We start from the raw sequence: 115,343 nt of genomic DNA, 5'->3' as shown, positions 1-115,343 counted from the left end.
CAAAGCGGAGGTGCGTAATCAGGCGCGAGTAGTCCAGCGAATCCCGCGGGACCCGGAACTCCATCTCCGTCTCCACGATGTGGACAAGATCGCTGATCAGCTCGGAATGCTTGCGCACTTCGGAAATATGCTGGTTGGTCAGCGCGCCGTGGATGTGCAGCGCGATGAATCCGGCTTCCTCTTCACCCAGATCCACGCCAAGCTTCTGATGAATCAGCCGGACGGCGAACTCCGCCATTCGAAACTCCTCGGGGTACATTTCTTTGGTCTCGTACAAAAAGGGATTATGGATATGAATGCCCTGCTGCATGCGCTTGATCGCAAATGCGATGTGATCCGTCAGGGCGATATGGACATGCTCGTTCAATGCCCCTGAGCTTGTCTGGTCGGCATGCAGCAATATTTCGTTGACCGCTTCAATCAGTTTCTCGTCGACCTGGGGCAGCAGCTGCTTGTACTGCTCCTGCTCCTCCGGCTTGGTCAAAATAAACATCTTCTCTACCTCAGCCAGCGGAATGGCCTGCCCGGACTTCCGATTAAAGCCGATCCCTTTGCCGATGACCACCACCTCGCCGTGCTGGGGATGCTCGGCAATGATGACATTGTTGTTTAACACCTTGCTCACTTGCAGACTGCTCACACTATGCACCTCGTTTGCTGACGCCTGATAAGTTTATCATCTCTGACAGACAGAAAAAATATCAGAAATCGGCCGATTCGTCAAACCGGGCGGACATGAAACCGTGCATTCCCTGTTTTAATCGCCTCGGCCACCATCTTGATGATGCGATGCAGCCAGCCTGGCAAAATAGTTTACGGCAAAATCGCGAAATAGCGCAGCGGTATGCGTCAAATACCGTTCCTGCGGCCAGGACAAGGCAATCGAGCGTCTGCACCAGCTTTCTTCGAGCCGCAGCAGAACGACGTCCGGCCCGGTTGAGCCGCCCCAAGTAATAGCCGGCAGAAACGCGACGCCTTGACCCGCGCGGATCAAACCGCGAACCATGGCCGGGTCGTCGCTCTCAAACCGGATACGCGGAGTAAAACCGGCTAGGCGGCAAAAAGCATCCGTCGTTTCGCGCAGCGGTTTGCCCGGGGGCAGCGAGATGAAGCTCTCCTCCCTCAGCTCCTTCAAGCCGATTTGCGTACGGTCAGCGAGCGGATGGTCCGCGGGAACCGCAACGAAAATTTCCTCTTCCAGCAAAGAAAATGACGTTGTTCCCGGCGGCAGTTCGGCCCCGTCGGAAAGGCAAAGATCGAAGCTCGCCGCCCCTTCGAACGTCGAATGCTGCAGCAAATGGAACTCGGCGGCCGGGCATTCTTTGCGGAAATCGGCCAGCAGATCCGGCAGTAGATGCGAGGAAACACGGACGTCGAGCGAGACGGCGGGAGAAGCAGTGCCGCCAAGGTCCTGCAGCTGCAGCTTGCCGTCCTCAAGGGCCTGCAGGGCGATATCCACCTGGCGCAAAAATAACTTGCCGTGCTCGTTCAGCCGTATGCTTTTGGGCTCCCGCTCAAACAGCTTCGTACCCAGCTCGGCTTCCAGCGAGGCGATCATTTTGCTGAGCGCCGGCTGCGAAATATGCAGGCTGCGGGCCGCCTGGGTCATATGCTGCATCCGGGCGGCAACCTGAAAATATTTTAGCTGCAGCAGTTCCATTCCATATCCCTCTTTCGATCTCGATAATAACCTTTAAGTTATGATAAATATAATTCAATATATATTATAGTTCATGGCATAAACAAGTTATAATAGTTCACAAATCAACAGGAATAGGAGTCGAGCACCTTGAACGTACAAACCGCATCAGGCAAAGTTTCAGGAGTACCTTTACAAGGGGCCTATGTATTTCGGGGCATTCCCTATGCAGCGCCGCCGACGGGCAAACGGAGATTCCAGCCCCCGGCGCCTCCGCAACCATGGCCCGGCGTAAGAAAATGCGATCACTTCGGTCCGCTCGCCCCCCAGCAAACCGATCCTTCAGTAGGGGCTGCGCGTATACAGTCCGAAGATTGTTTGTATTTGAACGTGTGGACCCGGGGATGCGAAAAAGAATCGATGCCCGTATTGGTGTATATTCATGGCGGCGGATTCGTATCGGGCACCGGCGCGGACTGCGACGGTTTGCGGCATGCGGCGGAGGATGGCATCGTCTACGTATCGGTCAATTACCGCCTTGGCGCGTTAGGCTTCCTCTACTTGGGCGAGGTGCTGGGCGAGGAATATGCAGCCTCGGGAAACAACGGTCTGCTCGATATTGCGGCCGCGCTGCAGTGGGTTCAGCGTAACATTTCCGCTTTTGGCGGTGATCCGGCCCGCGTGACTGTGATCGGGAATTCCGCCGGTGCCAAGTGCACCGCTTCGCTTTATGCCATGGAAGCGGCACGCGGGTTATTCCACCGGGCCGTGGCACAGAGCGGCGCCACCCAAGCAATCCGGGATCGGCGCACCGCCAACGTCACCACCCTCCGGATTCTCGAGGAGCTGGGCTTGTCCGGTGCAGATCCAAGCCAACTGCTGGAGCTTCCGTTCGAGCAGCTCATCGCAGCGCAGTCCGCCGTCGGATCGGATACGTCGCGCAGCCTGCACATGTTCGGCCCGGTGGCAGACGGCCGGGTCATTCCCTTGGACCCTTTGGCCGGCATTGCCGCAAGTTCCGGCCTGCCGCCGCTCCTGATCGGCACGAACGAAAACGAAGCGTCGATCTTCATCCGGGACGATTCCATGCTCCACTCCCCTGGCATGGAACCGCTCGACAGATTTTTTGGAAGCCATGCTCCCGCCGTATGGGATGCCTATCAGCATTATGCCGAGGGGATGTCCCCAGCCGACGCATGGTGTACAACGTTAACCGAGCATCTGTACACGATTGGAGCTGTGCAGTTTGCACAGGCCCTCGCTTCCTCAGGAACGCCGGTATGGATGTACCGGCTTCGCGCTGGCGGCGCTCTCGGAGCGACGCACGGCTATGAGGGCAGCCTAATTCATTGGGATCCGGAAGCGCAGCCTCCAGCTGCCCTTGCAGCCGGCGACCCGTACGCAGTACCTGCTGAGCAATACCCGCTCGCAAGAAGTATGCGGGAAGCCTGGGTCACGTTCATACGAAGCGGGGATCCCAATGTCGATGCGCTGCCTGCATGGCCGGTCTATGGGACAAAACCAGCCATCATGGTGCTGGACACAGCCAGCCGCGTTGCTGATGACCTGCCGGAACCGGCTGGAATCGGCGTTCCCCATCAGGTGTGGAGGGTGGACCGATGAAGCTGATCGATATCTCTGCCGTTATGATTCTGCTCGGTCTGCTCTTGGGCTTCGTGGGCGCGGGCGGCTCCGGTTTTATCATCTCGATCTTGACCGTTGTGTTCGGATATCCGATTCATATCGCGCTGGGGACCGCGCTGGCGGCGATGTTCTTCTCGTCCCTTTCCGGTTCGGTCAGCCATTACCGCGAAGGAAATATGCTGCTGAAGTCGGGCGCGGTCGTCGGGTTGGCCGGAGCGGCGGGGGCGTGGGTCAGCTCCAGCTGGTCAACGCTCATTCCGGAGGATAAACTGGGCTGGATGACTTCCGGCATGCTGTTCGCCTCGGGGCTCGCCCTGTGGCTGCGGATGGCCGTCGTTTCGCGTCGGCCGGGTGCGTCCGTGAACCAGGCTCCGCCTGCCGCCAAGGGACTGCGGTATTGGTCATTCGCGCTGCTGATCGGCGTCGTTACCGGCATGCTGTCCGGCCTGTTCGGCATTGGTTCCACGCCGTTCATCCAGCTGGGGCTCATGCTGCTGCTTGGCATGCCGATGCGCTATGCGGCAGGAACGACGATGATGGTCATCATTCCGATCGCGCTGGCTGGCGGAGCAGGCTATTTTACGATCGGGTACCTGGATTTCCGGCTGCTCATTGCGGTGGTGTGCGGAACGATGGTCGGCTCTTACGTCGGGGCGAAATTTACGAAGCGTGTTCCCGCCCGGTGGCTGAAAACATGCATGGTCATCACCCCGATGATGGGTGCGGCGATACTGCTGCTGTAATGTGAATCCATGCTAATGGTAAATCCCTCAAACAAAAACGGCGGCTTTTCTTTGGAAAAACACCCAAAGCGAGCCGCCGTTTAAGCTATAATTCTGTTACTGTTTGATCGAGGATCGTGATCCCCCGTCGTCTGCTTCGCATGCCGATCACTCGGCTTGCAAAGCGCCGGTTATCCCGCGTAGAGTTCTATGATTCCTTCGTTGCCCCCGCTTCCAGGGTAACCAAATCCTGCTGCGCGGCCGCAGGCGTCGCGGATGCAGCCGGAGGCGTTTTCCGTCCGGTCAAGCCTTGGATGAGGCTCTCCACGTCGATGCCGGACACGTTCTTGAGCATTTCCGGAGCCGTCGACATCAACTCCGTAACGTAATTGCTCACGCGTGCCGCGCCCTCTCCCTTGCCGGTGTCCACCACCGTCAGCTTGTCGATGGAAGCGATCGGCTCGGCGATTTTGCCCGCCAGGTCCGGCAGCATTTTCACGATAATATCGAGGATGGCCGCTTCGCCGAACTTCTGGAAGGCTTCAGCCAGCTTCTCTTTCGCATCGGCTTCCGCAAGACCACGCAGGCGGATGACTTCCGCCTCGGCGGTACCTTTGGCACGTTCTGCATCGGCAATGGCCTGGCCGTCCAGCCGCTTTTGCTCGGCCGATGCCTTCGCCTGGGTTTCGATGGAGTACTGCAGCGCCTCGGCCTCCAGCATTTTTCTCGCCTTGTCTGCTTCGGCCGCGACTTCGACTGCATACCGGTCGGCGTCCGCTTTTTTCTTCACTTCGGCATCATACTGCTTCTGCCGCACCAGAATTTCCTTCTCCTGCAGGTCGATCTCCCGCTCCTTGCGAACGAGCTCTACCTTCATCTGCTCTTCCACCATCGTCTGCTTGGCGCGGGCTTCCTGTATGTGGTACGCCTGGTCGGCTTCCGCCTTGGCAGTGTCCTGTTCCTTCTTAAAGGAAGCTACCTTCAATTCCTTCGCCTTCGTCGCTTCGGCGATATTCGTATCGCGCAGCAGCTCGGCCTTCTGCCCCTGTTCCTCGGCGTTCGCCTTCTGGATCCGCGCATCGCGCATCGCTTCCGCCTCGGCGATCTCCGCGTCCCGTTTCACCGCTGCGATCCGCGGCTTGCCGAGCGCATCGAGGTACCCCTGCTTGTCGCGTACGTCCTTGATCGTAAAGGAGACGATCTGCAGGCCCATTTTTTTCAAATCTCTCGCCGCTACACCCTGAACCTCCTGGGCAAACTTATCGCGGTTCCGGTACACCTCTTCCACGGTCATCGAACCGAGAATAGCCCGCAGATGCCCTTCCAGCACTTCCTGCGCCTCGCCCTTCAGTGCTTCGATCGGCTTGCCAATGAACTGCTCGGCTGCGGTCGCGACGTCCTCAATCGAGCCGCCTACTTTGATGATGGCCACGCCGTCAGCGATGACGGGCACGCCCTGCTCCGTGTATACCTCCGGCGTAGACACATCCAGCTTGTGGGAGAGCAGTGATATGAATTCCGATTGCTGGAAGACGGGCAGGATAAAAGCGCCTCCGCCCCGAACGATTTTGATTTTCCGTCCGGATTCATCCTCCGATATGTTTTTACTTCCCAGAAACGATCCCGTCACGATCATGGCTTCATCCGGTCCCACCGTTTTGTAACGGGCCCAGAAAGCCAAGCCTAGCACGACGATTACCCCTATGACGATCAGCGGTATTACCAGGTATTCAGGCACTGTCATCAAACCACATCTCCTTTTCTCTCTTCAAGTCCGGTCACGCGCAGGACGCCGTCCAGCACATCCACGACGACGACGCGGGTTCCGGCGGGCAGCGGAAGGCGCTCCAGACTGGAGGCGATGTGCAGCGTGTTGCCTGCCCCCAGCCTCACCATCACCTCACCGAACCCTTCCGGCGGAATGGGAATCGTCACTTCACCGATGCGGCCTTCGAGCTCGCGGATGGAATATCCCGTGGAATTTTCGCTGTTCTCCATCGGCCTGACATACGCCACATAGACGACACCCGCCATAGCAACGGCGCCGATTCCAGCAATGAGTGCGCTTAAGCCCTGGTGCAAATTGGTGTAACGCAGCAGCAGAATCCCTGCGCCACCGAATACAGTCACCGCCGTCGCAATCACCATCGGCTTCAGCACGTCAACGGACAAAAAATCGAGAAACCCATCCAGCGCATGGCTCAAAATATCGCCGAGCACCACGCTGACCACCGCAAAAATAACTCCGCCTGCCAGGCAGCTCCAATAAAGCGTTTCCATCCACCGTTCCCCCCTGCGCGTATTCCTGACTGTCTATATAAGGGTATACGTTAGAAGTGCCTAAATTGTTTCAAAATTTTCCTTTTTCGTTAAGATTCCGGGAATTTTCCGCCAAAATCCTCCTTTTCCTTCCGGCTGGCTCACGGTTTCAAGCTCAGGAAGCCGAATCGTTTCGGCTGGTCAGCCAAACCACACTCCGCTTCAGGCGCTGTTCCAATCACCTGAGAATCAATGAAATCCAGGATCTGCTGAAGAGAGTCCATCTGTTCCCTGATTTTTGCCCGGTGCTCCAAAATCAAACCGTGCAGCTCCGGATACTCGCTGATGTCATCGCCGACCGACAGTTTCAAAAACGGCTTCATCTCCTCCAGCGGCATACCCGTCTTCTTCAGGCAGGTGACCAGCTTCATCGTCTCCAAATCCTTTGGCCGGTACACCCGGTGGCGGTTAGGTTTGCGCTCTGCGCGCGGCAGAATCCCGATCCGTTCGTAATAGCGAATCGTTTCTTCGGGGATGCCGGTGTGCTCCGCGGCTTCTTTGATCGTATATGCATCAGTCATGGCTTTCTTCCCTTTCGTTTCTGGTCTGTTCATACCATCATACAACTTGGAGCTGACTCCAGGTCAAGTCCGGTAGGTTTTTCGAAAATAGGGATTGACTTGTAGCCGACTACAAGTTGTAGAGTGGCTTTACCGCCAATACAAAAACCTATTCATCTGCTAGGAGGCACAAATGAAAACCAACTCGCTTGCACTGATTACCGGGGCAAACAACGGCATCGGCCTGGAGCTGACCCGCAGACTGCTGGATGAAGGCTGGACCGTTCTTGCCTTGGTCCGTTCCGCTTTCCCCAGCGACGACGCCTTGATTCAGAAAGCTCTCGCCAACCGGCAGCTTCGACAATATAAGGCCGATCTCGCCAATTTCTCCGCCTTACAACGGGCGCTGGACGAGATCAAGAGCAAGGAAGACAAAATCGACGTGCTGTTTAACAACGCCGGAGGCAGCTTCCCTGAGCTTGCGTATTCCAAGCAGGGACGGGAGATGCACTTCGAACTGCAAACCGTAGTTCCCTATATCATCTTCATGGAGCTGAAAGATTTGCTAAAGCAAGGTTCCTTCAAAACGATCATTAACACCTCGTCCTCGACGATGAAAATGGTCCGCCGCTTCGAGCCTGCAGAGCTCGCATCTCCACGGACGTTCAAGAAGCTGTTCGGCCCTTACGCCTCTACGAAGCTGGCGTTGTCACTGTGGACCCGCGAAATCGCCCCCTTGGCAGCCGCCGAAGGCTTGACGATCCGCAGCGCCGACCCCGGGGGTAACAATACGATGCGGAAAGGAAAAAATTCCGGGCTGCCCTGGTATATAAAAATAGCGATGAAGCTGGTCATGAGTCCTCCTTCAAAGGGCGCTTCGCTTCTATATGAAGCGGCTTTCGGCAAGCACAAGATGCTGAATGGGGTATATCTGTCGAACAACGAGCCCACGGAGTTGAAGTATGCCGAAGCCGGCAGACCAGTGCTGGAACTTGTTCAGGGCATTTACAAAAACGAGTATGCCGCACGGGCACAATGATTATGAGACGGGAATATACTTGTACGGTGAAGCTGAATTATGATTTGTAACCATCCACCCCTACGGCAATAAGGCCATCAACAAAATGGGTGTGTTTGACAGTCCGGGAAACGGTATGTTTTAATGTGAATGAATTTAAAAATATTCATTCTAAAGGTTGAGAGCTCATGGATATCAAATCGGACATTTTTAAACACGGAAAGGCTCTGTTCAGCACAAAGGGATTCAAAAAAACGAATATTAAAGAAATTGCCCAATCCGCCGGCATCGCCGTTGGAACGTTCTATAACTACTATCCGTCTAAAGAGCAGCTGTTCCTGGAAATCTACATCCAGGAAAATGAGAGCCTCAAGAAACAGCTTTTGGAATCGATCGATGTAGATCAGGAGCCGCTGAACATCATTAACCAGCTGATTATGCGGAATATTGAGGCAGTTCATACCAACCCCATTTTGCAGGAATGGTACAGCAAGGACTTTTATAAAGAACTTGAACAATACTATAGAGCTGAAGGCAGTAAAAATATCGATTCCTTCCGTGCGTTTTACATGGATTTATTTAAAACCTGGAAGGCCCAGGGTAAGATCAGGGAAGATATCGACGAGGAGCTGTTACCCGGTTTCCTGGATTCGCTGGTTTACATCGATATGCATAAAGAAGAAATCGGAATTCAGTATTTCCCAAAAATCACACAGTATTTAGCGGAATTTATTATGCAAGGACTAACAAAAGATCACAAATGATTGATGTTAGTCTTTTTTTTTTACTTAATGTGAATGAATTAAAAAATATTCATTCACAAGAGAACCTGATGAAAAGAGGATGGAATATGATGAAAATAAGGTTGAAAACGAGATTGGCAGCCATAATTTTGTGCGGTCTGTCCATCTTCCTCCTGCTCGCTTCAGCGTGTGATGGCGAAAGCTCGAAAGTACAGCAACCAGGAAACGCCGTCTTTTCCAAAGTGGATGCGTACATTGCCCGTGAAATGAAGCGGCAGCGTCTTCCGGGGCTGGCTCTCGGCATTGTACAGGGGGATCGGATCCTTTACGTCAAAGGATATGGTCAGGCTGATCCATCCGGCCGTCCTGTAACTCCTTCCACACCTTTTGGAATAGGCTCGATCGGCAAATCGATGACGGCTATGGCCGTTCTGCAGCTTGCCGAATCCGGTAAAATCGACTTGGATGCGCCTATACAGCACTATATCCCTGCCAAGTATAATGGTGCAGATTTCATTACCGTACGTCAGCTGCTTAACCAAACAAGCGGGTTCTCTCAAATCTCCACTTTTAGCAACACGCTGTCCAGCATTAACGACTCCTATCAAGACGCTCTGAAGAAAAACGCCATGTCTTATGCAGAATAGTTTCTAAAGAAAGCCAAGCCAACCGAACAGCCCTACAGGTATTCGAACGCAAATTATGTGCTGCTCGGTTTTATTGTTCAGCAGGTGTCCGGCCAGTCGTATGGCGACTACGTAAAGGAGCATATTTTCAGCCCGCTATCGATGGATAACAGCTACGCAACCCTTGATGAAGCAGCTAAGCACGGACTAGCTGTGCCCTACCGGCGGATATTCGGATACAACGCTGCCTACGATGGCCCTTATGTTTATATTCCAGGGGATGCGCCGGCGGGTTACCTTTATGCGAGCGCGGAGGATATGAGCCATTATTTGATAGCCCAAATCAACGGCGGCCTATTTGAAAATAAGTCCGTGCTCTCTCCGGAGGGAATTCGGCTAATGCAGACCGAGCCTGCTCCTGGAACGTACGCCATGGGTTGGATGACGGCGCGAATTAACGGTTTGCCGGTGATCGGCCAGCCGGGCGGCTCGATCGGCTTCCAAGCCCAGGCTTACATTGTGCCGGAACAACAATTGGGCGTGATCGTGTTCGCTAACGTGCTTGACGCGATCGATTCCACATTATTCAAATCGCACATCATCACGACGACCCACATCGCAACCGGGGTCATCAGCATCCTGAATGGGCAGCCGATAGGTGGATCATTTCTAAGCATTATGCAGAAATATCTGCTTGTTAACGGAATTATAATCATACTCAGCGCGTGGTTATTATACACATTCGCTCGAACCGCCAGGCGCTGCCTTGGGCCATGGAGACCTGACCCTTCCGCCTCGTCCGCAAAATCTTTCAAAGTGATAGCCAACATCATCGTTCTGGAGTTCACAGGGTTATTTATTGTGCTCATATTGAGCATGACTCAGGTCGTGCCGGTATGGCATATTGCAGAAATTTATCAGCCGGACGTCATCCTTTGGCTGAAGATGATGGCCGTTCTTCTGGCACTGAAGGGAATGATGAAGACGATTTGGTTGGTTCGGCTTCATTATTGGGTGCGGCGAAGCCGCCCGGTGAACCATTGAGAGCTCTCGTTCATTCCTGTCTGATTGCATGATTCGAATGATCCCCTCGAAACGCAATCAAACGTCCGGTATAATCGTCGTCAGAGGTGATGATTGTGGAACCGTTGACTTCCATTTGTCAGCGATATTTCGGTGAAACCTTATTCGGCCAAAACAACGGAATCTCTTATAAGCTTCGACCCGAAGTCGGCACCGGCATAGCATACAAGGTCACGACTTACAGCGGGTTCGAAATCGTATACCATGAGGTTCACTATCACAAGCCGTATCCTTTTCGTTTTGCCTCAAAAGGGCGTATGGTTGAACTTCAGTTCACTCTGTCCGGTCAACGGCAGGTGGTGGTATCGGGCCGGGAACACGAAACTCCGGTCGGGCGGGGTACACTTGCCTTCGTTCAGGACTTTCAAGCCCAGTTTTATCCATCGGCTGAAGAGCCGTATACTTCATTATCACTGGCTATCCCGGTAGCTCTATTCGATTATGCGGCTAGTCCCTCGGCAGCGTCGCCAAACAACCATTTGGATTTTAACCGGCTCCTGCAAGGGCAAACATTCCGGTCTTTTGATGTTGAACCCGATGCGAGAAGCATGATATTGATAGAGCAATTAATCTCGGATTTAAAAAATGCCGACAGATCCCCGCTAATGATGGAAGCAGTTGCACTGGAGCTGCTGAACCGGCATATGCATCAACTATTTGTTGTGACGCCTATTCCGAGCGGTTTGTCTAAAGGGGATGTCCAAAAATTGCACCAGGCAAAGCAAATCCTTGAATCGTGTATGGCAGACCCTCCTTCGCTGTTGGCATTGGCAAAGATGGTCGAGTTAAACGACTTTAAACTGAAGATGGGATTCAAGGCATGCTTCGGCTTGACCGTGTTCGAATATGTAAGACAGATCCGCCTCGACCATGCGATGAGCCTTTTGCGAAACCGGGCCGCCAATGTGACCAAGGCTGCGATGACCGTAGGGTACAGCAACGTTAGCGCATTTTCCGAGCAGTTTTTTCGGAGATACGGCATGAAGCCTTCCGAGGTAAAAAAACAATTTTAATCCGTTTGACCGCAGTTCCATCCGTAACGAGGGAGAACACACAGCCCGCTTTGCTTATACTCCTACTCAAATGATCCATTTGAGAAAAGGAGTGCAGCGAATGAATAAAATAAAGGGAAGTGTCTTTTTCAGCGTTTTTGTAGCGATGTTAGGGCTTATGCTTCTTGCTCCAATCACACCCTCACTAATACGGGAATTAGGGCTCAAGGAAATTTACTCCGGAATCCTGATTTCCAGCGGATCGGTCATGATGGCCGTCATGGCTCCGGTATGGGGGAATATCAGTGACGCGAAAGGACGGAAACCGGTTATACTGATCGGGTTTATCGGCATGTGCATCAGTACTTTATTGTTGACGGCCGTGTTTTATGCCGGTCTCCAACACTGGCTTAGCGGCGGGCTGCTGCTGTCTCTTATGATTGGTGCCCGCAGCTTGGTCGGTTTCTTCATTCCGGCCATCCTGTCCTCCTCACAGGCTTATATCGGCGATGTGACTGAGGGGAAAAATAGAGGAAGCGGTATGGCGATCATCAGCGCTGCGAATGGGCTTGGGCTTGTTCTGGGGCCGGCCGTTGCCGGCATCTTCACCATCATTGGTTTATTGTGGCCTTTATATTTTGGCATTACGATGGCAGCTGTCGCCTGTGTCGTCACTCTGCTGCTAATGCCTGCAACGAAACCGGCGCTTCGGGGTGGGGCCGTCAAAGTCAGTCCGTTCCAACCCGGTTTACGGCTCTATTTACTTGCAGCGTTGGTGACAATGATCGGGCTCGTCACGGTTCAAGTCGTCGGTGGTTTTTATTTGCAGGATCAGCTCGGTCTCCCGTCTGACCGGTTGGCAGGGGTCGTTTCCTTCGGGCTCATGTTTACGGGCCTGGCTATGCTCATCTCACAAGTCGTTCAGTCCAAATGGCTGAAATGGGGACCACGGGCGATGATCCTGCTCGGATCTTTGATTCTCGTCGCAAGCATGCTCCTATTCCTTTTTGCCATTCAGCTTCCCTTTTTCTATTTGGCGTTTTTGGTGTTTGGTTTAGGAGCTGGGCTTATGATGACCGGATTTATGGCAGGCGCTTCTCTGTCGGTAAGTCATGAACAGCAAGGAGGCGTTGCCGGCATGGTTGCAGCCATGCAGGGGATTTCCGCCATTATCGCCCCTATTGCAAGCACTACTCTCTATCAGGTCAACCGATACAGCCCTATGGTCATGATTGCCGTTCTGACAGCCCTCCTGGGCTTAGTAATGCTGGCACGCTCCCGAAAGAGACTGGGCCATCATGAGGCCGACCCTATGGAAGGCCGAGAGATCCAAGCCGGCTCAGGAGGCATAAAGTAAGCCATGAATTCAGCGACCTAGGGGTGGGCAGCATCAACCCGAACCCTCGACACGGGAAAGATGTGGAACGGCAAAAAAGGGGCTATCCCGGGTCGGATCGACCTTATGGGAAGCCCCTTGGCTATATTGGCGGAGAAGGGAAGGATGTTCCAGCTCTCCGGTCGCTGACAGAACGCTTATCGGCTTACAGCGACATTTTGTAAATTTCGATGACGTCTTCCTTGTTCAACTTGCGGAAGTTGCCAAACGGACCGAAGCGGACCGACTTCTCAGCCATCACTTCGATCTGGCTGTCGTCGATGTCGTAATCGGCCAGGCGGGCCGGCGCACCGATAGAGCTCCAGAAATCGCGAAGCGCCTGGATGCCCTCTTCCCCGACCTGCTCGTCGCTCTTGCCGGCCGGATCCACGTTAAACACGTTGACGGCAAGGCGCTTGAAGCGGCCTGGATCCACGCTCAGGTTATATTTCATCCAGTTCGGGAACAGGATGGCCAAACCCCCGCCGTGCGGAATGTCATACACGGCCGATACGGCGTGTTCGATGTTGTGGGTCGCCCAGTCGCCGGACATGCCCATGTTCAGTACACCGTTCAGCGCCATCGTGCCGCAGTACATGATCGTAGAACGGTACTCGTAGTTTTCCAGATCGTTAATCAGCTTCGGCGCGGTTTCGATGACGGTACGAAGGACCGTTTCGCAGAATCCGTCCTGAACCGGCGTGTTGGTCTCCTGGTGGAAGTAATGCTCCAGCACGTGGGACATCATGTCTACCATGCCGTAAACGGTTTGGTCTTTCGGCAGGGAATACGTGTTCACCGGATCTAGGATGGAAAATGCCGGGAAGGCAAACGGGCTGCCCCAGCCCATCTTTTCTTTCGTTTGCTCGTTCGTAATGACCGAGCCTCCGTTCATTTCCGAGCCTGTCGCCGCCATCGTCAGCACCGTGCCGAGCGGAAGGGCAGCCTGCGGAGCGGCTTTGCGTTCCACAAAGTCCCACATATCGCCGTCGTATTTGGCGCCGACCGCAATCGCCTTGGAGCAGTCCAGGACGCTGCCGCCGCCTACCGCAAGAATCAGCTCAATGCCTTTTGTCCGGCACAGGTCCACCCCTTTATGTACAGTTGATAAGCGCGGATTCGGCTCTACGCCTGCCAGTTCGGTCACCTCGGCGCCGATTTCCTTGAGCAGCGCAAGCACGTTGTCGTACAGGCCGGAGCGCTTGATGCTTCCGCCGCCGTATACCAGCAGCACCTTTTTCCCGTATTTCGGAACTTCGGTTTTTAATTTATCCAGCTGACCTTGGCCGAAAATCAGCTTGGTCGGGTTATGAAATTCAAATGCTTTCATTGTCGGATTCGCCTCCATGATGTAATGAGTTGCCCTAAATATTATAACCCTCCGGCCGCAGAAGAAACAAACCGCCCTTCCCGTGCAGGGAATAAGCGGTTTTGTAAGGAAGGGGGCGCATCCCCCTCATATAAGAAATTACGCCTCGGTATAACCCATCGCAGTAAGGAAGAGGCGGAACGCCTGCTGCCCGGCCTCCGTCCGTTTGTAGACGCCGGCGTGGCCCAAAATCTCCACGAAAATGCGTCCAACCTCCTCGCGGACCCATTCTTCGGCGGCAGCTTTGTCCCGCTCCATGCCCTGTTCTTCCACCAGGCGGGTGATCCACGGTTTGTGGACTTGGAGCGGATGGTTGTCGTCCTGAAGCAGCGCTTCATACAGCCCGCGGTTTCCGGACAGAATATCCGCGACCTGATCCAGCTCTTCCTTCAGCCGTCCCGGCAGAATCGCCAGGCCCATCACCTCAATGAGGCCGATGTTTTCCTTCTTGATATGGTGCATTTCGGCATGCGGGTGGTAAATCCCCGCCGGATGCTCCTCGCTGGTCCGGTTGTTGCGCAGAACCAAGTCCATTTCGTAAGCCCCGTCCGGCGTCCGATGGACGATCGGGGTCACCGTGTTATGCGGCACCCGCTGCCCGCCTTCTTCTGTAAAAGCATAAATCTCGGCTTCCGGATCGCTGTACTGCTTCCAGGCTTCGTAGATGGAATCGGCGCATTCCAGCAGGACGGCACTGTCCGCCGACGCAAGCCGCAGCACAGACATCGGCCATTTGACGATGCTGGCCGTCACGCCCGGGAACTGCGGGTGAGCGAAGGATGCTTCCTTCGGCGCGTTCTGGATCGGGAACGTATGGCGCCCGCCCTGGAAGTGGTCGTGGGTTAGAATGGACCCGCCCACGATCGGCAGATCGGCATTCGAGCCGATAAAATAATGCGGGAAGACGTCTACAAAAGCGAGCAGGCGACGCAGGCTGTCCTTCGTCAGCTTCATCGGCACGTGATCATGGTGGAACACGATACAGTGCTCGTTGTAGTACACGTAAGGCGAATACTGGAAGAACCAGTTTTCGTTGTTCATCTCAAGCGGAATGATCCGCAGGTTTTGGCGTGCGGGATGGTTGACCCGGCCGGCATAACCGACGTTCTCACGGCACAGCTGGCATTTGGGGTAGACCGGCGGCGGCAGCAGCTTTGCCATAGCGATTTCCTTCGGACTTTTCTCCGGCTTGGACAAGTTGATGGTCATTTCGATATCGCCGTATTCCGAAGGATACGTCCAGTATACGTTTTTGCTGACCCGGTCCATCCGGATGTAGTTCGAGTCGATCGACAGCCGGTAAAACCGGTCGGTTGCCGCTTCGATTCCCTGTTCTCGTGCCGTGCGCTCAAACTCCGCAATCACTTCCGAAGGCCGCGCCATGAGCAGGCCCATAATTTTGGCGTCGAGCAGGTCGCGGTAGGTGTCGGTGTTTTCCGGCATCAGTCCGATCTCAAATGCGTAATCCAGCAGCGTATCGATCATCGGCTGCGGGCTGTCCGCGGCCTCCGGCACAGCTTCGCTCAGCGAAGGCTCGCTTGCGCCGAACATATCCAGCAGCAGGTTGCGGCTGTAGTCGGCGTCTTCAGCCTGAATGAGCCGGTGATCCAAGGCGAAACGCACGAGGCGGTCGATCGCCTGCAAGGCTTGCTCTTTCAAGGGATTCGTGGTGTCGGTTTGTGAATTCAATGCGCTTCCCCCTTATTCTTTGCCGTATCCGTCAGGATGGCTTTGATGCCAGCTCCAGGCGCTCTCGATAATGTCCTCCAGCTTGGTGCGCGAAGGGTTCCATCCGAGCACGGTTCGGGCTTTTTCAGAAGATGCAACAAGCACAGCGGGATCGCCGGCTCGGCGGGCCTGCACGACGACCGGAATGTCCAGCCCAGTGACTTTCTTGGCCGTCTCAATGACTTCCTTCACGGAGAAGCCTTCCCCGATCCCCAGGTTAAACACGTTGCTGGCCTCGCCCTTGCGCAAATAATCGACCGCCCGCAAGTGCGCGTCCGCCAGGTCGCTCACGTGGATGTAGTCTCTGACGCAGGATCCGTCCGCCGTCGGATAGTCGTCGCCGAATACGGCAATGCTCTCGCGCTGCTTCAGCGCGGTTTGCAGCACCAGCGGAATGAGATGGCTTTCGGGACGGTGGTCCTCGCCGATTTTGCCGCTGTCATGGGCCCCTGCCGCATTGAAATAACGCAAGGCTACGTATTTGATGCCGAGCACCTGGTCGAACCAGGACATCATACGCTCCATCATCAATTTGGTCTCCCCGTACACGTTCGTAGGCTGCGTACGGTCGCTCTCGACAATCGGCACCCGTTCAGGTTCACCGTAAGTCGCTGCTGTGGAGGAAAAGACGATCCGGCGCACGTTCGCCGCGTCCATCGCTTCCAGCAGGCAGAGCGTGCCGTAGACGTTGTTATCATAGTACTTCACCGGCTTCTGCATACTTTCGCCCACGAGGGAATTCGCCGCGAAATGGATCACCGCGTCGATCTCGTTCTCGGCGAACAGCTTCGCCAGCAGCTCCTTGTCCCGCAAATCTCCTTCGTACAGCTTGCCGCCGAGCAGCGCCCCGCGGTGCCCCGTTTGCAAATTGTCCAGCACGACTACTTCCTCGCCGCGCTCCAGAAGAGCCGCTACCGTATGCGACCCGATATATCCTGCTCCACCCGTTACGAGAATAGCCATGTTAGTGATCCCCCTTCAGTTCTTTGACTCCGTCGCCTGCGCTGCACACATAGAAATCGGCCTTGAGGCCCGTTCTCGCCTGATACGCTTCGCCGACCTGCTGAATGAACCGTTCCACCGCATCTTCATGCACGAGCGACACGGTGCAGCCGCCAAAGCCAGCTCCGGTCATCCGCGAGCCCAGCGTGCCTTCGATCCGCTGCGCTTCTTCGACCATAACGTCCAGCTCATCGCAGCTGACCTCGTACAGGTCACGCAGCGATGCGTGCGAAGCGTTCATCAGCTGTCCGAAGGTATGCAAATCGTTCTGCTTCAACGCTTCCACGGAATCCAGCACGCGCTGGTTTTCTTCGACCACGTGCCGGGCACGTCTTACGACCGTCTCATCGGCGATAGCATCCTTCAGCGATTCGAACTGATCGGGCGTCAGGCCGGCCAAATACTGAAGCGAAGGCATCTTTGCCTGAAGCTGGGCCAAGGCGGTTTCGCACTGCGAGCGGCGTTCGTTGTAAGCCGAATCCACCAGGCCTCTGCGCTTGTTCGTATTGCTGATAACCAACTTGTAGACCCCGGTCTGGAACGGAACATGCTTGTATTCCAGCGTGTCGCACATGAGCAGGATCGCGTGGTCCTTCTTTCCGTTCGCGACGGCAAACTGGTCCATGATACCGCAGTTGACGCCGACGTACTGGTTTTCGGCCTTTTGCGACAGGAGCGCAATCTGCACCGTATCCGTACTGCACCCTTCCATCGACTGCAGCGCATACGAAGTGACCACTTCGATCGAGGCGGAAGAAGACAATCCGGCGCCGTTCGGAATATCGCCGTGATAGAGGATGTCATAACCTTTCGTAACCGGACAGCCGATATTGGCGTTCTCGACCATGACGCCGACGGCATAGTCCACCCACTCGCCCGTTTTGTGGCTGCCGATTTCCTTGACGGCTAGTTTGTATTCATAAGGCAAATTTGTGGAGGCCAGCTGAATCACATCGTCCCCGCGCTCCCGAATGAGCAGCGTCGTGCCGAACTCCAGCGCTGCGGGAAGGACGTAACCTCCGTTATAATCGATATGCTCCCCGATCAGGTTAACCCGGCCCGGAGCATGAAACACACGTACTCCCTCGCTGCTGTCACCGTATTTCGTCATGAATTGCTGTAATAAAGTTTCCGATGTCATAGGGATATGCACCCATCCTTTCCTTATGGTTCTGCTCTTTCATTATAAAAGGACTTCCTGTCCGCGTTAATGCAATTATGTTGACTGGATATGGATTTATGTGACCTTGGAGCATATAATGGTGTAAGAAGGACCGCATTTATTTTGATGGTTGTGAAAGGATCGATGAATCCATGATTCCGCAGGAGACCTACTCCGTTGCTTCAAACCCCGTCTATCATGACGACGGCCCGCTGCACGTGCTGTTTGCGGGAGAGAGCCAGACCAGGCCTGTGCATGCCGTCGGGCCAAAAATTTATGATTACTATCTGCTTCATTATGTAGAAGAGGGAAAAGGGACGTTCCGAACCGAGCAGCGCACCTACGAGCTCGGACAAGGGAGCTGCTTTCTCATTCATCCCGGCCAGCTGGTCAGCTACGCCTCCGACGCCGGCGAGCCTTGGCGCTACCGCTGGACCGCCTTCTCCGGCAGAGAGGCGCAGGGTCTCCTGGCGAACGCCGGCTTCGACCCGCTGCATCCGGTGCTTTTTACCGACGGGGACACCATGATCCCCGGCTCTATTGAACGGATGCAGGAAGCGTTCTATACGAAGCAGGAAAGCGCCGATCTGGCGTCGCTCGGCTATCTGTACCTGATCTTCTCGGAAGCGCAGAATATCCTGTCCAGCCATTCCCGGCTGACGGGAACGGAATCGCAGGTGCAGCGGACCGTCAAGCAGATGATCCACTACATGTCGGCACAGTACGCCCATCCGGTCTCCATTGAGCAAATGTGCGACAGCCTCGGCTATAACCGGGCTTATCTTTCGCGGATTTTCAAGAAAGAAACCGGATGCTCGCCGGTGACCTATTTGCTTAAGCTCCGCATCGATAAGTCGCGCCAGCTGCTGCGCGAACGGCCGGAGCTGTCGATCGAGCAGGTGGCCGCCTCCGTCGGGCTGACGGACGCTCTGTATTTTTCCCGCCAGTTCAAGCGGCTGTGCGGGCAGTCCCCGACGGCGTACCGCGCCGTCGTAACGGCTCCGGACCTCGTCGCTTCCGCCCGGCCGGACTCGCAGCGCGGATCCTAAGCGCCAGGCACACAATAACCCGCATGCCCTGCCCTCTGGCAGACAAGCGGGTTATTGTGTGTTAGGCCCATGACAAGCGGGTTATTCCGCCTAAGGGCCAGACAAGAGAGTTATTGCACCTAAGATGTGCGTAAGTTTAGTCCAGGCCGGTCATACACCTGATATACGCCCAAGGTCAACCGCAATCGAGTTATCCGTGTTAACGGGTTAATCGAGGATGGTCGCTAATATGGACTTAAGTTTCCGTCACCGGAATTTGCCTCTCATCGAATCACAGGATATATACACAGGATCAGGATTCGCTTTCCGTTTTCAAAATCGCCTCGATCCGGTCAAGCTCTTCCTTGCTGAATTCCTGATTCTTCAGTGCAGCCACGTTGTCTTCGATCTGGCTGACGCGGCTGGCTCCGATCAGGGCTGAAGTCACGCGCCCTCCGCGCAGCACCCAGGCCAGCGCCAGCTGGGCCAGGCTTTGGCCGCGAGCGGCCGCAAGCTGGTTCAGCGCCCGAATTTTGCGAAGCACATCCGGCGTAATGTTGCTCTCGTTCAGGAAGACCGACGGGCTCGCGGCACGCGAATCTTCCGGAATGCCGTTCAGGTATTTGTTCGTCAGCAGCCCTTGAGCCAGCGGGGTAAAGGCAATCGTGCCGATCCCCTGATCATCCAGCACGTCCTGCAGGCCGTTCTCGATCCAGCGGTTCAGCATGGAATAGCTTGGCTGGTGGATCAAGAGCGGCGTTCCCAGCTGCTTCAGGATTGCGGCGGCTTCCGCCGTCTGCTCCGCCGAATAATTCGAAATGCCGACGTACAGCGCTTTACCGGAACGCACAATATGGTCAAGCGCCATCATTGTTTCTTCCAGTGGAGTATCCGGGTCAAAGCGGTGCGAATAAAAAATGTCGACATAATCGAGACCCATCCGCTTTAAGCTTTGATCCAGGCTGGAGACGAGATACTTGCGTGATCCCCACTCCCCGTAAGGACCGGGCCACATGTAATACCCGGCTTTGGACGAGATAATCAATTCATCCCGGTGGCTCTTCAGGTCTTGGGCCAGAATCCGGCCAAACGTTTCTTCCGCCGAGCCTGGTGGAGGACCGTAGTTGTTCGCCAGATCGAAGTGGGTAATTCCTAAATCAAACGAACGGGTGACCATGTTCCGCGCATTTTCGTACGTATTGATTCCGCCAAAATTATGCCAGAGTCCCAGCGATATGGCCGGGAGCTTCAGTCCCGAACGGCCACAGCGGTTATAAGTCATCTCTTCATAACGTGATTCGCTTGGTGTATATGCCATTGATATCCGCCCTTCTCTCTCACGGTTAATAGACTACTAGAACCATCATAAATCCTCGGCAAGGCATTTGACAAGAAACCGATTACACGGGCTGGAGGTCCCGGCTGATATCCTTCCTGTTAAAAAAGGGATGGACTAAGCTGTTACCACGCTTACCGCGCTATGAACATCTGCCACCCATTAAATACCCAGTTTCCGCTCCACTTGCTCCATCACTTCGCCGATTTTATCAGCGATCAGCAGATCCGCTTTGCGGTCATATGGAGTAGGGTCCATATTCAGGAGGACGGTGCGGCTTCCTTGAAAATAGGACACCAGGTCCGCTGCCGGCTGAACCGTCAGGGAGGTGCCGCCGATGATGAGCAGATCCGCCTGGGAGATCGCCTCCACCCCACCAAAGAGCACCTGCTGGTCCAGCGGCTCCTCGTACAGGACGACATCGGGCTTGATGATCCCGCTGCAGCTTGGGCAGCGCGGAACGAGCTTGTTCGTCGCCATGATGTGCTCCAGGTCGTAAAACCCCCCGCAGCCCATGCAGTAGTTGCGGTGAACCGAACCGTGCAGCTCCAGCACCTCTTTGCTTCCCGCCTTCTGATGCAATCCGTCGATGTTCTGGGTCACGACAGCCTTCAGCTTGCCGGCTTGCTCCAGTTTGGCCAGCATCCGATGGCAGCCGTTCGGAACCGCATCGGGATGCAGCATTTTGCTGCGGTAAAAATCAAAGAACACCTCGGGAAGCTTCATAAAAAAGGACCGGCTCAGCATTTGCTCCGGCGGGTATGGCAGATGCTGTTCGGTCTGATACAGCCCGGCGGCGGAACGGAAGTCGGGAATGCCGCTTTCCGTCGACGTTCCCGCTCCACCAAAAAAAACGATATTGCCGCTTTGTTCAATCCAAGAGGCAAGCGTATCTATGTTCTGCACGATATGGTGCACCTCCACAAGTGTTGGTCCTTTTGATCCGATCCGCGGCTTCTCGCTTCATATGGAATAAGGGACCAGCCCGCCTCCACATGCGGGACGGCAGGCTGTATGGTGTAGTACCCGTTACGATCGGGTTTGATTCACAATGCTTAGGTTTTACTTATGATACAATGATTCCGCTCATAACATTCCGGCCGGCTTACAGCTCCGACTTTGCCTTGCGGTAAGCCTCCATGTACTGCTCCGCTTTCGTGCGGACATGGCTTAAATCCCCAGTCTTCACAGCCTCGTTGGTCAGGTCCGAGCCGATGCCCACAGCCACCGCCCCGCCTTTGATCCAGTCGCCGAGATTGGACAGCGATACGCCGCCTGTCGGCATAAAGTCCGCTTGAGGCAGAGGCCCCTTCATCGTCTTGATGATGGACGGATCGTACAGGCTGCCAGGGAACAGCTTCACGATGTCGACCCCGAGCTCGAGTGCCTGCTGCACTTCGGCGATCGTCATGACGCCCGGCAGAATCGGCACCCGGTACAAATTGCACAGCTTAACCGTGTCGGGATTCAGCGAAGGACCGACGACAAACTGGGCTCCGGCCATGATGGAAGCGCGCGCCGTCTGAGGCTCCAACACCGTTCCCGCTCCGATGATGGCGAATTTGTCCGGGTCGCTCGTCTCCCAGCTGTACATCCGGCTGAGCTTCTCGATCGCATGCAGCGCTCCCGGCACGGTCAGCGTAACCTCGATGACCTTGATCCCGCCGGCAATCGCCGCCTCCGCCATGTCAAACACCTGATCGGCCGAATCTCCGCGCAGAACGGCAACGACGCCGTTATCGATAATTTTTTGCAAAAGCTGGATTTTTTTCACAATGACCGCTCCTTTGTGTTCATTATATGGAAAAGCCTGAAAGATGTCTATTTCCAGAGTACCCTGCAAACATTCGCCTTATCTCTCGATATGCGCCTTGTTGCCGAGCTTCGCCTCGACCTGCTCCCAAGTCGGAAGCGCTTCCCAATCACCCACGGCCTGAATAACCATGGATCCGGTTAGATTCCCCAGACGGGTCGCTTCCACGGCGCTTTCGCCCTTCAATAGCCCGGCGATAAAGCCGGCACAGAATCCATCACCCGCTCCGACGGTATCCAGTACATTGTCGGCTTTGAAGTACGGAACCTCCGTTACGTTCCCCTGCTCCAGCACATAAGTCAGGTCGGGACCGCCTTTGACGATCGATACGGCTTTCAGTTTGGAAAGGCTTGCAAAAATCGCTGCGTCATCGTCCGTATCGTACAGCAGCTTCAGCTCGTCGAGGCCCGGTAAAAAGTAATCCGCCTTTTCGGCCAGACGCAGCAGCACGCCCCGCGCCTCTTCCAGGCTCCACAGCTTCAGGCGGAGATTGGGGTCAAAGCTGATTTTGACGCCTGCTGCCGCGGCGATGTCTATAGCCGCTTCGACGCAGGCCAGTCCGGACGGGCTGATCGCCGCCGTAATGCCGGTCACGTGCAACATTTTGGCCCCGGCAATATAGGAAACATTCAGCTGATCCGGCTGCATCCGGCTTGCCGCGGAGCCTTTCCGGTAATAGTACACCGATGTGCGGCCCGCCGTATTTTCACGGATCATCATGCCTGTTGGCGCGTCAATGCCGCGGACCGTTTGCGACACGTCTACGCCTTCGCCGCGGATCGACTTGTAAATCATATCCCCGAGAGGATCCTTTCCCAGCGCCCCGAACCAGCCTGAGGTGTGACCCAGACGGGCGACGCCGATGGCCACATTGCTCTCCGCTCCGCCAAAGGATTTATGTAAGGTGGAAGCATACTCCAGGCCGCGGGAATCCTGCGCCGTGAACAGCCCCATGCTTTCTCCGAACGTGACAAGCTCGGGTGATCCAGGTAGGTTACTATCCTGCATGTTTTCTTCCCCTTTCCGTTACTTGGTCTGTCCCTATTGTCAGCGGAGGAAGAAGGGTTGTCAATATGTAACAATAGAAGCGGAGCCGTATTTGTCTCCTCCTCTCCACGGGCTTATCCGCTAGGGTTGATCTGATATGCCTCCTTCCGACGGGGCAGTATCCAAGCAAGTTATTTACCAATGATTTCATAATTTAATTGTTTCACTCCAATAGGGCTGTGGTAAGTAAAGGATGCGCGCAACTAATATAGAGTGAACTAAGGCTAACGTCATCCGCGCTTTCTTCGGAAGGCGGGTACGGACTTCGGGTCCGGAGGTACACTTTAGTTCAATCTATATCCATCAAAAATACTTTCCAAGGAGTGATTTGAAATGGCACGTAACAACGATAATAACGGTAAAATGAGCAGAGAAGAAGCAGGTCGTATGGGCGGGGAAGCAACGGCCAAAAATCATGACAAGGAATTTTATCAGGAAATCGGCCGCAAAGGCGGCGAAGCCACTTCCAAAAACCATGACCGTGAATTCTATCAAGAGATCGGCCAAAAAGGCGGCGAAGCCACTTCCGAGTCTCACGATAAGGACTTCTACAAAGAAATCGGCCGCAAGGGCGGCAAAAACTAATCCCTGCCTGACCATCAGCCAACAACGAGTGATTGATTGACATAAGCCAAAAGGCACCTTCATTCCCAGTGAATGGAAGGTGCCTTTTCCTGTTCGCCTGCCTGGGCCTAAAGTTCCCCGAATCTTTCGAACCATTGCTAGAAAAAGCTTTCATTTTGTGATAGACTCATTTAAAACCGTTTCGTTTTATACGGGCACTTTCATAGTTAACCGCGCTAAAGCGCGATACTTACAGTTAGGGGGAAAAAGACATCATGGCAGCTAATAAAATGCGCTCTGACATGATCAAGAAGGGCTTTGACCGCGCGCCTCACCGCAGCTTGCTCCGCGCGGCGGGCGTGAAAGAGGAGGATTTCGGCAAGCCGTTTATCGCCGTGTGCAACTCATACATCGATATCGTTCCCGGCCACGTCCACCTTCAGGAATTCGGCAAATTGGTCAAGGAGGCCATCCGCGAAGCCGGAGGCGTTCCGTTTGAATTCAACACGATCGGCGTCGATGACGGCATTGCCATGGGGCACATCGGCATGCGCTATTCCCTGCCGAGCCGCGAAATCATCGCCGACTCGCTCGAAACCGTCGTCTCTGCACACTGGTTCGACGGCATGGTCTGCATTCCGAACTGTGACAAAATTACACCGGGCATGCTGATGGGCGCGCTGCGCGTCAACATCCCTACGATCTTCGTCAGCGGCGGTCCGATGAAGGCCGGCGTAGACAGCAAAGGACGCCGCCTGTCCCTGACATCCGTATTCGAAGGCGTCGGTGCCCACCAAGTCGGCAAAATCAGCGACGACGATCTGCTGGAGCTCGAACAATACGGCTGTCCTACCTGCGGTTCCTGTTCGGGCATGTTCACCGCGAACTCCATGAACTGTCTGGCGGAAGCCCTTGGACTGGCAATGCCGGGCAACGGCACGATTCTGGCGGTAGCCGAAGAACGCAGAGAGTTCGTCAAGCAATCCGCACGCCAGCTGATGGAACTCGTGAAGATGGACCTGAAACCGCGTGACATCGTGACCAAGGAATCCATCGACAACGCCTTTGCGCTCGACATGGCCATGGGCGGCTCCACGAACACCGTGCTTCACACCCTGGCTCTCGCTCAGGAAGCCGGCATCGATTATCCGCTGGAGCGGATCAATGAAGTCGCCAACCGCGTGCCGCATATCTCCAAGCTCGCACCGGCTTCGGATTACTTCATCGAAGACGTTCATACCGCAGGCGGCGTTAGCGCCGTACTGAACGAGCTGCTCAAGAAGCCGGGCGCATTGTACGGCGACTGCATGACGGTTACCGGCAAGACGCTGGCCGAGAACGTGGCCGGCTGCGAAATCCAGGACAAGAACGTCATCCATCCGATCGACCAGCCATACTCCGAGCGTGGAGGCCTGGCGGTGCTCTACGGCAACCTGGCTCCGGAAGGATCCATCATCAAAGTTGGCGCCGTGGATCCATCCGTCGGCGGCTATCATAAAGGCCCTGCCATCTGCTTTGACTCCCAAGAAGAGGCGCTGGAAGGCATCGCGAACGGCAAGGTTAAAGAAGGCCACGTCGTCGTTATTCGCTACGAAGGACCTAAAGGCGGTCCGGGCATGCCGGAAATGCTGGCGCCTACGTCCCAAATCGTCGGCATGGGCCTTGGAGCCAAAGTCGGCCTGATCACGGACGGACGTTTCTCCGGCGCATCCCGCGGGATCAGTATCGGCCACATCTCTCCGGAAGCGGCTGAAGGCGGTCCGATCGCCTTCGTCGAAGACGGAGACATCATCGAGCTCGACCTGAACAACCGTAAAATCGAGCTTCTTGTCAGCGACGAAGTGCTGGCCGAGCGCCGCACCCATTGGAAAGGCTTCGAGCCGAAGGTGAAAACAGGCTATCTCGCCCGTTACTCCAAGCTCGTCACCAACGCCAGCCAAGGCGGCGTCATGAAAATCTAATCCACTCTGCATCGAAGTGAGATGCATCCGAGGTGCTTCATAAGTCACTCCGACTTATGAAGCACCTTTTTTACATCAAGCATAAAGCTTTAAATAGTAAGGCTGCTTCATTCGGTTTCCGGTTCAACATCAAAAGGGCTGTCTCCAGCTGCGGTCTTTACCACAGCCGGGACAGCCCCGATCCATATTTTCGTATAAGTGCTGTTTGATTTACATAGCAGGCGGCGTGCTGCCGATACCCTGTGACGAAGCAACCAGATTCAGGTCAAGCAGCTCGCCCTTCTTCTCCTCTTGCGGATCGGTCGGCTCCTTCACTTGCTGCCGGCGGTGAGATCCGCTCTCGGAAAACCGCTCGATTAGCTGAGCAACAGACATGACCAGCAGTTTCGGAACCATCTGTTCCGCATGGTCCTTCAGCCGTTCCTGTCCGGACGGATTAATGATTCGCAGCAGGAACTTCAAATACATCTTCGTCGATCTAGCGAATAAGCCGTCTTTCAAATCGACGATTTTGAAGCCGAAGTTCTTTGGCCCCCGGTTAATCATCGTGACTCCGTATATGGCCTTCGCCTGCTGCAGCTCAGGGTCGCTCAGGATGATCCGGGCCAGTTCCGGGAACTGATCTTCGGTGGCGCGGATCATCTGGATAGCCAGGTGCACCATCGATCTGGACCGGACACCGAGCCGGAACAGCTTCTCGTTATCGAAGTGCAGCTCGATCACTTTATCTCCCTTGGACAGCGTTGCGCCGTCATTCATCTCCACCGTTTGTCCCTTATAAGTGCGCAGCCGGTAATGGATGAAAGGATCATAAGGCCGGATTGATTTCAAGCGGAACATCGCATGAAACAGTGTTTCCCACAGCAGCCAAACTTTGACCGAAGCCCGCTTCAGCCGCGGCAGCTTTCGCTCGGGCGCTTTCTCCTTCGCTTCGATCATCTCGTCGATCCGGATGGCTTTCATTCCGCGGCGCTCCGCTTCCTCCAGCACCCGCTCCAAAGCGATCAGCATCTGCTGCGGCGCGTCCGGGTTGGCCCCGGCCGTGAGGCCGCAATCATGCAGAAGCATCACTTCTCCGGGCTGAAGCTTGTTCAGCATCCGCTCGGTCAGCCGGTCCGCGCCGATGCGTTCCCGCCAGTCGCCGAACATGGACGACCACAGGACGATCTTGAACTGGCTCCGCTTGGCAAAATCGAACAGGTTCACGATTCCCCAAGGCGGACGGTAATAAGAACTGCGCTCCCCGGTAATCGTATGAATAACCTTGTCGGTCTTCATAATCTGTTTCTTGACCGTTCCCGGCCGCATCAGCCAGTTCGATTTATGGACGTAATTATGAATGCCGATCAGATGGCCTTCGTCATAGATTCGCTTGACGATTTCGGGATGCTGCTCCGCGTGCGAGCCGACGACGAAGAAGGTGGCCTTGGCGTTGTATCTTTTCAGCAGGTCCAGCAATTTCGGAGTGTACACCGAATCGGGACCGTCATCGAAGGTCAGCGCGTATTCATGCTCCGTGATCCCTCTGCGAAATACGCGGAAACCGAATATCCGGGTGATCAAGCCGGGAATAAACGCGTAAAACGATGAGATGTAAAATAACCAAAGCAGCAAAGTCTGCATGTCATATCCCCACTTTTCTCTGTATTGACTTTGACTTGCCGAAAGGCATGTGTTATTTGATAACTTTGATTTTCATAGGCACCCTATAAAAATCGCTACCTCTTATTTTATCACAGTGACTGAAGAAATAGGCGTTTTTTTATAAATCGTGTACAATGAAAAATAATCTGTTGTGAAAAGGAGAGATCCGCCCGCGATGCTTCCACTGTACAAAAAATACTGGCGAACCTTTGTGGATATCGGGTTCATCGTACTTACCGTTTTCCTCGTCATGTACATATTCAGCAAGCTGTACCAAATCGCCGCGCCCGTATTTTTATCGTTCGTCGTCTTCTTTATGATCGAACCGCTGGCCAAGTTTTTGCACAAGAGGGGCATGCCCAAACCGTTCGCTTCCGCCATTTCCGTACTCGTGTTTATTTTGGTGATCCTGGGGATCCTGTTCGGGGTCGGCCTGATCGTCGTTTCCCAGTTCGCCCAGGTCCAAGATAATTTGCCCAAATACACGCATATGATTCAAACGGAATTTACCAAGCTGACGCAATTTCTTCAGGAAAAAATCGCAGCCCTGCCGCCAAATGTCACCGCAAAAATGAACGAGTATTTTACAACGTTGACCGATTATGCCAGCGGGTGGGCCACCGCTTTCTTTAAATATATGGTCGGACTGTTCAGTTCGTTCTCGTCCTTTATGGGCAACTTCGGCATCGCCATCATCCTGGCGTTTTTCCTCAGCACCGAAATCGGCAGCTGGAGAAAAGTGATGCGGGACAAGTCGCCGAAGACGCTGAAGAACGCCTACACATTTCTGAAGACATATGTCCTGAGAGCCATCGGCTCCTACATCAAGGCCCAGCTGATCATGGTTCTCATCACCCTCGTGCTCGTATATGCCGGGCTGTTGATTCTGCGCACAGGCAACGAGCTTGCACTAGCCTTGGTTTGCGCCGTATTTGATATTCTGCCACTCGTCGGGGTTCCGGTTATCCTGATCCCATGGATCATTTATTTGTTTATTGTCGGCAATCTCAGTCTGGCGATCGGCCTTTCCGTCCTGCTCGTCGTCGTGCTGCTGACCCGCCAGCTGCTCGAACCGCGGATTACAGGCAATTCGATCGGCGTGTCGTCGGCATTCCTGATGCTCTCGTTCATGATCATCTCCCTGTCGATCTTTGGCATCGCCGGACTGATCCTCTCTCCCGTACTGCTGATCCTGATCAAGGAACTGCTCCAGCAGGGATATTTGCAGAGCTGGATCCGCCTTCCGAAAGAAGAGTTCGACGTCTCGCCGTTTGATATGACCACCCGCACGCCGGATGCTACGCCGCCGGATGAGCCGCAAGCAGGTTCATAATGCGTCCGAACAGCACCGTCGCCTGGTTCCGGGAGGACGGCGACATATTTTGATACAGTACCGCAGCCGCGTATTTCGGTTGGTTCACGGGTCCGTACCCGATGAACCACTGATGATTACGCGGCTGCCCGTTTATGGTCACCTGGGCCGTTCCCGATTTGCCGGCCAGCGGCCATGCCGCGCCGCGGATCGACTGCCCAGTTCCTTCGGTGACCACCTTCTCCATCCAGCCGGTAATCAAATCCGCGGTTGCCGGCTGGACGGTACCAAGGGACGACGGGGCCAAATGGGGCTTTAGCTCTTTCATCAGCTGGCCGTTCGCATACGAAACGCTCTCCAGAATTCGTGGCGCGTGGACTTGTCCCTGCTGAAGAAGCGTCACGATCATGTTGGCGGCCTGCAGCGGGGTCACCTGTACATCGCGCTGACCGATGCCGGTCTGTGCGCGGATCCCCCCGTCCCGATCGGCCTTATCCGGATCGGCAAAGATTTTTCCGCTGTCCTCATGATCGAACGGGCGCAGAAGAGGCAGGCCAAGAATGTCCTTTTCCTCCCACCCCACCGTTCTCGCCAGGCCCAGCTTATGAGCGGCCGCTTCGATTTCGCCCGCTGACAGCCGCTCCGCCAGTTCGGCAAACACGGCGTTGCACGATTCGGCATAAGCCTCCGCGAGCGTAATGACGCCATGCTCTTTGGGGCAGGAAAGTCCATATTTACCGTATGCGCCGGTGCACGTAAAGGTTTCACCCGGAGTAGTGACGCCTGCCTCCAGCGCCGCTGCCGCGATGACCGTTTTGAATATGGAACCAGGCACGGATGCCTGCAAAGCGCGGTTATTCCATGCCCTTTGCTGCGGATTGACGTTCAAGGGATTGTAGAACGGCAGCGATACCATGGCCACCACATCGGCCGTCTGTGCATCAAGTAGGACAACGGCTCCCTCCTTCATCCCCGACTCCTTAGCCAGCTGCTCGATCTGCCGCTGCAGCTCCAGATCCACCGTGGTGCGGAATTTGAGCGGATAATAGGCGTTACCCGGTCCTTTAATCCGGATGCCCGTACCCGGAATGGGCTGATCGCTTCCATCGACGGTATAATAGGCGGTCGTAGGACCCATCCCGCGCAGGAGCGGCTCCAGCGTCTTTTCCAGCCCGGCCGCCCCTTCCTGGAAGGCATATCCCGTGTGGATCAGATGCTTCTGCCCAGGCTGCTCCGTTAAATAGCCGAGCCACTGCATCCCGCTGGAAGCATCCTCATACCGCTTAGTATACGGCAGCACTTCGATGCCGCTGATTCCGGCCGTCGTTACCTGTTTTGCCTCACTGTCCTTCAACGCCAGCGGATCGCTCTTGCGGGAGTCCGGCCACACTAGAGGGACGCTCAAGTGGTCCCACACCTTCAGGAAGGCGGCCTGATCCGTCTTCAGGACCCGGGTGACCGCATTCAGCTTGTCCTTCGCCTCTTGCCGGATGGAGCCGGAAACCGGAAACAGCACGGCGGCGGAAACCGTCTTCCCTGTTAAGGGCTCGCCGTTTCTGTCATAAAACTTGCCCCTCCCGGAGTCCAAAACCACGCCGCGCTCCCGCTGCAGCACCGACATTTCCTGCATCGTAATCCGGCTTCCAGGCAGCTCCGACACCCTCATAACGAGCTGTATGTAGGCTAACCTCAATATGAGTACCGTCATCATAAACGAAAGGATGACCAGCACATAGAAAATGCGCTGCTTATGTTTTATGCTCAAGAAGAACCCCTCTTTATGCCTTTTCCACTCAGTATATCCTTCAGCAGGCATGTCCAACCCGGCCAGCTCAGGCAGATCCGTTCTCAGAGAACCAAAAAGCCAACGCATCCCCGAGCGGAGGACACGTTAGCTCACTGTGAAAACTGTTTATTGGGTTGGCACTACACTGCCAACGTTGCTGCATCGAATAAAGCTAAGTTTTGAACATGCTTCCTTATGCTTCCTTATGCTTCCTTATGCTTCCTTATGCTTCCTCTAGTTCAGCGTAAACCGGGACAGCGATTCCTTCAGCTGAATCGATACATTTTCCAGCTTGGCGGAGAGCTCAACGAGATGATCGCCCACGCTTTGCTGCTCATTGCTGAGCGAGGCGACTTCCTCGGAGGTCGCCGAGGATTCTTCTGCGACCGCGCTGACGTTGCTCATGCCTTCCGAAAGAACGCTGTGCGAATCATGCAGCGCCGATATCGACTCGGTTACGGATTGCAGCCGCTGCGTGAAATCGCCCATCTGTTCCTGAACCGATACGAAAATTTCGTTCGTTTCCTTCACCGCAGTCATTTGGTGCTGGAACAGCGGATAAGCGTCCGACAACGCTTCGACCGTTTCATTCATCTCGGACATGATTTGACCGGTGATCTGCCCTACCATGTCAATCGATTGTCTGGACTGGTCCGCAAGCTGGCGAATTTCGTCTGCCACGACCATGAAGCCCCGTCCGGCCGCCCCGGCCCGCGCCGCTTCGATCGTTGCATTCAGGGACAGAATATTCGTCTGCTTCGTAATATTTTGCAGCACGACCAGCACTTTGTTGACAGAGCTTGCCGTCTGCTTCAAGGCATCCACCTTGTGCATCAGCTCACGCGTCATTTCTTCCGTTTGATGCGTTTTGTCCAGCAGCTCGTTCAGCTGTTTGGTTCCGTACTGGCTGGATTGTTCAACATGCCGCGCGGCGCTGCCCATTTCCTCATTGGCCGTGATCACCAATCCCATCTGCTTGGCCATATGCTCGGTCATCTCGTTTCCGCGCTCCGCCTCGGTAGCCAGACTGCTTGCCCCGTTGGCGATTTCCTCGGTCGCAATGGCAATTTCTTTGGCCGAGATCGCCGTCTTCTTGGAAGCATCAGTCAGCTCGCCCGCCGTTTCAAGCACGAGCTGGGCCGTCGTATTCGTCTGCTGAACGAGCTTCGTAATTTGATCCACCATCAGATTGAAAGCCTGTCCCAGCTGACCGATTTCATCCTTGGACTTATGCTGCGTCCGCACGTTCAGGTTGCCCTTGGCTCCCTCCAGCATCAGATCCTTCAGCTTGCTGAGCGGGGTTGCGATCATGCGGGCCATCCAGAACCCGATCAGGATGGCGACCACGATCGCTCCAACGGCCATTCCCATGGTCAAAACCAGAATTCCCTTTGCGTCCTTGACCAGCATTTCGACCGGAACGGTTCCTACCAGCTTCCAACCTGTCGTCTCGAGGGTGTTGTATACGGCAAGGATTTCATTCCCTTCGTTATCCTGCGTTTCCAGAGTCTTGGCCGGTTCTGTCTGGCCCTGCATGAACGAAAGTGTGGATTTGGTTCCTGTTTCACTGTTCACGGTAGAGGCAACGACTTGACCGTTCGCGTCGCCCACCTGCAGCTTGCTGCCGTCACCCAGGCTGATTCCGTTGAGCTGGTTTTCAATGACGTCGGTTTTAAGCTCCACGATAATGACGTAGGCTCCGCCGCGGGACAAGCTCTGCAGCGAGCGGACCAGCTCGAAGGAAACGCTTCCATCCTTACCCTTTGAAGAAGGAACCCATGATGTCTGATTTGTTTTCTTCGCATTTTTAAACCAGTCGGCTTCGCGGATCGTATTGATGTCCAGGCCGCCTGAACCGGAAGAGATGATCCGCTGCGACTCTTCGGGCGGAACCAGATAAATCGCTTTGATCGAAGAGTTGCTGTTCAGCTGGTTTGATAATTTTTTATTGATCTGATCCGTAAGCACGAAGTTCTGGTATTCATCCTGCCGATTCCGTGCCAGCTCGTCGATGACGCTCTGCATTTCCGGATCAAAAAACATCTGCATCGCCATATCTTCATACTGCTTCAGAATGATATCCAATTTTTCCTGAGTTTGCTGGATCGTCTGGCTGTTCGCCAGCGCCGTATTGTTCTTGATGGTGCTTTTGGCTTTGCTATAGGATGTTAGACCCAGGGTCAGCACGATCGCCGCTATCGCCACGAAAAAAATCAGGAACAGCTTCACGCCCACCGACTTGAACGGGTTTAAATTTTGCAGCTGTGCCCCGCTGATGCCCGGCAGGCTGGCGAACCGTGACGGCTTTTTCGGATCTCCTGGCCCTCCTGATGCTGCTGAAGCCTTCCGCTTGCTGCCGCTTCGCTCCTTTGAGCTGGAGCTATTCTGTTTCTGTTTTTCTTCCCCCATATCTTTCTTTCGAATCCATCCCACTCTCACTCACCGCCGTTTCAATTTCTTGCATTACGTCGTATGTAAGTTTAAAAAACGAATGCCTACTTTATTCTTCGACATTTTCCATCTCGAACCTTTGCTTTTTGGGCAATTTTTTTATAACTTTTTTCCTAAACCTCATAATTCTATTGAACTATGCATTGGAATGCCCATTAAAGATGGTGAGACAAAGGCTGCCAGAGGCGGAAGACCTTATTATTCGACGAAAACAGTCAAGCCACTTCTTTCTCTTTCGTATGAGAAAGGAACCATGCGGATGCTGCGTTCTCCTTCTAATTACATATTTTTTACATTAAAAATATTATTTTACAAAATAACATATTTATTTTATGGCTAATATGGTATAAATTGTATTACATCAGCTGATAGATTTGGAGATCTCCCAAAATATCGACAAAGGAGCGTGAATTCTTGCGGAGGTTATTTGCCTTAAGCTGCGGATTTTACCTGCTGATCGGAATCACCAGCGTGGTGCTTGGCGCTATGCTTCCCGTCCTCCTGGCCCATTACCATAAGGATTACGGTGACGGCGGAACGCTGCTCTTCCTGCAGTTTCTCGGTTTTCTCGCCGGAGTTACTGCCTCGCCTTTCATGTCGGCCCAGCTCGGCCGAAAGCGGATGCTTGCTGTTTCCTTGGCTTGCGTCACCGCAGCCTGCATTGTCATGGGAAGCCTTCCGTCCTGGACCTGGATCATTCTGATGACCTTGCTCGTCGGTTTCGGTTCCGGCATCATTGAGTCTTCGATCGGCGCGTTTACGATTGAATTTGCCGAAGAACAAAAAGCGGTCGCCATGACCAAGCTCGACGTTTACTTCGGTCTGGGCGCGCTCCTTATTCCCGCGGCAGTCAGCCTGTTTCTTACGATGGACGCCTGGTTCCTCACCTTTTTTACGGTTGCCCTTGTATCGCTGATGCTGTTGATCTTGTGGCTGGCCATGCCGGCAGAGAGCTCCGCACGGCTGGACAAGGCGGTATCCGCTGGTTCTCCGGAGAAAATCCGCTACCGGGGTAGATACGCCGGGCTGCTGGGTATATTCATCGTCTTTTTCTTTGTATATATGGGTCTTGAACTGGGGCTGATGAATTTTCTGCCCTCCATTCTGATCGAGAAGGTGCACGTTAAAGATTCACTCGCTTCCCTTGGCGTCACCATCCTGTGGATTGCTATGGTCATCGGGCGGCTGTTCGTGGGTAGAATCGCGGAAACGGTAAGGTATATCCCGTTTTTGGTCTGGAGCACGGCGGCTACCCTCGCCTTCACCATCGGGTTCGCTCTATGGGCGAACGAATGGACGGCCTACCTGCTCATCTTTGGAGTCGGCGTCTCGATGTCCGGGCTGTTTTCCATCGCCCTCGTGTATGCTAACGTGCTCATTCCGGGAATGACGGAGACAACCACCAGCATCCTGATCGCATCCGGCGGGATCGGCGGCGCGGTGCTGCAGTATCTGATCGGCTGGTCGATGGATCAATGGTCGGCCGGAATGGCTGTCTGGATCCTTGCCGGATTCAGCTTGATCCTGCTGGCATCCCTGATCCTGACCAAGCAGCAGCAGTCCAAGAAACATAAGCTGGGAGGCAGCCTTCTGGGGCACGGCAATGAAGGATGATGGTCCCCTTTTTGGGAAATCCGATGTCCATAAAGAAAAGTAATATTCTTATAACAACGTATTACCGAAATGAAAATTAACCTTTGGAGGGAAGACGGATGCAAACCTTAACCACAAACCGTTTCAAGTTTGGAAAAGGGATTACGTTGGTCGATGATGCAGGCACGGAGTATTTGGACGGCGTGTCCGGAACGTTCAATCTTTCGCTCGGCTACAACCATCCGCATGTCGTCGAAAAGGTTCAGGAGCAGGTGGGACGCCTGACTCACATGTCCTCCACTTTTACCGAGCCGTATGTGAACGAAGTGCTGGACCAATTGACCGAGCACGCCCCGAATGGGATCGATACCGGCTGGATGCGGGATATTACCGGCTCTACGGCCAACGAATGCGCGACCAAGATTGCGCAAAAATATACGCAGGCCACCGACATCGTCAGCTTGTTTCTGTCCCATCACGGCCAAACCCAGTTTGCCACCGCCATCTCCGGCAACGCCTTCCGGCGCAAGCACTTCCCCAACTCGACCGCCGCGAACAGCGTACACGTTCCCGCTCCTTACTGCTACCGCTGTCCCTTTAACGCCTCCCGCCCGAACTGCGGTTTTCAATGCATCGAGTCGATCCATGACCACCTCGAATATGCAAGCTCCGGGTCGGTCGCCTGCATCATCATCGAGCCGATCCTCGGCAACGGAGGGAATATCGTTCCACCCGAAGGATATTTCAAGCTGCTGCGCAAGCTTTGCGACGAACACGGGCTGCTTCTGATCGCCGACGAGGTTCAGACCGGAATCGGGCGGACCGGTTACATGTTCGCCAGCGAACGGTTCGACATTCAGCCGGACATGATCACCCTTGCCAAGGGCCTGGGCGGTATCGGCGTTCCGGTGGCGGCCGTGCTGATGCAATCCCGCCTGGACGTGCTGGAGAAGCACGAGCACTCCTTCACCTCGGGCAGCAATCTGATATCCGTTACGGCGGCCAAGTCTACCCTGGAGGTCGTATCCGAGCCTGGATTTTTGGATGAAGTCAAACTGAAAGGCGAAATACTCGGCGACCTGCTGCATGAGCTTGAGACCAAATACGACTGCATCGGCGAAGCACGCGGAGTCGGGCTGATGTGGGGTTTGGAAATCGTGGACGAGGACGGGGCACCGGATGTCGCCAAGACCAACGCGGTCATCGATCGCGCCTTTGCCGATCAGCATCTGATCCTCCGCGGGTCCAGATACGGATTCGGAAACGTGGTCAAGGTTAGACCGTCCCTGACCGTAACGACGGATGAGATCGTAACGATCGTGGAAAGACTGGATGCGGTTCTGGCCAGCGTCGGTTAACAGGTCTGCTAATGTTCGCAAAAGTCAAATATCCATATCCAAGGAGGTAATACGTGATGCAGGCATTGGTATACAAATCGGCATGGGACGTAACGCTTGAGGAACGGCCGGAGCCGTCCATTACAGAGGAACATCAGGTTCTCGTCCGCATTCGCGCCACCGGCGTGTGCGGGACCGATCTGGGCATTGTGAGCGGCAAATATCATGCGGTATCTTCCGTCATCCTGGGCCACGAATCGGCAGGAGATGTCGTTAGCGTCGGCAGAGGAGTCACCACGCTGAAGCCAGGCGACCGGGTCGTGATCGACCCGACTTATTACTGCGGGCACTGTGAGATGTGCCGAACCGGCCGACAAAATCACTGCATCCATAAGTCTGTGACGGAAACCGGAGTCAGTGCCAACGGAACCTTTACCGATTATTACGTCACCGAAGACCGCTTTTTATATCCATTAAAAGATCATGTCAGCTACGAGGAGGCCACCTTAACGGAGCCGCTAAGCTGCATCCTGACAGGAATCAACCAAATCCGGCTCCTGCCGAATTTTCGTACGGTCGTCCTCGGCGCCGGGCCCATCGGCATTCTGTACAGCTATGCCCTGGCCTCCAAAGGCGTAACGGGAAGCATTGTGGACATCTCTAAAGAAAGGCTCGCCATCGCCGGGAGTATCGCCCCAGAACGCTGGAGAACTTACGATTCGTTCGAAACGGCCGTAGCAGAGGCTTCATCCGGCGGCGGCCAAGTGGATCTTATCGTCGATACGACCGGCGTGGTCGGAACGCAGGTGCTTCCAAGCCTGGCAAACGGCGGTTACCTCATGCTTGTCGGCTTAAGAGACGGCGTTAGCACCTTTAATCCCAAAGAGGTCGTCGACCGGAGCCTCAAAATCATCGGCTCGATCGATTCCCTGGGCACCTTTTCCACCGCCCATTACATGATCGAGCGCCAAATTATTCCCGCGCAAAAAATCATTACCCACACCTATCCCTTGGCCCGATACCGGGAAGCCTTCCAAGCCCTGGGCTGTGATCTGGACGGGCGTTCGCTGAGCCCTTCGTCCCAGGCGATCAAGGTCATTCTGCAATCGGTCTGAAGCCGTTTAGGCGCGAAAAATAACGACAAAGGAGCGTTAAGCTTATGACATTGCAGAAGCAGGAATGGCAGGGCCCGCCGGTAAAGGCCGTTATTTTTGATATGGACGGCGTGCTCGTAAACAGCGAACCGATCTATTTTGAGATTGAGCGCAGCTCTTTCGCCCACTTCGGCGCTCCCGTAACGGAAGAGGAGCATCACGGCTACGTGGGAGTAACGCTGGAGTCCATGTGGAGGCAGGTGCTGGAGAAGCATAAGCTCTCCTTCCCGCTGGAAGAAGTGCTCGCCTATCATCAGAACAACGTGCTGGACATCATGGCAGCACACCCCGAACTGCAGCCGATTCCCCACGTAACGACTTGGCTGGATTGGCTGCGCAGCCGTCAGGTGCCGCTTGCGGTAGCTTCTTCCTCGCCTCCGTCCCTGATCCGGCTCATCATGGAACGTACCGGACTTGGAGCCTTTTTCAGCGTGCGGCTTTCCGGGGAAGAAGTGAAGTCCGGCAAACCGGCACCCGATATTTTTCTGCAGGCCGCCAAGCTGCTGGGAGCCGAGCCCTCATCATGCCTGGTCATCGAGGACTCTCGCAATGGGGTCAAGGCTGCAAAGAGCGCAGGCATGCGCTGCATCGGATACCTTAACCCCGGATCCGGCCGGCAGGATTTGTCCCAGGCGGACCATGTCATCACCAGCTACCTTGAAATGGAAGCGATCCGGGACATGCTGTCCATCGAACCGCTCGCTCCAGTCCCTTTGGATTTGCAGGCATAACGCTGGCGGCTGTTGGTACGGCCCGGCTTCAAGATACAACCGATTTGTAATCAACCATCAAAAGGCTGCAGCCTCCGTCCGGGTTCGGACAAGAGTCTGCAGCCTTTTTCGTCGATGAAGTCGACCTGTTCCATCGAAGGGCATGCTCAGCCGTCAGGCATAGCCGTCCTTACAACTCCGGCGGCTGTTCATGCACATCCGCATCCGGCTTGGCCGTTGCCCATCGGGTAAAAGCCACTTTGAGCCCAGCACTCGTCGGCGCGCACAAATAAGGTCCCGCTTGCCATTCATCCGGAGTAAGCCGGCATACGCGGACGGTTCTCCAGTCTTCCCCTTCCGTCCGGGCTCTGATAATAACCGCATCTTTCAGACGGGACGCCCGGATCGTCACGATCTTCTCCATCCACTCCGGGACGGGCGCAAGCGACCAATCCGAATAGCCGTTGGTCACAACCGCTCCGAGATGAGGGACGCCGTCATTCATCTCGATTCCGGCTTTGATCCACTGCTGCCCATGGCTCCATAACATCAGCCCTGCCTGATCATACAAATGATCGAAGGCGGTCAAACGAAAGGTTACCTCTACCGCTTCTTCCCCTTCCCATGGCAGCAGAAGCGAGTGGCCGTTGTCCCGTTCAAAACCGTACATGGTCGTTTGCCAATAATCACTTCCCTGGCACGCTTCAACGATCAGCTCCCCGTCCTTCTCTTCACAAGCAGCCGGTTCCGTCGACCAACGGCCGCTAGTCCACGGTATCACTTGTCTAGTCATCTTCATGCCACCCTCTCCCCAAACGAATTTTACCATTTTGAACGATTTCCATGACGAATCCACAGTACTTAAAAAGCACCCCGGACCCGGCGGAAGCGCGTGTCTCCGGCAGAGTCTGAGGTGCTTTGGTGCTCGCAGCGGCAAACGGACTTTAGTCGATCATTGCCCTGCAGCTACTGCTTTACATTGCTGTTGCTTTTCTTGATGTTGTTCAGATGCTCCTGGTACGTCTTCGCAAATAAATGCTCATGCGAGCCGTCCTTCTTGGTCACGTAATACAAGTAATCGGAGGCTTTCGGTGATAATGCGGCTTCGATCGAAGCGATGCTCGGACTGCAGATTGGTCCTGGCGGGAGCCCCGGATGCAAATAAGTGTTATATGGACTGTCCACCTTCAGGTCCTTATACAGCAGCCGTTCCTTCGGCTCCTTCAAAGCGTACTGCACCGTAGCGTCGATTTCCAGCTTCATCTCCTTGTGCAGGCGGTTGTAGATGACACCCGCAACAAGCGGACGCTCCTTGTCGACGACGACCTCACGTTCGACGAGCGAAGCAACCGTCAGCATCTCGTGCAAAGTAAGGCCATGAGCCTTCAACTTCTGCTCCAGATCAGGGATCTGATCCAGCTTGCTCTGCATTTGCTCCAGCATTCGGGACAGGATCTCTTCCTGCCCGGTCCCTTTTTTAAATTCGTACGTGTCCGGGAAAAGGTACCCCTCCGCCTTATGCTTTAACGAAGTATCCGCGGGGATCTCCTTAAAGGCCGGTACGTCCGTCTGACCGCCGGTATCCGCCAGCTTTACGAACGCAACCGGATCACTCTGGCTTGCTTCTCCCACCGTCTTTGCGATCTGCTCCAGCGTATAGCCTTCCGGAATCGTAATGCGGATCATTTCCGCCTTCACCACTTCGCCGCTGTTCAGCTTGGCAATCAGCTGGTCGTAAGTTACCCCCGGCTTCGCCTCATAGGTTCCCGCCTGAAAACGGGAGCCCTGGTTTTTCCATTTCAAGTAGATTTTAAAGAACATATCGTTTTTAATGAGTCCACTTTGCTTAAGAACCCCGGCAATTTGCGAAGTTCCCATTCCCTGCTCAATGGTGAACTTGACGGCATTCTGCGAAGCCTTCACCGGCTGCATGCCGTTCCAGACGTAATAGGCCCCGCCGGCAATGATCACCAAGACGATCACCAGCACTACCAGAGCCTTTTTGGCAGCTTTCAAACCGATCCAACCCTCCATAACCAAAAAAATCCCCACAAAGCAGCGCAATGCTCCGTTTCACGCATTCCGCTGTCTTTGCGGGGACTCCGGAGTTATCAATTTTAGTACTTGATCAAACCTTGTGCCCGATTAATCTTCGCTGTCCTCAGGAAAGGTCATTTCATCGTACAGCTCGCTGATATTTTCCCATTCATCGTCATCATCTATGGTGACAAGCCCAAGAGTTCCTTCAGGCGAGGAGACCACTTTCAGGATATCGAATTCTCCGCTTTGATCTCCTGGCTTTTGGAGCACAGCATAGCTCTGACCGTTGATTTCAAACTCAGCTGTAAGATCGTAGACGGAAGTGACTCCGTCCTCATCTTCCAGTTCCACAGTTGGACCAAAGGCTTCCTTCAGCTTGGAAGTCCATACGGCCTGATCTGCAGAGAAATCATTCATGTTCATTCCCTCCATCAAGTTCGGCAACCAGCGTATTGAACGTTTCCTCGACGATTTCCCACTCTTCGTCGTCCTCGATCATATACAGCTTCAGATCGTCTCCGTCCTCCTCATAGCGGAAGGCATAGACCTCATCGGAGTCATCATCCTCGGAGTCAAGCGGAACGACCATCATATACTTGGAGTCCGAGCCGTCGACCTCGAATTTCATGATGACTTCAAACTCCTCTTCATTGCCTTCGTCATCGGGAATATAAATAATTTCCGGTTCTTCTTCTTCCATACGATTACGGTCATTAGCCATTTGTATCACCCTCACCTTTTACTCTTAGAGTCCAAATAGTTTTGCAAAATCAAGCTGGCAGCCATTTTATCCACGACCTGCCTGCGTTTCTTCCGGCTGACATCCGCTTCAAGCAGCGTCCTTTCGGCGGATACCGTCGTCAACCGCTCATCCCACAGATGAACCGGCAAGTTCAGCATGTCTCTCAGCTGATCTGCAAACGCAATGCAGATTTCGCCGCGCGGACCAATGCTGCCGTTCATGTTCTTCGGGAGGCCAACCACGATTTCTTCCACTTCCTGCTCGCGGACCAGATCCGCAATTCGCTGCATTTCCGCCCCGTCGCGGCGGCGTTCGACCACTTCAAGCCCCTGGGCGGTCCAGCCGAACATATCGCTCACGGCCACCCCGATTTTGCGGTCCCCGTAATCGAGTCCCATAATTCTCATAAAGCTCTCCTATCGGTGATTGGCTAGATAGAACCGGACCAGCTCTTCAATCAACTCATCACGCTCTTTTTTTCGAACCAGGCTTCTCGCGTTGTTCTGGCGCGGTATATAAGCGGGGTCTCCGGATATCAGGTAGCCGACGATCTGGTTGATCGGGTTATAATCCTTCTCCACCAGCGCGTCGTATACCGTCAGAAGGATATCCTTCGCGGAGGCCTCCTTCTCATCACCCTTCACGTTAAACTTGACTGTCTTATCCATGGAATCCATTTGTGACACCTCGCTTCTTCAAAAACATGTCCATGCATGTTTTGACGAATTGAATCTTTAAGGTTTCCTACTTTTTCTATCATACCATACCGGGCCGCGCCGAAGGAAATTCCACGGAAATAAAAAACAAAAATTTTACAAAGTTCCGGGTAGCCGCCGGAGTCTTTACAATGTATTGGATGCTGAAGGCAAAGATGATATGCCTAAATTCCAGATCCAACCAATTGCTCAGCCAGCTTCAAAGCGTCTTCCAGCTTGCTGGCGTCCTTGCCGCCAGCCTGGGCCATATCGGGACGTCCGCCGCCTCCGCCGCCGCAGACTGCCGCGATCTCCTTCACCAGCTTGCCTGCATGAAGCCCCGACTTCACGAGCTCCTGCGGAACGGAAACGACGAAGTTCACCTTCTCGTCCATCGCTGCGCCGAGAACCAGCACGGCATTCGGAAGTTTGCCCTTCAGTTCGTCGGCAATCGAGCGCAGGGCGTCCATACTTCCCGCATTGACGCGGACAGCGAGCAGCTCTCTTCCGTTTACCTGCTTCACCTGTTCGGTGAGCTGGCCGGCCTCGATCGTGCTCAGCTTGCTCTGAAGCGACTCGTTCTCGCGTCCCAGCTCTTTCAGTTGGCCGTGCAGCGCTTCAATCCGTCTCGGCACGTCGTGCAGATTGGATTTAAGAAGCTCTGCGGACTGCTTCAGCAGCGACAGCTGGCCTTCCAGGAATTCGTATGCCAAGCGGCCGGTTACCGCCTCGATCCGGCGTACCCCCGAGCCGATGCCGCTTTCGCTGACCAGCTTGAAGATTCCGATCTCGGACGTGTTGTTCACGTGGCATCCGCCGCACAGCTCCAAGCTGTAATCGCCGACCTGCACGACGCGGACGATGCTGCCGTACTTCTCGCCAAACAGCGCCATGGCGCCCATTGCTTTGGCTTCGTCGAGCGATTTATATTCAATTGTTACATTAGTGCCCTTCCAAATTTGTTCATTCACGCGGCGTTCGATATCCGCCAGTTCTTCCGGCGTAATGCTGCCGAAATGCGAGAAGTCGAAGCGCAGGCGCTGCGGCTCAACGAGCGATCCGGCCTGATTGACGTGGGTGCCGAGTACTTCCTTCAGCGCTTTATGAAGGAGGTGGGTCGCTGTATGGTTCTTCTCGATGTCTCTGCGTTTGTCATGATCGACCTCTGCCTTGACGGTCTCGCCGACCTTGAGCTCCCCGGCTTCCACCGTCACCTGGTGCACATGCTGTCCGTGCGGCGCCTTGAAGAGGCCTTCCACTCTGGCCGTCACCGATCCGCCGCGCAGCAGACCCTGGTCGCTGACCTGGCCGCCGCTCTCCGCATAGAACGGAGTGACGTCAAGCACCACCTGGGCGCTCTGTCCTTCCCCGGCGATGTCTACCATGGCGTCATCGACAATGATTGCCACAATTTTCGACTCGGTTACGGTGTCATTATATCCAACAAATTCACTTTTAACCGTATAATCGGACAGGACGCCGCCCTGAACCTTCATGCCGCCGCTCTCCTGACGGGCTGCACGCGCGCGGTCGCGCTGCTCCTGCATCGCTGCGTCAAAGCCTTCGCGGTCAACGGTCAGTCCGTGCTCAGCCGCATAGTCTTCCGTCAGGTCGAACGGAAAACCGTACGTATCGTACAGCTTGAACGCGTCGCTGCCGCCGATCTGCTTCGTGCCCTGCTCCAGCGCCTGCTTGCTGATTTCCTCGAGGATCGCCAGGCCGTCGGACAGCGTCTCATGGAAACGTTCTTCCTCCGTGGAGATCACCTTCTCGATGAATTCGCGTTTCTCCACTACGTTCGGGTAGTATACGCCCATAATGTCGCCGACGGTTTCCACCAGGCTGTACAGGAACGGACGGTCAAGCCCCAGCACTTTGCCGTAACGTACGGCGCGGCGCAGCAAACGGCGGATGATGTAGCCGCGTCCTTCATTTGACGGAAGCACGCCGTCGGCCACCGCAAACGTAACGGTACGCACATGGTCGGCAATGACCTTCAGCGCGACGTCGCCCTCTACGCTGGCATTGTATTTAACGCCGGCCAGCTCTGCTGTTTTTTGAATGATCGGCTGGAACAGGTCGGTGTCGAAGTTGGAGTCGACGTTTTGCAAAATGGATGCAAAGCGTTCCAGGCCCGCTCCGGTATCGATGTTCTTGTTTGGAAGCGGCGTGTAGGAGCCGTCCTTGTTGTGGTTGAACTGCGAGAAAACGAGGTTCCACACTTCCAGGAAGCGTTCGTTCTCCCCGCCCGGGTACATTTCCGGATCGGACAGGTCGCCATAGGCTTCGCCGCGGTCATAGAAAATTTCCGTACAAGGACCGCAAGGGCCTTCGCCGATGTCCCAGAAGTTATCCTCCAGCTTCACGATCCGCTCGGCCGGCAGGCCTATCTTTTCGTTCCAGAGCTTAAAGGCTTCTTCGTCCTCCGGATATACCGTGACCGACAGGCGCTCCGGATCGAATCCGATCCATTCCTTGCTGGTCAGAAATTCCCATGCCCATGTAATGGCCTCTTCCTTGAAATAGTCGCCGATGGAGAAGTTGCCGAGCATTTCAAAGAAGGTGTGGTGCCGGCGGGTCTTGCCTACATTTTCGATATCGTTGGTACGAATACACTTCTGCGAGTTCGTGAGCCGGGGATTTTCGGGACTGATGCGTCCGTCAAAATACGGCTTCAGCGGGGCCATACCCGCGTTGATCCACAGCAGGGAAGGATCGTTATGCGGCACGAGCGAAGCGCTCGGCTCGATCTGGTGTCCCTTGCTTGCGAAAAATTCAAGCCATTTGGAACGAATTTCACTTGCTTTCATAGTAAACAGCCTCCAGCTCTCTCGTAAATTGCATGCAAATGGACGGATAAACGTAAAAAACGCCCCTGATCAGATCAGGGACGAATGAATTCGCGGTACCACCCTGGTTACCGCCTGAACGACTGCCGGGCGCCATACGCCGGCTGCCAGCTTGAATGATCAGGCGATCGCCTTGTTAAGGCCGTTAACGGGGCCAGCCGGTGAATTTGTCACACTCCGAAATCAGCTTTCCGGACAGTATCGCTTGGGGGCTCTTGCAGCCGTCACGCTTACCGTGAAGGAGCCCTTCTCTGAACAAGGAGGAACTGCCGTACTTCATTTCATCGCCGTTTTGTCCATTTTTGCATAGTATTGTCTGAATTATATCTGATAGCGCGGACGCTTGTCAAACCGCTCTACGTCGTCTTCCGCTTGACGTAATAGGCAAAGAAGTGCTGGATGATGACCTTGAGCACCGCGAATAAAGGCACCGCCAGAATGAGTCCGACGATCCCTGCGATCTCCCCGCCGACCAGAAGGGCAAAAATAATGAGCATCGGGTGAAGATGCAGCTTCTTCCCCACGACCTGGGGCGATACGATATTGCTCTCCAGGAGCTGGCACAGCCAGTTCACGATGATGACCATCAGCACCATTTTCCAGGATATCGTCGAAGCCATGACCACCGCAGGCGCCGCGCCCAGGAACGGGCCCAGGTAGGGCACGATGTTGAATACCGCAACGATGCTCGCCATCAGCAGGGCATACGGCATGCCGACGATCATATATCCGATATAGGCCAGAATGCCGACGATGAGACACACCAGGAACTGCCCGCGGACATAATTCCCGAGCGCCTCATCGATCTCCTTCAGCAATCTGACGGAAGCCTTGCGCCGGGTGCGCGGCAGCAGCGATACGACCGCCCGCTCAAAAACGTCGAAGTCCTTTAATATGTAGAAAATCAAAAACGGGATGATGAAAATGTTCAGCACGATGTTAATCGTACTGCCGATATGGTCCATGAAATTGGAGATGCCTTTGGCCAACCGGTCCTCCCACTGCAGCAGCCACTGATCCACGCCCTCCTTGATTCCCACCGGAACCCCCCGATTATCCAGGTTGTTCATGATGTTCTGGGCATGCATCGTCATCTCCGGCAAATGCTCATTCAGTTCCTCCATCTGCTCGATCAGCATCGGGATCAGATTGATCAGAATCACCGCAAGGCAGGTCAGAAAGACGGCGTAAATGAGCAGCACGGCGATTCCCCTCGGCATTTTCCGCGCTGCCAGCATACATACGACCGGATTGAGCACATAGGAAATGATCATCGCCACGACAAAGGGGGCCAGGATCGCTTTCAGAAATTGATAGATATTCATGAACATCGGCCGCAGCAGCCAAACGAAATACAGAATAATCAGACCAAGCAGGACCCAAATCATCCCCCGGAACCATTTATTGGCCGTCAGTTTATCCACCTTGTCTCCTCCTTCCGGACGTGCTGTCAAGTTAGTATATGTCCCGAAATTCGAATTTAACCTATTGGCGGCCACGGGAGGAGAACTATGGGTAACGCAAAGAAACCCGGATACCTGATTCTGCCATGCAGGCAAAAACGGGTACGGGTTTCAAAGATGACGGCAATAAGACCGTGTATGGTTCTTTCCGCTGTGGGTGCTATGTAACCAATAATAGGGATTGAAGCTGCCGGGTGAATCCCCCTTGCGGGCCGTGGCAAAGTGAAGACAAACCACAATTAGCGGAAGGGGCGGCTCCATTACGCAGCATAAATCAGAAAAATATTCGTTAGGACCCGAAGGTCTGCGGAAATGTTCTGACTGGTACATGCATATTGTTTAAGAGGAAGCGTGCAGATGAGGAAAATCCTGAGGAATCTCCTCAAAGAACAAATCGTCCAGCGAGCTGAGCGTACCGTCCTCTTCTACCTGGTATACGGACATTTTCTCCCCGTTCACCGTCAGTTCGATAAAGCAGCCCCAGCAGTAAAATTGGTGGGAACCGATTTTTCCTATATCTTTGGAATTGCAGTTAGGACATCTCATATTCATTGATCACCTATCCGTTAACAGAATTAATGGCTTTTTCCAAACGCTGTTCGCTCATAGGCGGAACCATGACCGCATTCTCCCCTATGGACATTTCCGTGGTGCAAGGCAGCCATTTCCGCCCTTCAATCAAATCCGAAACAAATCCGTCGCTTATTTCGAGACCTAATATTGTATTTCCCATTTCCTGGTCAAAATAAACGTCCGTCACTTTACCGAGCATCGTACCGTCCTCAGTAAGCACTTCCAGATCCTTTAATTTATTTTTACCCAAAAGATAGGTGTATTGTATGTCGTCGGCATCCGTCTTGCGAACAGCCTGTTTATTACGAATCATCACAGCATCTTCGCCATAAGCAACGACGTCCTCCCAGGACACCGTCTTCGCTGTGTTGGAGAACAACCCTTTGCCTTCCAGCTCAAGACCTTGAATTTTCCAATCTTCGGTGATGATAATATCGTATATTTTGCCGATCTCCTTGCCTTCTTCCACATCAAATACGGCAAGTCCGATCATCTCTTGGAATTTCATGGCCAGGATCCCACCTTACCCTCTTCAAAATTGAAACGAACCCCTTCACGTTACCACCGAAGTCAGCCAATCCAATGCGGCACGCGCAGGTCGATTTGTCTCGCGAACGGTATGGAGCACTCATCCCTCCCTCTCCATCCATGGAGAATCCCTACCTTTCTTACGTAAGACGACGCAGAATGGTTTCAATTTTTTGGGCTGTGTACTCCATATCTTCAGTAGTATTACCCAAACCAAAGCTGAATCGAATCGCCGAACGCAAAACATTTTGAGGCAGCTGCATGGCCTCCAGCACATGGGACAGCTCCAGCGAGCCTGAAGTGCATGCCGAACCGCTGGCCGCGGCGATGCCCTCCATGTCGAGGTTCATCAGAAGCGTCTCCGTATCTGTCTGCGGGAAGCTGATGTTCACGATGTGGGGAAGGCATTCCTCTTGGTGGCCGTTGATTACAAAAGCGTCCCTGCCGATCTTCTGCTCCAGCGTGCTGATCAAGGCCTGGCGCAAACGAAGATCATGCTCTCTTCGCTGCTCCATCTGGCGGGAAGCAATCTCCACGGCTTTGCCGAAGCCGGCGATTCCGGCCATGTTTTCCGTTCCGGCGCGCCGCTTTTTCTCTTGGAGTCCGCCGTGAAGGCGCGGTGCGATGACCAGTCCTTTGCGGACGTACAGCGCACCTACACCTTGAGGTCCGTTGATTTTGTGCGCGGAAAAGCTCATCATGTCGACCGGAAGCTCATGGCAGTTGATGGGCAGCGCTCCAAGAGCCTGAACGGCGTCCACATGAAAAAGAATGTCTCTGCTTCGGGCGATTCTCCCGATTTCTTCAATCGGCTGAATCGTTCCTACCTCGTTGTTCGCATACATGATGCTGATCAGAATCGTATCCTCCGACAATGCCGCCTCCAGATCCTCGGGCCGAACCCGTCCGGTGTGGTCTACCGGCAGGTAAGTGACACGGAATCCTTCCTTTTCCAGCTCTTCGCAGGCGTGAAGCACAGCATGATGCTCGATGGACGACGTAATGATGTGGTTCCCCTTAGACCTGCGCATGGAAGCTGCGCCGAATAAAGCGAGGTTGTCGCTTTCCGTTCCCCCGGCGGTAAAGACGATCTCATCGGGCAGGCAGCCGAGAAACTTGGCGATCCGGTCCCTTGCCCCGCTGACGGTGCGCTTGGCCGCACGGCCGAATGCGTGAACGCTGGAGGCGTTACCGTATTGTCCGGTCATGACGCGCATCATTTCTTCCGCCACTTCCGGATGTACCGGAGTGGAGGCCGCATGGTCCAAATAGATTGATTTCATGATTACACCACCTTGGTCTTGTGTAGTATTTCGCTTATGATGTCCAGTGAAATTGTTGTATTCAAGTCAGGAATTTGGAGCCTGTTCATACAGGGTTTGGCTCGGATAGAACGGTTTCCGGGTAGTCATAATATGTCGGTAATCCAATCCCGATATGGAGGTCATGACATGAACCCGTATTCCCAATCCCAGCAAATCAACCAAATCATTCATCAGCTGACGCAGCAAACCCAACAAGCTTCTATGGCTTACCAGCAAATGCTGAAGCAGGAGCAGCAAAATGCGATGCAGCTGGAGCAGCTCGCTCAGCGTGAGCAGCAAACGTCGCAAATGATTCAATCCGCCCTTCAAGGCCACCAGCGCGCCATTCAACAGCTGCAGCAAATCTCCAGCCTGGCCCAGCAAATGGTGAGCTCCGTTTCCCAGCCGGTATCGGGATATATGGAAACGCAGCAGCCGCAAGGCTTCCAAACGGGGTTTAACAACCAGTTCCGTCAACAGTAACAACCGGAAACAGACTCGCCGAAGCGGGTCTGTTTTTAATTTGGAAAACATTTACTTACAAAACTTTGGAAGTTGACTATCCTTATAGAAGGTACACCCGGAAGGTACGCCGTTTGCAAAGCCGAATGCCACTCGCAAGGGGCGAGTGGCTGCAGCTTGTAGTCTAGATGTAGAACATATAGTTCTCGGACGTCTCTTTCTCCTGGTAGGAGATCAGGTCGGCAAGCGTCGTCGAATCCAGCACGTTGGCAATTCCGTCACGGATCCGCAGCCAAAGATTACGTTTGGCCGGATCATCCTCTTCTGTAAAATCGACCGGCGAAATCGGCCCCTCGAGCACGCGAATGACATCACCGGCTGTAATCTCGGAAGCTTCACGCGATAAGATGTAACCGCCGTAAGCGCCGCGGATGCTCTTAACGAGTCCGGCGTTCCGGAGCGGAGCGATCAGCTGCTCCAGATAGTGCTCGGAAAGTTGGTTTTTCTCGGCAATGCTCTTCAGGGATGTCGGCCCTTCGCCGTATTTGGCGGCAAGCTCCATCATGATTGTCAAGCCGTAACGGCCTTTTGTCGATATTTTCAAAGGTGGCACCTCTCTCAAGTAAAATTCATGGTATCTATATAGAATGAACTCAAAAACTTCATGTTGATGGGCTTGGATAAGCCTATTACAACAGGGGGTTCAAATTTCGAAACTTGAGTTGCATCTATCTAGCTCTTACTCATGTATCGTTATCAATGGTTTTGGTTCAGCATGTCGGTGAGTTAATCCAAGAGAATACAGCTTATGTAAGCTTTTCCATATCTGCGTATTCCGATCATTTCCCTAGCCTATGTTAACATATCCGGCTCCGTTTTGGTTTAAAAAACAATGACAAAACAAAGAAATGTTCGCGACCGGTGGACAACCTATGTGGTGTGATCTGTGGACAAATGTGTTAAAATAGAGGCTATGGGCACAATCTCATATGAAAATGGTGATGACTTTTGTCTACAGATAATCAAAATATACGTGTCGTCGTCGGAATGTCCGGCGGTGTCGACTCATCCGTCACCGCGCTGCTTCTGAAGCAGCAGGGCTACGACGTCATCGGCATTTTTATGAAAAACTGGGATGACACCGATGAATTCGGCAACTGCACCGCGGAAGACGACGCCGAGGACGTCCGCCGCGTCTGCGAGCAGATCGGCATTCCTTATTACACGGTGAACTTCGAAAAGGAATATTACGATAAAGTATTTTCCTATTTTCTCGATGAATATAAGTTGGGCCGCACACCAAATCCCGATGTCATGTGCAACCGCGAGATTAAATTCGGCGAATTTCTGACGAAAGCGCTGAATCTGGGCGCCCAATATGTAGCCACCGGCCATTATGCCCGCGTTGTCGAGCAGGACGGCGTCTATACGCTGCTGCGCGGCGTGGACAGCAACAAGGATCAGACCTACTTCCTGAACGCGCTCAATCAGCAGCAGCTGTCGAAGGCGATGTTCCCGATCGGACATCTGCCTAAGCCGGAGGTCCGCCGAATTGCGGAGGAAGCCGGGCTCTACACCGCCAAGAAAAAGGACAGCACCGGGGTATGCTTTATCGGAGAACGCAATTTCAAAGAGTTCCTGAGCCAATACCTGCCTGCCCAATCCGGCCAAATGGTCGATATCGCCACCGGCGAAGTCAAAGGCCGCCATGACGGCCTCATGTACTACACGCTCGGACAGCGCCAAGGCCTTGGCATCGGCGGTTCCGGCTCGGGCGAACCATGGTTCGTCGCCGACAAGGATTTGGAGAAGAACATTTTGTACGTCGTGCAGGGGGATCAGCATCCCAGCCTGTACTCCACCGGACTCATCGCTTCAGGCGTGAACTGGATCGCTGGACAAGGGGCCGTGCCCAAAGAGCCCTTCCAATGTACCGCCAAGTTCCGCTACCGTCAGCCCGACCAGAAGGTTACACTGGACTGGCTGCCGGACGGCAGCGTCCACGTTGCGTTTGCCGAGAAGCAAAAGGCCATTACACCCGGCCAAGCCGTCGTGTTCTACCAGGACGATGTGTGCCTGGGCGGTGGAACGATCGACAAGGTGGAAAAAGTTCAATACGAAGCTGCCATCTAAACGCAAAGCATATGTGCAAACCGCCGGCTCTTTCGAGGGCCGGCGTTTTTTTTGCATGCCGTCCTTAAAGATTCTCCCCGCCAGCATTATTATCCTGCTGTCATTGCAAAACTAATCCCCAATCGAAGGATGTTCCCAGGCACCTGCAGTCTAAGACTAATCCTTCCGAAGCTGCTGGTTATGCCGGATTTTTGCCTCGTTGCCCTGCTCCGACGCTTCATAGAATACCCGGCCGGCGATTTCCTTCGGCAGGTAGTCCTGCTTCACATAATGGCCGGGATAATTATGCGGGTACTTGTACCCTTCATGGCCCAGCTTGACGGCGCCCTTATAGTGCGTATCCCGCAAGTGAAGCGGCACTTCCGCGGATTTGATCTCGTCCATGGCGGACATCGCATTCGAAATCGCCGTATAGACCCTGTTGGATTTCGGGCTCTCCACTGCAAACAGGATCGCCTGCGCAATGTTCAGCTTCGCCTCCGGCCAGCCGTTGTTCCGGTAAGCGTCCAGCGCGCTGACGGCCTGAACCATCGCCTGTGGGTTGGCCAGTCCGATATCCTCGCTGCTGGCGGCAATCAGCCGGCGGATGAACACCATCGGGTCCATGCCCAGCTTCTCCACCGCGTAGAGGAACCAGAACAGCGCGGCATCGCTTGAGCCGCGGATGCTCTTATGAAACGCCGAAAGCACGTCATACTGGGTCGACTCGTCCGCACGCACGATCGGCCGGCGGATGGACTCCTCCGCCACTTCGAGCGTGATATGGACGGATCCGTCCGCCTCAGGAGGCGTCGTCAATGCCGCCAATTCCAGCGCATTCAGCGCGCGCCGGATATCCCCGTTCGCCATCGTCGCAATATGATCGAGAGCTTCCTCATCGACCTTCAGCTTCATAAAGCCGAGCCCTTTGTCCGGATCCTGCAGCGCCCGCTTCATCGCCAGCATGGAATGCTCCTTAGTAAGCGGATGAAGCTGGAACAACGTCGAGCGGCTCATCAAGGCGCCGTTCACATAATGGAACGGGTTCTCCGTCGTCGCTCCGATAAAAATAATCGTCCCCTTCTCCACCGCAGGCAGCAGCGCGTCCTGGCGCGAGCTGTTAAAACGGTGCACCTCGTCCAGAAAGAGGATCGTTTTCGTTCCGTACATCGATTTATTGGTCTGGGCCTGGTCAATCACCTCGCGGACATCCTTGACGGAAGCGTCTACCGCGTTCAGCCGGACGAAGTCCGCCCGCGTATGCTGCGAAATAATATGGGCGAGCGTCGTCTTGCCGCATCCCGGAGGCCCGTACAGGAGGATGGAGGATACCTGGTCGGCTTCGATCGCCCTGCGAAGCAGCTTGCCTGGACCCACGATATGCTCCTGCCCGATATATTCATCCAGCGTGGTCGGCCGCATCCGGTCGGCCAAGAGCCGTGCGCCCGGATTCGCGTCCTGCTGGAAAGAGAATAAGTCCATTCGATTCACGTCCTTGAAAGTCTAAAATGCTTGTCCCTGCGGACCAAAGCTGTTCTTCTATCATACCATACCCGGCCGGGAGAGTTCATTCCCTTCTGTTTCCGGGCGAACAGGAGGTGCGCTCATGATTTGCTCGGACGGCGGTAGGCCTTTTCGTGAAAGCGCAGGATCGACTGAAACAGCTCCTCGCCGCCGTCATGCGATTCGACGGGATGCTCGGGATCAAGGCTGAGGTACATCGCCCGGTACGTTTCAGGCACCCAAATGTACGAATGCACGTAGGCCGTCGGCGTAAAACCGGCCTTTTTCCAAAAGGCGATTCTGCCGGCGTTTTCTTCCGACGGATCGGCTTCCGCTTCGATGACGATGCCTCTGAAGCCTCTTCTGCCGGCCCATTCACGCAAATCCCGTAGGCAGGCAAGTCCGGCCCCTTGTCCCCTTAAACTTCCCCGTACCGCAATATAATCGATGACCAGCAGGTTTTCCTTGGCATCCGTTCCCGTCAGGGCCATGGCCGCTGCGGTTTGGCCTTCGCTCCAGACGTGCAGTGCACACAGTCCCCTTTCAAACATGCGCATGATGATCGCTTTCGTTTTCCGCCCATGCTCCGGAAAAGCCTCCTCATAAATCGGCTCCGCCTGCTGCCACATCGCTTCGTCCCAATGTTCCGTCACCTGATGCTGCATCGTTCGCTGTTCTCCTTTTTTGTAGAAAATGGATGGTCATGCCTTTATTATAATGGCCCTCATGACGAAAAACACCGCAGAGCCGGCCAGCCGGACTGCGGTGTACTATTAACAACGGCTCTCGGCGTTGCGGCGAGCTGCTAAGTTTCGGGCTTCCCCTCAAGCGTCGCTTGGACCAGCACGTCGATCGCCCGGTCCAAGGCTTCGGCAAAGCCCTCAGGGTCCGTCATCGCCACCGGCCGGGATTCGCGGACAGCAGCCATGGCCTGCTCCACCGTCTCGTCCCGGATTCCGGCGGCTTGCAGCAGCTCCAGCCCCTTCTCCAGCGTATCCGCGAGCCGCATCGGGCCGTAGGACTGGGGCTCACGATAGAGGGCGCGGGCGCTGGTCAGCACATAGGCCGCAAAATCCAGCATTCGCTCCCGCATGTCCCCGGCCCCGAGGTTAGTTTCCGTAGCGTTCATATGAAATCATCTCCTTCGGCGGCTTGGACGTTTTCGGACGCGGCGGCTTGTCGGCGTAGCCGAGGCTGATCAGCAGCTCGGGCTTCACTTCCTCCGGCAAACCGGTAATGGCCGCAATGGACGGTGCGTGAAACGACCGGACCGGACAGCTGGACACACCGAGCGATTGAGCGGTGAGCATGATCGCGGAAGCGGCGACCCCCAAATTAATGAACCGCAGCGTGTCGGCACTGTCTGCTCCGCCCCGTGCCAGCGCCTCCTGATGATTGCTGCAGAGGACGACCACCGCTGCCGGCTGCCCCGACAGCCCCTGCGCAAACCGCTTGATATGCCGGATCCGCACCTCGTCCTGAACGATCACAAAATGCGATTCCTGCGCATTGCTTGCCGACGGGCTGTGAAGAATGGCTTCCTCGATCGCCTCCACGATATGCGGCTCAAGCTGCTGGTCGGTAAAAGAACGAGCGCTGCGCCTTGCCTTGATGGTTTCCAGTACATCCATGGTGTTATCCCCCTCTCGCCTAACGCAAGGAAAATCCTCTCCGCATCAAAACTTCCCGTAAATGCTCTCTTAAGCTTGACGATGCCGCGATCGTCTCCGGTCGCGTGCAGCGTCTGGCCGTGTGCTCACACCAGCCATAATCCGATCCTTCCTTCTCCGGTTCGCCGGCAATCGAGACCCGGCGGCCGTCATACGATCGGCGTGATATCATTAGCTCATCGTACGCATTCAGCCCTTTGTCCAATGCGGCGGCCGAATACCGTTCTTCATGAACCGTAACGCTCCGCGGCAGACGGGGCTTCACCCCTCTGCGCACCCCTTCACGCTCCCGACCGACCGCAAGGCCGACGACGGCAAACATCCCCTCGGGAAGGCCAAGCTCAAGCGCCAGCTCCTCCGGATGGTTGCGGACAGACCCGACCGGGACGGCGCCATAACCGAGCGCTTCGGCAGCGACCAGGGCATTCTGCATCGCCAGTGCGGCATCGACGGAAGACAGCAGGAACATTTCAAGCGTGTCCGCCTTAAAGTCGTAGCCCTGCCGCTGCGTTACATATTTCAGTCGATGAATGTCCGCGCAGAAAACCAGCATCACCGGCGCTTCCTGGATAAAGCCCTGGTGGCCGGACAGTGCCGAAATTCGCGATTTCCGGTCCGCGTCCCGGACAACGATGATGCTGTAAGCCTGCAGGTTGGAGGAAGTTGGCGCGCTTCTGGCGGACGTCAGGATCGCTTCGAGCGCGGCCGGCGGCACTTCCTCCGGCGTAAAGCCCCGGACGGACTCATGGCTGGTCAGAACCTGGATCGTCCCGTTCAGATGCGTTTCGTCCGGCACGCTTCCCTCCAGCTCGAAGCGGTTTCGTATCATGTTCCGTCCCATGTCTCTCCCCCTCAAGCAATCGCATTCCGCTAGAACGCTACAGCGTTCAGCCGTTCAATTCCCCATTGTTCATAATTTGACGGCCGTCCAGATACACATCCGGCTTGCCGACGACGCAATCGATATGCACGCCTGCGGCGACGATTCCGCCGAACGTGTTGTTGCTGCCGAAGGCCACGTGGATGGTGCCGTACACCTTCTCGTCTTCCAGCACGACGCCGGTGATCCGGGCCTTCTCGTTCGTGCCGATGCCGAACTCGCCAAGCAGCCGGCCGTCCCCATCGCCGAGCATCTGCAGCAGCTTCTCTCCCTCCGGTCCCCCTTCGGCCGCGGTCAGGCGTCCCTTTTCCACGGTCAGCACGATCGGGCCCGACAGCTTGCCGATGCCGGCAATGGAGCCGTCAACGACGATTTGACCTTCGGCCGTTCCTTCGACCGGAGCGATATAGGCTTCTCCCGAAGGCAGGTTTCCGGATTGTCCCGGCTCCAGGTACATGCCCGTGCTGGGCACCCCGTCCCGCCCCTGGATGGAAAACTCCAGCGAACGGCCGTCCTTCTCGATGCGCACCGTTTGGGCGCCTGTCAGCATATCCGTCACTTTTTCTGTCAACGCTTTGACCTGCGTATAATCGGCGGCAATAGCTCCTTCCAGGAACATGTCCTCGGTGATGCCCGGCATGGTAGCCAGACGCGCTCCGGCGGCTACCGCCTGCTTGCGGGCCTGCGTATGCGTCAGCGAGTGCTTCGTAATGCACACCACGACCTGCGCTTTGGTCATTGCGGCCGCAATCGCCTCAGGCGGCTCCTCCCCCGACTTCGCACGTTCTGTCATGACAGCCAGCATCGACTCGGCTCCGAGACGCTTTCCGGCTTCATGCAGCGCTTCGGCAAGCTCCTTCCGGCTCTCATCGGTAACGACCAGAAAAGTCTCTCCGGATTTCAAGCCAAGGCAATCGGCCAACGTGTTCATACTGATTTCAACGATCTTTTCATTCATTGCGAAACAGCTTCCTTCCTTATAAAAAATAGGGTTCGACCGGCTCAAATCATTTCCGATACGATTTTAGCCATAATAGCATTCGACAGAATGACCGGCAAGCCGGAGGCTTCGGCCACGATACGGCGCGCTTCCTCGGTGTATCCCATACAGTCCAACAGAATCAGATCCGTCTGGCCCTTCAGCGCGCGTGCGGCTGCTTCGAAATTCCCTTCCTCAACAATGTACGGCGAAGCAACGGCAAACACCGGATGCAGTCCATGAAGCTCAAACTTTGAGTTCATGCTGTCCTTCTGCTCCTCCAGCGGAACGATGACGCCCAAACGTCTTGGGCCGACCATCGCTTTCACCGCCGGGGGAATGATATGATCCGGCTCGATCAAATAGGAAGATTGGGTGGCGAGTCCCGGAAATACGCCTGTGCACAGCAGCAAAATCTGCCGGATGCCCTGCTCTTCCATGTCATAAATTTTCTGCTGAAGGAGCGGCTGCATCTTGCTTCTTCCCATGACGACCGACTGCCCTGTCGTTAACCGCGAGGTGAGCGTATGGTCGCCTTCCTCCGGCTTCAGCTTTGCGTCGATTTCCTCCTTGGTCATTCCGTCCAGCACGCCGGCCTGAACGATATCCACCCGGCTTGGCAGATGCTCCTCCAGAATCGGCGTAACGTCCTTCCGCGGCGCCTGCCCGATCGTAATTACTCCCAGTTTCGTCATACCGCTGATCCTCCTTCACCATGATCGATATCGAATGAAGCTTCCCCACTACACATTGTTCGTATCCCCTGGTTACATCATGATTGAATCGTACCCAAACGGGGATCTCCCTGCTGAAAAAGGGAAGACAGCCGTATGGCCTCTTCCCTCTTCCGTGGCTGTCTCAGGCATTCCCCGCCGTCTGCAGCACCTTCATCGAACCGTACAGCTTGACGATCCGGTCATATTCATCCGGATTATAAAACGCGCAGGTTCCGTTCGTGACCTCTTTGGCGACTTCCACCGCAAAGCGGACCGCGGCGGCGATGTCGATCTCGTGGCTCGCCCCCGTGCCGCATCCCGGCACGACCGACTGGGCCGTTACGGCTACCCCGACGACCGGTGCCGAAGTGGCCACGGCAGGCTGCAGGATCGAGTTGATGTGGTACAAGTCGTTGCCGTAAGGTGTAATGTCCTGCATCGTGATCGGGAACGTCACCGGCAGCAGTCCCGTCGTCATTTCCATAATGCGCAGCAGGTCCTCGCTCACCCGCAAAATGTAACCTTCCTTGACGGTCGGCGAAATGGCGAAGCCTTTATGGTTGATGACCCGGTTGCCCTTCGTCGTGTCGATCGAGAGGACCGCGTCCATTTCCGGCAGCACCTCGTGGGCGTTCATCGCACCGATATCGACCGGCGAATCCATAAAATCTACCGGCTCATGCGGACGGGTCGGGGCGTCCGGACAAATATGCGTCGTCACGATGACGTCGCCTTTGAGGCGGTCTCCCTTGACCTGCATATCCGCAAGCTTAAGCGCGGAAGCAACCGCCGCTACTGCCCCGTCAGCGTCGGAGACGAGTCCGATCCGGCTTGGACGGGCGCCAATGCCGCCAAGGCGTCCAACGATGCCGAGGGTCGGAACCGAACCGCCCTTGGACTTGCCCTCGGTGCCCGGAATGACGATTTTAATAAAATCGGTGCTTCCCTTTTCGCCGGTTACTGTTTGCACTTCGACGGAAATCTCCGCATAGTCGGCGAACAGCGCTTTGACCTTCTCTCCCGTTACATAGCCATCATCCATCGCATCCAGCGAAATCATCGTTTGCTTGAGTGTCATATGACCGATACCTCCATCTTCTGTCTGTTGTGCGGGTGTTCTCTCTGTAACTTTCGAACCATCCGTAACGATTTAGAACAAATAATCCAGAACCGGCTTCTTGATAATGTCTTCCACCGGCAGCATCAGCTTCTTGTTGCGCATCGTGGTGCTGAGGAGCAGCTTCTCCTTCGGCACGACGATCACGGCGAGCTGCTGCCCCTTCTCCAAAGCGGCGGTCACGACCGGTCTGGCCGTTTTGGCGTCCAGGGTCATGATCAGGTCCGGGAATGTCGCGAAGCGTTCCCCGTCCTTTTCCAGCGTCATGTATTCATTCCAGAACGTCATTTCGAACCCGTCGATCTGCACGGTCCCGACATCGAATCCGCCGGTCGTCTCGATCTGAAAATCCGTCACCTCTCCGGCCGCCACGATCCGGCCGCCGAGCTTGGCCACAACTGCTTCGATAGCTGCTTCGCCTTTGGCGCCGAGCAGCGCCCGGCCGACTTCGATCGCCTGCGAGATGGCTCCCGGAGCGCCGTTTTGCTTCGCATAAGCTGCGGTCACCGGATTTCTCGCCACTGCGACCAGGCCGCCCGCTTCAACCGACGCCTTGCGGATCATCGACGCCGCTTTGCCAAGGGAACCGGAGACGCTGAACTCCAGATAGTTGTCACCTTTACCGCCGATGGCCGTTTGGTGGGACACGTAATCTTCAACCTCCGTCAGATTCAGGGCACCCATCGTGCCTGTCGGATGCGCTCTGCCGTTGCAGGCGAAGTCGACCAGCGGAATTCCGGTAATGACCGACTGCAGCCATCCGTTGACCGTTGTGCCAGCCCCGTTCTCGTTGGTGTGAATGGCCGAGATCGGCTTGCCGAGCAAGCCGGTCAGCATGTCCAGCGCTTTGGAGTAGTGAATGGGCTTCAGGTACTTATCCTTTGCCCCCGGTGCACCGACCAGCGATACGGTCACGAGCGTGTCGTTATCCGCGAATTCGTCGATGGTGCGCAGCTCCGGCTGCCCCAGCTCAAGCGCGAGCCGGCCGATCTGAAGGCCTTCCTCGATCCAGCCGCCACCGCCGCCGCCCAATACTGCGCCGCCATAAACGGCGCTCTCCATCATGCTTTCATCCAAAGGTATACGTGCCATTGGTGTATGCACCTACTTTCTGATTTTGAATATCGAGTTAAAGAAGCTGTACAGCGCGTCTCCTGCGATAAAACCGGCCGCCAGGATACTCATTGGCGTTTCGGCTTCCTTCCCCTTCACTTTCAGGACAACGATCCGGATCAAGAGACCCGCAAGAACCGCCCAGCAGGCGTTCGGTGTCGCAATGAGGAGGCCTGTCGCGAACATGACGCCGATCTGGCGCTTGGCGCCGCCGATGAGCTGCAGAATGGCGCCAGGAATGGCCCACAGCAGCAGCTTCATTGCCACGTCGCCCGAGGTTCCCGCTTGAATCGTCGATACGTAAACCGTATCGATCGGCGGAACGAGCTTTTGCGAGAAGTAGGAGTTATACGTCAGGGCAACAACGATAACGGCTACGCCGAAGGCGATCATGCCTGTCATGTACTGCTGCTTTCTGCCCCGCTTTTCAAATTCGGGGTCTTCCCCGTTGCCGCGCAGAATGTAGCCTGTCTTCAGGTCGTATCCCATGTCCGCAAACGCCGGGCCGGTAGCGGCACTGAATCCGGCCAAAAGGGCCAGCGCCACCGGTGGAAAGCCGATCAGCATACCGAACAAAAGCGTAATGAACGCGACGGCAAACGCCGGGAACCAGCCGGAATGCATCGCCGCGATGCCGACGATAATTTCGTGCACAAACGCGGCAAAGGCCGCAAAGAACAGGAAGCCGATCAGCATGCCGAGCGACATCTTCGTCATCAGGCCGCCGATGATGGCGATAATAAGTGCGATGATCAGGTAAGCGACAAAACCCAGTCCCAGGGAGCGTCTCGCTTCACCCTCCGTACGGGTATACTTCGAATCGTCAACTTCCCGTTCCGATTTTTTCGGCCGTTTGAAAATCAGAATCGCGGCTTGAACGAGGGCGACGATCCCTGCGCCGATCATGACGCCATGGGCGATATAGAGAGCCTCCACGTTAATGTTGAACCACGGAATGGAATACTGCCGGATCAGAAGGCCGATGCCGAACATGCTGAGCGCCCAGATGTTGCCGATAAAGGCGACGCCGAAGGCCGACATCGAAATGTGGAAATAGGAACCGATGAGTCCGAGTACCGTACCGACGCCGAGCAGTCCGGCGCGCTTGCCGCCCTTATCGCCGGCTATGATCGATTCGGCTGTCGCTACGCCCGGAGCCCATGTCCCTGACGCGGGGAACAACTTCGAGTCGAACAGCTTGTACAGCAGCGCCGCATCCACGAACATGGCCATCGCTGCGCCGATCAGCATCGGAACGATCAGCTTCGTCTCTCCCATCACGAACGGAATGCCGATCGGAATAAACAAACTGTTGGCCGCCCCGAACGTGGCCGAGGATATCGAAGTCTGCACCATATTTTGCCGGTGTACCGACTTGTATTTCTTAAAGACCGCAATCGGAATCCTCGCGATCAGCATCGCCACGAGCGCTCCGATAATAGCCGTATTCGGCGTAACACCAAGCGTGGTAACGATTTGTATCCCGACGATGGCACCCAGGATGGCGGTAACGATGTTGAGTATCAAGCCAAAGGGCTCAAAAATGCTGGGGTGCTTCTCTTTGCCGCCTGCTTGTTCTGCTTCGTGTTTTACTTCGCTCATGATAACGCCTCCAATATATATGAATTTCACTTGGCACTTTAACATTCATTTCTATAGTTCAATCTATATTGCAGGCCGCATTTGAAGGATATGTTTTATGCCACGCCACAAGCGGTGTTGCTGGGCCCGGATGCCCACTCAGAGGTTAAGGAAAAGTATCTTCTTCCCAATCCTTATGAGAAGGGAGATTCCACCGCCTCGCATCAAGGTAATACAGTACTGGCAAATTCGAGCGATCAGGAAGCGGAAATAATCTGCTTATAATAGTTGGCGGCCATCAAGCCTTCCGCTTCGACGATATCAACGACGGGAACCTGCAGCTCTTTCCGGATCACATCGGCAAAATGAATAGTAGAGAAACCGGTGCAAGCGAATACAATCGCTTTTGCTCCCTTCTCCACCAGGGACCGTGCTCCTTCCAGCGCTTTCTGCCGTCCCGCTTCCGTCATCAGATCCGTCGTATTGGTCACGCCTTCAGGCCGGGAGTATCCTACGATCAGCTCATCCAGCAGTACTTTCATGACCGGCGGAATCCCTTCGGTGATCCCCATTAATCCGACGGGCTCGCCGAGCGAGAGAGCGACCAAAGCAGCCGAGCTTCCGGCCCCGATGACGGGGATCGACACACGGCTGCGCAATTCCCGGACACCCGGATCGGCGGCGCAGCTGACAATCAGCAGGCGGCAGCCTTCCTGCTCCATCTGGATGCCAAGCTCTACGATTTTCGGAAGGGCTGCTTCCTCCGACGCATCATCGTAAATGCCCAGCGGTTGATCAGGTATGCTTCTGCTCATGACAGGGACTTCAAATTGCTCTTGAATCATGTTTCCGTGCGCTTGCAGCACTTCATTATCTTTCGCCGTAAATACACGAATTAATCCTATCAAGTCGATCACCCCTTCGTTCCTTTAAACTATTGATGTTAAAATATATTACATTAGATTTTATGCCTTTCACCCCGATGGAACAATGTACTCATCCACCAAAACTGAAAGCGACCCTTTGTGCTCATGGCACAAAGGGTCGCTTTGATCCGCTAATGATTTAATAAATAAAATGTCGTACATAAGTACAATTCGAAACGGCACCTTGGATTGTTCAAATCTAGGCCGATAATCGATTTAATCCGGTCCATCCGGTAATTTACCGAATTGCGGTGAATAAACATCCGCAACGACGTTTCGTTCAGGCTGCCGCCTGTCGCCATATAATGATATAGCGTCCTGACGTAATTTGTGCCGTGGGTCCTGTCATGTTCAGCGAGCACGCCTACCTTTTCCTCAACGAACCGGTTCAGGCGGGCAGGGTCGGTCGATTCCTGCAGCAGGTGGATCATCTCCACTTCCGTGTAGGTGAACATCCGGCGCTCCTGGTTCAGCCGGTATCCGATTGACACCGCCGTTCGGGCTTCGCCATAGCTTCGGTGTGCCTCGACCAGGGAGCCCGGACGGCCGATGCCCATCCGCACTCCTTCCCAAGAGCTCAGCTGCCCGGAAAGGGCATCGCACCATGGAAGCGTCACATCCTTGTCCACGATCCGGCGGTCCTGTCCCGCAGGCTTGGCGGAGGGCAGAAACAGCACGATCCTTCCCCCATGGATTTGGAGCTGGGACCGGACTTTCCGCGAGGCAGACTCCTTACGTATGAACGCCTGAATATTCGTGACGACCGTACTGTCCTCATTGTAAAAAGGCTCGTCCGCCTCGACGACAGCCACTTCCCACAGCCACTCGGGCGAAAGACCGAGCTGCCGGCCCCTGGAGGCCGTCACCCGCTCATCGGACACCGTGTTCAAAATCAGCTCCTCGAAAAACGTGCCCCTCAGCCGGTTTTCCGTGTCCTTGGCGATTTTGTTCCTCATCAGCTCAAGCGAGAAAACGAGCCTTGCCTGCTCAATCAGCATGAGATCCAGCTCATTCAGCTCCCGCTTCTCCACCACGAATTTACCCAGCATTTTGTTGTCGACGCTAACCTCCCACTGGTGATGCTTCCCCGAAGACCGGTAAGGGTACCCTTCCGGCGACGACGCCAGCACCTCTCCGGCCTTACCGATAATCCATATCGGCGAATCAATCAACTCCGAGACGTTGTCAGCGACGACTTGAATGCCTTTATTGTTCAATACCAGCCGGGTCAGCGCCTTATTGACCTCTTCGGCCCGCCTCAGCAGCACAGCCTGTCGGTTTAAAATTTGATCCATAACATGATATGTTATGTCAATGTAAGCCATCCCGATAGGAAGCTGAATGATCGGAATATCGTATTGGTTGCTTTTATCGATCATTTCCTGCGGGATATGGGGAATAAAGCGTTCCGGCTTAATGGCCACCCCCGCCCCGTTCACTTTGGCGAGCTGTTCGATCATTTCGACCAGCAGCGACGGGTCGTTCCGGGTCGAATAGCCTGTCGTCAGCACCATCTCGCCTTCCCGCAGCCAATTTCCGATATCGGGAACCTCCCAAATATCTATATATTGTACGATACGGTCAAGACCGCGTTCCCCGCTGATCAACTGCGCATGCTCCATCACCGGCAGCTTCAGCATCTCCCTGACCGTCAAACCTTTCGGACTCATTGCATCACCTCGCGGTTCACGGATATCTGGGTGCAGCATGTCCTTTTGCTTTCGTAACCGCTTGAATATGCCCCCTCTTCATTGTACCTTACTGCTTAGCCCCGATGCTATTGCTTTGTAACCGCAGCCAAAAGAAGGAAGGAGGCGGACTTCCGTGCATAAGAAAAACGTCTATCGACGTACTTCCAAAGAAGACAGACCGCGTTTAGCTGAAGTTTTTCTTGCGATTATAGAATGGTTCAGCTTCGCTGAAATTTATAAAATTCTATAATCTTAAGAAAAACGTCTATCGACGTACTTCCAAAGAAAACAGACCGCGTTTAGCTGAAGTTTTTCTTGCGATTATAGAATGGTTCAGCTTCGCTGAATTTTATAAATTCTATAATCTTAAGAAAAACGTCTATCGACGTACTTCCAAAGAAGACAAACCGCGTTTAGCTGAAGTTTTTCTTGCGATTATAGAATGGTTCAGCTTCGCTGAATTTTATAAATTCTATAATCTTAAACAGCAAAAAACCGTTCAGCATCCGAACGGTTTCTTTAGAAACGGCCCGCCTGCTGAGCCATTTCGAGCATATGAAAAAGAGGTTTAACGCTGCGCGCACTCTTTACTGCTGCCGCATTTTGGAGCGGAACAAACGCGAGAGCATACCTGGCCATGGACTGTTCCAACCGGCATACAGCTGTACTGTGCTTTCCACAGGTTTTTCCGTTGCACGCAGCAACCGGCTCCTTCGTCTGTGCAGATCCGCGTGCTTGTATTCCATCAATTTCTCTTGTACATAGTGGTGTTCCATCATATTTTTTCTCCTCCGATCTATATTACGCATAGATGGGGAGGTGTTCGCCTACTGGCGTGCCGACACTTTTTGTTTCGAGGCATCCTCGGCGTGTTCCGACCGTTTCTTAAAAATCACCTTACGGATGCTCTCCTGAGACAGGTGGAAAGCCTGTTTCAAGTATTCGATTGAATGACCTTGGCAATGAAGAGCAAAGATCTCCTCGTTTCTGCGTTCGATCATTTGCCGTGTCCCGCTGTTTACACCCCATCCGACGCGTTCGTTGCTTCTCTTCGGGATGTAAATCAGCTCGCCCTCAATATGTTTCTGAAGTTCCTTCAGCAAACTAGGGGGAAGCACATCCCTCCCGTTTTTGTAATTCACGATAAACGTCCTCCTTAAACTTCAACAGATGTCCAGTTCCGACGGTTGTTTCAAACCCGCTAAATGCTTGGATCATGCTGTTTTCGCCTCCTTTCGAATTATGTACCCATATATTTTAATAAAACGGTATAAGGGGAGCCGATCGGCCCCCCGATACTGCGGGGCTTCGCTTACGCGAAGACCACCTCGTATTGTGTGATCAAATTGCATCAGCCTCCTTTCGTACAGAATCGTCGGCCGTCCGACACCTTTATTAACTCATATTTTGGGAATTCCAGCAAGTGAAAGAACGGATATAAATATTCTTTACCTCTTCAATGATGATAGGATATTCCTCACCACCGCTGCTGTACCGGGCTACCGGAGGAGAATTCCCATCAGAAGGCCGCTCTCATTCCGCCAATAATCCGGCTGTCCCGGTACCTCCTGCAGCATTAAGCCCGTCAGCGCAGACAGATAGAGAAACAGCAGCCGGCGGGGGTCTCCTTCGCGAAATTCGCCTGCTTCCTGGCCTTTGACCAGAATCGGGACCAGCTGCTCAATCGTATCCTCCGGCGAATACCGCCCGATCATTTCCTTCGCCCGCTCCGGAACATCGCTCGAGGTTTGAGCCTGGTGGATCAGCAGAAAGGCATCCTTATTGTCGCCCTCCAGCATAGCCTCCGTCAGGACGCGGATTTGCTCGGCAGGGCTTCCCGGCATACGCCCCAGCTCCTTCATCGAGTGCTGCGCCTCCTCCATCGCCTCCTGCACGAGTTCGGTAAACAGCTCTTCCTTGGAGCTGAAGTAGCGGTAAGACAGCCCTTGGCTGATTCCAGCTTCGGCGGCAATCATGCTCATTTTCGTTCCGTTGATTCCGTGCCGGGCGAACACCTTCAGCGCCGCCTTCTTGATCTGTTCCCTGCGTTCGTCATGAATTTGTTCCAACTGCTGCTCGTTCAGCGGTGCCACGTCGGCGACCTCCTTTTTATCAGTCGTCATCCCTGCTTTTATTGTATCCGTCGTAAGCCCGGTCCGGCAAGGAGTCCGGTCTGCTCTTCACTCACCTGCCATAGACGGCTCGCGCCGGCTTCATCCCGCGCAGCATCGGAAGGCGTCTGCAGCTTCATGTCCGCGTAATAACCGCCGCTCTTCAGCAGAAGCTCCGGTGATTCTGCGAGCCATACGAGCGTCTGCGCCCCTTGTTCAGGCGTTCGGGAAAAAGGCTTCATGCAGGCCATCGTCAGCCGGGCCAGCCCTCCGTTATCCTGGTTGAAGTTGGTCGCCACCAGACCGGGATCAAAACAGTGAGCCGTAACTCCCGTACCTTTGAGCCGTCTGGCCAGCTCGGCGGTGAACAAAATGTTCGCCAGCTTGCTCTGGCCATAGCGGAGATTCGCGCCTCCGAGAAGCGCCTTTGGTCCGCTGTACAGGCGGTCACCGTTCATATCGGTGAAATCTATGCCTCTTTTCGCCATTTTGTGGCCGTGGGAGGAGGTCGTAATAATCCGGGCATCGCCGCTCGCTTTCAGCCGATCCAGCAGCAGGCTGGTCAGGAGAAACGGGCCCAGATGGTTCACCGCCCAGGTCATTTCCAGGCCGTCCTCGGACAGCTTCTTCTTAACAAACATCGTTCCCGCGTTGTTGATCAGGCGGTCGATCCGGGGTACGCGGTTCAATATTTCTGCCGCTGCACGGCGGATATCCTGCTGGGATGACATATCCGCAATGAAGCAGTCTATCTGTGCTTCCCCGTTTGTCATCTTACCCAGCTCTGCCGACAATTCCGCGGCTTTACTGCGGCTGCGGGCCACGATGCCCAGCTTCGCCCCTCTCAGGACCAATGCCTTTGCCGCCGCGTAACCAATGCCGCTGGTCGCTCCCGTGATCACGATATATTTGCCTTCAAGCGTCCGGCTATTGTTGAACCGTACCGTATTGTTCATATTCGATCGACCGCCTTTGCCTATTTTTTATGAATGAATCATTCATTCATTAGTCTTCAGTATATCTCCCCTCCCAGGTACTGTCAATCGTATTTTAAAGTTGGGCTGCAACGGTTATCACAAAAAAAGGACCGTCCCTTGAAAAAGGAACGGTCTTAAGTTCGATGCTATTTCCACCCGCTTGTGACGATATCCTCCTGCGGGTTGTTCAAATATTGCGGCACCGCATCCTCATGCATGATCCAGAGCTCGTGCAGCGCGCGCGTACAGCCGACGTACATCAGCTTGGCATCCCAGGCCTGATCGCCGTAATGGGCAAGATCCGCATCAGCCACGATGACGGCGTCGAATTCCAGACCTTTGGACAAATACACGGGTAGAACCGATAAACCGCCTTCATACGCCTTTTTGCCGCCGTCTATCAAATGGAGGTCGGGTATTCCAGGGGCCAGCTGCTCATGCAGCCGGGCGGCGTCGGCCAGCGTCCGCGTGAGAATGGCTACCGTCCGGTAATCGCCGCCGGCCAGCTGCTGCAGCCCTTCCTGAAGGGAGCGGACCCTCCCCGCTTCTCCCGTATGATACGGAAGAATGCGCACCGGATTGCCGCTGCGGAAAACGGGTACGGCAAGCAGATCGCTCTTCACGCCATTTTCCAGGATGCCGTTGGCGAATTCGATAATTTCCATCGTCGAGCGGTAGCTTCGCGTCAGGGCAAAGTAGGCAGTGTTCTCCGGAGCAAACAGCGAGCTCATCTCCTCCCAGCTGTGGACGCCGCGGTAGGCGTGGATCCCTTGCGACAAGTCGCCCAAAATCGTGAAGGAGTGTCCCCGCACAAACAAGTCCAGCACCGCCACCTGAAACGGGGAGAAATCCTGCGCTTCGTCGATGACGATATGGTCAAAACGCTGTTCCCCCGTAATGTCATTCAGCAGGTAGTGCATATAAAGGAGAGCCGGAAGATCCTCTTCCCGGATGACGTCCTTTTTCAAGTCGGACTGGGTAGATTTCAGCACTGCGGCAGGGATGCCGCTCAGCGCTTCCTCCGGCCAGCCGCCGGTCGTTTTGACGGCTTTGAACATCTGCTTGTACAGCAGCAGCGGCTCGTATTTCGGCCATTTGTTCGCATACGACTTTTCACGCTGCGCCGCCTTCTTCTTCCGGTCCTTGAGCGCTGCCGCCGAAGGCGACTTTTTCAGCTCCATTTCGATCCAGCGGTGGATTCTGGCCATGACCCTTTCTTTTCGCTTCGCCAGCGGGTACGGCTTATATTCCTCATTGAACCAATGCAGAATCGTCTCTCTAGCCAAGGTTGCCCCTTCCCACGGCATAAAATCGCCAGGTGGCACCGAACTCAATTCCATAGACGACAAGCAGTCACGGATCATCTGCATGAACACAATCGACCCTTTGAACCGTCCCGGCACGTTATCGGTGATTTCCGGCATGCCCCCCGGCGTCTCGAACCAATACCGCAGCGTTTCTTCGTTATCGGCCAGCGAAAGGTCAAGTCCCAGCAGCTGGAGTGCCCAGTCCGCAAACGTGCTCTGCTGAATATCCCCGACCCCGAGCTCAGGCAGCACGTCGGAGATGTAATCCAGAAACATGTGGTTCGGGGCAAAAATGATCATTTTGTCCGCCGACACCTGGTCCTTGTACTGGTACAGCAGAAAAGCCAGGCGGTGCAGCGCCACGGTTGTTTTACCGCTTCCCGCCACCCCCTGGATGATGAGCGCCGTGTTCCGCGCGGCCCGGATGATCCGGTCCTGCTCCGCCTGGATCGTCGACACGATGTCCCGCAGGCGATTGTCCTTGTTCTCGCCCAGCCGGTACACGAGAAACTCGTCGGACACGGCGGGCTGGTCGCTCTCGCGGTTGTATGTATCGGCCACCCTCTCCAAAATCTGCTTGCGGATCACCACGTTCCGCTTCAAATACACCAGCCCTTCAATGATGCCCTCAGGCGCTTCGTACGAAGCCGTTTCTTCCCCGCCCGTAAACGAATAGAACAGGCTGGCCACCGGCGCCCGCCAGTCAATGACCATCGGGTGGTCGCCGACCTCCGCTTGGTCTACGCCGATTTTTCCGATGTAGAGCGGCTTGCGCTCCCCGCTTCCTTCCTGGAAGTCCAGCCTGCCGAAATAAGGCTCCTGCAGGCTTTTAGCCAGGGCCTGGCGTTTCTCCTCCCGGCCCGCTTCCAGCACCTGTTCCGTAAAATCATGCCCGGTGTATACCGGAATGCCGCCCAGCCTCTCAAGCTGGCGGTCGATCTCAGCGATCGTCGCATTCAGCCTACTCTCTTCCTCTTGATAGGCACTTTGAAAATCGGTCTCCACTTTCAGTTACCTCCTAAAAGTATTAAGGAGCGGGTTAACCGCTCCTGCTCTTGTAAGCCAATGCTTAAGGTTTATCCATAAGCCGCGCTTAAAAAGGATATTCAGTATATCATAATCCGGAGGCATTTTACCATAGGGATTTCAGATTCCCGGGGACCGGGGAAAGGAATAAAGACGGCCTATGTCCCCCGTGCTGCGACTTTTGCGGCGTTACTGCAGCTTATGCTCGTACCTGACCTTTCCCTCCCGGTCCAGTCCTTTGATGGATTGCCATGAGAAATCCCGTCCCTCCGTTTTCCACACGAACAGGAACATGCGGTCATCCGATATGCGCTGCCGCTCCGTTCCCGACGTCGCCGTATTGCTGCCGCGGTCCTCTATCACCACATCCAGTTCCACGGTAACGATGTCGGGATCGTTGACATAACCGTAAAATTTGGCCAGCCCGCCATCCGATCCGGTGCTCTTCATATCCCAGCTGTAGGCCAGCGGTTTTTCCGGGTTTTTGGGCACACCGGCGACACCTCCGCTGGGATGCCATTTAAAATGGCTCCAGGTAACCGTATCGGCAGAAAACCACTGCTTGTAGGTGCCCAGGAACACCACCGTATCCTGATCCACCTGAACCTTCCTCACGACCTTGGACGGCCCGTAATGATAGCTTCGCTCGGAAAGCTCATGGGCGCCCTGCGCCGTAAAGCTGCCGCGATCCAATCCGGATACCCACAGCAGGATGATGAACAAAATCAGGACCGCGCACCATTCCAGCACTCCACCCAGCCTGCTGATCTTCATTGGGTGCTCTCCTCCTTCTCCAGGAGAATCGGCAGCTCACTCTGCCGGTCATACCAATCATAGCGGAGGGTCAGCTTCTTCGTCCCTGCAGGCAGAGGGTCAAAATAGATCCATCCGTTCTCTCCCCATGGCACTCCGGTGCTGCTCGCCCCGTGCTGGATCAGTTCGTTGCCTGACGCGTCCAGCAGCTTGACGGAAGCCGTCGGGAAGGACCAGCCGTCCCGCACCTTTTTGCGGAAAGCGTAGCGGATCGCGGTCCGTTTGGACGTGGTGTACAGCTCCTTTAAAGTAAATGTATCGTCATCCATGTTCAGTTTCCGGTTCACCGGATACGCCGTAACCCGGCCGTCGTTTTTCAAGTCCGCGATCATAAGCCGGTTGCCGTCTCTCCATGGGAGCCAGTCGACCAACTGGAACAGCAGCAGCGCGGCAAAAACAAAAATAAGCAGCCTTCGTATCATCATTCCCACTGTTACATTTCTCAAGGGCATGCTCCTTTATTTCATCATGGATCTCAATAGCCATTTGTATTGGCGAAGATTTTACCATAAACCGGAAAATTCGCAATCGGATTCCTGTGCAGCCATCGTCCCTCCGCTCCAGCCGCTTCTTACGCGATGTAAGATCCGGCTGCCCCATGCGTTAGTTGCCGCTGAAGATCAAAAAACAGCCAGGGCGGGTCACCGCACACTGACTGTTTTAACATTCCCCATTATTTATGAATTCAGGATCGTATATCGTATAAAGTCCGGAAATCAGACGAAAAAGCTCACAACGTTAAGCCTTGCCGTATTTCGAACGGTAGAACGCCTTGTTCTCCAGCGCCCGTACCGGCGTGGTCCATTCATCCGTCATGGACATCGTATCGATGGCGTCCTCGGCGGCTTGCAGCTTGGCATCCATCTGGTCGATGAGATGCAGGGCAAGCGCCTCCGGGATTTGCGGCTGCACCGGACTGCCCCACTCGGCCAAATTATGATGGGCCAGAATAACGTGCTGCAGCAGCACGATTTTCTCCGCGTTCAGGTCCATGCCGTGAAGCACCGCCGCCTCCGTGATCCAGCTGACCGCAAGCGGAATGTGGCCGATCAGCTTACCGGTGAAGCTGTACTCGCTGACGATGCCCAGCTCCGCCGTCAGTTCTTCCGTCTTTGCGATATCATGCAAAATAATACCCGCCACGAGCAGATCCCGATTCAAAAACGGCCGCTGCATGCACACGAACTCGGCCAGCTCCAGCATCCGCACGACATGGTAGGCCAGGCCTGCGTAAAAAGCATGATGCATGCCTTTGGCAGCCGGATAATGCATGAGCTTATCCCCAACCTTGCCGTAGCAGTGCTCGATAATTTTGCGGAGCTCGGGATCCTGAACGCTTGCCGCCGCCGCCTTGATCGTATAGACCAGGTCCGCCGGCTGCACGGGAGCTGACCGTACGAAATCGGTAATGCTGTACCCGTCTTCATCCTTGGCCGGCCGGATCTGCGTTACTTTAAATTGCAGCCGCTCCCGGTACAGCTGGACGATACCCCGCACTTTGACGAGCATCGGCGCGAAGAACGTCTCCTTGTCCGTCGAGGAGGTATCCCACAGTTTCGCCGGGATTTCCCCGCTCGTATCCGATAAGATCATATCCAAATAATCCTTGGGCGGCGTGGCGTTCGTCTGTTTGACCTGCAGCGATTTCAGCAGATAGAAGCCCGTAATTTCCTGCCCTTCGGTAAACGATTGAATAAGTGTCATCTCTTGAAATCCTCCTAAATAATTCACTGAAAAAACGGCTCAGGACAGCTGCTTAGCTGTCCCTATCCATTACCCCAAACCGGAAAGATCCACCCGCCCTTAAACGGGTCCCCTTTCAAGGGATTCCACTTCCGCGATTTATGCCTTAGAGGAACGCATGCAGCACGAAGTTCGCCACAAACAGTACGGCAATGCCGTACAGCACAGGCGAAACCTCCCGGCCTCTGCCCTGGGCCAGCTTTACCACCGGGTAAGCGATAAAGCCGAAAGCCATGCCGTCCACAATGCTGTACGTAAAAGGGATCATGACCATAATGAGAAATGCCGGAAACGCTTCGGTCAAATCCGTAAACTCCATCTCTTTAACGTTCTGGACCATCAGCCCGCCGATCACGATCAGCACTGGCGCGATGGCACTGTCCGGTATGTAGCTCAGAAGCGGAATGAAGAAAAAGGTCGCTCCGAACAGCAGGCCGGATACGAGCGCCGACAGCCCGGTTCTCCCCCCGGCGGCAATCCCGGCGGAGGTTTCTGCAGCCGCCACCACGGGACTGCTCCCGAATATTCCGGCGAAGATGTTCGATATCGACAGCGCTCGGAGGCTGCCTTTAAAATGTTCCGGCCGGCCGATCATCTGGGTTTGCGCCGCGATGAGGCCGATATTTTCGAAGACGACGATCAGAAGCAGCAGAAAGACGGCGATCCAGAACACCAGGCTGCCGATCCCTGCCGCTGACAGATGGCCGAACAGTTCCCCGTACTGGCGGAAGGTATGTCCGGATTCGAGCTGTACCGGCTTGACGGCACCGAGCAGATAAGCCAGTCCCGTTCCCAGCAGAATGCTGATGAGCAGTCCTCCCTGCACGCCCCGGATAAACAAAATCAGGGCAAGCAGCAGCGTAAAGCAGGACACGATGACGGCCGGATCGCTGAAATGCCCGATGGTGACAAAAGTCGTCTGGTGGGCGATCACGATTTGGCTTTTTTGCAGCCCGATAAACGTCAGAAACAGCCCGATCCCTACCGTAATGCCGTGCTTCAGGTTGTGCGGGATGGCCTCGCTCACGATCCGGTACAAGGACGTAAAGGAAACGATCGAAAATAATACGCCCGTGACCGCGACGACCATCAGCGCTTCCTGCCAGGACAGCTTCATGGAATGCACCAGGGTGTACGTGAAGAAGGCGTTGATGCCCATGCCCGGTACGACCACAATCGGCGACTTGCCGCCAAAGGCCATCAGGAGGCAGCCCACAACCGACGTCAGCAGTGTTCCCACCATGGCGGCCTTCAGCGGCATCCCCGCATCGTGCAAAATATTCGCGTTAACCATCACAATATATACGACGGAAAAATACGAAACAGCACCCGCAATCCATTCTTTCTTCCAGCTGTCCCCCGGCAGCAGCCCCAGGCTGCGGTGCCAAAAACTAGATTTCAACAATAGTCCTCCTGTTCGACAAACGGTGTCCAACCTATTTTATTTATACCATATTTGTAAAATAAAAGGCGCGAGCGCCGTTATACGGCCTCGCGCGCCATCACTTGCTTCAGTTATGCCCGTTATTTCGCGAGCGTCTTCCCGGTCGGCTCCGGAATGTTCGTTATACCTGAATCCCTGCTTTGGCGAGCAGGTCCTTCACGGCAACGCTCACCATGATGAGGCCGACGACAGGAGGTACGTAGGCGTTGCTGGCCGGCGGCTGCTTTGCCTTACGGATCTCCGGCGCGTTCTCCGGAACGATTTTTTCCGTCACGTCCACGCGCGGCTTGATCGGCTCTTCGGTCGAGAACACGACCTTGACGCCTTTTTTGATGCCGTCTTTGCGCAGCTTTGTGCGGATGACCCGGGCGATCGGATCCATCGTCGTCTTGGAAATATCCGCAACCTGGAATTTGGTCGGGTCCATTTTATTGGCCGCGCCCATGCTGGAAATGATCGGGATTTTACGGTTCAGGCACTCTTTGATGAGATGGATTTTGTAGGACACGGTATCCGATGCGTCCAGCACGTAATCCAGCTCATACTTAAACAGCTCCTGATAGGTTTCTTCCGTATAAAACATGTTCAATGCGATCGCATCGATGTCCGGGTTGATCAGTTTGACGCGCTCTACCATCAGATCCGCCTTCTTCTGGCCGATGGTCGTCGTCAATGCATGGATCTGGCGGTTGATATTGGTAATGTCAACCACGTCTTTATCAATCAAAATAATGCGGCCGACCCCGGTGCGGGCCAGGGCTTCCACCGCAATGGACCCCACCCCGCCGATGCCGAGGACCGCCACCGTGCTGTTTTTCATGACTTCCAGGCCTTCCGGCCCGATGGCCAGCTCCGTACGTGAAAATTGATTAAGCATATCGTCAGGTGGCCTCCCTTAACTTAAGAATGAACTTTCTTCTCTTCCCCCGGCTTTTTCACGAGCTTGATGTGAAGCTGTTCAAGCTGCCCTTGGTCGACCGGCGACGGTGCATCCATGAGCAGATCGGTCGCGCTGGCTGTTTTCGGGAAGGCGATCGTTTCGCGCAGGTTGCTGCGTCCGGAGAGCAGCATGACGAGCCGGTCCAGGCCAAATGCGATGCCGCCGTGAGGTGGCGTGCCGTATTCAAAGGCATCCAGCAGGTGGCCGAATTTGTCTTTGGCATCCTCAGGCGACAAGCCGAGGGCCGCGAACATTTTCTCCTGCATGTCGCGCTTGTAGATCCGCATGGAACCGCCGCCGACTTCGTAACCGTTCAACACGATGTCGTAAGCCTGGGCCAGAATGCTGCCCGGATCGGTTTCAAACAGATGCTGGTCTTCGTCGCGCGGACGGGTGAACGGATGGTGCAGAGCAACGTAACGTTTCTCTTCTTCATCCCACTCGAGCAGCGGGAAGTCGACCACCCAGGCAAATTTGAACTCATTTTCGTTGATCAGGCCGAGCTGTTTGCCGATTTTCAGGCGAAGCGCGCCAAGCACGTCAGCTACGACTTTTTTATTGTCAGCGGAGAAGAGCAGCAGGTCGCCTTCTTCGGCCCCGGTGCGCTCTCTCAGCGCTTCGATCTCTTCAGGCGTAAAGAACTTCACGATCGGCCCTTTGAACTCGCCTTCCTTGACTTGGATCCAGGCTAAGCCTTTGGCACCGTAACGGGCCGCGAACGGACCCAGATCGTCGATTTCCTTACGGCTCCACGTGCCGCAGCCTTTGGCGTTCAGCACTTTGACTTCTCCGCCTTTTTCGACGACGGAAGCAAACACCTTGACGCCGCTCGAAGCTACCAGGTCGCTGACTTGGATCAATTCCAGCCCAAACCGGAGGTCCGGTTTGTCAGAGCCGTATTTGTCCATCGCTTCGGCATAAGTCAGGCGTTGGAATGGCAAAGGAATGTCTACGTTAATCGTTTCTTTGAACAGGCGGGCCATCAGCTGCTCCATCATGCCCAGAAGCTCGTCCTGGTTCATAAAGGACGTTTCGATGTCCACCTGCGTGAACTCCGGCTGACGGTCGGCGCGCAGGTCTTCGTCACGGAAGCAGCGGGCGATTTGGAAATAACGCTCGATGCCGCCTACCATCAGAAGCTGTTTATACTGCTGAGGGGACTGCGGCAAAGCGAAGAACTCGCCTTCATGCACCCGGCTCGGTACGAGATAGTCGCGTGCGCCTTCCGGGGAGCTTTTTGTCAGGATCGGCGTTTCGACTTCAATAAAGCCTTCTCCGTCCAGGAAGTCACGGAAGATCTTCGATGCTTTGGAGCGGAGCAGCAGCGTTTTTTGCATTTCCGGACGGCGAAGGTCCAGGTAACGGTATTTGAGGCGAAGCGACTCGTCGACTTCCACACCGTCTTCGATGAAGAACGGAGGCGTTTTGGCGCCGTTCAGCACTTCGATCTCGGTAATCTGCACTTCGATTTGGCCGGTCGGCAGGTTCGGGTTGACCGTTTCTGCGTCGCGCTGCACAACTTTACCTGTGACGGACAGCACGTATTCGCTGCGCACTCGGTCGGCGATGGCGAGGGCTTCGCCGGAGTATGCCGGATTGAATACGATCTGCACGATGCCGCTGCGGTCGCGCAGGTCGATAAACAAGACGCCCCCGAGGTCACGGCGGGTTTGCACCCAGCCGTTTAATGTTACCGTTTCTCCAATGTTCGCGGTGGTCAGGCTACCGCATTGATGGGTCCTATGCATGTTTTGTCATTCCCCTTTTAATTGGTATATTTATTCAGCCTTATTGGCGGATTTACGTAATGCCAAATGCAGTTCGCTGAGCTTCACCGTCTGCTGCTCGCCGGTTTCCATCGACTTCAGTGCGATTTCCCCGCGCGACAGCTCGTCGTCCCCGAGAATCGCGGTATAACGCGCCTTCAGGCGGTCAGCGGACTTCATCTGCGCTTTCATCTTGCGGCCCAGGTAGTCACGCTCTGCGGCAAAGCCTTCTTTGCGCAGCAGGTACAGCTGCTTGGTGATTTCGCGGTCGGCTGCTTCGCCTAGGGCCACCAGGTACACGTCCAGCGGCTTCACCGCTTGAAGATCGATCTCCTGCTTGTCGAGGATCAGCAGGATTCGCTCGAGGCCAATGCCGAATCCGATGCCCGGCTGGTCCGGACCGCCGATTTCGCCGACGAGGCCGTTATAGCGCCCGCCGCCGCCGATCGTATCGATCGCGCCGATGCCCTGCGCCTTGTATTCGAAGGCGGTGTGGGTGTAATAGTCCAGGCCGCGCACCAGTCGGTGGTTGACCTTGAAGTCGACCTCCATCGCGGTGAGGTATGCTTTCACCTGCTCGAAGTGCGTGGTGCACTCCTCGTCCAGACTGTCCAGAATCGATGGCGCATCGACGAATTTGTCCTGGTCGATCTTGCAGTCCAGCACCCGCATCGGGTTGCGCTCCATCCGCGACTGGCAGTCCTTGCACAGCGTGTCTTTCATCGGCGTCAGAAACGCGAGCAGCTTCTCCCGGTACGCCGCCCGGCTGGCGGGATTGCCCACGGAGTTGATTTCCACGGTCACTCCCTGCAGGCCGAGGTCTTTGCAGAACTGGTATCCGAGCGAGACGACTTCCGCATCGATGGCCGGATCCACTGCACCGAACGCCTCGATCCCAAACTGGTGGAACTGACGGTAACGTCCCGCCTGAGGACGCTCGTAGCGGAACATCGGGCCAATGTAGTAAAGCTTGGTGACATCGGGTTCACCGTACAGCTTGTTTTCGACGTAGGAGCGGACCACGCCGGCAGTGCCTTCCGGGCGCAGCGTCATGCTGCGGTCGCCCTTGTCCTTGAACGTGTACATCTCTTTTTCGACGATATCCGTCGTTTCGCCAACGCCGCGTTCAAACAGTTCGGTCTGCTCAAACATCGGCGTGCGGATTTCGCGGTAATTGAACCGCCGGCACAAATCTCTGGCTTTTTCTTCGACAAACTGCCATTTCTCCACCGTGCCCGGCAGCAAATCCTGCGTGCCCGTCGGTTTTTGGTAAGCCATAGCAACCCCTCTTTTCATAGATCATTTGTGGCTAGACAAAAAAATCCCTCACCCCTGCGCTTGAACAAGCCAACAGGGACGAGAGATCGTTATTCATTGATTCCCGTGGTACCACCCACATTCCGGATACTTATGTATCCGCTCCAAACGATTAACGCCCGTTCAGCGCAGCACGTCTACTCATGATCTGGAACAGCGCACATCCTGCGCCGCAAGCCACTTTCGCCGCCTGTTCTCGGGGAAGTCATTCATCCGGTCATCCATAGAATCCTCTCAGCCTAAGGGATTCCTCTCTGCATGGTGGGGCACGGACTACTTGGTCCCGTCATCAAATCGATTTTAGATTATTTTTAGATTGTAATGAACCGCTGCACTAAAGTCAAGAGTCTCTGTCACAAATTGGATGCAGCTGTCAATTTACAGACATTTCAGCAAAGAAAAAACCTACAATCCATATTGTAGGTTCAATAAGGTAATATATTAAAAAAGGGGGTCATGCTGTTATTATAGACAGCCAATATTAAGGAAATATGAAACTAATATTACAGTTATATTACATAAAAGAAAGCGCTTTATCCAGCGCTTTCTTTGCATCGGTTTGTGAGGAAATCAGTCGAAAATTTCCACATAACCGCCGCTTGCCCGCAGTTTATTGACAACGTCCTGATAAGAATCGTCAGGCACTTTGGCAGCAAGGACGTACTCCAGGTCCCGGTAGTCCTCATCGTCCGGCGACACGTCCACCGCTCCCGAGAGCAGGTCGCCTCCCTCGTCCGCACGGCGTTCGCGGTCCTCCTCGGACAGCTCGTCCGGATCCCGGTCGTCCACCACAGGGATGCCTGCGGCCGGGTAAGCGGTAGGCACGCCTACCGCACCTGACGTTCCTGCAGCATTGGAGCTGCCGCTAAAATTGACGGGGGCGATTGGAAGCAGGATGCGGCGGTCACTGCCGATGCCCTCTCCAAGCCGGCTTACCTCCAGGTGCTCCGTTTGGAAGCCAATCAGCTTCGTTTTTGCGCTTTCCGCGTCATCCTCGGTTTTGAAGTACGCTTGAATTTGCTTCGTCATGATACATTACCTCCATCTCTATTTAAAATCATGAATCACAAAACGAAAGCTTCCAAGGCACTCCCGGAGCCTTACAGCACGTTCAGCAGTTCCCGGACAAAGGCCGGTTCGTCTTTGGGAGTCCGTGAAGTGATGAAGTTGCCGTCCAGGACGACTTCCTCATCCTTAAATTCCGCGCCGGCGTTCACCATGTCATCCTGAAGCGGCGGGTACGAGGTGATCGTTCTGCCTTTCAGCAGACCGGCGCTGATTAAAATTTGCGGGCCGTGGCAAATCGCGGCGATCGGCTTGCCGGCGCTGTTGATCTCCTTCACGAAGTTCAGCACATCCTTGTTCAGCCGCAGGTTCTCCGGAGAAGAGCCTCCCGGAATGACGACGGCATCATAATCGGCCGCCTTCGCGTCCGCGATAGCTTTATCCGCCGTATACGAGGCTTCACCGTTTTTACCGGTCAGCTTCTCACCCTGCTGGAGGCCGATAATATCCGTGTCATGGCCCGCTTTGTTGACTTCATCATATGGGACTTTCATTTCCGAATCTTCAAATGCGTTCGCTAGTAAAAATGCAACCTTGCTCATGGAATATCGTTCTCCTTTCATGGATAAGTGGTCCACGCCTTGTTATTACCCGAATCGCGCACGTTTATAACATGCTCGCGGATCCAATCGTGAGGAAAGAAAGGAGAAGAGGCGGAATTTCGGATTGCGAGCCAGGCAAGTCAAAATGGGGGGGATGATTTTCGTAATAAACCTGGGGCGGATCATCTCAAATAACTGAAAAAGCTCTTCTTCACAGAAAAGAACCCTCTTTCGCAACAAAAGAGGGTTCTGCTCGGTTCTATTTACTTGAAACAATCATGGGCCGACTACCGGATGGTCTGCTGCCGGCCAATTCCCTTCGTGTACAAGGTCCATAAGGGAAAAGGGATTTCCCGTACAGCCTGCATCGTCTTGGCGGCCTCGTGCAGCGAGGCGACCGGCGCAAGCGGCAGCGACTGCAGCGTCTGGGTCTGAACGGATTGGCGCATATTGGATGAACTCCTTATGTGTATATAAATGGCGGATGCTCATCCCTATTTTGCCCGATATTTACCGTTTCTATGCCCCTTTGCTGTCGATAATCAGCGTGACCGGCCCCCAGTTGGTAAAGGTGACGTCCATCATCGCCCCGAACCGGCCGGTGGCGACCTCAAGCCCTTTGTCTCTGAGCTCGCGGTTGAATTGTTCGTACAGCCCCTCCGCGATATCCGGTTTGGCCGCGGCCATGAAGTTCGGACGTTTGCCTTTGCGGCAGTCGCCGTACAGGGTGAACTGCGACACGGACAGTATGCCCCCGCCAACTTCCATGACGCTGTAGTTCATTTTCCCCTCATCATCTTCAAAAATGCGCAGCCCGGCAACCTTATCAGCCAAATATTTCGCGTCTTTCTCCGTATCCTCATGGGTCACGCCGACGAGCACCATCAGCCCCTGGCCGATCGCCCCCGTGACCTCCCCATCTACCGTAACCTGCGCTTCCTTACAGCGCTGTACAACCACTTTCATGCTGTCTCTCTACGCTCCTTCGCTTGTTCCGCTCCCTTGGACACCTGAGTTGTCAACGTTGCTCCGGTGGGCAGTATGCATTCCCCAGGCCCTTACTGAATATCCTTACTGAATGATCCGGTGTACGGTGTACACATCCTTCACGCGCTTGATCCGTTCCACGACCGACTGCAAATGATCGGTGTTGCGGATCAGGATCGTCATGTGGATGAGCGCCATTTTGTTTTTGTCCGAGCGCCCGGTCACCGCGGAAATGTTCGTTTTGCTCTCCGATACCGCCTGAAGCACCTCGTTCAGGAGCCCATTCCGGTCATGTCCCGTAATTTCGATATCGACGCTGTAATTCGCCTCGATCTCGGTTTCCCACTCGACTTCGATCACGCGTGCGGCTTCTTCACCGTCGCCCGACGCCGGAATGTTCGGACAGTCCGAGCGGTGCACCGATACGCCGCGGCCGCGGGTGACATAACCGACGATGTCGTCGCCGGGCACCGGATTGCAGCAGCGGGCGAACCGCACGAGCAGGTTGTCGATCCCCTTGACCCGGACGCCGTTGGTCGGGCGCGATCTCTTCTCGGCCGGCTTGATTTCCTTCTTCTCGGTCGTGAGCTCCAGCAGGCTGGCTTCCTCCTGCTCCTTGCGGAGCCGTTCCGTCAGGCGGGTACAAATCTGCGCGGCGGTGATGCCGCCAAAGCCGACGCCCGACAGCATGTCTTCGATATCGTTAAACGAAAACTTTTTCGCCACTTCCAGCAGCTTCTCGTCCGTCATCCATTCAGAGATGTCCAGGCCGCGGCCCTTCAGCTCGCGCTCGACCATTTCGCGGCCCTTCTCCACGTTCTCTTCCCGTTTTTCCTTCTTGAACCACTGCTTGATCTTGCTTCGCGCATGCGAGGATTGGGCAATCTTCAGCCAGTCGCCGCTCGGTCCGTAAGAATGCTTGGACGTCAAAATCTCAACGATATCCCCGGTTTTGAGACGGTGATCCAGCGGTACGATCCGCCCGTTCACCTTGGCACCGATAGTCCGGTTTCCGACCTCCGTATGAATCCGGTAAGCAAAATCCAGCGGCACCGAGCCGGAAGGCAGCTCAATGACTTCCCCTTTTGGCGTAAACACAAAAACAAGATCCGAGAAAAAGTCCATTTTGAGCGATTCCACAAATTCCGAAGCGTCCTTGGCTTCATGCTGCAGCTCCAGAATCTCGCGGAAAAAGGTCATTTTATTCTCAAAGTTGCCGCCGACGGCGGTTGTGCCTTCTTTATAAGCCCAGTGGGCAGCGATCCCGTACTCGGCGGTCCGGTGCATTTCCCAGGTCCGGATCTGAACCTCGGTCGGCTCACCGTTAGGCCCGACTACGGTCGTATGCAGCGACTGGTACATGTTGGCCTTCGGCATGGCGATATAGTCCTTGAACCGGCCCGGCATCGGCTTCCACAGGGTATGAATAATTCCCAAGGTGGCATAACAGTCCTTAATGTTATCCACAATAATACGGATCGCGAGCAAATCGTAGATTTCGTTGAACTGCTTGTTTTTGGTCGTCATTTTATTAAAGACGCTGTAGATATGCTTCGGTCGGCCCGACAAATCGCCCTCAATGCCCATTTCCTCCAGCTTTTCGCGGATCCGGACGATGACGTTTTCGACGAACTGCTCACGCTCAGCCTTCTTCTTGTGGATCAGGTTGGCGATGCGGTAATACTGCTGCGGATTGAGGTAACGGAGCGACAAATCCTCCATTTCGCTCTTGATCGCTGAAATACCGAGACGGTCGGCGATCGGACAAAAGATTTCGAGCGTCTCATAAGCGATCCGCCGCTGACTCTCCTCGGACTGGTATTTCAGTGTCCGCATGTTGTGCAGGCGGTCGGCCAGCTTGATGACGATGACACGAATATCCTGCGCCATCGCGATAAACATTTTACGGTAATTCTCGTTCTGCTGTTCTTCCTTGGAACGGAACTGGATTCGCTCCAGCTTGGTCAGTCCATCGACAAGCATGGCACAGGTGGCGCCAAATCGGGTACGGATATCCTCGAGCGATACGGTCGTGTCCTCGACCACGTCATGAAGAAGCGCGGCGACGATGGAGGTCGTATCCATCATCAAGTTCACGACAATATCTGCAACCGCAAGCGGATGCAGGATATAAGGCTCGCCTGATTTGCGCACCTGACCGTGATGGGCCTGTTCCGCAAATTCATAGGCTTCCCTGATGCGGTCCAAATCCGGCTCTTTTATATAGGCTCCAGCCTTTTCAAGTAATCGCTCTATGCCCATTCTAGTCGTTTCCGTTTCCCTTCTATATAAAATAGAACCCGCGTCATAATCCATCTTTGCAGGTTCTGTCATGTAATGATTTTATATAATTATGACGCTTGAACGGCGTTACGTCAACATTTCCTGCCAGGAACAGGAAGCCTGGGAACAACAAACAAGTTTTTTGGCCAAATTGCGCCCCGGGAGTGAAAAAAAAGATTGAAAAATGTCATAATTCCAGATAAATTAGATTGAATGAATTTATTGATATGGACGAAATCACGTATGGGAGTGAACGAATTGCAACGCGAAATTCAAGTCAATGAGAAGCTTCCGTTTGGACCGGGGCTGCTGCTCAGCCTGCAGCACCTCTTCGCCATGTTCGGAAGCACGGTGCTCGTGCCGAACCTGTTCGGCGTCGATCCGGGCATGATCCTGCTGATGAACGGGATCGGCACCCTGCTGTACATCCTGATCTGCCGGGCCAAGATTCCGGCGTATCTGGGCTCCAGCTTTGCTTTCATTTCTCCGGTGCTGGCCGTGCTCGGCAACAATCCGAAGGAAAATTACCCGCTGGCCCTGGGCGCCTTCATCATTACGGGTATCATCTTCGTCATCGTGGGCCTGATCGTCCAGTTCGCGGGAACGGGCTGGATCGACGTCGTGTTCCCGCCGGCCGCCATGGGCGCGATCGTCGCCACGATCGGACTGGAGCTGGTGCCGACTGCGGCAGGCATGGCCGGACTGCTTCCGAAGGCAGACGCGGCTTCCGGCGCGATGACCTATGACATGAACAGCATCATTTTATCCATGACGACGCTCGGCGTAACCGTCATCGGCGCGGTTCTGTTCCGCGGATTTCCGAAGATCATCCACATTCTGATCGGTATCGTCGTCGGATACGTCCTGTCCTTCTTTATGCCAGGCATGGTTAATAAGGACGCGATCGCCAGCGCCCACTTCCTCACGATGCCGACGGTTTCCACGCCAAGCTGGGACTGGGCCGCCATCATGACCATCATCCCGGTATCCCTGGTTGTTATCGTCGAGCACATCGGCCACCTGCTAGTAACAAGCAACATCGTCGGCAAAGACTTGTCGAAGGATCCGGGACTGAACCGCTCGCTGCTGGGCAACGGCATTTCGACCATCCTTTCCGGCTTTGTCGGCTCCACGCCGAACACGACGTACGGGGAAAATATCGGCGTCATGGCGCTGACCAAAGTATATTCGGTCTTCGTCATCGGCGGCGCGGCCGTCATCGCGATCCTGCTGTCCTTCTCGGGCACGGTCTCTTCGGTTATCGAGAACATTCCGACGCCGGTCATGGGCGGTGTATCCCTGCTGCTGTTCGGCGTCATCGCCGCTTCCGGTCTGCGGATCTTCGTCGAGCAAAAGGTCGATTTCTCCAAGCCGACCAACATGATCCTGGCGACGCTGGTTCTGGTCGTCGGCATCAGCGGCGTTCAGCTCAACATTGGCCCCGTTCAATTTAAAGGCATGGCGCTCGCCACGGTCGTGGGCATCGTGCTCAGCCTGTTCTTCAAGCTGATTGAGGTCACCGGGCTGTCCAATGAACCGGGCGGCAAAGAGCAGGAACTGGTGGAGAAAATTCCGGATTGAGTGACAAGGGATCGGAACAACAGTTGAACCGCCAACCACAAATAAAAAGCAGACGTAACGCAAGAAAGCCGGACAAGCATCCGAAAGATGCCGTCCGGCTTTTTCGTATATTTATGGCGTAAATCAGGGCATCTACATTTCCAATGTCCCTTCCGGCCAGTGAAGCTGAACCCCATATCGCTCCAGCATCGCCTGGTAATCGCATAAATGCGCTGCCGAGGCCCTTACTTCACGCGGAGGAATGCCGTGCATCACCGCATAAGCGGCTAATAGTCCCGCGGATTCGCCGATGTTCCATTCCGTCGGATGCAGCCGGTAGCAGCCATTGGCGATCTGCGTCATGCCGATATTTTTGCATGCCGGAAGCAGGTTGGTCATCCGTACCGGAATCAGCGATCCGAGCGGAATTTCATAAGGATAGTTCGGAATAAAGAAAGCCCGCTGGTTCACCGTCGTCGGATGCAGGTCCAAATAATAGCTTCCGACACCGACGCTGTCCTCATACCGCTTGATTCCATTAGCGCCGCGAAGCTCCTGACTGACATCATGCTCGGTGATCGTGTACTGCGCGCGGATCCGCCGCGACTCCCGGATATAAGGGGATTTCGCCAAGCCGTCTTCCGTGCCGAGTACATCGCCTCGCAGCCGGATGCCTGGATACCCGTATCCCCCGTCAAGCCGGGGAGCTTCGGTCTGCAGCCAGTACACAAGCGACAGAGTAAGCCCGCGGGCCGCCTCCAGATGACGCTTGCGCTCCTGCTCCGATACACCGATCACAGGCCCCAGATAATAATCGTTCATCGGCCAGTTAAGCAGCGTCACCTCGCCGTCGCTCAGCGGCACGCGCCACAGGGAGGGGTCCACGATCCGCCGGTAATCCCACAGCGACATGATCCCCTGGTCGTTCGGAAACATCGTAAACCGCCGCAATTTGGACGTATCCTCGGCTTCGTTCGCATACCAGCTTAAGATCGGATACGTGGAAAATGAGGGCTTGTATTCATGCCAAAAGTCATAGTTGTCCGGCTTCGGGATCGTAAAGTTTCCGTCTGGGATGTATTCCACAGCCGCCACATGGGTGATGGACTGCATATCAAGCGGATCGGCCTGCTCCAGCGCGTGCGGTTCGTTCGTTTCGCTGCGCGCCTCAGCTCCGCTCACATATTCCGCACCGGCCAGGGGAAGAAGCTCTCCGGTTTCGGTCGCGTCCAGAAAATACGCGCCTCTCAGCTTATACCTGGTCTGCCCATCTGTCTTCTCCACCGTTACCGACGCCACCTGATCACCTGCCGTCTCGCAGTGAACAGGGCGCGTGTTAAGCAGCACCTGGATCCGGCGAGTGTTGACGTACGGGGCCAGAATATCCTCCAGCACCTGCAGGGCAACCTTCGGCTCATGCGCCACCCTACTGACCCAGGCGTTCCCCGGATTGAGCTCCGGATCGTTTAACGCCTGCTCGTTGAGCGGGTAGTTGCGTTTGTAATAATCCCTGACCCGGTTTCGGAACTCCCGGTAGGATGCCGTGCAGCCAAAGCTTTCGATCCAGCGGTGCTCATCGGGAGGAACCGCCTGCGAGGTCAGCTGCCCTCCGATCCAATCGGTCTCCTCGGTCACGACCACCTTCATCCCGGCTTTGGCCGCCGCCAGGGCGGCTGACGTTCCGCCGAGTCCTCCGCCGATGATAATGACATCAGCCACCAGCTCTTGAATCAACGTTATCCACGCTCCTTTCCTTATTAGCCAGTCATATTCAGTGGACGCCCGTCCTTCTCATGCTCTCAGCGACTGGGCCGCCTTCCGGGCCGCGTTCGAGAAGCGCCGCGTGATCTGCTGCGGTCTGGAAATGGCCCCGCCCACCACGACGGCGTGCGCGCCGAGCTTGAGCGCCTCCTCAACCTGGTAGGGTTCGTGGATCCGGCCTTCGGCAATGAGCGGAATGCTCAGCCGGGCCGCCGCTTCTTCAACCAGCTTCAGGTCGGGACCTTCGAGCTGCGGCGAATAATCCGTATATCCCGACAGCGTCGTCGATACGCAGCTGACGCCGAGGGAAGCGGCATGAACAGCTTCATCCAGCGTCGAAACATCCGCCATGCTGGCAACGCCCGCCTGCTTCATCCGCCGGATCAGATCCTCCAGCCGGGCCCCGCCGGGCCGACTACGTCCCGTCGCGTCAAAAGCAATCATGTCCGCACCAGCCTCAAGCAGCTCCTCCACCTCCTTGAGCGTAGGCGTAATATAAACGTCCGATCCCGCATACTCCCGCTTGATGATCCCGATGACCGGGATCGAAACCGCGGCCTTGATCGCCCGGACGTCGTCCGCCCCGTTGGCCCGGATCGCCGACGCTCCGCCTTCTTCGGCGGCCTTGGCCATGCGGGCCATAATGTGCGCACCGTGCAGCGGCTCATCCGGCAGCGCCTGGCAGGATGCGATCAGGCAGTATCGCAGAGATTGCAGTATTGGCTCCAGTATGTCCACCCTCTCTCATCTTTTTATGTGGCTTATCCAAGCCACTATTATCTATATATCGGCGGCTTTACATGAAAGCGCGCTTGTAATCCAACTTCGAAAGTACGGTTCCAGGGCATGAAGCAATCCGTGATCTCCACCACCCCTTGATCGCTGTTAATGCGCTGATCCAGCATTTCCCCAAGGCGTTCCTTGACCAGCCTGGACACTTCGCCGCGCTGTCCGTCCAGTTCGAACACGCTAAGCCCCAGCTGCTCAACCAGACCAGCGTTCAGCTCCATCCGGACACCCGCGCAATAGCAGACATCCTCGGCATACCGCAGCGCCAGAAAGTCAAGATGCTCCTGCGTCCTGCCATAATGCAGGTACAGCATGGATTGTGAAATGACCGTTCCCAGCGAATTAGAGCTCGTGTTCCATCCGGCATAACCCGCCAGGTTAAACAGCATTCCTTTTTGCCGCAGCAGCTTCACCAGCTTCAAATCGCCACCGTTCGCATAGCCGACGTCCGCGACTGCCGCCGGCTTGCCCTGAACCCGCATCACATAATCCCCGTATTCCACCAGTTCGATAATGTTCCGGTTGATGTCGTAACCAAAGAACGGGTGCTCCTGGGACACGGCTTCGACCATCGTTTCACCTGGCGTATTCACGAGCAGCACCAAGTCCGACTCGCTGCAGCCGGACCCGATTAAGCCGCCCGCCGCCATGATTTGATACTTCAGCGTCTCATAGAAGTAACGGTCCTCGTACAGTGGTGTGACAAAGCTGCCCTGAACCGCAGCAAGGCGCGGATAAATGAGCGGCGTGCTTCCCTTGATTTCGTTGACCATGCGAGCCAGCAGGGTGCATCCGACCTCATCGGCGCCGGGATACATGTACGCCCGCAGCTCCACGTCGAGCTCAGAGATTTGCGCTCTGACCTTCTGCTGATCCTTGGCCGTATAACCGTATGGCGCCGAATCGTCTTGAGGGAAAATCATAAAATCAATGCCGCCGTCTGCAATCACATCCAGCACGCGGCCGATCGCCTCGATGTTCACCGACCTGCGGTCCAGGTAATCCTGCAGCACATCAACGGGCAGCCGGGTATCGATCTCGGCCAGTTCCATGCTTTCTTCCGCCGTGGCCAGCCCCAGCTCCTGCCGGTGGCTGATAAAGCCTTTCCGGAAGATTTCCCGGCCCCAGTCGCCGTAGTAATCCGGCTCCTCATCGGCGATCGAATACTGCGGACAGCGCATGATCAACTGAAAAGCAAAGAGCCGCAAGTTCGGATTCCGTGCCTTCAGCCGTCGCAGCCGGTCCACCCGGTTCGCAAGCTCCCCCGGCTTCAGGTAATGCAGGCGCGACGGGATGATACCGCCGTACAGCAGCGTGTCTATGGCGACGATGGCCCCGTCGGCGTCAGCGGCCTCCTGTTCCAGCCAGGCCCACAACCTTTCGGTATCGCCCGGGCGCTTTTTGAGACCCATCATGTCCATCGGCGGCCGGACCATCTCAAACTCGGTTCCCTGCGCCAGCATATACGGGAATTCATAGTTGCAGGGACGTTCGTCTAGAGGGACGAACACCAGTTTGTGACTCTTCTCCATGTCTGCAAGCTTCCTTTCCTAGCGTAAATTAGCCCATCTTACCCCTTGATCGCGCCCGCCATGCCTTCCATGTAGTAACGCTGGGTAAACAGGAACACGATAATAATCGGCAGCACCGAGATCATCGTTCCCGCCGCGATCCATCCGAAATTGTAGGAGAATTGGCCGTTCAGGAACGTCAGCGCCGCAGCAAGCGGATACTTCTGCGGATCGTCCAGCACAACGATCGGCCACAGGAAGTTGTTCCAGAACGCCATCATTTCCAGCAGCGAAATGACCGCAATCGCCGGTTTTACCAAGGGCAGGATCAGCTGCAGCCAAATCCGGAACTCGGAGGCACCGTCCATTTTTCCCGAATCACGAACGTCCGAAGGAATCCCGAGAAAGGTCTGGCGCATCAAAAAGATGTTGAACACCGACACGGCCGAAGGCAGTACGACCCCCAGAAAGGACCCGGTTAAATGCAGAGACTGAATCGTCAGATAATGCACGATCATCGCTGTCGAAGACGGGATAATCATCGTGGCCACCAGTAAGGTAAACACGAGATCCCTTCCTTTGAAGCGAAAGGTCGCCAGCGGATACGCGGTCAGGCTGGAGAGAACCACGTTCGTCACAACCCCGAGCACCGTGATCACGACCGTATTATAGATATACTTCGGAAAGTTCATGAACTGCCAAACCTTCACGTAATTGTCGAAGTCAATGAACGTCGGCAGGATGGCCGGCGGGTTGGCGAACACGTTTTTCCCTGGCATCAAAGACACGCTGAGCAGCCAGAGAAACGGTCCCATCATAAACAGAGCCAGCGCGACCAGCAAAATATAGACGATCGTCAGCCGAACCCCTGTCTTCACTTGCTTCATCCCACGATTCGCTATCATCAGTATGGATTGACACCGCCTTTCCGGTTAAATCGGAACACGAGCACGCTGAATACGGCGATAATGACGCTGACGATGAGCCCCAGCGCCGACGCGTACCCGAAGTTGAACTGTTCCAGACCTTTTTGGAAAATATAGACGCTCGATGTCAGCGTTGATGTACCCGGTCCGCCTTTGGTCAAAATATAAACCTCGTCAAAGACGCGGATCGCCCCCATCAAAGAGATCAGGGTACAGAATAAAATGTGGGGTCTCAGCAGCGGAATCGTGATGTTCAGAATCAACCGCAGCCTGCTCGCTCCGTCCACCCGTGCCGCTTCGTACAGATCCGAAGGAATGCCCTGGAGTCCGGCCAGGTACAGCATCATGTAATAGCCCAGGCCCTTCCACATCGTAATGAACATAAGCACGAACAGTGCTGTACTGCTGGTGGCGAGCCAGGATACCTGGTCGCTGATAATTCCTACTTTAATCAAAAGAAAATTGACGACCCCGTTGTTGCTCAGGAGCCAGCTCCAGATCAGCGCCACGGCGACCATGGAGGTCACGACCGGAATATAATAAGCGGTTCGGAAGAACTTCACGCCCGGGATTTTCCCGTTGACCAGAATCGCCATCAGGATGGACAAAATCTGGATGATCGGCACGACGATCACGTACAGCAGCGAATTCCACAGCGAAATGATGAAATTGTGGTCTTTAAACGCGTTCACAAAGTTATCGACACCGACATAATGCGTTTCGGAAATAACCGAGTAGTCCGTGAAGGACAGCGGGATACCGTAAATAATAGGCCAAAATACGAATACAGCGACAACCAGAAGTCCCGGGGCCATAAAAGCCCATGCCGTGAATGACTCCGACCGCATCCATTTGTACACTCTGTGATCACCACCTAACTAGAATGTACGGGGGAACCCAGTCCCCCCGCACGCCTTCGGTCAAAGGGTCCCTTACTTCTTAAGCACCCCGTTAACTTCCTGTTCCATTGCATCCACCGTCGCTTTGACATCAGCCCCGTTCAGGAAAATTTTCTGCAGGCCGCGGGCGATGGCGGAGTTGATATCCCCTGCGTTCGGCACGCCGACCATGTAGTCGACCGCCTTATCCAAGCTGTTGGCCGAAGCGATCTTAGCTTCCGCCTCCAGAGACTTGTCGGTTTCCGTAAAGAACGGATCCTTGATCGATTCCTTGGTGGACGGCAGCGTGTTCGCCGCTTTGGAGAATGACGTCTGATTTTCGGCATTCGTTACGAAGACCGCAAACTCGACCGCTTCCTTCTGATGCTTCGACTTGGCCGGAACGACCAGGTTCATGGAGTTGGACAAGCGGACGTCGGCTTTTCCGGTCGGCAGCGGTACGGCAACCGTGTTCTTATACACGTCCGGAGCCGAAGTCTTCAGGAAGTTGATAAAGGTCGGACCGGCCAGCTCAAAGGCCACCTGCTCCCCCGAGTAATATTGGATCTGCTTCGTGAACGGAACGTCTTCTTTCATGATGACGCCGTCGGCGATGTTTTTCTGAATCGTTTCGATCATGCTGGTCATCTCAGGTGTGTTAAAGGCTGCGGCCGTTTTGTCATCATTCAGAATCGGAATACCGTTGACCGGAAGCAGCTTCGAGGCGAACTGCTGCGAATATCCGAGCTTACCGGTTTTCGCCTTCACTTGGCGCGCCCAATCGGCCAGCTCCTCCATCGTTTTCGGCGGATTCGCCGGGTCCAGGCCGGCTTCCTTCACGATTTTCGTGTTCATAAAGAGCACCTCGGTGCCTGTATACCAAGGTAGGGCATAAGCCTTGCCGTCGATAACGGTGGAGTTGAAGATGCCGTCGAAATAAGCTCCCTTCTCTTCATCCGTCAGGAACCCGTTCAAATCGAGCACGGCTCCTTTGGAGCCCATCTGGCTGGCAAATTCGGTGTTCAGGTTCACGACGTCCGGGCTGTTGCCGCTGGCGATGCTGGTCAGCAGCTTGTTGGTCACCGCGTCATAAGGATAGTCTTTCCAATCGATCGTGACGCCTGGATGACTGCTCTGGTAATCGGCAATGAGCTTATTGAAGTAGTCCGTGAATGTAGGCTGCAGCGCAATGGTCCAAAACTCCAGCTTGACCGGATCGCTGCTCTTCGTCTCGGTGGACGGCTGGGGTTCGGAGGATTGCGATGGCGGAGCATCCGCCTTATTCCCTCCCCCACAAGCGCTGAGTACGACCGACAACAGCATGACAGACAGCAAAGTCAGAACAAATCCTCTACTTCTACCTCTTCCCTGTTTCCTCATTAGCAATGGCCTCCCCTTTGATCATAAAAGATGATTCCAAGCATGTGTTTCCTGCTTTAGGCAGATTATAGCAAACCGCATAAAAATAAAAAAGATATTTTTCATATTTATTAAAAAAAGTGGAGTTATTTTCCCAAATAGATTTATCAAGCTCCGTTTCTAATGCAGCCACTTTTCAACAAAAGCTCAATATATGGCAGCGGCAAACTCTGCCGCTCCACAGCGAACCTGCGTTCAAGCCTGATGAGACGAAATCAGCGCTGCTCCTTTATGTGCTCATAATTCCCCGGATCTTATTGTAAGTAGACTCAGACGCAACTATATACTGAGTGCACAGGGGCGCCGGCATCCTATCACAAGAACAAAAAAAGAGCCGCCTGAAAGTCATTTCGACTTCAGACAGCTCTTCGTTTATTTCCCGGGAAACGAACTCCCGGTTTTTAATCTTCGTAGGACATGAGGGAGAATACTTCCACGCCAGGCAGCTTGTCGCGTCCCTTCAAAGCTTCAAGCTCAATCATGAACGCCGCCCCAACCACGTTGCCGCCCAGTTGGTTAACCAGATTTACGGATGTGGAAATGGTTCCGCCCGTGGCAAGCAGATCGTCAGCGATCAGAACGTTTTGGCCTTTCTTGATCGCGTCGGTGTGCATGGCCAGCTTATCCTTGCCATATTCGAGATCATAACCGACTTCAATCGTTTCGTAAGGCAGCTTGCCGCTCTTGCGGATCGGCGCGAATCCGACGCCCAGCGCGTATGCAAGCGGCGCCCCGACGACGAAGCCCCGGGCTTCCGGACCGGCAATGACATCGATCTGCAGATGAGACACCATGGCCTTGATGTCATCGATGGCCTTTTTGTACATTTCCCCGTTTTGAAGCAGGGTCGTAATATCTTTAAAACTGATTCCAGCCACCGGGAAGTCCGGAATCACCCGGATATAATCTTTGTAATTCAACATAATCTCTCCTTCTAGAGTTTTACGAAGTAAAACTAACTCCGTAAGCGTTACTTGGTTTTACGAAGTAAAACTGACTTCGTAAGCGTTACTTGGTTTTACGAAGAAACGGACTCCGTAAGCATTGCTTGAGGTCACGAAATGATACGGACCCTCGTAAGCATTCATTTCGACCGATCGTCTCCGGTCACGAAGCTCCCTGCATGCGGGAAATGAACCAGCTCGTGACCTGCGGCGTACTGGCATACAGCAGATGCTGTTCCATTTCCGCCAAGTTCCCTAGCGCAAGGAAATGGCGGGATGAAGCCAAATCACGCTTGGGCGGTTTAGGAATAAAACGGATAAGGCCTTCCTGCCTGTCTATAAAAGAGAGCTCCTCGAACACATCCATCATCTTCGTCACCATGCGGATGCTGCACGATGCCTGCTGACTGAGCCTCGATAAGGCGGTTTCTTCTTGGACGGGCTCGGCTGCGATTTTTGACAACAATATATAGAGCTTCTTAAACTGATCCCTGTCCGGCACAGCGAGTCTCTCCCTCTTATGTACCTGATGAAGCAGAAATACGTTGGACAGTTTCGGAAAAGAAAACAGAACCGCATCCAGCTGCTCCGGCGTCTCCGGCGCGTTCAGCATGAACAGCGTCGTCACGTCGTCCTGGCCGGACCGCTCCTCGTTCGGATGATACGCCAAAATTCCAGCATTCTTATCATATACCCAAAGGGTGGATTCATTCAAACGGATTTTTGCCGGATCCAGAATCTCCCGTTCCAGCACCGCCGCCACCTGCGTCGGCCCCAGTCTGAAATGCGATCCGATCAGCTGGCTGACCCGGTCGATCTCCTGCCAAGGATCCTTGGATCCGCGCAGGTCGAACACCTGCGGCTGCGTAAGCTTCAGATCCTGCAGCATCAGCTGCGGTCTGCGCGAACCGTTCCATTCATTGACGCTCATTTCGCCGAGCAGATCGAGCTCCGCGCCTTCCGTCAGCACTTCGGCCAGCTCGCCTTTGCCGAACGCGACCACTTCCAGGCGGATGCCGTCCTGCTGAACGACCAGCTTGAGGTGCTTGCTGTCACGTCCCATCTTCCGGGTCTCGAGCAGCCTGCAATTTCGAAAAATAAATTTGGGCACAGGATTGGCCATACCGAAGGGCGACAGCATTTCCATCTCATCGATGACCGTCAAGGGAACGTCCGACAGCCGCCACTCTCCGTCTGATGCTGCGACGGGAATAAAATCGGATTCGGTCAGAACCCCGGCGGCATACTCGTTCAGCGCCTGTTCGAAGGCATCCAGCTGATCCCTGTGCAGGCTCATGCCCGCAGCGGACGGATGGCCGCCATAATGGTCCATCAGCGATTTGCAGGAGGTCAGCGCCTCATAGATGTCCAGCCCCGGAATGGAGCGGGCTGAACCCTTGCACATGCCGGTATCCGGATCTATACCCAATATGATGACCGGGCGGTAATACCGTTCCAAAATTTTGGAAGCGACAATGCCGACGACGCCCACATTCCAGCCCTCTCCGGCCAGCACGATCACGTCGGGCACCCGACTTCCATCGGTCTTGGCAAGCAGCTGGCTGGTCGCCTCCTGGACGATATCGTCGACCACCTGCTGCCGCTCCTTATTGAGTTCATCCAGCCCGTGGGACAATCTTAATGCCTCATCCTCGTCTTCCGTCGTCAGCAAGGCTACGGCCGATCCTGCATGATCCAGCCTCCCGCTGGCATTAATGCGCGGGGCCATGCCGAAGGCGACATTGGTCGATGTAACATTCCGCATCGTAATGCCCCCGACTTCCATGAGGGCGCGGATCCCCGGAAACGCAGAGCTGCGCATCTGCTCTAAGCCGCGGCTGACCAGGATGCGGTTCTCGCCGCTGAGCGGCATCAAGTCCGCAATGGTACCGATGGCCACAATTTCCGTCCATTCCACTGGCGGCTGGCCGAGCATCGCCTGGGTCAGCTTGTAAGCCACCCCGACCCCGGCCAGGCCTTTAAACGGGTATGGGCAGTTCGGCTGCTTCGGATTGATCAGCGCATAGGCGTCGGGCAGCACTTCCGGAGGCTCGTGGTGGTCGGTGACGATCACATCCATCCCGAGCGAGTTGGCATACGCGATCTGCTCGACGGCGCTGATGCCGGTATCAACTGTGATAATCAGGCTGACCCCCTGCTGATGCGCCCAATCCAGCGCATGGTTGTGCAGTCCGTACCCCTCATTGGAGCGGTGCGGAATATAGATATCGTAGGACGCTCCAAGATAGCGCATGAAATGAATCATGAGCGAAGTACTGGACACGCCGTCAGCGTCGTAATCCCCGTAGATTAATATATGTTCGCCGGTCTCGACCGCTTTCTGAATCCGTGGAACAGCCTCCTTCATGCCGAGCAGCAGGAACGGATCATGCAATGCGTCCAAACTTCCGTTTAAAAACAAGGCGGCTTCCTCTGCACTGTTAATTCCTCTGGCCGCCAACAGCGAACCTACCAGAGGAGAAACCGACAGCTCCTGTGCCAGCCGTCCCGCCTTCTCCGGATCCGCTTCGGAAGTCAGCCATTCATATTTTGAATCAAACAATCGTCTTCACCTTTCTTTCCCCGCCCCGTCTTCTGTTCGTATACGTCATGAGCAAGCTATTGGAGCAGTGTCGGCTGCTCATTATCCGTCAGATGATGGTTCGACTTGTACGGATAACCGGGATCATAAGGGACGACCTGGATATTTACGATGCTGACATGCAAAAAACGGTGCATCAGAAGCTTCTTGACCCGGTCGGCGATCTCGGCGCCTTCCTGGACGGTAATCCGCGGATTGACGCTGATCTTCAAATCGATCGTAATGTAATGTCCCTGCTCCGATGCTTTCAGGTCATCCACCGTAATGACGCCGTGAACCCGCTGCACCGTATCGATAAAATTAATCGCGTCCTCCTGCTCGGTCTCCTGCACCAGCTGTCCGTACACGGAGCTGACGATGAGGCGGTAGCCTCTGCGCAGCAGCAGCGCCGCGACGATTAGAGCCGAGATGGAATCCATATACTGCAGCACGGACCAATGAAAGGCGCTGCCGGTCATCGCCAAAATGACACCGATCAATACCGTGATGGACGAATACAAGCTGAAGCGGTGGTTGTCGGCGTACACCGTATGCATGCCGTCACCCTGCTTCTTGGATTGGCGGTACTGGAACTGAAAGAGCGCTTCTTTGACCGCAAGCGAGACGAGTATCGCAATCAGCGTAAACTGCCCGGGTGTCTGCACACGGCCTGAAGCCAGGTCCCGGACCGCCGCTACGGCAATTTGCAATCCGCCCATCAGCACAAGAACCGAAAACAAAATCGCCAGAATCGGCTCTGTTCTTCCGGCCCGCAGATCAGCCTGCTGCGCACTCCGGAGCTTTGATGACGTCCGCCATGGAATGCGCCGGGCCAGTGCGCCGGCTGCGTCCGATGCGGAATACAGCGCATCTCCCAGCAGTGCCTTGCTCCCTGTAAAATATCCGACCACGCCTTTGAACAAGGCAAGTAACAGTTCACCGGCAATTCCCGTCCAGGCGACGGTACCCGATGGATTTGAACGCTCTATACTCATGAAAGCCTCCCCCCGGCAATCTGAATACCGATTCTGATCTGTTGTTTGAAAAAGATATGACATTCACGACAATAAGTTTAGATAAAGTCAGATAAGTTCCAGCGGAAAAGCCGCGCCCAATCAGACGCGGCTTTCCTTCATAACATTCGCTTCACAAGGTTACGCCTTGGAAGGTTTGGCTGGCTTGGCACTGGTCTTTTGTTTGCTTTTGAATACGAGCCACAGCGGACTGGCGATAAAGATCGAAGAATACGCTCCGAACAACAGCCCGATAACCATCGCCAACGAGAACATCTTGATCGATTCCCCGCCAAACAGGAACAGGAAGAAGGCCGCAATAAACACCGTCAGCGCCGTATACAAGGAGCGCATGAGCATCTGGCTCACGCTCTTGTTCATAATAGCTTTCAAATCGTCTTTGGTCTTCTGCTTGCCGAACCGCAGATTTTCGCGGATCCGGTCGAAAATAACGATCGTATCGTTAATGGAGTAACCGATGATCGTCAATACCGCCACGATAAACGTCAGGCTGACTTCCAATCGGAAGATCGAGAAGACGGCCACGACCATGAAGGCGTCATGCAGCAGGGCCACGATGGCCGCCAGGGCGAACCGCCATTCAAACCGGATACTTACATAAATGATAATCCCGATACAGGAAATCAGAACCGAGTAAATGGCATTCCGTCCGAGCTCCTTGGCCATTTCCGTATCGACCGTGTTGATTTCGAACGATGCTGTTTTATCCAGCTCCTGGATCGCGGACTTGAGCTGTTCACTCTGGTCTTCGTTAAGCTCCTTGGTAAAACGGATGTTGACCCGCTTGTCCCCAGGAGCAACCGTTGCGCCGTCGCTGAGCTGGATCTTGTCCAGCAGCGGCTCAACTTCAGCCTTCGTCACGTTCTTCGACAGCTTGACGTCCACATTGGAGCCTGCTTGGAAATCAACGCCGTAGTTTAATCCAAAAGCGGAAAGGGTAATGATTCCCGCAATCGTCAGGACGATGGAGAAGATGAACGCATACTTGCTCATCTTCATAAAATCGTAATCTTTTTTAAAGTGCACGAATATCACTCTCCTTTACCCCGAACTGCTTCGGCTTCTTCAGCACGCCGGCTTTAACCAAGAGGTTGAGCAGGTAATGGGTGAAGTACACATTCGTGAGAATACTGAGTACGATTTCCACGATCAGTACCAGCGCAAAGCCTTTGACGGCGCCTGTACCGAAGGCAAACATAACCGCTCCGACGATAATGGTTGTAATGTTGGAATCGAGAATCGTACGGAAGGACGACTTGTTCCCTGCTTTGACCGCAGACATGACGCTCTTGCCGTTCCGCATTTCTTCCCTGATCCGTTCATTCGTAATGATGTTGGCGTCAACCGCCATCCCGATACCGAGAATAAACGCCGCGATCCCCGGCAGGGTCAGCGTAAAGTCGGCCCAGACGAAGACGAGAATGAGCAGCCAGGTGTGGGCAATCAGTCCGAAGCTGGCGATGACACCCGGCAGGCGGTACATGCCGATCATGAAGATCAGAATCAGGATGGAAGCGATGATACCCGCTTCGATCGTTTTATGCAAAGACTGCATGCCCAGCGTAGCGCCCACGCTCTGAGAGTACTTCTCCGTCAGCTTCAAAGGCAGCGCCCCGAGGTTGATCGTATCGCGGATCTGGTTCGCTTCGTCAATCGTATAATTGCCCGTAATCGATGCTTTGCCGTCCGTCAGCTCCTGCTGTACGGTCGGAGCGGATAAAAGGGTATCATCCAGGAAAATGGCAAGCTCTTTGCCAAGCAAACGTTTGGTCACGTCGGCAAATTTCTTTTTATCTTTGACTTTGATATCGATTTGCGGCTGGTTCAGCTGGTTATAACCCACCTGTGCGCCGTTTTCCACGAAATCGCTTCCGATGAGTTCGATTTTACAATAGAGATCCTTCGGATCTACCGTGCCGTCTTTCCCCGCTTCGGGAGTCTTACAACCATCCGCACTGCGGAAAGTCAGCGACGCCGGCTCCTTCATTTTCTTGCGGACCTCGGCTTCGTTCGTCACGCCTGCGATTTTCAGACGGATCCGGTTTGTGCCCTCAATGGTAACTTCAGGCTCGCTCGTTCCGAGTGCGTTGGCGCGTTTCTCCAAGCTTTCCGCCGTCCGTATGAGGGACTCTCTCGTAATCTTCTGCCCCTGCTCCAGCGGCTGGGCCTCATACAGAATCTCAAAGCCCCCTTTAAGATCGAGACCGAGTCGTACGTTGTCGAGCAGCGCAGGGCTTGTCCCAGCCATGACCGCAATCGATACGAGCACGACGATGATGAAAGTGACAATTCTTTTCATGCCGTTCCTAGTTCCCCTTTCGTTCTCAATATTCCTATTATAGCCATGCGCCAAAAGGCAGTCAATTTATCAATATTTGTCGTTTTCCGATTTTACTGTATCCCTCATCTCTTTTAACACAAACAGAAAAAAAGATCCCTTTCAATCGAAAGTGGATCCTTTATATGCGGATATGGTCATAAAATTCATAAATGTCATCACTTTCAAAGAGAGTATATCGTTGACCAGCATGTAGAGCGGCGGAATCCCTTCCTTCTCGTATTTGACGCTGACGCAGTTCCAAATATCCTTGCTGGTTACATGCTCGTAGCCGACGAGTCTGAATTCCTCCGCCTTGCTGCGGCAGAGCGATTCAATCGCTTCCTCCAGCTGCCTGTCGTTCATTTCCTCAGAGCTCACTCTACGGCCTCCTCTCGATTGCCTCTTTCCACGCACGATCTGTTATGGATGTCCTACAGTCCATTGTAGCACTGATTTGTTCTGTATTCGACCCCATCGCCTTCGATTCCTTCTTTTGTCCAAATGTTACCGGAAAGGATGAATGAGTTGGGACAGGTTCAGCATATCCATTAAACAAGGTCTGACATTACCAAAAGTGGCAGCACAGCTTCGACACGGGAAGAGGGAGTGGACAATTGAACAAGCATCCTAAAAATCCAGGCATCAAAAAGCAAACCTTTATCCAAGGCACGATGATTTTGCTTGCCGCCGGCATCGTGAACCGCATTCTCGGGTTTATACCACGCATCGCCCTGCCCCGGATCATCGGCGCCGAAGGGGTGGGGATTTATCAGCTGGGTTATCCTTTTTTCCTGGTGATTATGACGCTGATCACAGGGGGTGTCCCGCTGGCGATCGCCAAGCTGGTGTCGGAAGCGGAAACCGAAGGCAAACCGCAAAATTCAAAGTATGTCCTGCGGGTCAGCCTCGGGTTGACGGTGGGTCTCAGCGTACTGTTTATGGCTTTATGCCTGTGGCTGGCCCCTTGGATCACGACAACGATTATAACGGATTCCCGCGTGTACTACACCTTTGTCAGCATGACGCCCATGCTCGTTATCGTGGCCATCTCGTCCGTCTACCGCGGCTATTTCCAGGGAAGGCAGAACATGATTCCGTCCGCGACCTCTTCGATTATCGAGACCGTTTTTCGGATCGTGTGCACGCTGTGGTTCGCCTACCTGCTGCTGCCAAAAGGAATAGCTTATGCGGCTGCCGGAGCCATGCTTGGCGTGATGGCCGGGGAATTTTTCGGGCTGCTCGCCCTGCTGTGGCAGTACCACCGGGACGAGAACTGGCTGTCGTCCAGGCAAGCCCGGAGAGAGAAAGCAAAGCAGCACAAAAAAGCCGGCCTTGAAGACAGTTCCGGCAGCCAGGTCAGCCGCGGATTGTTTCCACGTCTGCTTGGCATCACCGTACCGGTCACCGCCGGGCGTTTGGTCGGCTCCTTTTCTTACCTGCTTGAATCGATTATTACAGCCCAGAGCCTAGCGCTCGCCGGTGTCGTCACTGCTGTAGCAACTGCCCAGTATGGCGCGCTGCAAGGCATGGTCATCCCGCTGCTGCTGCTTCCGGGCGTACTGACCTCGTCCCTCGCGGTCTCGCTTGTGCCTTCGCTGTCCGAAGCCGCCGCCCGCAAAGACAAGCTTACGATTCACAAACGGTTAAACCAGACGATCCGGCTCGCGCTCGTCACCGGCGCCCCCTTTGCCGTCATTATGTATGTCCTTGCAGAGCCGCTGTGCCTGCTGCTGTACAACAATGCGGACATCTCCAACATGCTGCGCACGATGGCGCCATTTGCGCTGTTTCTGTACGTTCAGGCACCGCTTCAGGCCACCCTGCAGGCGCTGGACCGGCCAAGCCGCGCCCTGTTCAACACCTTGATCGGAGCCGTCCTCAAGCTGTTCCTGATCTGGTACCTGTCCTCCCAGCCGGAGTACGGCATTTACGGGGCCGTTATTGCGATAATCATCAACAGCATCGTGGTCACGTTCCTGCACGGGTTCAGCGTCAGCCGGCTGCTCGCCTACCGATTCCGGATGTTCGATCTGCTGAAGCTGGCGGGAGCCATGATTATCATGACGGGCATTACCCAATACGGCTATCTCCATCTGCCACTGGGAGGAATCGTTTGGATCCGCTTTTTGGCAGCCATGTCTATAGGCATGATCGCTTTTCTGGCCGCCGTATTTGCTTTAAAGCTGGTGTCCCTGCGGGATCTGTCCCGCATGCCCTACCTTGAAAAATGGTTCAAACCTAGAAATCCAAGAAACCCCAAGACGCCTGCCGCCTGATCCGCAGCACGGAAATTTCCGTCTTATTTGCGGTCGATGTAAAGCCGGCCTTTATGGTCGATGGAGCAGAGAAACACGTCTTTAAACTCTTTGATTCCCTGCTGTCGGATCTGATTTTTCAGCCAGAAGCGATTTTTGTTCAGCCGCTCCAAATTGTCGTCCTGTACTTTTCCGTCCATGATGAGCGGGATCGGCAGTATGCCATAGGTAAATTTTCCGCTGGGAACCAAAATTTTTTTACTGCGGTTTCTCGCCGGGACCCGGGACGGATCGGCATATGGGGTTCTATAAGTCTTTTTCGGCTTGCCGGCGGTCTCCTCTGAACGTGAAATAGCTAACGCATTGCCGGCGGGGCCTTGTGGTTTGCCGTTTCGATTTGCCTTCTCCTGGGGAACGGGCATGTCGTACTTATCTCTTTTCTCATTCCGTTTGGATTTAGGAATAACCGTCAACTGCCCGGAGTTTTCCAGAATCGCAAATTCCACATCCGCCACGTTTTCGATACTTCGCCCGCGCAATTGAAGAAGCAAATCGTCCAGATTATACCGATGCTTCCTCATTTCTTCACGGTTGAGCTTGCCTCCCGATACGAGGATGGCCGGTTTTCCTTCGAATAACAGGCGGATTTTCCGGCTCTTCAAGCTGATGAAAGCAATCGTGATCTGAATCAAGACAAGCGTAGCCATCGGAAAGAGGCCGTCCGTGATCGGACGCGCCGTATCCTCCAGCACAAAAACGCCGATTTCAGCGATCATGATCGAGATGACCAGGTCAAAAATGGACAGCTTCCCGATCTCCCGCTTGCCCATGATCCGGAGGGTCAGGTAGATGACAAAGTACATCAGGACGGTTCGGAAAATAGGAATCAGTATATCGGATATCACGGCCACCTGCTCCTTTCTGCGCCATTCATCATGCCAATTAAGGATATTTTGACCTTTCGGGAGCACGGACATTCAGAAGCCGGACCGATAAATTATTGGAAAATTACTTGTACTACTGGGGCAAGCCGTCACATAAATTTACATTAAATTGTGGAACTATGAAGGGGGTTCTCTTATGCATTTGATCCGTCGCCTGTTCTCTTTTCGGATCTCCAATCCCACTTTGTCGGGACTGTATTATTCCTTTTTCTGGATGATGGTCGGGGCGCTTATTCTTTCTTTCCTGTTGTGGTCCAGCGGCATGAAAGAACAAAGCCTGTCCCGCTACATTTACGTGGTTCATGCTGTCGCCGCGGCATTTGGAGGTCTTGTATCCGGGAAGCGTTCAGGCAGACGGGGGTGGTACCAGGGCGGATTAACCGGCATTTTGTACGGTCTCATGATCATCATAATCGGATTTCTGGCCCTTGACAGCAGCCTTCGGCTTGGAGATTTGTTGTTGATCGCAGCCGTTATTGCTTCAGGAGCCATCGGGGGCATGTTCGGGGTGAATTTAAAAAACAAATCGTAACCATTAAACTCCTCGCATGTGCTACACTAAGTGCACTTAAAGCAAGAGGAGGACGTCCCCGACGTGTTGTATGACTCTATGAATTATATTTCGGCAGCAACGCTTGTTATGGCGATCGGGCTGATCTGGCTGGGCACCCTGCGCAACCCTCTGAGGGCCGGATGGCTGCTGATCCGGGAGTTTGGGACCAACCGCAAATTTTTGGGTCTATTCGCTTTGATGGCTGCGATCCTCCTGTTCAACAGGTATGAACTGCAAATCGAAGCAGCCATGCATGTGAAGCAAGACTTCACCCCGTGGGTATTCGGGATTGAGGGGCATTTCGTACAGCACCTGCAGCAGTTTTTTCACAGCCCTTACATTACGCCCGTATCGGTATTTTTTTACGTAGTGGTGTTCCAATCCTTACTGATCGCTATGCTTGGAATCTTTGCGGCCGACGGGAACAAAGCCTTTCTCATGGCTGCCTGCATAGCCGTCTTCATCAATTATGCGGTGGCTATCCCGTTTTACCTCTTCTTTCCCGTGAACGAGGTTTGGTCCTTTCCGCCATCCGGCGCGTCGTTCTACATGCTGGAGGTTTTTCCGAAATTCGAACAGGCGTACCGGCCGCTATCCGGTATTAACAACTGCTTTCCAAGCCTCCACACTTCGATTTCCATCACCATGCTGGTGCTCGGAATCCGTTCGGGGAATCCACGACTGGCCCTCATGACGCTGGTCAGCGCCGTCATCATCATTTTCAGCATCTTCTACCTCGGCATCCATTGGCTGACGGATTCGGTCGCCGGTACCCTGCTCGGTCTGCTTGCCGCTTCCGCCGGGATCTACTGGGGACGGAGGCTTGCGCACCCGAAGCAGCAACAAGTAAAGCCCATCGTATCCGATCTCTAATACAAAAAGGCTGCACCCTTGTCCTTAGACAAGCTGTGCAGCCTTTTATCATCCGTAAGTATGAACATCGGCGACAGCAGCAGAGCTCCCTCTGCCGCTATCGTTATGTGATGTGCCTGGTCTTACTGGAAATGTTGCTTATGAACGCTCTCCCCGTGTAGTACCCGGATCGTCTTAGGACGATTTCTCGGATTCGCCGGAGCTCGAGCTAACCGCGTGGCTGATGGATCCGCGATCGAAGGTCAGCTTCGTCACGTCGTTCACCCGCAGGACGACGATATCGTCCGTAATTTCCATAATCGTTCCGTGAAGGCCGCCGATCGTGACGACCTTATCCCCCTTCTTCAATGCGCTCAGCATGGAAGTCCGGGTCTTCTGTTTCTTCTGCTGCGGACGGATCAACAGGAAGTAGAAAATCGCGAACATCAGGACGAGCGGCAAAATTAAGCCGACAAGGCCGCCTCCTCCGGAGCCGCTAGCACCAGCTGCTAATTCAAAGGTTTGAGTTTGGTTGAACATATACTTTTCCCCCCTTTCAAATACATTACTGCTGTTGAAGCTTAAAACCCTTTATCATTGTCATAAAGCCCATATTGTTCAAAAAACTCATCGCGAAAATCAAGCAGCCTGTCCTCCATAATGGCCTGGCGCACCTGCTTCATCAGATTGATGAGGAAATGCAGGTTGTGGTAAGTGGTCAAACGGAGTCCGAAGGTCTCATCCGCTTTGATCAAATGCCGCAGATAGGCTCTTGAATAGTTCCGGCAAGTATAGCAGTCACATGCTGGGTCAAGCGGGCCAAAATCTCTGGCGTATTGCGCATTGCGAACGACTAGCCGTCCCTGGCTGGTCATGGTCGTTCCGTTCCGGGCGATCCGTGTCGGCAGGACGCAGTCAAACATGTCCACGCCACGGATGGAGCCTTCGATCAGCGCGTCCGGCGACCCAACGCCCATCAAATAGCGGGGCTTGTTGTCCGGAAGCAGCGGAACGGTGTAATCCAGCACTTCGTACATCAGCTGCTTGGACTCTCCTACGCTGAGTCCACCAATAGCATACCCCGGGAAATCCATGGAAGTCAAATCACGTGCGCTCTGTTTCCGCAAGTCTTCATACATGCCGCCCTGAACGATGGCAAAGAGCCCCTGATCATGCGGTCTGGCATGGCTGTTCAGGCAGCGCTCTGCCCAGCGGGTCGTGCGTTCCAAGGATTTCTTAACGTAGTCGTACTCGGCCGGATACGGCGGACATTCGTCAAAAGCCATCATGATGTCCGAACCAAGCGCGTTCTGAATTTCCATGGCCACTTCCGGTGACAGAAACAGCTTGTCTCCGTTCAAGTGAGACCGGAAATGCACACCCTCTTCGGTAATTTTGCGCATCTCGCTCAAGCTGAATACCTGAAATCCGCCGCTGTCCGTCAGAATCGGACGGTCCCAGTTCATGAAGCGGTGCAGTCCCCCGGCTTCGCGGATGATGTCATGGCCCGGGCGCAGGAACAGATGGTACGTGTTGCTCAAAATGATCTGCGCATTCATTTCCTTCAGTTCTTCCGGGCTCATTGTCTTGACCGTGGCCAGCGTTCCAACCGGCATAAAGATCGGCGTCTCGATCACGCCGTGGGGCGTATGCACACGCCCCAGCCGGGCTCCGGATTGCTTGCACGTTTTAATATGCTCATAAGTAATTGCTGCTGCCATGATTAAATACCATCCTCTTATATGCCGATCAACCGGTCTTAATAGATAAACATCGCATCGCCGAAGCTGAAGAAGCGGTATCTTTCCTTCACAGCCTCCGCATATGCGTTCAAAATATGCTCGCGTCCCGCCAGCGCGCTGACCAGCATGACCAGCGTCGATTTCGGCAGGTGGAAATTAGTGATCAGGGCGTTTACGACTTTGAACGTATACCCCGGATAGATGAAAATATCGGTCCAGCCGCTGCAGGCTTCGAGCAGGCCGCCTTCAAAGCGCGTCCCGATCGTCTCAAGCGTCCGGCAGGAGGTGGTCCCTACGGCAACGATTCTTCCTCCGCGGGCTCTGGCCTCGTTCAGGATATCCGCTGTCTCCTGGTTCACCGAGTAATACTCCGCATGCATGACATGATCCTCGACACGTTCAACCGACATCGGCCGGAACGTGCCAAGACCGACATGAAGCGTAATGAAAGCGACCGTCACGCCTTTGGCACGGATTTGATCCAGCAGCTCTTCGGTAAAATGAAGGCCGGCGGTCGGAGCCGCAGCGGAACCTTCATGCTTGGAATAGACCGTTTGGTAACGCTCCTTGTCATCCAGCTTCTCCTTGATATAAGGCGGGAGCGGCATTTGACCCAGCCGGTCGAGAATCTCCTGGAAAATCCCTTGATAGGTAAAGGTCAGCTTCCGCTCACCCATTTCCCCTTCATCCTCTATGACCGCCTGCAGCTCGTCGCCGAAACGGATCACGCTGCCCTTTTTCAGCTTTTTCCCAGGCTTCACGAGCGCTTCCCAGGTGTCCCCCTGCAAATTTTTCAGGAGAAGCACCTCGGCTTTGGCCCCCGTCTCTTCTTTCACGCCGAACAGTCTCGCCGGAATGACCCGGGTATCGTTGAGAACCAGCGTGTCGCCGGGCTGAAGCTCGTCTGCGATATCTTTGAAGGTGCGGTGGGCGATCGATCCGTCCTGCTTGTTCAATGTTAACAGGCGGGATGCCGTCCGCTCCGGCAAAGGAGTCTGTGCGATTAATTCTTCTGGCAACTCAAAATCGTATAAGTCTACATTCATCTGTTCGTCATTCCTTAACAATAGTTACATTCTGATAATAGTGTTTCAAAATGTCCTGGTACCCATACCCGGCGTCCGCCATTCCTTTGGCTCCCCACTGGGAGAGTCCGAGGCCATGGCCGTTGCCGCGGCCCACAAACAGAAACGCTTCCCCGGCTTCGATCCGGCGCGCCTTCGAATCCCCGTTCATGACGATCGTGCCTTTTCCAGCGATGGAAGAAGTCCCTGAAGCGGAAATGACCGACGTGTCGGACGTGCCGGAAACCTTCGTCGTTGTCCCGTTTGCGCTTAATACAGTATAGCTTCCTGTAGGTACAATATCAAACAATGTGCTAGGCAAACCGTTCAAGGCTGAACGGAACATATCCGGATATTTCACATCTAAAATCTGCCCGTTGGCCTTAATTTGGATCGCCCGTCCGGACGGTCCACGCTTGGTAACCTCCAGCGTGCTGATCGTGGAAGGTGCAGCCGTTGAGGTTTTGCCCTTCAGCGTTGCGACCAGCTCGGCCGAAGTATAAGGTCCCCGAACCCAGTCGTAGGTTCCCGATTCCTTCACCTGCTCCAGAACGACGGCGGTATCGCCGGGGTTCATCTGCGCGGCAGGCTCGACGTTCGATTGAATGAGCGGAAGCGGACGCACGTTGGTGTTCTTGGCCGTCACCGTGACTTTTGCAAGTCCGGCAGCCGTCGCCGTGCCCAGTTCCTTGACGTTGTCCTCTCTGACATAACCGGTAATCCCGTTGCTGAGAAGAACGTGGTACCAGGTTTTAGCCCCGTTTTGCGCGGCTACGTCTTCCTTGCTCTCGACGGTGCCGAACGCAGCTCCACCGCTGTTCCATACTTCGGTCGGGTCGGCCGATGCGCCCCCGGCATTGGAAGAGAAAACGGCCTCGACAACATTGCCGTTTTGCAGCAGCACTTCGCCCTCTGTGGCGTCTACAGCACCGATGACGCTCGGCGCTTCGGAGGCAACTCCGTTATAAACTTGGCTGAGCGTCGTATCCACGACATCCGCCACCTTGAACTTATTATTGCTGCTGCTGATCTGGAAAGCAGCATAGCTGCGCGCAGCAACGGCTTGGGCTTTGAGCGACTCCTCCGGCCAGGACGACGGCACTTCGCCGCCGACGACCGCATAGAGGTATTGCTCAAAAGGCAGTTCGTTCACGAGCGCCAGCTGGCCGTTCACCATGCTGATCTCCATGCCGCCCCGGTATGTACGCCCCGATCTTTCCGCCACTTTAAGTTGGTCACCGCTGCTGGTAATCCAGCCTTTGGCATTGGTCCCGCTGACCACGATATGTTTCACCGCGGCGGTGCTTCCCGGGCTGCTCCCGGCATCACTGCGGATGATCAGCGCCGGCTGCGATGCATCCACCTCCGACAGCGTGGCCGCTGGAAGCTTCGCGCTTACCGCGCTGCGCACCGCCGCAAGGCCGGATACATCTGCCGCTTCGCCGACCCATACCGCATAACGGCCGCCGCCGTCTCCGCCCGGCTGAACCGCCACAAACGCATCGGCGCCGACTGCCTGGATTTGCTGGGCCGCAGCTGCCGCTTCAGCCTCCGATGCATAGGTCCCTGCCGACAAATGATTGCCGCCGGTCACGACCGGAGTCTGTCCATTCAGCTGTCCCGCGGCTGTCTTGGCTGTCCGCGCCGCGGCATCGTTAGCCGCCTGCAGGCTCGCATACATGCCGGTATACACCTGATACACCGTTCCGGCACCCGTCGATGCGGCAAAGATGACCGGCTTGTCGGCCGTCGCGTTCAATTTTTTATAGGCATCCGCCGCCGTTTTGGCATCGGAAGTGGCGAGTACTTTCACGCGGAATCCATCCACGCTGAATTTAGCCGTCTCGTTAGCCCCAAAGGACACAAGAGCCGGGGCCCCCGAGGAAGCCGATACTCCTGCAGACCATGACTGTCCCGATGACAGTGTGACGACAGGCGTCGTTGATTTATAGGTACTTCCCAAGTCGAGGAACAAGCCTACGCGGATTTGATCCATGCTCGTTCCCGCGGCTTCTGCGGTCTCAGCCGGCAAATGTAGGACTCCCGTTGCGAGCACGGCAGCCAAAATCCCCTTGCTTCCCCACTGGCCCGCTTTCGTTCTCCACCAATTTCCCACTCGTCATTCTCCTCCCGCTTCTGTCTGAAAATGTGTTCGAACCATTTCACGTCCGGCAGCCTCGTAACAATTACGCTTTACTGGTCAGTCGGCATCGGCAGACCTAAATGCTGATAGCCCGCAGCCGTCACCATTCTTCCCCGCGGCGTCCGCTGGAGAAATCCGATCTGCAGCAGGTAAGGCTCGTATACGTCTTCGATCGTCTGGCTCTCTTCGCCGATGGTGGCCGCGATCGTATCGAGGCCGACCGGACCGCCACGGAAGCTCGTGATCATCGCGTGAAGCATTTTATAATCGATCTGATCCAGTCCTTTCGGATCGACCTGCAGCATCTTCAGCGACTCCTCTGCGATGGCCGGCGTAATCATGCCGTCCCCCCGGACCTGGGCAAAATCCCGGACCCGGCGCAGCAGCCGGTTCGCGATCCGCGGCGTCCCCCTGGAGCGCAGGGCGATCTCGTCGGCCGCATCCCCGATAATTTCGATGCCGAGAATGTCGGCACCTCTGGAGACGATGTAGCTGAGCTCGTCCACCGTATAAAACTCGAGGCGGCTGACGACGCCAAAGCGGTCCCGCAGCGGTGCAGACAGCAGCCCGGCCCGTGTCGTCGCTCCGATCAAAGTGAACGGGGGCAAGTCCAGCCGCACCGACCGTGCACTGGGCCCTTTACCGATCATGATGTCCAGCGCAAAATCCTCCATCGCCGGGTAGAGCACTTCCTCGACCGTCCGGTGCAGCCGGTGGATTTCGTCAATGAACAGCACGTCCCCTTCCTGGAGATTTGTCAGCAGTGCCGCCAGGTCTCCCGGCCGCTCAATGGCCGGCCCCGACGTCGTCCGCAGGTTCACGCCCAGCTCGTTGGCAATGATATTGGCCAATGTCGTCTTCCCGAGGCCCGGAGGCCCGTACAACAGCACGTGATCCAGCGCTTCATTGCGCATTTTAGCCGCCTCAATATAAATTTTCAGGTTTTCCTTCACCTGGTTCTGTCCGATATATTCCGCAAGATAACGAGGACGCAGGCTAAGCTCTACCGCCTGGTCCTCCATCATCAGGTTTGCCGATATGATACGGTCATCCATTGCTATCGCTCCTCTTGTAACGCCCGCTTACCATAACTATCCCGCATAGAGCTGCTTGAGCGCCCGTTTCATTAAAATGTCCACCGAATCCCCAAACGCCGTGTCATCCTTGATCTTGTGCCATACCCGGTCCAGCTCGACGTCGGTATAACCGAGCGCCTTAAGGCCTTCGCGCGCTTCGGACCAAGCCGATCCGTCGCCTTCCATCGGTTCAGGAACCGCAAACAGACCTGTCGCCATAGCCGCCGTACCAAAACCGTCGAGCTTGTCCCTCAGGTCCAGAATCATGCGCTGTGCGGTCTTCTTGCCGATCCCCGGCAGCTTGGTCAGGAACGTAATGTTCTCCTGATAGATGGCCGTCACGACATGATCCGGCGAGCCCCCGCCGAGAATGCCCAAGGCTACCTTAGGGCCGATCCCCGACACATCGATCAGCTTGCGGAACAGCTGCTGCTCCTCGCGCGTTGGAAAGCCGAACAGCAGAATGGCGTCTTCCCTGACGTGGTGGTGGGTATATACGGTGACCGGACCATCCGTCTTGGCAAACACGAAAGGGTTCGGGCAAAATACCCGGTAGCCTACTCCCTGCACGTCAAGCACAATGTACTCATTCTCCAGATGGACCACGGGTCCTCTCAAAAAATCGATCATTTTCTTAATACCTCATTTATTCTGGAATTTAACGTGTACGAATGGGCGTGGCAGATCGCCACGGCCAGCGCGTCGGCCACATCATCCGGCTTGGGCACCGCCTGCAGCTTCAGGAACATGCGAACCATTTCCTGCACCTGCTTCTTCTCTGCTTTGCCGTATCCGACGATGGCCTGCTTCACCTGCATCGGGGTGTACTCGGCGATCGGCAGCCCGCGCTGCGTTGCCGCCAGAATCAGAACGCCGCGCGCCTGACTGACGGACATAGCCGTCGTGACGTTTCTATTAAAAAACAATTTCTCGAAAGCTACCGCTTCCGGCTGATACTTATCAATAAGCTGGAGCATCGCCTCATAGACGTGCAACAGCCGTTCTTCATCAGGTGTATGGGCTTCCGTCTGAATACATCCATACTGAACCGGAGTGACCTTACTTCCGTTTTTATCGATAAATCCGAATCCGACGATCGCAATCCCCGGGTCAATTCCTAAAATTCGCAAGTCATTTCTCTCCCTTGGTATAAAGCGAACATATGTATTCGTTCTCTTCATTATAATGTAAAACTTCATACCAAGTCTATGATTCTACTAAAAGAGGTATGCCTGCATCCGGGACAAGCCTACATAGACTCCGTCCCGGAAGGAGTGAACGTCCGGATGAGCTCGTTGATAAAAGCAAGCATCGCTGTGCTCAGAAACGTCTGCTTCCGGTAAACGATGCCGACCTTTTTCTGGGGGACGGGCTCAACGATCGGTACAGTGCGGATCGAAGGATCGGAGCCTTGTAAAAGGTAGGACCTGGGTAGTATGGTCGCGCCGACCCCGAGCCGGACCATCTGCAGCATGGAGTCCATCGTCGACAGCTCAAACGCCGGTTGAAGCTGCACCCCTGCTTGAGCGCTGTAGCTGTCCACCATTTGACGTACCAGAAACTTTTCAGGAAAAAGAATCAGCGGCACCTCTGTCAGTTGGTCCAATTTCACAGCCTCTGCGGCTGCAAGGGGATGCTGCTTCGCCACAGCCAGGCACAGCTCTTCGGTGTAGAGCTCTTTGCTGACCAGCTGCTCGTCCTCCAGCGGGAGAAAAACGACTCCAAGATCCAGCTTGTTAGCCAGCAGACCGGCCCTCGTTTCCTCCGTCGCCAGCTCCACGACCGAAATCGAGATGCCCGGCTGCTTCTGGTGAAAAGAAATCAGCGTCCTCGTCAGCAGATGGTTGCCTGAGCAGCCGATCGTCAGCCTCCCCCGCTGCATCCCTTTCAGTTCATTGATTTCGGACTGCGCCTGCTCCAGCTCATGAAAAATGTTCAGCGCATGCTCCTTCAACGTTTGCCCCGCTTCCGTCAAATAGTTCCGCTTTCCGATCCTTTGAAAGAGGGGCATGCCCACCCTCTCCTCGAGCAGGCGGATTTGCTGGCTGAGCGTCGGTTGGCTGATGCCCAATTGAACGGCTGCTTTCGTAAAATGAAGCTCTTCGCATACGGCAAGAAAGTATTCCAGCAGGCGGAAATCCATAAGCCTCCCCCTTCACCCTAACCATAGTTAATAACTATTATTTTAATTGATAACATTGAATTGACCAATCATTTTTTATTCCCTATAGTGAGAATAATAAATTTCTATAGATGAGGTGAGCGTTGCAATGACACAAGAGATCAGCATTCAGTTAACCACCGAGCCGCGAACACGTCCGGACAGCGAGAAGCTTGGCTTCGGCAAGTATTTTACAGATCACATGTTTATGATGGATTATACGCTGGAGAAGGGATGGCATGATCCGCGGATCGTTCCTTACGCCCCGCTGCAGATGGATCCGGCTTCGATGGTATTTCATTATGGGCAGGCAGTGTTCGAAGGTCTGAAGGCATACCAAACTTCTTCCGGCGACCTCCTTCTGTTCCGCCCTGACAAAAACATGACGCGGCTGAACCGCTCCAACGAACGCTTGGGCATTCCTGAAGTGTCGGGCGACTTTGTCATTGAAGCGATCCGCACCCTCATTAACATCGATCGTGCTTGGGTTCCGACGGCTCCAGGAACATCGCTGTATATCCGGCCTTTTATCATTGCTACGGAAGCTTGCCTCGGCGTGAGAGAATCCCACACCTACCAGCTGATCGTCATTCTGTCTCCTGTAGGCGCTTACTACTCGGGCGGGCTTGCCCCGGTAAAAATTAATGTGGAGAGCTCCTATACCCGAGCCGTGCAGGGTGGAATCGGGCATGCGAAGGCAGCTGGCAACTATGCCGCAAGCATCAAGGCCCAAAGCAACGCCAAGAAAGGCGGCTACTCCCAGGTGCTGTGGCTCGATGCGCTGGAAAAGAAGTACATTGAAGAGGTCGGCAGCATGAACATCTTTTTCAAAATCGGCGGTAAAGTGATCACCCCGGCCATTAACGGCAGCATACTGGAAGGTGTGACCCGGGCTTCGGTTCTGGAGCTGCTCGGCAGCTGGAACATCCCGGTGGAAGAGCGGAAAATATCGATTGAAGAGATTTTTGAGGCCAATGCCAAGGGCGAATTGGAGGAAGTGTTCGGCACGGGGACGGCGGCTGTCATTTCCCCTGTCGGCGAATTATATTGGGATGACCGGCAAGTCCTCATTAACAACGGCCAAATCGGCCCATACTCGCAAAAGCTGTATGACACCCTAACGGGTATCCAGACCGGGCGGCTTCCAGATCCATTGAAATGGACGATGCCCGTTTAAGTCCCCATAGGATGAATGCAAAAAGCTTTCCTGTTCGCCTCATCGCTGGCAGGAAAGCTTTTTTCACTTGCGTTCTATTCCTTTTATCGAAAATCCGTTTAAAGCAAAGGACATCGAACATCCCGGGCTTTACCCTTTTCGGGCATAATCGCTGAATGTGGACAGCACGCTGTTGTATTCGTCAATATCCTGAACCCGGATGCCGTCATAAAGCTGCTGTACGGCTCCGTCCGGCAGGGAGGATTCCATCGAGTTGATATCCAGTTGGAAAAAGGTTTTAATGACCTTTTCGTGTGTCGGCGGTCCCTCGAACAAGGTCAGATTCCCATCTTTGTCGAGGCTGATGTAAGCCTGTTCCTTACAGGTCGGGGATAGATCCGAAATGGTTTCCTCAAACCGGATTTGCCCCTTCCCGGTAAACTCGCCTTTCCAGGTTGGATGCTCATTCATCAGGGAGTAGATGTCATCGCTGCTCAGTTGTCCGAGCACCTGTTCCTCCTCACCGCATATATAAACTTGGCGAACGGTTACTTCGTTTGTACCCTTCGTTTGATTCAACGTCTTCCAGAATTCCGAATTATCCACGGTGTCATCGGAACCCTCCGTCTGCTCATAATGCTGAAGCGTTTCAATGGCAACCGGCGGTTTCGTGCTGAGCAGGCTCTGTACCTGATCCGGAAGATAGGATCCGAGCCAGACCAAGGCAAGCATTAACGAAGAGATCCCCAGCGTCAACGCTCTGCGTCTCCAACGTCTCCATTGCTTTTGTATTTTCTTTTTGATTCGCGCTGCATTCACGATAATCCCCTTCTATTCTCTATCTTTTTCCTTTATTGTGACCGGGGAAATACCAAATTATACAGCAAAAAACCACCGAAATTCATTCGGTGGTTGATCTGATCGGGACGACACGATTTGAACATGCGACCCCCTGGTCCCAAACCAGGTGCTCTACCAAGCTGAGCTACGTCCCGTTATTCATCTGAAAATGTTAAAATGCCGGTGAAGGGACTCGAACCCCCACGGTTTCCCTCACGATTTTGAGTCGCGCGCGTCTGCCAATTCCGCCACACCGGCTCGGTAAAACATAAGTACGCGCCCTAAGAGATTCGAACTCCTGACCTTTTGATTCGTAGTCAAACGCTCTATCCAGCTGAGCTAAGGGCGCCGGTAAAGGCAAAAAAAATGGAGCGGACGACGGGAATCGAACCCGCGACCCTCGCCTTGGCAAGGCGATGCTCTACCGCTGAGCCACGTCCGCAAAATCAAAAATAAAACTGGTGAGCCATGAAGGACTCGAACCTTCGACACCCTGATTAAAAGTCAGGTGCTCTACCAACTGAGCTAATGGCTCTTAATTCAAGAGGATTCTCATCCCTGAAGTAAAGATCATGGTGGAACCTACGGGATACTCTCTCTTCGTTCGAGACTGCGATGCAGTGCTAACGAAGTGAATGCATCGACGAACCCGTATCCGGATTCTCATCCCTGAAGCAATTTATAATGGCGGAACCGACGGGATTCGAACCCGCGATCTCCTGCGTGACAGGCAGGCATGTTAGGCCTCTACACCACGGTTCCACGGCCTTTGGGATCTCCATCTTAAGGAGATAATTGCGGGGGCAGGATTTGAACCTACGACCTTCGGGTTATGAGCCCGACGAGCTACCGGACTGCTCCACCCCGCGTCATTAAAAAATCACTTATTTTCTTTTAAAAATCATGGTGGAGGCTGAGGGGATCGAACCCCCGACCCTCTGCTTGTAAGGCAGATGCTCTCCCAGCTGAGCTAAGCCTCCATAATAAGTGACCCGTATGGGATACTCTCACTTCGTTCGAGACTGCGATGCAGATGCTAACGGAGTAATGCTCCGACGAACCCTTTTTTGGATTCTCATCCCTGATGCTAATAAAGAAAGTGACCCGTATGGGATTCGAACCCATGTTACCTCCGTGAAAGGGAGGTGTCTTAACCCCTTGACCAACGGGCCGCGCTATTAAAATCCAAGCTGGCGGAGAGAGAGGGATTCGAACCCTCGAGACGCTTTTGGCGCCTACACGATTTCCAATCGTGCTCCTTCGGCCAACTCGGACACCTCTCCACAAGTGGCTCCCCGAACAGGACTCGAACCTGTGACAACTCGATTAACAGTCGAGTGCTCTACCAACTGAGCTATCAGGGAATATGTATCGCTTGGCAACGTCCTACTCTCCCAGGACCCTTCGGTCCAAGTACCATCGGCGCTGGAGGGCTTAACGGTCGTGTTCGGGATGGGTACGCGTGGAACCCCTCCGCTATCGCCACCAAACGGAGCATTGGTTAATAACCAAATGCATAATTCAGGTTTCAGCATCGCCAAATGCTGAAAGTCATGCACGCTTCTCTCACCCACTTGAAGTGAAATCAGCATTTTTGACTCCCTGAAAACTAGATACGAAACGAATCTGCGCTTTAAGAATTATCGGGTCCCCGCCAAAGTACTCGGAATCAGCTTCAACGCTGCTCTTCACTTTGGTGGGTATTTTTTGGATAAGCCCTCGACCGATTAGTATTGGTCAGCTCCATGCATTGCTGCACTTCCACCTCCAACCTATCTACCTCGTCGTCTACAAGGGGTCTTACATACTGGGAAATCTCATCTTGAGGGGGGCTTCACGCTTAGATGCTTTCAGCGCTTATCCCGTCCGTACGTAGCTACCCAGCCATGCTCCTGGCGGAACAACTGGTGCACCAGCGGTACGTCCATCCCGGTCCTCTCGTACTAAGGACAGCTCCTCTCAAATTTCCTACGCCCACGACAGATAGGGACCGAACTGTCTCACGACGTTCTGAACCCAGCTCGCGTACCGCTTTAATGGGCGAACAGCCCAACCCTTGGGACCTACTTCAGCCCCAGGATGCGATGAGCCGACATCGAGGTGCCAAACCTCCCCGTCGATGTGGACTCTTGGGGGAGATAAGCCTGTTATCCCCAGGGTAGCTTTTATCCGTTGAGCGATGGCCCTTCCATGCGGTACCACCGGATCACTAAGCCCGACTTTCGTCCCTGCTCGACTTGTAGGTCTCGCAGTCAAGCTCCCTTCTGCCTTTGCACTCTTCGAATGATTTCCAACCATTCTGAGGGAACCTTGGGGCGCCTCCGTTACTCTTTAGGAGGCGACCGCCCCAGTCAAACTGCCCACCTGACACTGTCCCCATACCGGATCACGGTACCAGGTTAGAACCTAGATACGATCAGGGTGGTATCCCAACGGCGCCTCCACCCAAGCTGGCGCTCAGGTTTCAAAGGCTCCCACCTATCCTGTACAGATCGTACCCAAATCCAATATCAAGCTGCAGTAAAGCTCCATGGGGTCTTTCCGTCTTGTCGCGGGTAACCTGCATCTTCACAGGTATTAAAATTTCACCGGATCTCTCGTTGAGACAGCGCCCAAGTCGTTACGCCATTCGTGCGGGTCAGAATTTACCTGACAAGGAATTTCGCTACCTTAGGACCGTTATAGTTACGGCCGCCGTTTACTGGGGCTTCGGTTCACAGCTTCGGGTTTAACCCCTAACCGCTCCCCTTAACCTTCCAGCACCGGGCAGGCGTCAGCCCGTATACTTCGCCTTGCGGCTTCGCACAGACCTGTGTTTTTGCTAAACAGTCGCTTGGGCCTTTTCACTGCGGCCCCCTCGTGCTATTCACACTACCGGGGCACCCCTTCTCCCGAAGTTACGGGGTCATTTTGCCGAGTTCCTTAACGAGAGTTCTTCCGCGCGCCTTAGAATTCTCTTCTCGCCTACCTGTGTCGGTTTGCGGTACGGGCACCTTCACCTGGTTAGAGGCTTTTCTTGGCAGTGTGAGATCATGACCTTCGGTACTATAATTTTCCCTCCCCGTCACAGCCCAGCCTTAAAGTGTGCGGATTTGCCTACACACCAGCCTCACTGCTTGGACGAGCATCCATCAGCTCGCGTCACTACCCTCCTGCGTCACCCCATCACTCATAACGGTTTACGGTGGTACAGGAATTTCAACCTGTTGTCCTTCGATTACGCCTGTCGGCCTCACCTTAGGTCCCGACTTACCCTGAGCGGACGAGCCTTCCTCAGGAAACCTTGGGCTTTCGGCGGATCAGATTCTCACTGATCTTTTCGTTACTCATACCGGCATTCTCACTTGTATACACTCCAGCACTCCTTACGGTATACCTTCAACGCTGTATACAACGCTCCCCTACCCCTGATGCAAAGCATCAAGCCATAGCTTCGGTGGTGTGTTTAGCCCCGTTACATTTTCGGCGCAGAGTCACTCGACCAGTGAGCTATTACGCACTCTTTCAATGGTGGCTGCTTCTAAGCCAACATCCTGGTTGTCTGTGCAACTCCACATCCTTTCCCACTTAACACACACTTGGGGACCTTAGCTGATGGTCTGGGCTGTTTCCCTTTTGACAATGGATCTTAGCACTCACTGTCTGACTCCCGGTCGATCAGTCGATGGCATTCGGAGTTTGACTGAGCTTGGTAACCCTTGCGGGCCCCGCACCCAATCAGTGCTCTACCTCCACGACTGCAAAACCGAGGCTAGCCCTAAAGCTATTTCGGGGAGAACCAGCTATCTCCGAGTTCGATTGGAATTTCTCCGCTACCCCCACCTCATCCCCGAATTTTTCAACATTCGTGGGTTCGGGCCTCCAGTGCGTGTTACCGCACCTTCACCCTGGACAGGGGTAGATCACACGGT

Annotated in this window: 99 protein-coding genes, 11 tRNA genes, 2 rRNA genes and 2 pseudogenes (2 of these 114 cut by a window edge); 22 read left to right on the top strand and 92 right to left on the bottom strand. The window is 54.6% G+C overall.

Going from position 1 to position 115,343, the window contains the following annotated elements:
* On the bottom strand, positions 1-640 hold the 5' portion of the coding sequence (glcT, locus tag K2F33_RS16045) for a glucose PTS transporter transcription antiterminator GlcT (protein WP_263882188.1). It extends 215 nt beyond the left edge of the window; 640 of the gene's 855 nt are visible here — the first part of the coding sequence; its start codon is at positions 638-640; its stop codon lies beyond the left edge, outside the window.
* Between the two features lie 117 nt (positions 641-757).
* Positions 758-1,660 (bottom strand): LysR family transcriptional regulator, encoded by a 903-nt coding sequence (locus K2F33_RS16040; RefSeq protein ID WP_263882187.1) that lies wholly within the window; start codon positions 1,658-1,660, stop codon positions 758-760.
* A gap of 129 nt (positions 1,661-1,789) precedes the next feature.
* Between K2F33_RS16040 and K2F33_RS16035 the strand changes: the two genes are divergently transcribed.
* Both K2F33_RS16035 and K2F33_RS16030 read left to right on the top strand, forming a co-directional pair.
* Entirely contained in the window at positions 1,790-3,262 is a 1,473-nt protein-coding gene (locus K2F33_RS16035; RefSeq protein WP_263882186.1) for a carboxylesterase/lipase family protein, read from the top strand.
* Positions 3,259-4,026 (top strand): sulfite exporter TauE/SafE family protein, encoded by a 768-nt coding sequence (locus K2F33_RS16030; protein ID WP_263882185.1) that lies wholly within the window; start codon positions 3,259-3,261, stop codon positions 4,024-4,026. Before K2F33_RS16035 ends, K2F33_RS16030 begins: the two co-directional genes overlap by 4 nt.
* 187 nt (positions 4,027-4,213) lie before the next feature.
* Here K2F33_RS16030 and K2F33_RS16025 read toward each other — a convergent pair whose 3' ends face one another.
* The 3 genes from K2F33_RS16025 to K2F33_RS16015 all read right to left on the bottom strand — a co-directional run bounded on the left by K2F33_RS16025 (position 4,214) and on the right by K2F33_RS16015 (position 6,845).
* Positions 4,214-5,749, bottom strand: coding sequence for a flotillin lipid rafts scaffold protein FloT (locus tag K2F33_RS16025; protein WP_263882184.1), 1,536 nt, complete (start codon positions 5,747-5,749; stop codon positions 4,214-4,216).
* Positions 5,749-6,285, bottom strand: a complete 537-nt coding sequence (locus K2F33_RS16020; RefSeq protein ID WP_089548304.1) for an NfeD family membrane protein — start codon at positions 6,283-6,285, stop codon at positions 5,749-5,751. The genes K2F33_RS16025 and K2F33_RS16020 overlap by 1 nt, the downstream gene beginning before the upstream one ends.
* Positions 6,286-6,425: 140 nt before the next feature.
* The gene (locus K2F33_RS16015) at positions 6,426-6,845 is read right to left on the bottom strand and encodes a MerR family transcriptional regulator (protein ID WP_076170132.1); all 420 of its coding nucleotides are present in this window, start codon (positions 6,843-6,845) and stop codon (positions 6,426-6,428) included.
* A 172-nt stretch (positions 6,846-7,017) separates the two neighbouring features.
* Here K2F33_RS16015 and K2F33_RS16010 point away from each other — a divergent pair, with 172 nt between their 5' ends.
* The 5 genes and pseudogenes from K2F33_RS16010 to K2F33_RS15990 all read left to right on the top strand — a co-directional run bounded on the left by K2F33_RS16010 (position 7,018) and on the right by K2F33_RS15990 (position 12,643).
* Positions 7,018-7,863: an SDR family NAD(P)-dependent oxidoreductase gene (locus tag K2F33_RS16010; protein WP_263882183.1), complete on the top strand. Its 846-nt coding sequence runs from the start codon at positions 7,018-7,020 to the stop codon at positions 7,861-7,863.
* A 167-nt stretch (positions 7,864-8,030) separates the two neighbouring features.
* A complete protein-coding gene (locus K2F33_RS16005; protein ID WP_263882182.1) occupies positions 8,031-8,606 on the top strand; it encodes a TetR/AcrR family transcriptional regulator in 576 nt (191 codons plus the stop codon).
* Positions 8,603-10,255, top strand: a pseudogene (locus tag K2F33_RS16000) (serine hydrolase domain-containing protein). Before K2F33_RS16005 ends, K2F33_RS16000 begins: the two are co-directional and overlap by 4 nt.
* Positions 10,256-10,551: 296 nt before the next feature.
* Positions 10,552-11,307: a helix-turn-helix transcriptional regulator gene (locus tag K2F33_RS15995; protein WP_244879334.1), complete on the top strand. Its 756-nt coding sequence runs from the start codon at positions 10,552-10,554 to the stop codon at positions 11,305-11,307.
* Positions 11,308-11,407: 100 nt separating this feature from the next.
* The gene (locus K2F33_RS15990) at positions 11,408-12,643 is read left to right on the top strand and encodes an MFS transporter (protein ID WP_263882181.1); all 1,236 of its coding nucleotides are present in this window, start codon (positions 11,408-11,410) and stop codon (positions 12,641-12,643) included.
* Between the two features lie 184 nt (positions 12,644-12,827).
* Here the strand turns inward: K2F33_RS15990 and K2F33_RS15985 are convergent, their stop codons facing one another.
* The 4 genes from K2F33_RS15985 to K2F33_RS15970 form a co-directional block, all read right to left on the bottom strand.
* On the bottom strand, positions 12,828-13,991 hold the full coding sequence (locus K2F33_RS15985; RefSeq protein ID WP_076169663.1) for an iron-containing alcohol dehydrogenase: 1,164 nt from the start codon (positions 13,989-13,991) through the stop codon (positions 12,828-12,830).
* 138 nt (positions 13,992-14,129) lie between these two features.
* Complete coding sequence (locus K2F33_RS15980) at positions 14,130-15,719, bottom strand: UDP-glucose--hexose-1-phosphate uridylyltransferase (RefSeq protein ID WP_263882180.1); 1,590 nt, start codon at positions 15,717-15,719, stop codon at positions 14,130-14,132.
* A 12-nt stretch (positions 15,720-15,731) separates the two neighbouring features.
* The gene (gene galE, locus K2F33_RS15975) at positions 15,732-16,721 is read right to left on the bottom strand and encodes a UDP-glucose 4-epimerase GalE (RefSeq protein ID WP_089548310.1); all 990 of its coding nucleotides are present in this window, start codon (positions 16,719-16,721) and stop codon (positions 15,732-15,734) included.
* 1 nt (position 16,722) lies between these two features.
* The gene (locus tag K2F33_RS15970) at positions 16,723-17,901 is read right to left on the bottom strand and encodes a galactokinase (RefSeq protein WP_263882179.1); all 1,179 of its coding nucleotides are present in this window, start codon (positions 17,899-17,901) and stop codon (positions 16,723-16,725) included.
* Positions 17,902-18,074: 173 nt separating this feature from the next.
* On the opposite strand from K2F33_RS15970, the gene K2F33_RS15965 reads away from it, so the two are divergent.
* Positions 18,075-18,971, top strand: coding sequence for an AraC family transcriptional regulator (locus K2F33_RS15965; RefSeq protein ID WP_105444416.1), 897 nt, complete (start codon positions 18,075-18,077; stop codon positions 18,969-18,971).
* Between the two features lie 292 nt (positions 18,972-19,263).
* On the opposite strand, the gene mgrA is transcribed toward K2F33_RS15965, so the two are convergent.
* From mgrA to K2F33_RS15945, 4 genes are all read right to left on the bottom strand, one after another.
* Complete coding sequence (gene mgrA, locus K2F33_RS15960) at positions 19,264-20,268, bottom strand: L-glyceraldehyde 3-phosphate reductase (protein ID WP_263882178.1); 1,005 nt, start codon at positions 20,266-20,268, stop codon at positions 19,264-19,266.
* A gap of 180 nt (positions 20,269-20,448) precedes the next feature.
* Positions 20,449-21,192: an NAD-dependent protein deacylase gene (locus K2F33_RS15955; RefSeq protein ID WP_263882176.1), complete on the bottom strand. Its 744-nt coding sequence runs from the start codon at positions 21,190-21,192 to the stop codon at positions 20,449-20,451.
* 199 nt (positions 21,193-21,391) lie between these two features.
* Positions 21,392-22,060: a bifunctional 2-keto-4-hydroxyglutarate aldolase/2-keto-3-deoxy-6-phosphogluconate aldolase gene (locus K2F33_RS15950; RefSeq protein WP_089550331.1), complete on the bottom strand. Its 669-nt coding sequence runs from the start codon at positions 22,058-22,060 to the stop codon at positions 21,392-21,394.
* 78 nt (positions 22,061-22,138) lie between these two features.
* The gene (locus K2F33_RS15945; protein WP_263882175.1) at positions 22,139-23,107 is read right to left on the bottom strand and encodes a sugar kinase; all 969 of its coding nucleotides are present in this window, start codon (positions 23,105-23,107) and stop codon (positions 22,139-22,141) included.
* A gap of 372 nt (positions 23,108-23,479) precedes the next feature.
* Between K2F33_RS15945 and K2F33_RS15940 the strand changes: the two are divergent.
* Together K2F33_RS15940 and ilvD are read left to right on the top strand one after the other, a co-directional pair.
* Positions 23,480-23,725 (top strand): annotated as a pseudogene (locus K2F33_RS15940) (KGG domain-containing protein); the annotation flags it as partial.
* Between the two features lie 260 nt (positions 23,726-23,985).
* A complete protein-coding gene (ilvD, locus tag K2F33_RS15935) occupies positions 23,986-25,671 on the top strand; it encodes a dihydroxy-acid dehydratase (protein ID WP_181152987.1) in 1,686 nt (561 codons plus the stop codon).
* Positions 25,672-25,881: 210 nt separating this feature from the next.
* Here the strand turns inward: ilvD and K2F33_RS15930 are convergent, their stop codons facing one another.
* Positions 25,882-27,294 (bottom strand): polysaccharide deacetylase family protein, encoded by a 1,413-nt coding sequence (locus tag K2F33_RS15930; RefSeq protein WP_263882174.1) that lies wholly within the window; start codon positions 27,292-27,294, stop codon positions 25,882-25,884.
* 196 nt (positions 27,295-27,490) lie between these two features.
* Between K2F33_RS15930 and K2F33_RS15925 the strand changes: the two genes are divergently transcribed.
* The gene (locus K2F33_RS15925; RefSeq protein ID WP_212967672.1) at positions 27,491-28,648 is read left to right on the top strand and encodes an AI-2E family transporter; all 1,158 of its coding nucleotides are present in this window, start codon (positions 27,491-27,493) and stop codon (positions 28,646-28,648) included.
* Here K2F33_RS15925 and K2F33_RS15920 read toward each other — a convergent pair.
* Both K2F33_RS15920 and K2F33_RS15915 read right to left on the bottom strand, forming a co-directional pair.
* On the bottom strand, positions 28,614-30,392 hold the full coding sequence (locus K2F33_RS15920; RefSeq protein WP_318672595.1) for a peptidoglycan D,D-transpeptidase FtsI family protein: 1,779 nt from the start codon (positions 30,390-30,392) through the stop codon (positions 28,614-28,616). The genes K2F33_RS15925 and K2F33_RS15920 overlap by 35 nt on opposite strands.
* A 255-nt stretch (positions 30,393-30,647) precedes the next feature.
* Positions 30,648-32,822, bottom strand: a complete 2,175-nt coding sequence (locus K2F33_RS15915; protein ID WP_163879760.1) for a methyl-accepting chemotaxis protein — start codon at positions 32,820-32,822, stop codon at positions 30,648-30,650.
* 456 nt (positions 32,823-33,278) lie between these two features.
* Here K2F33_RS15915 and K2F33_RS15910 point away from each other — a divergent pair, with 456 nt between their 5' ends.
* The 4 genes from K2F33_RS15910 to K2F33_RS15895 all read left to right on the top strand — a co-directional run bounded on the left by K2F33_RS15910 (position 33,279) and on the right by K2F33_RS15895 (position 37,679).
* Positions 33,279-34,478 (top strand): MFS transporter, encoded by a 1,200-nt coding sequence (locus K2F33_RS15910; RefSeq protein ID WP_263882173.1) that lies wholly within the window; start codon positions 33,279-33,281, stop codon positions 34,476-34,478.
* A gap of 98 nt (positions 34,479-34,576) precedes the next feature.
* Entirely contained in the window at positions 34,577-35,815 is a 1,239-nt protein-coding gene (locus K2F33_RS15905) for an aspartate aminotransferase family protein (protein ID WP_152398548.1), read from the top strand.
* A 56-nt stretch (positions 35,816-35,871) separates the two neighbouring features.
* Positions 35,872-36,909, top strand: a complete 1,038-nt coding sequence (locus K2F33_RS15900) for a zinc-dependent alcohol dehydrogenase (RefSeq protein WP_089548317.1) — start codon at positions 35,872-35,874, stop codon at positions 36,907-36,909.
* A 44-nt stretch (positions 36,910-36,953) separates the two neighbouring features.
* Positions 36,954-37,679, top strand: coding sequence for an HAD family hydrolase (locus K2F33_RS15895; protein ID WP_263882172.1), 726 nt, complete (start codon positions 36,954-36,956; stop codon positions 37,677-37,679).
* A 169-nt stretch (positions 37,680-37,848) separates the two neighbouring features.
* Here K2F33_RS15895 and K2F33_RS15890 read toward each other — a convergent pair whose 3' ends face one another.
* The 11 genes from K2F33_RS15890 to K2F33_RS15840 all read right to left on the bottom strand — a co-directional run bounded on the left by K2F33_RS15890 (position 37,849) and on the right by K2F33_RS15840 (position 47,831).
* Positions 37,849-38,451, bottom strand: coding sequence for a DUF1349 domain-containing protein (locus K2F33_RS15890; RefSeq protein WP_263882171.1), 603 nt, complete (start codon positions 38,449-38,451; stop codon positions 37,849-37,851).
* Positions 38,452-38,624: 173 nt separating this feature from the next.
* Positions 38,625-39,692, bottom strand: a complete 1,068-nt coding sequence (gene mltG / locus K2F33_RS15885; RefSeq protein ID WP_263882170.1) for an endolytic transglycosylase MltG — start codon at positions 39,690-39,692, stop codon at positions 38,625-38,627.
* Between the two features lie 111 nt (positions 39,693-39,803).
* Positions 39,804-40,115, bottom strand: coding sequence for a DUF1292 domain-containing protein (locus K2F33_RS15880; protein WP_116229388.1), 312 nt, complete (start codon positions 40,113-40,115; stop codon positions 39,804-39,806).
* Complete coding sequence (locus K2F33_RS15875; RefSeq protein WP_076169646.1) at positions 40,108-40,419, bottom strand: DUF1292 domain-containing protein; 312 nt, start codon at positions 40,417-40,419, stop codon at positions 40,108-40,110. Before K2F33_RS15875 ends, K2F33_RS15880 begins: the two co-directional genes overlap by 8 nt.
* Positions 40,420-40,430: 11 nt before the next feature.
* Positions 40,431-40,847: a Holliday junction resolvase RuvX gene (gene ruvX, locus K2F33_RS15870; protein ID WP_076169645.1), complete on the bottom strand. Its 417-nt coding sequence runs from the start codon at positions 40,845-40,847 to the stop codon at positions 40,431-40,433.
* A gap of 9 nt (positions 40,848-40,856) precedes the next feature.
* The gene (locus tag K2F33_RS15865; RefSeq protein ID WP_076169644.1) at positions 40,857-41,117 is read right to left on the bottom strand and encodes an IreB family regulatory phosphoprotein; all 261 of its coding nucleotides are present in this window, start codon (positions 41,115-41,117) and stop codon (positions 40,857-40,859) included.
* Positions 41,118-41,320: 203 nt separating this feature from the next.
* Complete coding sequence (gene alaS, locus K2F33_RS15860; RefSeq protein WP_076169643.1) at positions 41,321-43,945, bottom strand: alanine--tRNA ligase; 2,625 nt, start codon at positions 43,943-43,945, stop codon at positions 41,321-41,323.
* A gap of 395 nt (positions 43,946-44,340) precedes the next feature.
* Positions 44,341-45,372: an AI-2E family transporter gene (locus K2F33_RS15855; protein ID WP_373309599.1), complete on the bottom strand. Its 1,032-nt coding sequence runs from the start codon at positions 45,370-45,372 to the stop codon at positions 44,341-44,343.
* 414 nt (positions 45,373-45,786) lie between these two features.
* Complete coding sequence (locus K2F33_RS15850) at positions 45,787-45,993, bottom strand: hypothetical protein (RefSeq protein ID WP_076169641.1); 207 nt, start codon at positions 45,991-45,993, stop codon at positions 45,787-45,789.
* 13 nt (positions 45,994-46,006) lie between these two features.
* On the bottom strand, positions 46,007-46,528 hold the full coding sequence (locus K2F33_RS15845; RefSeq protein ID WP_251677366.1) for a PRC-barrel domain-containing protein: 522 nt from the start codon (positions 46,526-46,528) through the stop codon (positions 46,007-46,009).
* Between the two features lie 160 nt (positions 46,529-46,688).
* Positions 46,689-47,831 (bottom strand): cysteine desulfurase family protein, encoded by a 1,143-nt coding sequence (locus K2F33_RS15840; RefSeq protein ID WP_076169639.1) that lies wholly within the window; start codon positions 47,829-47,831, stop codon positions 46,689-46,691.
* 168 nt (positions 47,832-47,999) lie between these two features.
* Here K2F33_RS15840 and K2F33_RS15835 point away from each other — a divergent pair, with 168 nt between their 5' ends.
* Positions 48,000-48,335, top strand: coding sequence for a hypothetical protein (locus tag K2F33_RS15835; protein WP_076169638.1), 336 nt, complete (start codon positions 48,000-48,002; stop codon positions 48,333-48,335).
* A gap of 163 nt (positions 48,336-48,498) precedes the next feature.
* Here K2F33_RS15835 and cymR read toward each other — a convergent pair whose 3' ends face one another.
* Complete coding sequence (cymR, locus tag K2F33_RS15830; RefSeq protein WP_076169637.1) at positions 48,499-48,918, bottom strand: cysteine metabolism transcriptional regulator CymR; 420 nt, start codon at positions 48,916-48,918, stop codon at positions 48,499-48,501.
* A 404-nt stretch (positions 48,919-49,322) separates the two neighbouring features.
* Between cymR and mnmA the strand changes: the two genes are divergently transcribed.
* Positions 49,323-50,447 (top strand): tRNA 2-thiouridine(34) synthase MnmA, encoded by a 1,125-nt coding sequence (gene mnmA / locus K2F33_RS15825; protein WP_412973989.1) that lies wholly within the window; start codon positions 49,323-49,325, stop codon positions 50,445-50,447.
* A 156-nt stretch (positions 50,448-50,603) separates the two neighbouring features.
* On the opposite strand, the gene K2F33_RS15820 is transcribed toward mnmA, so the two are convergent.
* From K2F33_RS15820 to K2F33_RS15680, 29 genes are all read right to left on the bottom strand, one after another.
* A complete protein-coding gene (locus K2F33_RS15820; protein ID WP_263882169.1) occupies positions 50,604-51,908 on the bottom strand; it encodes a replication-associated recombination protein A in 1,305 nt (434 codons plus the stop codon).
* Between the two features lie 122 nt (positions 51,909-52,030).
* The gene (locus K2F33_RS15815) at positions 52,031-52,594 is read right to left on the bottom strand and encodes a GNAT family N-acetyltransferase (protein WP_212967661.1); all 564 of its coding nucleotides are present in this window, start codon (positions 52,592-52,594) and stop codon (positions 52,031-52,033) included.
* A gap of 140 nt (positions 52,595-52,734) precedes the next feature.
* Complete coding sequence (locus K2F33_RS15810; protein ID WP_212967660.1) at positions 52,735-53,058, bottom strand: DUF6092 family protein; 324 nt, start codon at positions 53,056-53,058, stop codon at positions 52,735-52,737.
* Positions 53,039-53,560 carry a nitroreductase family protein gene (locus tag K2F33_RS15805; RefSeq protein WP_263882168.1) on the bottom strand — a complete coding sequence of 174 codons (522 nt, stop codon included), beginning with the start codon at positions 53,558-53,560 and terminating at the stop codon, positions 53,039-53,041. The genes K2F33_RS15810 and K2F33_RS15805 overlap by 20 nt, the downstream gene beginning before the upstream one ends.
* 19 nt (positions 53,561-53,579) lie before the next feature.
* The gene (locus tag K2F33_RS15800; protein WP_263882167.1) at positions 53,580-54,440 is read right to left on the bottom strand and encodes an NADPH-dependent oxidoreductase; all 861 of its coding nucleotides are present in this window, start codon (positions 54,438-54,440) and stop codon (positions 53,580-53,582) included.
* A gap of 46 nt (positions 54,441-54,486) precedes the next feature.
* Positions 54,487-55,437 carry an aminopeptidase gene (locus K2F33_RS15795; RefSeq protein WP_263882166.1) on the bottom strand — a complete coding sequence of 317 codons (951 nt, stop codon included), beginning with the start codon at positions 55,435-55,437 and terminating at the stop codon, positions 54,487-54,489.
* Between the two features lie 44 nt (positions 55,438-55,481).
* Positions 55,482-56,153, bottom strand: a complete 672-nt coding sequence (locus K2F33_RS15790; RefSeq protein ID WP_263882165.1) for an AroM family protein — start codon at positions 56,151-56,153, stop codon at positions 55,482-55,484.
* 163 nt (positions 56,154-56,316) lie between these two features.
* Complete coding sequence (locus K2F33_RS15785) at positions 56,317-57,252, bottom strand: DUF1177 domain-containing protein (RefSeq protein WP_076169629.1); 936 nt, start codon at positions 57,250-57,252, stop codon at positions 56,317-56,319.
* 72 nt (positions 57,253-57,324) lie between these two features.
* Positions 57,325-58,383 (bottom strand): S-methyl thiohydantoin desulfurase family protein, encoded by a 1,059-nt coding sequence (locus tag K2F33_RS15780; RefSeq protein WP_076169628.1) that lies wholly within the window; start codon positions 58,381-58,383, stop codon positions 57,325-57,327.
* 12 nt (positions 58,384-58,395) lie between these two features.
* Positions 58,396-60,006 carry an OPT/YSL family transporter gene (locus K2F33_RS15775; protein WP_263882164.1) on the bottom strand — a complete coding sequence of 537 codons (1,611 nt, stop codon included), beginning with the start codon at positions 60,004-60,006 and terminating at the stop codon, positions 58,396-58,398.
* Positions 60,007-60,242: 236 nt separating this feature from the next.
* Positions 60,243-60,893: an aspartate/glutamate racemase family protein gene (locus tag K2F33_RS15770; RefSeq protein WP_076169626.1), complete on the bottom strand. Its 651-nt coding sequence runs from the start codon at positions 60,891-60,893 to the stop codon at positions 60,243-60,245.
* Positions 60,894-61,042: 149 nt separating this feature from the next.
* Positions 61,043-62,581, bottom strand: a complete 1,539-nt coding sequence (locus tag K2F33_RS15765; protein ID WP_263882163.1) for a PucR family transcriptional regulator — start codon at positions 62,579-62,581, stop codon at positions 61,043-61,045.
* A 608-nt stretch (positions 62,582-63,189) separates the two neighbouring features.
* Positions 63,190-63,381, bottom strand: a complete 192-nt coding sequence (locus tag K2F33_RS15760; protein WP_089548336.1) for a hypothetical protein — start codon at positions 63,379-63,381, stop codon at positions 63,190-63,192.
* A 48-nt stretch (positions 63,382-63,429) separates the two neighbouring features.
* Entirely contained in the window at positions 63,430-63,744 is a 315-nt protein-coding gene (locus tag K2F33_RS15755) for a CD3324 family protein (RefSeq protein ID WP_089548337.1), read from the bottom strand.
* Between the two features lie 357 nt (positions 63,745-64,101).
* A complete protein-coding gene (locus tag K2F33_RS15750) occupies positions 64,102-64,695 on the bottom strand; it encodes a TetR/AcrR family transcriptional regulator (protein ID WP_076177007.1) in 594 nt (197 codons plus the stop codon).
* Between the two features lie 38 nt (positions 64,696-64,733).
* Complete coding sequence (locus tag K2F33_RS15745; RefSeq protein WP_263882162.1) at positions 64,734-65,669, bottom strand: SDR family oxidoreductase; 936 nt, start codon at positions 65,667-65,669, stop codon at positions 64,734-64,736.
* A 167-nt stretch (positions 65,670-65,836) separates the two neighbouring features.
* The gene (locus K2F33_RS15740) at positions 65,837-68,002 is read right to left on the bottom strand and encodes a HelD family protein (RefSeq protein WP_263882160.1); all 2,166 of its coding nucleotides are present in this window, start codon (positions 68,000-68,002) and stop codon (positions 65,837-65,839) included.
* A 210-nt stretch (positions 68,003-68,212) separates the two neighbouring features.
* Entirely contained in the window at positions 68,213-68,797 is a 585-nt protein-coding gene (locus K2F33_RS15735; protein ID WP_089548340.1) for a DUF5044 domain-containing protein, read from the bottom strand.
* Entirely contained in the window at positions 68,794-69,282 is a 489-nt protein-coding gene (locus tag K2F33_RS15730; protein ID WP_143811882.1) for a DUF5643 domain-containing protein, read from the bottom strand. Before K2F33_RS15730 ends, K2F33_RS15735 begins: the two co-directional genes overlap by 4 nt.
* 292 nt (positions 69,283-69,574) lie before the next feature.
* Positions 69,575-70,540, bottom strand: coding sequence for a 3'-5' exoribonuclease YhaM family protein (locus K2F33_RS15725; RefSeq protein ID WP_076177002.1), 966 nt, complete (start codon positions 70,538-70,540; stop codon positions 69,575-69,577).
* Between the two features lie 145 nt (positions 70,541-70,685).
* Positions 70,686-71,981: an NCS2 family permease gene (locus K2F33_RS15720; protein ID WP_076177001.1), complete on the bottom strand. Its 1,296-nt coding sequence runs from the start codon at positions 71,979-71,981 to the stop codon at positions 70,686-70,688.
* A 163-nt stretch (positions 71,982-72,144) separates the two neighbouring features.
* Entirely contained in the window at positions 72,145-72,900 is a 756-nt protein-coding gene (locus K2F33_RS15715) for a tRNA threonylcarbamoyladenosine dehydratase (protein ID WP_076177000.1), read from the bottom strand.
* A gap of 23 nt (positions 72,901-72,923) precedes the next feature.
* Positions 72,924-74,711: an aspartate--tRNA ligase gene (gene aspS, locus K2F33_RS15710; protein ID WP_089548342.1), complete on the bottom strand. Its 1,788-nt coding sequence runs from the start codon at positions 74,709-74,711 to the stop codon at positions 72,924-72,926.
* Between the two features lie 30 nt (positions 74,712-74,741).
* The gene (gene hisS / locus K2F33_RS15705; protein ID WP_263882158.1) at positions 74,742-76,007 is read right to left on the bottom strand and encodes a histidine--tRNA ligase; all 1,266 of its coding nucleotides are present in this window, start codon (positions 76,005-76,007) and stop codon (positions 74,742-74,744) included.
* Positions 76,008-76,616: 609 nt separating this feature from the next.
* The gene (locus tag K2F33_RS15700) at positions 76,617-77,075 is read right to left on the bottom strand and encodes a hypothetical protein (RefSeq protein WP_145142807.1); all 459 of its coding nucleotides are present in this window, start codon (positions 77,073-77,075) and stop codon (positions 76,617-76,619) included.
* Between the two features lie 71 nt (positions 77,076-77,146).
* Complete coding sequence (locus K2F33_RS15695; protein ID WP_076176996.1) at positions 77,147-77,653, bottom strand: type 1 glutamine amidotransferase domain-containing protein; 507 nt, start codon at positions 77,651-77,653, stop codon at positions 77,147-77,149.
* 287 nt (positions 77,654-77,940) lie between these two features.
* Complete coding sequence (locus K2F33_RS15690) at positions 77,941-78,102, bottom strand: hypothetical protein (protein ID WP_163879807.1); 162 nt, start codon at positions 78,100-78,102, stop codon at positions 77,941-77,943.
* A gap of 70 nt (positions 78,103-78,172) precedes the next feature.
* On the bottom strand, positions 78,173-78,619 hold the full coding sequence (gene dtd, locus K2F33_RS15685) for a D-aminoacyl-tRNA deacylase (RefSeq protein ID WP_145023269.1): 447 nt from the start codon (positions 78,617-78,619) through the stop codon (positions 78,173-78,175).
* Between the two features lie 105 nt (positions 78,620-78,724).
* A complete protein-coding gene (locus K2F33_RS15680) occupies positions 78,725-80,902 on the bottom strand; it encodes a RelA/SpoT family protein (protein WP_076176994.1) in 2,178 nt (725 codons plus the stop codon).
* A 279-nt stretch (positions 80,903-81,181) separates the two neighbouring features.
* Between K2F33_RS15680 and uraA the strand changes: the two genes are divergently transcribed.
* Positions 81,182-82,504, top strand: a complete 1,323-nt coding sequence (uraA, locus tag K2F33_RS15675; protein WP_263882157.1) for a uracil permease — start codon at positions 81,182-81,184, stop codon at positions 82,502-82,504.
* A gap of 132 nt (positions 82,505-82,636) precedes the next feature.
* Here the strand turns inward: uraA and K2F33_RS15670 are convergent, their stop codons facing one another.
* The 12 genes from K2F33_RS15670 to K2F33_RS15615 all read right to left on the bottom strand — a co-directional run bounded on the left by K2F33_RS15670 (position 82,637) and on the right by K2F33_RS15615 (position 97,009).
* Positions 82,637-84,217, bottom strand: coding sequence for an FAD-dependent oxidoreductase (locus tag K2F33_RS15670; RefSeq protein ID WP_263882155.1), 1,581 nt, complete (start codon positions 84,215-84,217; stop codon positions 82,637-82,639).
* A 57-nt stretch (positions 84,218-84,274) separates the two neighbouring features.
* Positions 84,275-84,976, bottom strand: a complete 702-nt coding sequence (locus K2F33_RS15665) for an N-acetylmannosamine-6-phosphate 2-epimerase (RefSeq protein ID WP_256993155.1) — start codon at positions 84,974-84,976, stop codon at positions 84,275-84,277.
* A gap of 44 nt (positions 84,977-85,020) precedes the next feature.
* Entirely contained in the window at positions 85,021-86,565 is a 1,545-nt protein-coding gene (locus K2F33_RS15660; protein WP_263882154.1) for a DUF4127 family protein, read from the bottom strand.
* A gap of 38 nt (positions 86,566-86,603) precedes the next feature.
* Positions 86,604-87,362, bottom strand: coding sequence for a carbohydrate ABC transporter permease (locus K2F33_RS15655; protein ID WP_374954578.1), 759 nt, complete (start codon positions 87,360-87,362; stop codon positions 86,604-86,606).
* 86 nt (positions 87,363-87,448) lie between these two features.
* Entirely contained in the window at positions 87,449-88,330 is an 882-nt protein-coding gene (locus K2F33_RS15650) for a carbohydrate ABC transporter permease (protein ID WP_089548351.1), read from the bottom strand.
* 72 nt (positions 88,331-88,402) lie between these two features.
* Positions 88,403-89,728, bottom strand: a complete 1,326-nt coding sequence (locus K2F33_RS15645) for an ABC transporter substrate-binding protein (protein ID WP_263882153.1) — start codon at positions 89,726-89,728, stop codon at positions 88,403-88,405.
* Between the two features lie 440 nt (positions 89,729-90,168).
* Complete coding sequence (locus K2F33_RS15640) at positions 90,169-90,687, bottom strand: adenine phosphoribosyltransferase (protein ID WP_076177014.1); 519 nt, start codon at positions 90,685-90,687, stop codon at positions 90,169-90,171.
* A 187-nt stretch (positions 90,688-90,874) separates the two neighbouring features.
* Positions 90,875-93,274 (bottom strand): single-stranded-DNA-specific exonuclease RecJ, encoded by a 2,400-nt coding sequence (gene recJ, locus K2F33_RS15635; protein WP_263882152.1) that lies wholly within the window; start codon positions 93,272-93,274, stop codon positions 90,875-90,877.
* Positions 93,275-93,330: 56 nt separating this feature from the next.
* Complete coding sequence (locus tag K2F33_RS15630; protein WP_263882151.1) at positions 93,331-94,287, bottom strand: cation diffusion facilitator family transporter; 957 nt, start codon at positions 94,285-94,287, stop codon at positions 93,331-93,333.
* Between the two features lie 159 nt (positions 94,288-94,446).
* Positions 94,447-95,352 carry a protein translocase subunit SecF gene (gene secF, locus K2F33_RS15625; RefSeq protein WP_089548354.1) on the bottom strand — a complete coding sequence of 302 codons (906 nt, stop codon included), beginning with the start codon at positions 95,350-95,352 and terminating at the stop codon, positions 94,447-94,449.
* Entirely contained in the window at positions 95,342-96,625 is a 1,284-nt protein-coding gene (secD, locus tag K2F33_RS15620) for a protein translocase subunit SecD (protein ID WP_263882150.1), read from the bottom strand. The genes secF and secD overlap by 11 nt, the downstream gene beginning before the upstream one ends.
* Before the next feature lie 141 nt (positions 96,626-96,766).
* Positions 96,767-97,009 carry a post-transcriptional regulator gene (locus tag K2F33_RS15615; RefSeq protein ID WP_076177013.1) on the bottom strand — a complete coding sequence of 81 codons (243 nt, stop codon included), beginning with the start codon at positions 97,007-97,009 and terminating at the stop codon, positions 96,767-96,769.
* A 278-nt stretch (positions 97,010-97,287) separates the two neighbouring features.
* Between K2F33_RS15615 and spoVB the strand changes: the two genes are divergently transcribed.
* On the top strand, positions 97,288-98,922 hold the full coding sequence (gene spoVB, locus K2F33_RS15610; RefSeq protein WP_089550335.1) for a stage V sporulation protein B: 1,635 nt from the start codon (positions 97,288-97,290) through the stop codon (positions 98,920-98,922).
* 23 nt (positions 98,923-98,945) lie between these two features.
* Here the strand turns inward: spoVB and K2F33_RS15605 are convergent, their stop codons facing one another.
* Complete coding sequence (locus tag K2F33_RS15605) at positions 98,946-99,764, bottom strand: DUF421 domain-containing protein (RefSeq protein WP_256993156.1); 819 nt, start codon at positions 99,762-99,764, stop codon at positions 98,946-98,948.
* A 217-nt stretch (positions 99,765-99,981) separates the two neighbouring features.
* On the opposite strand from K2F33_RS15605, the gene K2F33_RS15600 reads away from it, so the two are divergent.
* Entirely contained in the window at positions 99,982-100,377 is a 396-nt protein-coding gene (locus tag K2F33_RS15600) for a TIGR04086 family membrane protein (RefSeq protein WP_076176984.1), read from the top strand.
* A 63-nt stretch (positions 100,378-100,440) separates the two neighbouring features.
* Positions 100,441-101,271 carry a phosphatase PAP2 family protein gene (locus tag K2F33_RS15595; protein ID WP_263882149.1) on the top strand — a complete coding sequence of 277 codons (831 nt, stop codon included), beginning with the start codon at positions 100,441-100,443 and terminating at the stop codon, positions 101,269-101,271.
* Between the two features lie 174 nt (positions 101,272-101,445).
* Here the strand turns inward: K2F33_RS15595 and yajC are convergent, their stop codons facing one another.
* The 8 genes from yajC to K2F33_RS15555 form a co-directional block, all read right to left on the bottom strand.
* Positions 101,446-101,790 carry a preprotein translocase subunit YajC gene (yajC, locus tag K2F33_RS15590; protein WP_076176983.1) on the bottom strand — a complete coding sequence of 115 codons (345 nt, stop codon included), beginning with the start codon at positions 101,788-101,790 and terminating at the stop codon, positions 101,446-101,448.
* A gap of 41 nt (positions 101,791-101,831) precedes the next feature.
* Positions 101,832-102,971 (bottom strand): tRNA guanosine(34) transglycosylase Tgt, encoded by a 1,140-nt coding sequence (gene tgt, locus K2F33_RS15585; RefSeq protein ID WP_076176982.1) that lies wholly within the window; start codon positions 102,969-102,971, stop codon positions 101,832-101,834.
* A gap of 38 nt (positions 102,972-103,009) precedes the next feature.
* The gene (gene queA, locus K2F33_RS15580) at positions 103,010-104,038 is read right to left on the bottom strand and encodes a tRNA preQ1(34) S-adenosylmethionine ribosyltransferase-isomerase QueA (protein WP_076176981.1); all 1,029 of its coding nucleotides are present in this window, start codon (positions 104,036-104,038) and stop codon (positions 103,010-103,012) included.
* 7 nt (positions 104,039-104,045) lie between these two features.
* A complete protein-coding gene (locus K2F33_RS15575; protein ID WP_263882148.1) occupies positions 104,046-106,172 on the bottom strand; it encodes a SpoIID/LytB domain-containing protein in 2,127 nt (708 codons plus the stop codon).
* A gap of 77 nt (positions 106,173-106,249) precedes the next feature.
* The gene (gene ruvB / locus K2F33_RS15570) at positions 106,250-107,254 is read right to left on the bottom strand and encodes a Holliday junction branch migration DNA helicase RuvB (protein ID WP_076176979.1); all 1,005 of its coding nucleotides are present in this window, start codon (positions 107,252-107,254) and stop codon (positions 106,250-106,252) included.
* Between the two features lie 36 nt (positions 107,255-107,290).
* Positions 107,291-107,905, bottom strand: a complete 615-nt coding sequence (ruvA, locus tag K2F33_RS15565; RefSeq protein WP_089548358.1) for a Holliday junction branch migration protein RuvA — start codon at positions 107,903-107,905, stop codon at positions 107,291-107,293.
* Positions 107,902-108,405, bottom strand: coding sequence for a crossover junction endodeoxyribonuclease RuvC (gene ruvC / locus K2F33_RS15560; RefSeq protein ID WP_076176977.1), 504 nt, complete (start codon positions 108,403-108,405; stop codon positions 107,902-107,904). The genes ruvA and ruvC overlap by 4 nt, the downstream gene beginning before the upstream one ends.
* A 119-nt stretch (positions 108,406-108,524) precedes the next feature.
* Positions 108,525-109,418 (bottom strand): LysR family transcriptional regulator, encoded by an 894-nt coding sequence (locus K2F33_RS15555; protein ID WP_089548359.1) that lies wholly within the window; start codon positions 109,416-109,418, stop codon positions 108,525-108,527.
* 127 nt (positions 109,419-109,545) lie between these two features.
* Between K2F33_RS15555 and K2F33_RS15550 the strand changes: the two genes are divergently transcribed.
* Entirely contained in the window at positions 109,546-110,613 is a 1,068-nt protein-coding gene (locus K2F33_RS15550; protein WP_089548360.1) for a branched-chain amino acid aminotransferase, read from the top strand.
* A 129-nt stretch (positions 110,614-110,742) separates the two neighbouring features.
* Here K2F33_RS15550 and K2F33_RS15545 read toward each other — a convergent pair whose 3' ends face one another.
* The 14 genes from K2F33_RS15545 to K2F33_RS15480 all read right to left on the bottom strand — a co-directional run.
* Positions 110,743-111,411: a BofC C-terminal domain-containing protein gene (locus K2F33_RS15545; protein WP_076176974.1), complete on the bottom strand. Its 669-nt coding sequence runs from the start codon at positions 111,409-111,411 to the stop codon at positions 110,743-110,745.
* A gap of 102 nt (positions 111,412-111,513) precedes the next feature.
* Positions 111,514-111,587, bottom strand: a tRNA-Pro gene (locus tag K2F33_RS15540).
* A 23-nt stretch (positions 111,588-111,610) separates the two neighbouring features.
* A tRNA-Leu gene (locus K2F33_RS15535) sits at positions 111,611-111,690 on the bottom strand.
* A gap of 17 nt (positions 111,691-111,707) precedes the next feature.
* Positions 111,708-111,781 (bottom strand) — tRNA-Arg (locus K2F33_RS15530).
* Positions 111,782-111,799: 18 nt separating this feature from the next.
* Positions 111,800-111,874, bottom strand: a tRNA-Gly gene (locus K2F33_RS15525).
* Between the two features lie 17 nt (positions 111,875-111,891).
* Positions 111,892-111,967, bottom strand: a tRNA-Lys gene (locus K2F33_RS15520).
* Positions 111,968-112,117: 150 nt separating this feature from the next.
* Positions 112,118-112,194: transfer RNA gene (locus K2F33_RS15515), tRNA-Asp, on the bottom strand.
* 33 nt (positions 112,195-112,227) lie between these two features.
* A tRNA-Met gene (locus tag K2F33_RS15510) sits at positions 112,228-112,301 on the bottom strand.
* A 35-nt stretch (positions 112,302-112,336) separates the two neighbouring features.
* A tRNA-Val gene (locus K2F33_RS15505) sits at positions 112,337-112,412 on the bottom strand.
* Positions 112,413-112,532: 120 nt separating this feature from the next.
* Positions 112,533-112,604: transfer RNA gene (locus tag K2F33_RS15500), tRNA-Glu, on the bottom strand.
* A gap of 19 nt (positions 112,605-112,623) precedes the next feature.
* Positions 112,624-112,715: transfer RNA gene (locus tag K2F33_RS15495), tRNA-Ser, on the bottom strand.
* A gap of 5 nt (positions 112,716-112,720) precedes the next feature.
* Positions 112,721-112,796: transfer RNA gene (locus K2F33_RS15490), tRNA-Asn, on the bottom strand.
* A 9-nt stretch (positions 112,797-112,805) separates the two neighbouring features.
* A 5S ribosomal RNA gene (gene rrf / locus K2F33_RS15485) occupies positions 112,806-112,922 on the bottom strand.
* A gap of 217 nt (positions 112,923-113,139) precedes the next feature.
* A 23S ribosomal RNA gene (locus K2F33_RS15480) occupies positions 113,140-115,343 on the bottom strand (it continues 726 nt past the right edge of the window).

Source organism: Paenibacillus sp. PSB04 (assembly GCF_025809195.1).
Classification (GTDB): Bacteria; Bacillota; Bacilli; order Paenibacillales; family Paenibacillaceae; genus Paenibacillus_AQ; species Paenibacillus_AQ favisporus.
This window is presented reverse-complemented; position numbering and strand designations above follow the sequence as displayed.

Excerpts from the sequence above, each read along its gene's own strand:
- K2F33_RS16040 (WP_263882187.1), bottom strand. The coding sequence starts at position 1,660 with ATGGAACTGCTGCAGCTAAAATATTTTCAGGTTGCCGCCCGGATGCAG.
- K2F33_RS16030 (WP_263882185.1), top strand. The coding sequence starts at position 3,259 with ATGAAGCTGATCGATATCTCTGCCGTTATGATTCTGCTCGGTCTGCTC.
- K2F33_RS16025 (WP_263882184.1), bottom strand. The coding sequence starts at position 5,749 with ATGACAGTGCCTGAATACCTGGTAATACCGCTGATCGTCATAGGGGTA.
- K2F33_RS16020 (WP_089548304.1), bottom strand. The coding sequence starts at position 6,285 with ATGGAAACGCTTTATTGGAGCTGCCTGGCAGGCGGAGTTATTTTTGCG.
- K2F33_RS16015 (WP_076170132.1), bottom strand. The coding sequence starts at position 6,845 with ATGACTGATGCATATACGATCAAAGAAGCCGCGGAGCACACCGGCATC.
- K2F33_RS16010 (WP_263882183.1), top strand. The coding sequence starts at position 7,018 with ATGAAAACCAACTCGCTTGCACTGATTACCGGGGCAAACAACGGCATC.
- K2F33_RS16005 (WP_263882182.1), top strand. The coding sequence starts at position 8,031 with ATGGATATCAAATCGGACATTTTTAAACACGGAAAGGCTCTGTTCAGC.
- K2F33_RS15995 (WP_244879334.1), top strand. The coding sequence starts at position 10,552 with ATGGTTGAACTTCAGTTCACTCTGTCCGGTCAACGGCAGGTGGTGGTA.
- K2F33_RS15990 (WP_263882181.1), top strand. The coding sequence starts at position 11,408 with ATGAATAAAATAAAGGGAAGTGTCTTTTTCAGCGTTTTTGTAGCGATG.
- K2F33_RS15985 (WP_076169663.1), bottom strand. The coding sequence starts at position 13,991 with ATGAAAGCATTTGAATTTCATAACCCGACCAAGCTGATTTTCGGCCAA.
- galE (WP_089548310.1), bottom strand. The coding sequence starts at position 16,721 with ATGGCTATTCTCGTAACGGGTGGAGCAGGATATATCGGGTCGCATACG.
- K2F33_RS15970 (WP_263882179.1), bottom strand. The coding sequence starts at position 17,901 with ATGACATCGGAAACTTTATTACAGCAATTCATGACGAAATACGGTGAC.
- K2F33_RS15965 (WP_105444416.1), top strand. The coding sequence starts at position 18,075 with ATGATTCCGCAGGAGACCTACTCCGTTGCTTCAAACCCCGTCTATCAT.
- mgrA (WP_263882178.1), bottom strand. The coding sequence starts at position 20,268 with ATGGCATATACACCAAGCGAATCACGTTATGAAGAGATGACTTATAAC.
- K2F33_RS15945 (WP_263882175.1), bottom strand. The coding sequence starts at position 23,107 with ATGCAGGATAGTAACCTACCTGGATCACCCGAGCTTGTCACGTTCGGA.
- ilvD (WP_181152987.1), top strand. The coding sequence starts at position 23,986 with ATGGCAGCTAATAAAATGCGCTCTGACATGATCAAGAAGGGCTTTGAC.
- K2F33_RS15930 (WP_263882174.1), bottom strand. The coding sequence starts at position 27,294 with ATGCAGACTTTGCTGCTTTGGTTATTTTACATCTCATCGTTTTACGCG.
- K2F33_RS15925 (WP_212967672.1), top strand. The coding sequence starts at position 27,491 with ATGCTTCCACTGTACAAAAAATACTGGCGAACCTTTGTGGATATCGGG.
- K2F33_RS15915 (WP_163879760.1), bottom strand. The coding sequence starts at position 32,822 with ATGGGGGAAGAAAAACAGAAACAGAATAGCTCCAGCTCAAAGGAGCGA.
- K2F33_RS15905 (WP_152398548.1), top strand. The coding sequence starts at position 34,577 with ATGCAAACCTTAACCACAAACCGTTTCAAGTTTGGAAAAGGGATTACG.
- K2F33_RS15900 (WP_089548317.1), top strand. The coding sequence starts at position 35,872 with ATGCAGGCATTGGTATACAAATCGGCATGGGACGTAACGCTTGAGGAA.
- K2F33_RS15895 (WP_263882172.1), top strand. The coding sequence starts at position 36,954 with ATGACATTGCAGAAGCAGGAATGGCAGGGCCCGCCGGTAAAGGCCGTT.
- K2F33_RS15890 (WP_263882171.1), bottom strand. The coding sequence starts at position 38,451 with ATGACTAGACAAGTGATACCGTGGACTAGCGGCCGTTGGTCGACGGAA.
- mltG (WP_263882170.1), bottom strand. The coding sequence starts at position 39,692 with ATGGAGGGTTGGATCGGTTTGAAAGCTGCCAAAAAGGCTCTGGTAGTG.
- K2F33_RS15880 (WP_116229388.1), bottom strand. The coding sequence starts at position 40,115 with ATGAATGATTTCTCTGCAGATCAGGCCGTATGGACTTCCAAGCTGAAG.
- K2F33_RS15875 (WP_076169646.1), bottom strand. The coding sequence starts at position 40,419 with ATGGCTAATGACCGTAATCGTATGGAAGAAGAAGAACCGGAAATTATT.
- ruvX (WP_076169645.1), bottom strand. The coding sequence starts at position 40,847 with ATGAGAATTATGGGACTCGATTACGGGGACCGCAAAATCGGGGTGGCC.
- K2F33_RS15865 (WP_076169644.1), bottom strand. The coding sequence starts at position 41,117 with ATGGATTCCATGGATAAGACAGTCAAGTTTAACGTGAAGGGTGATGAG.
- alaS (WP_076169643.1), bottom strand. The coding sequence starts at position 43,945 with ATGAAAGCAAGTGAAATTCGTTCCAAATGGCTTGAATTTTTCGCAAGC.
- K2F33_RS15855 (WP_373309599.1), bottom strand. The coding sequence starts at position 45,372 with ATGATTTGGGTCCTGCTTGGTCTGATTATTCTGTATTTCGTTTGGCTG.
- K2F33_RS15850 (WP_076169641.1), bottom strand. The coding sequence starts at position 45,993 with ATGAGATGTCCTAACTGCAATTCCAAAGATATAGGAAAAATCGGTTCC.
- K2F33_RS15845 (WP_251677366.1), bottom strand. The coding sequence starts at position 46,528 with ATGAAATTCCAAGAGATGATCGGACTTGCCGTATTTGATGTGGAAGAA.
- K2F33_RS15840 (WP_076169639.1), bottom strand. The coding sequence starts at position 47,831 with ATGAAATCAATCTATTTGGACCATGCGGCCTCCACTCCGGTACATCCG.
- K2F33_RS15835 (WP_076169638.1), top strand. The coding sequence starts at position 48,000 with ATGAACCCGTATTCCCAATCCCAGCAAATCAACCAAATCATTCATCAG.
- K2F33_RS15820 (WP_263882169.1), bottom strand. The coding sequence starts at position 51,908 with ATGGACTTATTCTCTTTCCAGCAGGACGCGAATCCGGGCGCACGGCTC.
- K2F33_RS15815 (WP_212967661.1), bottom strand. The coding sequence starts at position 52,594 with ATGCAGCATCAGGTGACGGAACATTGGGACGAAGCGATGTGGCAGCAG.
- K2F33_RS15810 (WP_212967660.1), bottom strand. The coding sequence starts at position 53,058 with ATGAACGCTACGGAAACTAACCTCGGGGCCGGGGACATGCGGGAGCGA.
- K2F33_RS15805 (WP_263882168.1), bottom strand. The coding sequence starts at position 53,560 with ATGGATGTACTGGAAACCATCAAGGCAAGGCGCAGCGCTCGTTCTTTT.
- K2F33_RS15800 (WP_263882167.1), bottom strand. The coding sequence starts at position 54,440 with ATGGGACGGAACATGATACGAAACCGCTTCGAGCTGGAGGGAAGCGTG.
- K2F33_RS15795 (WP_263882166.1), bottom strand. The coding sequence starts at position 55,437 with ATGAATGAAAAGATCGTTGAAATCAGTATGAACACGTTGGCCGATTGC.
- K2F33_RS15790 (WP_263882165.1), bottom strand. The coding sequence starts at position 56,153 with ATGACGAAACTGGGAGTAATTACGATCGGGCAGGCGCCGCGGAAGGAC.
- K2F33_RS15785 (WP_076169629.1), bottom strand. The coding sequence starts at position 57,252 with ATGACACTCAAGCAAACGATGATTTCGCTGGATGCGATGGATGATGGC.
- K2F33_RS15780 (WP_076169628.1), bottom strand. The coding sequence starts at position 58,383 with ATGGCACGTATACCTTTGGATGAAAGCATGATGGAGAGCGCCGTTTAT.
- K2F33_RS15775 (WP_263882164.1), bottom strand. The coding sequence starts at position 60,006 with ATGAGCGAAGTAAAACACGAAGCAGAACAAGCAGGCGGCAAAGAGAAG.
- K2F33_RS15765 (WP_263882163.1), bottom strand. The coding sequence starts at position 62,581 with ATGAGTCCGAAAGGTTTGACGGTCAGGGAGATGCTGAAGCTGCCGGTG.
- K2F33_RS15760 (WP_089548336.1), bottom strand. The coding sequence starts at position 63,381 with ATGATGGAACACCACTATGTACAAGAGAAATTGATGGAATACAAGCAC.
- K2F33_RS15745 (WP_263882162.1), bottom strand. The coding sequence starts at position 65,669 with ATGAACAATACGGTACGGTTCAACAATAGCCGGACGCTTGAAGGCAAA.
- K2F33_RS15735 (WP_089548340.1), bottom strand. The coding sequence starts at position 68,797 with ATGAAGATCAGCAGGCTGGGTGGAGTGCTGGAATGGTGCGCGGTCCTG.
- K2F33_RS15725 (WP_076177002.1), bottom strand. The coding sequence starts at position 70,540 with ATGACACTTATTCAATCGTTTACCGAAGGGCAGGAAATTACGGGCTTC.
- K2F33_RS15715 (WP_076177000.1), bottom strand. The coding sequence starts at position 72,900 with ATGCTTAATCAATTTTCACGTACGGAGCTGGCCATCGGGCCGGAAGGC.
- aspS (WP_089548342.1), bottom strand. The coding sequence starts at position 74,711 with ATGCATAGGACCCATCAATGCGGTAGCCTGACCACCGCGAACATTGGA.
- hisS (WP_263882158.1), bottom strand. The coding sequence starts at position 76,007 with ATGGCTTACCAAAAACCGACGGGCACGCAGGATTTGCTGCCGGGCACG.
- K2F33_RS15700 (WP_145142807.1), bottom strand. The coding sequence starts at position 77,075 with ATGACGAAGCAAATTCAAGCGTACTTCAAAACCGAGGATGACGCGGAA.
- K2F33_RS15695 (WP_076176996.1), bottom strand. The coding sequence starts at position 77,653 with ATGAGCAAGGTTGCATTTTTACTAGCGAACGCATTTGAAGATTCGGAA.
- K2F33_RS15690 (WP_163879807.1), bottom strand. The coding sequence starts at position 78,102 with ATGCGCCAATCCGTTCAGACCCAGACGCTGCAGTCGCTGCCGCTTGCG.
- dtd (WP_145023269.1), bottom strand. The coding sequence starts at position 78,619 with ATGAAAGTGGTTGTACAGCGCTGTAAGGAAGCGCAGGTTACGGTAGAT.
- K2F33_RS15680 (WP_076176994.1), bottom strand. The coding sequence starts at position 80,902 with ATGGGCATAGAGCGATTACTTGAAAAGGCTGGAGCCTATATAAAAGAG.
- K2F33_RS15660 (WP_263882154.1), bottom strand. The coding sequence starts at position 86,565 with ATGGAGAAGAGTCACAAACTGGTGTTCGTCCCTCTAGACGAACGTCCC.
- K2F33_RS15655 (WP_374954578.1), bottom strand. The coding sequence starts at position 87,362 with ATGATGGGACCGTTTCTCTGGCTGCTCAGCGTGTCTTTGATGCCAGGG.
- K2F33_RS15645 (WP_263882153.1), bottom strand. The coding sequence starts at position 89,728 with ATGAGGAAACAGGGAAGAGGTAGAAGTAGAGGATTTGTTCTGACTTTG.
- K2F33_RS15630 (WP_263882151.1), bottom strand. The coding sequence starts at position 94,287 with ATGAGTATAGAGCGTTCAAATCCATCGGGTACCGTCGCCTGGACGGGA.
- secD (WP_263882150.1), bottom strand. The coding sequence starts at position 96,625 with ATGAAAAGAATTGTCACTTTCATCATCGTCGTGCTCGTATCGATTGCG.
- K2F33_RS15615 (WP_076177013.1), bottom strand. The coding sequence starts at position 97,009 with ATGAACGACAGGCAGCTGGAGGAAGCGATTGAATCGCTCTGCCGCAGC.
- K2F33_RS15605 (WP_256993156.1), bottom strand. The coding sequence starts at position 99,764 with ATGTACTTTGTCATCTACCTGACCCTCCGGATCATGGGCAAGCGGGAG.
- K2F33_RS15600 (WP_076176984.1), top strand. The coding sequence starts at position 99,982 with ATGCATTTGATCCGTCGCCTGTTCTCTTTTCGGATCTCCAATCCCACT.
- yajC (WP_076176983.1), bottom strand. The coding sequence starts at position 101,790 with ATGTTCAACCAAACTCAAACCTTTGAATTAGCAGCTGGTGCTAGCGGC.
- tgt (WP_076176982.1), bottom strand. The coding sequence starts at position 102,971 with ATGGCAGCAGCAATTACTTATGAGCATATTAAAACGTGCAAGCAATCC.
- queA (WP_076176981.1), bottom strand. The coding sequence starts at position 104,038 with ATGAATGTAGACTTATACGATTTTGAGTTGCCAGAAGAATTAATCGCA.
- ruvB (WP_076176979.1), bottom strand. The coding sequence starts at position 107,254 with ATGGATGACCGTATCATATCGGCAAACCTGATGATGGAGGACCAGGCG.
- ruvA (WP_089548358.1), bottom strand. The coding sequence starts at position 107,905 with ATGATCGATTTTTTGAGAGGACCCGTGGTCCATCTGGAGAATGAGTAC.
- K2F33_RS15555 (WP_089548359.1), bottom strand. The coding sequence starts at position 109,418 with ATGGATTTCCGCCTGCTGGAATACTTTCTTGCCGTATGCGAAGAGCTT.
- K2F33_RS15550 (WP_089548360.1), top strand. The coding sequence starts at position 109,546 with ATGACACAAGAGATCAGCATTCAGTTAACCACCGAGCCGCGAACACGT.